Raw genomic sequence first — 115,343 nt, forward strand, 5'->3', positions numbered from 1 at the left:
CCAAGATCGGCTACAAGCCCCACGCCAGCGTCACCAGCATCCATGCGGCGCTGGACGCCCTGGCGCAGCTGATGCGGGAAAACGACCTGGGTCCCGACGATATCGAGCATGTGGACGTCGGCGTCAGCCATATGACGTTCGTGCATTGCGCGTGGGACTACAAGGCGCAAGGCGTCACGGCCGCGCAGATGAATCTGTATTACGGGTTGGCGGTCATCGCCCATGACGGCATGGCTTTCGTCAGCCAGTATCGCGAAGACAGATTGGCCGATCCCCGGCTGCTGGACTTCATCACCCGCATCCATGCACGCGAGGAAGCACGCTTCGACAGCATGGGGCCTGCTTTCCGCCACGCTGCCGTGGTGACCTTGCGCACGCGTGATGGGCGGCAGTTGACGCACGAGATCCTGAACCGGCGCGGCAGTCCGGAAAACCCGATCAGTGCCGACGACGTCGAATACAAGTTCCGCAATGTCGTCGAATCCTGCCTGGCGCCGGCGGATATCGACAAGGTCGTGAAGTGGTCGGCGGATCTGGAGCGCCTGGCTGACCTGCAAGCCTTGCTCCAGCTGCTGGCCGCGCGTCGGCCGTCGGCGTAGCCGGCCGCGCCAGGCATGGCAAGCGCGGCCGGCCGTTGCCAGCCACGCTACCAGCAACGTCGCGCACTTCGCCCATACCCCATCCCGGACCCCACACAGTCCGTCCTATCCCGTAAGCCGTCCATCCTTCTCTTTCAGGAATCCACCATGACCGCCACGCTTTCCGAACGTATCGCCGGCCACTTCACGTCCTTCGACTACCAGAAGCTGCCTGACGCCACGCGCCATTCCGTCAAGCGCCTGCTGCTCGATTACCTGGGTGTGGCCCTGGCCGGCAGCCAGACGGGCAGCGGCCAGATCGCGCGGCGTTACGCCGGTTCGATGGGCGGCCACGCCCAGGCCACGCTGGTGGGCGACCGCGCGCGCGTGCCTGCCATGCAGGCGGCCTTCGCCAATGCCATTTCATCGCACAGCGTGGAGCTGGACGATATCGACGTGCTGGCCCTGTTCCACTTCAGCCCGCCGGTCTATTCGGCCGCCCTGGCCAGCGCCGAGCAGGCGGGCGCCAGCGGCAAGGACCTGCTGGTGGCGCTGGCGGCAGGTTGTGAAATGATGGAGCGGGTCAGCAAGGCAGCCAATTCGTCCCTGCGCAATCGCGGGTATCACACCACGCCCACTTGCGGCATCTTCGGCGCCACCGTGGCCGCCGGCCGCCTGATGGGGTTGTCCGCCGAGCAGCTGGTGTCGGCGCTGGGGCTGGCGGGCGCGCAATCGGGCGGCCTGATGGAGATGTACGGGCCGTCCATGCAGAAGCGCTTCAACCCCGGTCCGGCGGCGCGCAACGGTCACACCGCGGCGGCCATGGCGCAATTGGGGTTCACGGGCGCGGCCACCATCTTCGACGGCGAACGGGGTTTTCTCGCGGCCTTCACCGATGCGAACCAGCCGCAAGCCCTGGTCGACGGCCTGGACCAGGACTATCTTCTGGAAATCGAATTCAAGCCGTATTCCTGCGCCCGACCCATCCACAATGCCATCGACTGCGCTCTGGAAATACGCCGCAAGAACGCGCCGGATCCGCGCCGCGTGAAGGCCATCGAGATGGCGCGCCACCCGGACTGGGCGCTGTATCACCAGAACGCGCGTCCGCGCACCTATCACGAAGCCCAGGTCAGCCTGCCGTACTCCGTGGCGGTGGCGCTGACCGACGGCCAGGCCCTGTTCGCGCAGTACAACGACAAGCGTCTGCAAGAACCCATCCTGCGCGAGCTGTCCGACCTGGTCCGCATCACCGTGGACGACAGCCTGCCGCGTGGCGTGTCCTGCCGCATGACGCTGGAAACGGACGATGGCGCACGCCACGTGTCGCAAGTGGATTATCCGAAGGGCTCCATCCAGAACCCCATGTCGGATGACGAACTGCGCGCCAAGTTCGACAGCCTGGCGGTGCCCGTCATCGGCGCGGCGCAGGCCGCGCGCCTGGCCGATTGCGTGGCGGATATCGAAAACTGCGGCGATGTACGCCAGTTGATGGAACTGACGATGGCAGCGGCGAAGTAGCGGTGCCAGCGTTGGCGCGGCCTTGGCCCTCGTCTTTCGAAGCGGGCCTGCCGCCGTGGGCCGGCGCCGGAAGTCCATAACAACAACACGTGCAGGAGACATCATGTTGGACATACTTGCTTCCTTTTCATTGCCACGGCGCCTGCGCGGTCCGCGTCGCGCGGGCGCTGCGCCCGTGCCGCCCCGTACTGCCCGAGTTGCTTTCGGCGCGCCGGCCGCGTGCCACCTGCGGCATGCGATGGCCGTCGGAACCACTGTCGTCGCGGTGCTGGCCGCAGCAGCGCCGCTGACGGCGCAGGCGGCCGATGCCTATCCTTCCAAGCCCATCCACCTGGTCGTGGGCTTCCCGCCCGGCGGTTCCAACGACATCGTCGCCCGCCTGCTGGCTCCCAAGCTGGGGCAGATCCTGGGCACCAGCGTGGTGGTGGAGAATCGTGCGGGCGCCAACGCCATCATCGGTACCGACTATGTGGCGCGCGCCGCGCCGGACGGCTACACCATCACCCTGGGCAGTGCCAGCCCGCTGGCGATCAGCCCGCACACCTACAGCAATATGCCCTTCGATCCCGTCAAGGACCTGACCGCGATCACTACCGTGGCGGCCACGCCGGAGCTGATCGCCATCAATCCCAAGCTGCCGGCGAAGAACCTGCAGGAACTGGTGGCCCTGGCGAAGAAGCAGGACATCACGCTGGCGTCTTCCGGCAATGGCGGCCTGCCGCATCTGGCCATCGAACTTCTGAAGATCGCCTCCAAAGGACGCATCGTGCACGTACCCTACAAGGGCGCGGGCCCCGCCACGACCGACGCGGTGGGCGGGCACGTGGACGGCATCATCATGGACCTGCCGGCGCTGTACTCCATGGTGTCGGAGAACAAGTTGCGCCCGCTGGCGGTGACCGACAACCATCGCGCGCCGGTGCTGCCGGCGGTGCCGACGTCGGTGGAAGATGGCCTGCCCACGGTGCTGGCGTTCAACTGGTTTGCCGTGATGGCACCGGCCAAGACGCCGGCGCCCGTGGTGGACAAGCTTTACCAGGCGCTGGTGCAGACGGTGAATGACGGCGAGGTCAAGGCCAGCCTGGCGAAGCTGGGCATCGAGCCCTATACGCAGGCGTCGCCCCAGGCCTTTTCCGCCTTCCTGAAAACCGAGCTGACGCGCTGGGGCGAAGTGGCCCGCGCGTCTGGCGCCAAAGCGGATTGACGCCATGGACGATCTGGATGCGTGGAAAACATTGGCCGCGCAGCATCGCGGCATCACCCGCGAGCTGGCGGCGTTCATCGCGGGCTTGCGGCCGGATGCCGTGCCTGCCGCCACGCGATCCGTGCTGGAGAACGCCGTGGTGGATGGCATCGGTTGCGGCCTGCACGGGCTGGCCACCCCCTGGGGCGGCATTATGCGGGACTATGCGCGCGACCGTGGCGGCCCGGCCGAGGCCGGATTGTGGGGCGGCCAGGCGCGGGTCAGCGTGAACCATGCGGTGCTGGCGGCCGGCACGGCTATCCATGGTTTCGATTTCGACGATCACAGCCGCGCCAAGATCCATCCCGGCGCGGTCGTGCTGCCGGTGGTGCTGGCGTTGGGTGAACGCGAAGGCAGCAGCGGCGCCGCTGCCCTGGCCGCCATGGCGGCCGGCTACGAGACCATGAATCGCGTCAGCCAGGGCGCCAACCCGAGCCGGGCACGCATGCGTGGCTGGCATCTGACAGGAACCACCGGAACCTTGGCGGCGGCCGCCGCCGCCAGCGTGATGCTGGGCCTGGATGCCGACACCACGGCCAGCGCCCTGGGCCTGGCCGGGACCCAATCGGCGGGCTTGTGGGCCTTTACCGCCGATGGCGGCATGAGCAAGCGGCTGCATCCAGGGCGCTCGGCGGAAGCCGGCGTCGCCGCGGCGCTGTTGGCGCAGCGTGGTTTTCGCGGGCCGCAATACATCCTGGAGGCCGAGGACGGCGGTCTGCTGTTCGGCATGTCCGACGATCCGCGTCCGGGGCAGGTCGTGGCCGGCCTGGGCCAGGATTGGCATACGGACGCCACGTGCTTCAAGCCGCACGCCTGCTGCGGCAGCAACCATGCCTGCATCGATGCGGCCCTGGCGTTGAAGCGGGAACATGGCATCCAGGCTGGCGACATCGCGCGCATCGTCACGGGCATACCCAGCGTGGTGATGACGCAGACCGGTTTCGATTACAAGGCGGATTCCGTGCTGAACGCGCAGATGAGCCTGCGCTACAACGTCGCGGTGGCCCTGGTGGATGGGCAGGCCTATCTTGAGCAATTCACGCCGGAGCGTATCGTCGATCGCGAGACGTTCGAATTGGCGGGGCGGGTACGGATAGAGATCGATCCGGAGATCGACCGGGCCTATCCCAAGGTGTATGGCGGCAAGGTCGCCCTGGTCATGCGCGATGGGCGGACCTTCGAGCGGCGGGTCGATTATTCCCTGGGGATGCCGGAGAACCCGATGACGCAGGCGGACATCATCGCCAAGTACCGGTCATTGGCGGATTATGCCGTGGGCGCCGAAGCCGGGGAGACGATCCTGCGCCTGGCCACGGGCATCTTCGACGCCCCGACGATCGCGCCGCTGGGTGCCGCGCTGGCCGCCGTCGAGGTCAGGCAGGGTGCGACGATAGAAGCGCAGGCATAGCCAGGATGCGTCGCGCGTCGGACGCGCTGGCCAGCCGAGGGTCAGGCCTGGACAGCCTGCGGTTCGCTGGCGTCCGCGGTCCTGCTGCCTGCCAGACGGCCGTCGCCGGTGCGCAGCAGGCGCAGGCCATTGGCGACGACCAGCAGGCTGGCGCCGACGTCCGCGAAGACGGCCATCCACAGGGTGGCGACACCGGCCAGCGTCAGGACCAGGAACACCACCTTGATGCCCAGCGCCAGCACGATGTTCTGCACCAGCACGCGATGCGTCGCGCGCGACAGGCGCACGAACTCGCCGATCTTGCGCAGGTCGTCGTCCATTAGCGCCACGTCGGCGGTCTCGATGGCGGTGCCGGTGCCGGCCGCGCCCATGGCGAAACCGATGTCGGCACGCGCCAGGGCAGGGGCATCGTTGATGCCGTCGCCCACCATGCCCACGAGTCCTGCGCCGATGCGTTCTTCCAGGGCCTGGAGCTTGTGTTCGGGCAGTTGCTCGCCGCGGGCCTCGTCGATGCCGACCTGGTCGGCGATGGCGCGCGCGGCGGCGTGGTTGTCGCCGCTGAGCATCAGCGTGCGCACGCCCAGCGCGTGCAGATCGGCGATGGCCTGGCGGCTGGCCGGCTTGACGGTGTCGGCCACCGCCGCGATGGCCAGTACGCGCTGACCGTCGCTCAGGGCCACGGCGGTCTTGCCCTGGCTTTGCAGCGTGTTCAGGGCCTGCGTCAGGGCCGGCGTCTCCAAGCCAAGTTCGCGCATCAGGCGGGCGTTGCCCAGGTGATAGGTGACGCCGTCGATGACGCCCCGCGTGCCACGACCCGGCAATGCAGTGAAGTCCGCGACCTCGGCTAACGCATCGGCAGTTACCGTCGCAGCAACGCCGGCCGGCTGAGGCACGGCAGCCATGGCATGGGCCGTTGTCTGCGCCGCAGGCGCGCGATCGCCGGCGGCGCCGGCAGCAATGGCCTTCGACACCGGATGGTCCGATCGGGCCGCCAGGCTGGCGATCAGGTGGCGGGCCGTGGCTACAGGCGTGCCGTCCAGCGGCAACAGATCCGCCAACGTGGGGCGGCCGTGGGTGATGGTGCCGGTCTTGTCCAGCGCCAGCCAGCCCAGGCGGCGGCCGTTTTCCAGATAGGCGCCGCCCTTGATCAGGATGCCGCGCCGTGCCGCCGCGGTCAGTCCGCTGACCACGCTGACCGGCGTCGAGATCACCAGGGCGCAAGGGCAGGCAATGATCAACAAGGTCAGCGCGCGATAGATGGCCGTAAGCCAGGGCTGGCCCATCAGCAGCGGTGGCACGCAGGCCACCAGCAGCGCCAGCGCCACCACCGTCGGCGTATAGATGCGGGAGAACTTGTCGATGAAACGCTGCGTGGGCGCGCGCGCGCCTTGCGCCTGCTCGACCGCGTGAATGATGCGCGCCAGCGTGCTGTCGCCGGCCGCCGCGCTGACGCGGTACTCGAAGGCGCCATGCGTATTCACCGTGGCCGCATAGACAGGGTCGCCCACGGTCTTCTCGGCGGGCAGGCTTTCGCCGGTAATGGGGGATTGGTCCACCGCGGACGCACCGGACACCAGCACGCCGTCGGCGGCGATGCGCTCGCCTGGCCGTACCCGCACCACGTCGTCCACTTGCAGGCTCGCGGCCGGCACTTCACGCCAACTGCCGTCCGCCTGCCGCGCGGTGGCCGTTTCCGGGGCGAGGTCGAGCAGGCCGCGCACGGCATTGCGCGCGCGGTCCAGGGAGCGGGCCTCGATCAGTTCGGCGACGTTGAACAGGAACATCACCATCGCCGCTTCCGGCCATTGGCCGATGGCGGCGGCGCCGGTGACGGCAATGCTCATCAAGGCATTGATGTTCAGATTGCCGTGGCGCACGGCGATCCAGCCCTTGCGGTAGGTGTTCAGGCCGCAAGCCAGCACGGCGACGATGGCCAGTACGGCTGCAATGGGAATGGCGACCACACCCAGGTCGATCACGGGATTGCCGGCGAAATGCACGGCTTCGGCCAGGGCGGCGAGTACGCCGCCGGCGGCCAGGCCACGCCAACGCGTGGGCGCGGCGGCCGGTGCCGGGGTGGCAGCGCCTTCCAGCACGGTGGGCGTCATGCCCAGGTCCTTGATGGCCGCCTGTACCGCCGCCAGCGCGGGGGCGGCATGCACGACGGTCAGCACCCGCTGCATCAGGTTGAAATGCAGTTCGCGCACCTCGGGCATGGCGCCCAGCTTGCGGCGGATGAGCGTTTCCTCGGTAGGGCAGTCCATCTGGTTGATCAGCAGGCGCGTCAGGGTCTCGCCCGGCGCGGCGCGCAGATCGGCGTCCGGCTGCGCCGCCGCTGCCTGCGACGCGCCGTGGTCATGGCCGCAGCAGGCGTCATGGCCGTGCGCATGGCCGGCAGGCTTCGCTTGCGCCGGTTCGGCTTGCGCATGTGCATGGTCGTGGTCATGGCCGCAGCAGGCGTCATGGTCGTGGACATGGCCCGGGTGCGGATGCTCTCCGTCCCTGTTTTTGGCGGCAATGATAGGCGGGAATTTGCTGTTCATGGGCGCTATTGCACACCCTGGGGTTACTATAGGGTCAAGCGTTGCCTGGCGACGCGCCATCCGCGGAGGCTGGAATATGAAAATCGGTGAATTGGCCAAGGCCGCCGGAACCACGGTGGAAACGGTCCGCTACTACGAGAAGGAAGGCCTGCTGCCGGCCCCCGATCGCGGCGACAACAATTACCGCAGCTATGGGCCGCAACACGTCGACCGCCTGCGCCTGATCCGCAACTGCCGGGCGCTGGACATGACGCAGGAAGAGATCCGCGCCATCCTGCAATTGGCCGACAGCCATGCCGCCGACTGCGGCCCCATCAACGACATCTTCGATGCCCACATCATTCACGTCGATGAGCGCATCGCCGAACTGACGCAATTGAAGGCTCAACTGGGCGACTTGCGTCAGCGATGTCTTTCGGCCCGGCCCCATGCCGAGAATTGCGGCATCCTGCACGGCCTGGCCGAGATGCAAGTCGAAGAACGTCCCGAGCGCCATACCCACCTGGGCTGAATCCAAGGCGGCATGGCGGCTAACGCACCACCCATCCAAGAGAAGCTCTGAAGCATGAACTCTCCCGAAACGATTTCCACGCCGGTTTCCACTCCTGTGTCCGCGGCCGCATCTGTGCCATTACACGCGCTGTATTCGCGCCGTTCGACGAAATTCCTGCGCGGCCCCGGGCCGTCGCCGGAAGAGTTGGCGCAGATCCTGCAGGCCGGCATGTCGGCCCCGGATCATGGTTCGCAGCGTCCGTGGCGCTATGCCATCGTCCGCGGCGAGAACATCGCCAAGCTGGCCGACGTGGCCCTGGGCGCGGTCAAGCGCAGTGGCGATCCGCGCATGACGCCGGAAAAGGAAAAGTCCGTGCGTGAATGGATGGCCTCCGTCCCGCTGTTCCTGGCCGTTGCCCAGAAAATCGACCATGGCAAGATTCCCGAGCACGAACAGATGCTGGCGGCGGGGGCTTCGGTCATGAACGTGCTGAATGCCGTGCACATGCTGGGCTACGGCGCCTTCTGGAGCACGGGCGTGGGCACGTACGTGGAAGAGGTCCAGCTGGCGCTGGGCTTCGACCCGCTGGACTATCGCTTCCTGGGCTATCTGGCGATCGGAACGCCCGCTTGCGCCGTGCCGCCCGTGAAGCGCCCGGATTTCCGTGAGTTCGTCACGGAGTGGACCGGCCCGCTCGCTTGAGTCCGGCAGGCGGGCCCGGGCCAGGGCTCAGCCACCGGCTTCAATCACTGACCTCGATATACCGTATAGCCATACCGGCTCAGCAGCAGGGGCACGTGGTAGCGCTGCTTGGGATCCTTCACCAGGAAGGGTACGTCCACTTCCGGGAAGAAGGTCGATTTCCCGGCCTCGGCATAGTAGGTCCGGGTCTGGAAGACAACGCGGTATTCGCCGCTGACGAAAGGCCGGTCGGCAGGGAACAGCGCTTCGATGCGGCCATCCTTGTCGGTCAGGCTGGCGCTCAAGGCAACCCAGTCTTGGCCCACCTTCTGTTCCAGATGCACGCGCACGTTGGCGGCCGGGCGGCCCGAGTTCTGGTCCAGTACGTGCACGCTGATGGAATCAGGCGCGGCACAGGCGCTGGCGCTGGCCAGGGTCAGCAGGCCGGCGAAGGATAGGGAGAGCAGATGCGTGCTTTTCAATGGGGGCTCCTTGATCGCTGATGTCGCGATAACACAACCAGGCGGAAGCGCCTGGTGTGCGGAGCATAGGCAGCGGTCGGCACGCTGGCTGCGCGATAAATCCGAGGGACGGTCAGAGTAGTCTCGGCGCGCGCCCGGCCCGAGGGGCGATCAACGTTGTTCCAGCGTCCGCCCCGTTCGAGGCGGGCAACGCCATCTCAGGGCGCGCCCAGTTCATCGATGATCGGGCAATCCGGTCGTTGGTCGCCGTGGCAATGGGCGGCCAGGTGCTGCAGGGTGTCCGCCATCTGGCGCAAGGCCGCGGCCTTGCGCTCCAGTTCCGCCACGTGTTCCAGCGCGATGCGCTTGACGTCGGCACTGGCGCGGCCACGATCGCGCCACAAGGCCAGCAGATCGCGCATGACCTCGATGCTGAAACCCAGGTCGCGCGCCCGCCGGATGAAGCGCAGGGTGTGCAGATCGTGTTCGGAGTACACGCGGTAGCCTGCTTCCGTGCGGCCCGCCGCGTCGATCAAGCCGATGCCTTCGTAATAGCGGATCATCTTCGCGCTGATGCCCGTCGCCGTCGCTGCCTGTCCGATGTTCATCGCGCACTCCCGAAAGTGGAATGGCTTGTCCGCAGTGAATCTTGATGACTGCCGTAGCGTTTCAGCCGCAGGGCATTGCCCACCACGAAGACGCTGGACAAGGCCATGGCCGCCGCCGCGAAGATGGGCGACAGGGCCGGACCGCCCATGGGTTGCAACACGCCCGCCGCCAGGGGAATCAAGGCGACGTTGTACGCGAAGGCCCAGAACAGGTTCTGGCGGATGTTCACCAGGGTGGCGTGGCTGATACCTATCGCGCGCGGCACGCCCCGCGGATCTCCTGACATCAGCACCACGTCGGCGGCATCCAGCGCAACGTCGGTGCCGGTGCCGATGGCGATGCCGACATCCGCCGCCGCCAGGGCAGGGGCGTCATTGATGCCGTCGCCGACGAAGGCCACCTTGCGGGTCTTGGCATTGCCCCCAATCGCCGGCGCTTCCGTGCCCGGCTGCGCCGGGGTTTGCGCCCGGGCCTGCGGCGCCGCCGGCGCCTTTGCCTGTGCTTGCGTCTGCAACTGCGCGATCATGCGTTGCTTGTCGGCCGGCAAGGTCTCCGCGTACACATCGTCGATGCCCAGTTCCCGCGCCACTGCCTGCGCCGTGCGGCGGTCGTCCCCGGTGATCATGGCGGTGCGCACCCCGCTGGCATGCAGGGCCGCGATGGCCTGCGCGGCGCCCGGCTTGATCGGGTCCGATACCGCCATCAGCGCCGCCAGGCGGCCGTCGATGGCGACATGGATCGGCGTCTTGCCCGCGTTGGCCCAGGCTTCGGTGGTGGCGGCGAAGGCGGAGATGTCCACGCCTTCCTGACGCATCAAGGCGGCCGATCCCAGCAGCAGTTTGCGTCCCTGCACGGTGCCGCGCACGCCAGCGCCGGTCAGCGCCTGGAAGTCCTGCAGGGCTGGAACCGTCAGGCCCGCCGCCTGTGCCGCGGCCAGGATCGCCACCGCGATGGGATGTTCCGACGCGGACTGCACCGCGGCGGTCCAGGCCAGCACGTCGTCGCGCGTAAGGACGTCTTCACGCGCCGGTGCGCCGGCGTTCGCGCCGTTCTGGCCGCCAGGGAGCGCCGCATGATCTTCACCGGCGCCGTTCTCGCGCAGGCCCGCGGCAAGCTGCATATCCGTCAGCGCGGGCTTGCCCAGGGTCAAGGTGCCGGTCTTGTCGAACGCGACGACATCGACATCGCGCAAGGTCTGCAGCGCCGTGCCCTGGCGGAACAGCACGCCCAGTTCGGCGGCGCGTCCCGTGCCGACCATGATGGACATGGGCGTGGCCAGGCCCATCGCGCAGGGGCAGGCCACGATCAGTACGGCCACCGCATGCACCAGGGCCAGCGGCAGCGCGGGCGCGGGACCCCAGCCCAGCCACGCGGCGAAGGTGAGCAGGGCGGCCAGCAGGATGGCGGGCACGAAGTAATAGGTCACGCGGTCGACCAGCGCCTGGATGGGCAGGCGGGCGCCCTGGGCCTGCTCGACCAGTTGCGCGATGCGGGCCAGCGCGGTGTCGGCGCCCGTGTGGGTGACGCGTACCGTCAGCGCGCCAGTGGTGTTCAGCGTGCCGCCGGTGACGGCGGCACCGCGCGTTTTTTCCACCGGCACGGGTTCGCCGGTGATCATGGATTCGTCGACATAGGAACCGCCGTCCAGCACTTCGCCGTCCACCGGGATTTTCTCGCCGGGGCGCACCAGGACATGGTCGCCGGCACCGACTTCAGCGATGGGCAGATCCACGGGCGTGCCGTCTCGCAACACGCGCGCGGTGCGCGGCTGCAAGGCCGCCAGGCGGGCGATGGCCGCGCCGGTGCGTCCTTTGGCGCGTGCTTCCAGCATGCGGCCCAGCAGGATCAGGGTGACGATGACCGCGGCGGCTTCGAAGTAGACGGCACCGGTGCCGGCGGGCAAGGCATCGGGCAGCAGGGTGGCGACGAGGGAATAGGCCCAGGCGCTGCCTGCGCCCAGGGCGACCAGGGAATTCATGTCGGGGGCACGGCGCCACAATGCCGGCAGGCCCAGCAGGAAGAAGTGGCGGCCGGGGCCGGCCAGCAGCAGGGTGGTCAGCAGGGCTTGCAGCAGCCAGCTGTTCTGCACGCCGATGTGGGCGCTTATCCAGGTGTGCACGGGCGGGAAGACGTGGCCGCCCATTTCCAGCAGGAAGACGGGCAGGGCCAGGGCCACCGCCAGCCAGAAGCGTCCTTGCAGGCGCCGCGCTTCCGCCTCGCGCTGGGCGTTCAGTTGCTCGGCCTGCCGGCTGGGGTCTTCGATGATGCGCGCCTCGTAGCCGGCCTTGGCTACGGCGGCCAGCAAGGCGTCCGCGGCATCTCCTTGCCAGGCCACGTGCGCCCGCTCCGTTGCCAGGTTGACATGGGCGGTGCTGACGCCGGGCACCCCGGCCAACGCCTTCTCGACGCGCCGCACGCAAGACGCGCAAGTCATGCCTTCGATGGCGAGATCCAGTTCGGCGGGGAGGGCGGGCGTATTCATGATGGGGGGCGAGGATGAGGGTAGACGGTGTAAGTATCATCCTTCCCATGATGGTAAGGTCAAGCGGGGAGAATGCAAGCGGGCTTGGTGACATGGGGCGCGGCGCTGCACTCATGAAGGCGCTTGACCCTCCCATTATGGGAAGGTTTATCCTGTACTTGTCGTGGAGGTCCGTTCGGGCTTCCAACTGAAACAGCAACAGGAGAGAAATCATGGCTTTGCAATACCAAGTACCCGATATGACGTGCGGCCATTGCGTCAAGACCATCACCGGCGCCGTGACCGCCGCCGTTCCGGGCGCGACCGTTGAAGCTGACGTCGCCAGCCATCGCGTCACCGTCACTGGCACGAACGACAGCACCGCCGTGGAATCCGCCATCCGCGACGCCGGCTACAGCCCCACCTCCGCGTAATTCCCCGCGCCCGCGCCGGGTCGCGGACCGCGTCGGAGTCGCATCATCAGCGCAGGCGCCCGGACCACGTCGTGGCTGCGCCATCGGCGCAGTGCGCCCATGCGGCGTCGTGGCTGTGCCGTCGGCGCAAGGCGCCCATGCGGCGTCGTGGCTGTGCCGTCGGCGCAAGGCGCCCGTGCGGCGTCGAGGCTGCGCCGTCGGCGCAAGGCGCCCGTGCCGCGTCGAGGCTGTGCCGTCGGCGCAGGGCGCCCGTGCCGCGTCGTGGCTGGGCCGTTGGCGCAAGGCGCCCGTGCAGCGTCGTGGCTGCGCTGTCGGCGCGAGGCACTCCGGCCGTGTCGTGGCGGTAGCGTGCACGGCTGAACGCTTGCGCGCTCAACCTGCCAAAAGTGCCCGGCCCTTGGGGCCGGGCACTCCCCCTCCACGGTGGCGGATAGAATAAAAACTATAGCCAAAAACCCACCAATTGCCAAAAACTATCGATAACGTAAATTTATTAAATTACCAATTAAGATAGTTCTTATTTATTATTCGGTCATGGCGTCAACGCCGACATTCCAACCCCAAGACCGGAGATTCATCCCATGCTGCAAGCTCGTGAAGGCCAACGCGTTCCCAACGTCACGTTCCCCGTCCGTGAAGGCAACGACTGGAAGCAAGTAAGCACCGACGACGTGTTCAAGAACAAGACGGTAGTGGTTTTCTCCCTGCCCGGCGCGTTCACCCCCACCTGCTCATCCACCCACCTGCCGCGCTACAACGAACTGGCGCCCGCCTTCTTTGCCAACGGCGTCGACAGCATCGTCTGCCTGTCGGTCAACGACACCTTCGTCATGAACGAATGGGCCAAGGACCAGGAATCGTCCAACATCACCCTGATGCCCGACGGCAACGGCGACTTCACCGAAGGCATGGGCATGCTGGTGGACAAGCGCAACCTGGGTTTCGGCAAGCGCAGCTGGCGCTATTCCATGCTGGTGCGTGACGGCGTGGTCGAGAAGATGTTCATCGAGCCCGAAAAAGACGGCGACCCCTTCGAAGTCTCCGACGCGGACACGATGTTGAACTACCTGTCACCCAGTGCCGCCAAGCCGGATCAAGTGGTGGTGTTCTCCAAGGTCGGCTGCCCCTTCTGCACCGAAGCCAAGGCCATCCTCGAAGACAAGGGCTACAACTTCGTCGACATCCCGCTGGACAACAAGGTCCGCGGCCGCGTGATCGGCGCCGTGTCGGGTGCGGGCACCGCCCCGCAGGTGTTCATCAACGGCGCGTTGATCGGCGGCCTGGACAGCCTGAAAGCCCACTTCGCCATCGCCGCCTGATCGCGACGGCATGCCCCGCGGACCGCGCGCGTTCTTAGGCGCGCGGCCCGCGGCGCACCAGGGTTCTGACCCCGCCCTTGCGCCGACCGCCGGCGCACGTGGCCGGCCCCGTATTCAGTTCCAAAGGATAAGCATGAAAACCCTCCACACCGATGTCGCCGTGATCGGCGCCGGCACCGCCGGATTGGGCGCCTACCGCGCGGCCATCGCCGCCGGCAAGCGCGCGCTGCTGATCGAAGCAGGCCAGTACGGCACCACCTGCGCCCGTGTGGGCTGCATGCCGTCCAAGCTGCTGATCGCCGCCGCCGAGGCAGCGCACACCGCCGCCCACGGCGCGCCTTTCGGCGTGCACATCGACGGCGCCGTGCGCGTCGATGGCCGCGAGGTGATGGCCCGCGTGCGCCGTGAACGCGACCGCTTCGTCGGCTTCGTGGTGGAAGGCGTGGAAAGCATCCCGGCGCAGGACAAGCTGCTCGGTCATGCGCGCTTCGTCTCCGACAACGTACTGCACGTGGACGATCACACCGAGGTCCGCGCCACCAGCGTGGTGATCGCCACCGGTTCGACCCCCGCCGTGCCGCCGCCGTTCAAGGCCTTGGGCGACCGCGTGGTCGTCAATGACGACGTCTTCTACTGGGACGACCTGCCGCGCAGCGTGGCCGTGTTCGGTCCCGGCGTCATCGGCCTGGAGCTGGGCCAGGCGCTGGCGCGCCTGGGCGTGCGGGTGCGGGTGTTCGGCATCAGCGGCAGCCTGGGCGGCCTGTCGGATCCCGCGGTACGGGACAGCGCCCGTAAGGCCTTCCAGGAAGAGTTTTACCTGGATCCCGATGCGCGCGTGCTGGAAACGGTGCGCGAGGGCGATGCGGTGAAGGTCCGCTATGTGGCGCTGGACAACCGCGAGCGCACCGAAACCTTCGACTATGTGCTGGTGGCGACCGGCCGCCGCGCCAATGTGGGCGGTCTCGATCTGAAGAACACGTCGCTCAGGCTGACCCCGGCCGGTGTGCCGGAGTACGACCGCTACACGATGCAGGCGGGCAAGTCGTCCATCTTCATCGCGGGCGACGCCAACAGCGATGTACCGCTGCTGCACGAAGCCGCCGACGAAGGCCGCATCGCTGGCCAGAACGCGGCCCATCATCCGCACGTCACGCCCGGCCAGCGCCGCGCGCCGATGGCGGTGGTGTTTTCCGATCCGCAGATTGGCGTGGTCGGCACCCCGTACAGCCGCTTGCAGGAAGGCAGCTACGTGACCGGCGAAGTGGATTTCGGCAACCAGGGGCGTTCACGCGTCATGCTGAAGAACAAGGGTCGCCTGCACGTATACGCCGAGCGCGCCAGCGGCCGCTTCCTGGGCGCGGAAATGGCCGGTCCCAGCGTTGAGCATCTGGCGCATCTGCTGGCCTGGGCCCTGCAGCAGGGCTTGACCATCGACGCCATGCTGGAAATGCCTTTCTACCACCCGGTGGTGGAAGAGGGCTTGCGCACCGCCTTGCGTGATGCGCAAGCCAAGCTGCAGGCCGCGCGCCTGCCGCTGCCCGCGGCGGCTTGAAAAAACCGGCAGGCCAGGCGCCCGTAAGGGTCTTCGCTACACGATGTGTGCGGCGAAGCCGGCTTTCCCCTGCGCCAGGTCCTCGCGCAGCGTCAGTTGCGGGATCGCGTAGTCGCCGGCGTTCTGGCGGCGGAAGGGAATGGGCGCCTGCGTCCACAGGTCGTCCAGGCGCTGTCCCAACGCGGCCGTCGCTTCCGCGTAACGGGCCTCATCCACCCGGCTGCTGCGGTAAATGGCGAAGGGCGGCAGGACCTCGAAGCCCGGATAGAACAGCATGCCGTGCTGGATGGGAAACAGCAGATCGTCCAGCGGGCCATTGATCCCGCGCGGCCCGTAATGCGAGGCCCAGCCGCCCGTCGTCACTACCAGCATGGCGCGCTTGCCGGCCAGCATGCCTTCGCCATAGCGGTCGCCCCAGCGGCGGTCGGAGTGCTCGCCCACACCGTAGCCGAAGCCATACGCGTAGACCCGCTCGAACCAGCCCTTCATGATGGCCGGCATGGAGAACCACCACAGCGGGAACTGAAACAACACCGCGTCGGCCCAGCGCAGCTTGTCCTGCTCGGCGGCGATGTCGGCGCTTTGCGTGCCGTTTTCATAGGCATGCCTGGAATCGAGCGACGCGTCGAAGCGCGCGGCCGAATCGCGGTCCAGGCGGTCGGCGCCATCCAGGGTGGCTTTCCAGTTCATCGCGTACAGGTCCGACACCTGCACGGTATGGCCCTGCGCACGCAAATGCTGGACGGCAAAGTCCTTCAGGGCGCCGTTGAGCGAGCGCGGTTCGGGGTGGGCATAGACGATCAGGACATTCATGGCGGGGATCTACCGTAGGTAAGCAATGCAGCCAGCTTAGAAATTTCCGCGCTATATTGGAAATGAATTTCTGAAATTCCAGGTATTGCAATGGACAATCTCAGGCGTATCGACCTGAACCTGTTGGTGACGCTGGATGCGTTGCTGGCGGAGTTGAACGTCACGCGGGCGGCGCAGCGCCTGTTCCTGGCGCAGCCCACGGTCAGCGTGCAACTGGCCAAGCTACGCGAGGTCTTCGATGATCCCTTGCTGCTTCCCGGGCCGCGCGGCATGCGTCCTACCGCGCGGGCCTTGGCGCTGCGCGAACCGTTGCGCGAGGCATTGCGGACGCTGGCGGGCACCATCGCGCCTATGGAATCCTTCGATCCGGCCCAGGCCGATATCGCCTGGCGCATCGCCGCCACGGACTACAGCGAAACCACGGTATTGCTGCCTTTGCTGGCAAACCTCTATGCGTTGGCGCCGCGCTGCCGGGTGGCCGTGCTCGAACTGGCGCCGCCCAGGCTGCCGGCGCAGATGGAGAAAGGCGAGATCGACCTGGGTTTCCACATCTGGGACGAAGCCGACACACCGGCCCGCCTGCATCGGCAACTGCTGTTTCGCGAACGCTATGTGCTGGCCGGGCGGGCGGGGCATCCCGGTTTACGGCGCCGGCCCAGTCTGAAGCAGTTCTGCGCCCTGGAACACGTGATCGTCTCACCGGATGGCGGGGGCTTTCATGGCGTCACGGACCGTGTCCTGGCCGGCCTGGGCCTGCAGCGGCGCGTCGCCTTGTCGGTGCCGCATTTCCTGTTCATGGCCGCCGTGCTGTCACGCACGGACCTGGTGGGGATGCTGCCGGAGCGCCTGCTGCACGCCGCACCGGGGCTCCGCGTGGTGGCGCCGCCGGTGCAAGTGCAGGGCTATGACATGGCCATGTTCTGGCACGAACGCAGCCATCGCGACCCCGCCCATGCGTGGCTGCGCGGCCTCATCGCCGCGAACGCGGCACCGGAACGGCATTAGTTCGCCGCCGCGCGCCGACCGCTGCAGCCGCACGTTGAACGGTTGATTTTCATCCGGAATGCGCCAGCATGCCGCGACTGCAGGCGTTTCGCGATTGGCTTTTTTCCGAAGCCCGGAGCGCCCGATCGAATCCCGCTCTCGTTGAAACGCCCGCCCCAGGGAAAGACTCGCCCCAATGAAAAAGCCCGCCCTCGAAGGAGGGCGGGCTTCAGCGCAGTCTGTTGGACTACGCGCGGCGGCGCACCAGGCCGACGACGAAAAGCACGATGATGGCGCCGACCACCGAGGCGATCCAGCCGGCCGGTTCACCGGCGGCGTACCAGCCCAGCGTGCGGCCGAGAAAACCGGCCACGACGGCACCGACAATACCGAGTATGGTGGTCAGGATGATGCCCATAGGCTGTTCGCCGGGCATGATCGCGCGCGCGATCAAGCCTACGATGAAACCCACGATGATCATGATGATGATGTCCATGCCGTGCTCCTGTTGTTTACGCGTGAAGGGCGAAGGGGTGAAAACAGCGCGATCATAAGCACGCGTCGTGCCTGCCGGGTGTAATAAATCGAATCCCGGTGCAAAGCCGCCTCGGCCGCGCATCGTGGTGCCTGGCCATCGAGGAGGGCAGGCAATGAGGGCAAGGGTGCCCTCCAGCGTCCACGCTTTATTTGAGCAACGGTTTCAGGCTTTGCACGATTTGCGTGGCGTCGGCGCTGTCGGCCAGCAGCAGGCGTGCTCGCCCCGTGCTGTCGAACACGAAGACGCCCCGGCTGTGGGCCACGCTATAGACCTCGGGGTCCGCACCGGGACGCGGCTTCTCGATCTGGTAGGAAACACGGTAGCGCCGCGCCAGGTCGGCGATCTGTTTGTCCGTTCCGGTCAGGCCGATCGCCGAGTGGTTGAACGCATTCACATACGCTTGCAAAGCGTCCGGCTTATCCCGGTGAGGATCGACGCTGACGAAAAGGATGCGGACCTTGGCCGCATCCTCGCCCAACTGGTTCAACACGTCGGTCAACTGCGCCATGGTGGTGGGACAGATGTCCGGGCAATTGGCGTAGCCGAAAAAGAGCAGCACGGTACGTCCCCGCACGTCGGCATCGGTGACGGTCTTGCCCTGCGCGCCGGACAGCGAGAAGCGCAGGTCGGGCAGGTGGCCGGCCACGTCATACACGGCTTGCGCCGCCCGGGCCTGCACCGGCAGGCCGGTGAGGATCGCCCCCGGCAGCAGGCATGCCGCCGCCAGGAGCCACGCTGACCAAGGCCGGCGCGCTGCCATGTCAGGCCGCCGGCGCCGCTGCCATGCCGCTGTGACGCAGCAGGGCATCGATGCGCGGCTCGCGTCCGCGGAAAGCCTTGAAGGATTCCGCCGCCGGCCGCTCGCCGCCTACCGCCAGAATCTCGCGGCGGAAGCGTTCGCCCGTGGCGGGGTCCAGCGTGCCCTGGCCCCGGTTGGCACCTTGAGCCTGGCCTTGGGCCGGAACCTGAGCCGGATCTTGCGACCTCGCCCGCGCGGCTTCCTCGAACGCTTCATAGGCGTCGGCCGACAGCACTTCCGCCCATTTGTAGCTGTAGTACCCCGCGCCGTACCCTCCCGCGAACAGATGCGAGAAGCTGTGCGGCATGCGGTGCCAGGCGGGCGGCGAGAACACCGCCACCTCGTCGCGCACCGTCTGCAGCAGCGCCAGCACCTCGGCGATGGGCGTGCCCTGCGCCTTGTCGTGCAGCAGCATGTCGAACAGCGCGAACTCGATCTGGCGCACCGTCTGCATGCCGCTCTGGTAATTGCGCGCGGCCAGCAGCTTGTCATAGAGCGCGCGCGGCAGCGGCTCACCCGTGTCGACGTGCGCCGACAACTGCTGCACCACCGGCCATTCCCAGCAGAAGTTCTCCATGAACTGCGAGGGCAGTTCGATGGCGTCCCATTCCACGCTGGCGAAGGCGGCGGCGCCAGGCTCGTCCACTTCCGACAGCAACGCATGCAAGGCATGGCCGGTTTCGTGGAACAGGGTGATGACGTCGTCATGCGTCAGCAAGGCGGCCTTGCCGCCATTGCCGCTGCCGGGCCGGGAGAAATTGCAGGTCAGGTACACCACGGGCGTCTGCACCGTGCCCGCCGTCACGCGGCGGCTGCGCTCGCTGTCGACCCAGGCGCCGCCCTGCTTGCCGGCGCGCGCATAGAGGTCCAGATAGAGATAGCCGACCAGACCGCCATCGGGACGCTCCACGCGCACGCCGCGCGCGTCCGCGTGCCAGGCCGACACCGGCATTTCCTGCAGGCGCACGTTGAACAGCGTCTGGATGACGCCGAACAGGCCGGCCAGCACGCGCGGTTCGGTGAAGTACTGCTTGATCTCGTCTTCCGAATAGGCATAGCGCGTTTCGCGCAGGCGCTCGGACGCGTAGGGCAGGTCCCACGGTTGGACATCGGCCAGGCCCAGTTCCTTGGCGGCGAACTCGCGCAACTGTGCCAGGTCTTGCTGGGCGTAGGGGCGGGCGCGGCCGGCCAGGTCGCGCAGGAATTCCGCCACCTGGGTCGCGCTGCGCGCCATGCGGGTCTGCAGGCGCAATTCGGCGAAATTGCCGTAGCCCAGCAGGCGCGCTTCCTCGGCGCGCAGGCCCAGCAGTTCTTCGATGAGCGGGGAGTTGTCGTAGCGGGTGTCGCCCTGTTCGGACGCCACCGTGCCGTAGGCGCGATAAAGCGTCTCGCGCAGCCCGCGGTCACGCGCATATTGCATGACGGGCAGGTAGCAGGGCATTTTCAGCGTCAGCTTCCAGCCTGTCTTGCCATCGGCCTGGGCAGCTTCGCGGGCCGCCTCCAGGACGTCGGCGGGGATGCCCGCCAGGCGCTGCTCGTCTTCCACCAGCAGCGACCAGGCGTCGATGGCGTCCAGGACGTTTTCGGAAAACTTCTGCGAAACCTGCGCTTCGCGGTCGGAAATTTCGGCGTAGCGTTCGCGGTCCTCGCCTTGCAGTTCGACGCCGCCCAGGCGGAAGTCGCGCAGGGCCAGGTCGACGATGCGGCGCCGCACGGGGCTCCAGGCCTCGAAGCCCGGGACATCGCGCAGACGCTGGTATTGCTTGTACAGGCCTTCGTGCAGGCCGACCCACGTGGAGAACTCGGTGACCTTGGGCAGGGCGGCGTTATAGGCTTCGCGCAGCGCGGGCGTGTTCACCACGGCGTTCAAATGCCCGGCCACCGACCAGGCGCGCCACAGGCGCTCGGAGGCGGAGTCGAGCGGTTCGACCACGGCTTCCCAAGTGGCGGGCAGGGCGGGATCGGCGGCCTTCTCGACGGCGGCTCGCGCCACCTCCAGCAGTTCATCCACCGCCGGCACCACATGCGCCGGTTGGATGGCCGCGTAGTCGACCAGGTCTTGCACGGGGGCGAGGAGGGGATTGCTGCTCATAGGGGTATTCCGGGAAGACAAACGTGCACTTCAGGTGGGGACGATTGTAATTCCTGCAAGGCCAGGCAGGCGCAGGCGCCGTCCGGCGCCCGCGGGAGTACCCCCCAGGGGCCTAGCCTCGTTCCGCCGCTTCGACCGTATTCACCATCAGCATGGCGATGGTCATCGGGCCCACGCCGCCCGGGACGGGCGTGATGGCGCCGGCCACCTCGCGCGCCGACGCGAACTCGACGTCGCCGCACAGCTTGCCGTCAGCGCCGCGGTTGATGCCGACATCGATCACCACCGCGCCCGGCTTGATCATGTCGCCCGTGACGATGCCGGCCTTGCCCGTGGCTACCACCAGCACGTCGGCGCGGCGGGTCTGGGCGCCCAGGTCGCGCGTCTTCGAATTGCACAGGGTGACGGTGGCGCCGGCGGCGAGCAGCAGCATGGCCATGGGCTTGCCGACGATATTGCTGGCGCCGACGATCACCGCTTCGGCCCCGCGCAAGGGCACGTTTTCCGCTTCCAGCATCTTCATCACGCCATAGGGCGTGCAGGGGCGGAACAGCGGCTGGCCCGTCATCAGCAGGCCGGCGTTGCTGATATGGAAGCCGTCCACGTCCTTTTCCGCAGCGATGGCTTCGATCACCTTGTGGCTGTCCATATGGGGCGGCAGCGGCAGCTGCACCAGGATGCCGTGGATGGTCGGATCGCCATTGAGGATGGCGATGCGTTGCAGCAGCTCCGCTTCGCTCATGGTGGCGGGGTACTGTTCCTTGACGGAGTGCAGGCCGGCCTTCTCGCAGGCTTCCACCTTGTTACGTACATAGACCTGCGAGGCGGGGTCTTCGCCCACCAGCACCACGGCCAGGCCCGGACGCACGCCGGACTCGACCAGTTTCGTCACGCGTTGCGCGACTTCCTCGCGGATCTTCTGCGACAGCGCCTTGCCGTCGATAATGCGTGCCGTCATGCGTGTGCCTCGGGTTTCGCCAGGGCCACCTTCATCAGGTCGGCCACGGTCGTGACTTCCAGTTTTTCCATGATGTTCGCGCGATGCGCTTCCACCGTCTTGATGCTGATACCCAGGTCGTCGGCGATCTGCTTGTTCAAGCGGCCGGCGACGATGCGTTCCAGCACTTGCTGCTCGCGCGCGGTCAGGCGTGCCAGCATGGCTTCATGGTCGCGCTGGGCCTGGAACTTGGACACGCGCTGCGTGGCCTGTTCCAGCATGCGCGCGACGATTTCGCGCAGGTCCGATTCGTTGAAGGGCTTTTCCAGGAAGTCGATGGCGCCTTTCTTCATCGTGGTCACCGCCATCGGCACGTCGCCGTGGCCGGTGATGAAGACGATGGGCAGGGGCGCGTTGCGGGCGATCAGCTGTTCCTGCAATTCCAGGCCGCTCATGCCGGGCATGCGCACGTCGGCGATGAGCACGCCGACCAGGTTGGGATCGTAATCTTCCAGGAAGTTCTCGGCGCTGGGATAGGCACGCACGCGATAGCCATTGGCTTCCAGCAGCCAGCGCAGCGAATCACGGACGGCTTCGTCGTCGTCCACTATGTATACCGTGCTCGACGGGATTGGGGTGTTCATGCGTGGAGCTCCTCGGACTGGTCAGACTGCGACTGCGATTGGGGCGCGGCGCAGGGAAGGGTAAAGCGGAAGATCGTACCGCCGGCCGGGTTCGGATCCGCCCAGAGGCGGCCATGGTGCGACTCGATAATGGTACGGCAGATATTCAGCCCCATGCCCAGGCCTTGCGACTTGGTGCTGAAAAAAGGTTCGAACAGGCGTTCCGGGTCGGCCAGGCCGTGGCCGCGGTCGACCACGGCGACCTCCAGATGCTGTTCGTGCGTAATCACGGCGACCTTCAGTTCGTCGGACTCGCTGTTTTCCATGGCTTCCAACCCGTTCTTCAGCAGGTTCAACAGCACCTGCTCGATCAGGATGGGGTCGGCCAGCACTTCGGGCGCGTTGGACGGCACGAAGCTTTCGATGCGGATGCGGCGCTTGCGGGCGTCGATTTCGGCGAAGCCGATGGCGTTCTCGACGATGCCGCCGATGGCCACGCGCTGGCGCCGCGGTTCGCTGCGCTTCACGAATTCCCGGATGCGGCTGATGATCTTGCCGGCCCGCTCGGCCTGCGCGGCCGCCTTTTCCAGCGCCGGCAGCAGCATGCGCGGATTGGTATGGCCGGCTTTCACCAGCGCCACCGCGCCCATGCTGTAGTTGGCGATGGCCGTCAGCGGCTGGTTCAGTTCGTGCGCCAGGGACGAGGCCATTTCGCCCATGGTGGTCAGGCGGCTGGTCAGCTGGATCTTTTCCTGCTGCACCCGCGAGGCTTCCTCGTGGTTGCGGCGCTCGGTGATGTCACGCGCCACCTGCAGGCGCACGCGGCGGCCGTCGGTCCAGGCCAACATGCGGTGATGCACTTCGAACCAGCGCTGCACCGAAGGCGAGAACACCTCCACCGATTCGTCGGTGAAGCGGCCCCGGCGGCCGGCCAGCAGTTCGTCGTGGCCGCCCGTCTGGGCGCCGAACACGCGCCGGTAGGTGCGGTTGGCGAACAGCAGTTCCAGGCCGTCATGGGTGTCGGCGGTCACGGAGATGGCGTCATCCAGGCCCTCCAGCACCGTCATGAAGCGCTCGTGCGCCGCCGTCAGGGCTTCGCGAATGCGCTTGGGCTCGGTGATGTCGGTCATGGAAGTCATCCAGCCGATCTGGTTGCCGTTGGGGTCGAGCAGGGGCGACACGTACATGCGCGCGGTGAAGCGCGAACCGTCACGCCGCTGCGCTTCCACCTCCAGGCCGCTGCTGGGCGTCTTGCCCGAGGTCAGGATGTCCAGGGTGTGCTGATGCTGTTCATGGCGTCCCGGCACCCAGTAAGGGAAGGGCGGGCTGCGGCCGATCAGGTCGGCTTCGTTCCACCCTATCATCCGACAGAAGGCGGGATTGACGTAGGAGATGCGGCCGTCCAGGTCCAGCACCCGCATGCCGGTGGACATGGAATTCTCCATGGCGCGGCGAAACCCGGTCTCGGCGATCAGGGCCGCTTCGGCGTGCGAGCGGAAACGCGTGTAGCGCCACAGCATCAGCAGGCTGATCACGATCACGCAGGACAGGGCCAGCACCACCCACAGCAGGCGCTGCTGGCGCATCTCCTGGTCGATGGTGACGAACATGACGCTGTCGTCGTGGATGCGCTGGAGCCAGAAAAAGACTCCCATCACACATATATAGAGCACCAGCACCAGCACGGGCGTCAGCCAATACAGGCCGCGCCGGCGTAACCGGGCGTGGTCGTGGAACGGAGTGGGGATGTTCGACTTGGGGGCGCTGGCCATGGCTGTACCGGGAAGACTGCCGGCATTTTAGCTGTACATTTCGCATCACGATAATTTAGCGTTTCGCATTATGAAATGCCGTACCGCAACATGAAATTTTGCTTGCGAGCGACTATTCTTGTTTCTAGAATGCCGCTCAAACGACGTGGCCTGGCCATTATTCTCCTGTCATTCGACAGGGAAAAATGAAACGCAGGCCGGTTATTCTTGCCCGCTCCGCTATCGCAGTGCGCGGCCACAACCTTTCAGGAGACACACGATGTCCTCTAACGCCCAGGCTGGCGCTTACTCGGCCGCCAACGACGAAGACACCCTAGAAACTCAGGAGTGGCTCGAAGCCCTGGCGGCGGTGCTGGAACGCGAAGGTCCGCAGCGCGCCCACTATCTGCTGGAGCGCCTGATCGACGAGGCCCGCCGTTCCGGCGCGCACATCCCGTATTCGCCCAACACCGCCTACGTGAACACGATTCCTCCTGGCCTGGAACCGGCTCACCCCGGCAACCTGGAACTGGAAGCGCGCATCCGTTCGTACGTGCGCTGGAACGCGATGGCCATGGTGGTCCGGGCCAACAAGCATAACCCGCCCGATGGCGGCGACCTGGGCGGCCACATCGCGTCCTTCGCCTCGCTGGCGACCATGATCGGCACCGGCCAGAACCACTTCTGGCACGCTGAAAGCGAAGACCGCGGCGGCGACCTGGTGTATTTCCAGGGCCACTCCTCGCCCGGCGTCTACGGCCGCGCGTACCTGGAAGGCCGCCTGACCGAAGACCAGCTGAACCATTTCCGCCAGGAAGTGGACGGCAAGGGCCTGTCCTCCTATCCGCATCCCAAGCTGATGCCGGAATTCTGGCAGTTCCCCACCGTGTCGATGGGCCTGGGCCCGCTGACCGCCATTTACCAGGCGCGCTTCCTGAAGTACCTGCATGCCCGCGGCATCGCCGACACGTCGGCCCGCAAGGTCTGGGTATTCTGCGGCGACGGCGAAATGGACGAACCGGAATCGCTGGGCGCCATCGCCCTGGCGGCGCGCGAGAAGCTGGACAACCTGATCTTCGTCATCAACTGCAACCTGCAGCGCCTCGACGGCCCGGTGCGCGGTAACGGCAAGATCATCCAGGAACTGGAAGGCGACTTCCGCGGTAGCGGCTGGAACGTCATCAAGCTGATCTGGGGCGGCTATTGGGATCCGCTGCTGGCGCATGACAAGGAAGGCATCCTGCGCCGCGTGATGGAAGAGACCGTCGACGGCGAATACCAGGCCTACAAGGCCAACGACGGCAAGTTCGTGCGCGAGAATTTCTTCGGCAAGCATCCGCAGCTGCTGGCCATGGTCGCCCGCATGAGCGACGAAGACATCTGGCGCCTGAACCGTGGCGGCCACGATCCCCACAAGGTGTACGCGGCCTTCTCGGCAGCCAGCAACCACAAGGGCCAGCCGACCGTCATCCTGGCCAAGACCATCAAGGGTTACGGCATGGGCCACGTGGGCCAGGCCAAGAACCCCACCCACCAGCAGAAAAAGCTGGAGCTGGAATCGATCCGCGAATTCCGCGACCGCTTCGGCATTCCCATTCCCGACGACAAGCTGGCGGACCTGCCGTACTACAAGCCGGCCGAGGATTCGCCGGAAATGAAGTACCTGCACGAACGCCGCAAGGCGCTGGGCGGCTACCTGCCCACGCGCCGCGTCAAGGCCGACGAAGAACTGAAGGCCCCGGCGCTGGACGCGTTCAAGGCCGTGCTGGAGCCCACCCAGGAAGGGCGTGAGATTTCCACCACCCAGGCTTTCGTGCGTTCGCTGAACCAGATCCTGCGCGACAAGCAGCTGGGTCCGCGCGTGGTGCCCATCCTGGCCGACGAATCGCGTACCTTCGGTATGGAAGGCCTGTTCCGCCAGATCGGTATCTATGCGCCGGAAGGCCAGAAGTACACCCCGGTCGACAAGGACCAGGTCATGTACTACAAGGAATCCGCCGACGGCCAACTGCTGCAGGAAGGCATCAACGAAGCGGGCGCCATGAGCTCGTGGATCGCCGCGGCGACGTCGTACTCGACGAACAACCGCATCATGATCCCGTTCTTCGTGTACTACTCGATGTTCGGCTTCCAGCGTATCGGCGACCTGGCCTGGGCTGCCGGCGACATGCAGGCGCGTGGCTTCCTGATCGGCGGTACCGCCGGCCGTACCACGCTGAACGGCGAAGGCCTGCAGCACGAGGACGGTCACAGCCACCTGATGGCCGCGACCATTCCCAACTGCGTGCCTTACGACCCGACCTATGCGCACGAATTGGCGGTCATCATCCAGGACGGCCTGCGCCGCATGGTTGAAAACCAGGAAAACGTGTACTACTACCTGACCGTGATGAACGAGAACTACCCGCAGCCTGGCCTTACCGCCGGCGACGAGGAAGGCATCGTGCGCGGCATGTACAAGCTGAAGAGCGTGGGCAAGGGCAAGCAGCGCGTGCAACTGATGGGCTCCGGCACCATCCTGCGCGAAGTGCAGGCCGCCCAGGAACTGCTGGAAGCGGATTGGGGCATCGGTTCGGACCTGTGGAGTGTCACCAGCTTCACGCTGCTGCGCCGCGACGGCCTGGACGCCGAGCGCCACAACCTGCTGAATCCGCAAGACAAGAAGCCGCAGGTGCCGTTCGTCACCCAGCAGCTGGAAAAGACCACGGGCCCCATCATCGCGTCGACCGACTACATGAAGATGTTCGCCGACCAGATTCGCCCGTTCGTGCCCAAGGGCCGCGACTTCCGCGTGCTGGGCACCGACGGCTTCGGCCGCTCGGACTTCCGCGCCAAGCTGCGCGAGCACTTTGAGGTGGATCGCCACTTCGTTGTATTGTCGGCACTGAAGGCGCTGGCCGACGAAGGCACGATCCCGCTTGCCAAGGTGGCCGAAGCCATCAAGAAGTACGGCATCGATCCCAACAAAGCCAACCCCCAATACGCCTGAGGGTAAGACACATGAGCAATACGGTGGAAATCAAGGTACCCGATATCGGCGACTTCAAGGAAGTGGAAGTCATCGAAGTGCTGGTGGCCGCGGGCGATGCGATCAAGGCCGAGCAGAGCCTGATCACGGTCGAATCGGACAAGGCGTCGATGGAGATCCCGTCGTCGCAAGCCGGCGTGGTGAAGTCGGTGAAGGTGAAGGTTGGCGACAAGGTCGCGATGGGTTCGGTGGTGCTGGAGCTGGAAGCGGGCGATGCTGCCCCGGCCAAGGCCGAAGCGCCCAAGGCCGAGGCCCCCAAGGCTGAGGCGCCCAAGGCCCAGGCCGCTGCCGCGTCCGCGCCGGCCAAGGCTGACGCGCCTGCCCCTGCCGCCGCGCCCGCGCAGGGCGGCGGCGAGGCCGACATTACCGTGCCCGATATCGGTGACTTCAAGGAAGTTGAAGTCATTGAAGTGATGGTTGCCGTCGGCGACACCATCAAGGCGGAGCAAAGCCTGATTACCGTGGAGTCCGACAAGGCCTCGATGGAGATCCCCGCTTCGCAAGGTGGCGTGGTCAAGTCGATCAAGGTCAAGGTGGGCGACAAGGTGTCCAAGGGTTCCGTGCTGCTGGTGGTCGAAGGCGGCGGTGCCGCCGCGCCGGCGGCTGCTCCGGCAACGCAGGCCGAGGCGGCTCCCAAGGCTGAGTCCGCGCCGAAGGCTGACACGGCGGCTGCTGCGGCGCCGGCCCAGGCCGCCGCGGCGTCGCGTCCGGCCGCCGCGCTGGAAGCTTCCGCGCTCAAGCCCGGCCAGTTGCCCCACGCTTCGCCGTCGGTGCGCAAGTTTGCCCGCGAACTGGGCGTGGACCTGGTGCGCGTGAAGGGCACCGGCGCCAAGGAACGCATTACGCAGGACGACGTGCGCAACTTCGTCAAGCAAGCCCTGGCTGGTGGTGCGGCCGCCGCGACGGGCGCCGCCCCGGCCGCGGCCGGCGGTGGCTTGAACGTGCTGGCGTGGCCGCAGGTCGACTTCGCCAAGTTCGGCCCGATCGAAGCCAAGCCGCTGTCGCGCATCAAGAAGATTTCCGGTGCCAACCTGCATCGCAACTGGGTCATGATTCCTCACGTCACCAACAATGACGAAGCGGACATCACGGACCTGGAAGCCCTGCGCGTGACGCTGAACAAGGAAAACGAGAAGGCCGGCATCAAGGTCACCATGCTCGCGTTCCTGATCAAGGCCGTGGTTGCGGCCCTGAAGAAATTCCCCGAGTTCAATGCCTCGCTGGACGGCGACAACCTGGTCCTGAAGCAGTACTACCACGTCGGCTTCGCCGCCGACACGCCCAACGGGCTGGTGGTGCCGGTGATCCGCGATGCCGACAAGAAGGGCATTTTCGAGATCGCCAAGGAAACCTCCGACCTGGCCAAGAAGGCGCGCGACGGCAAGCTGTCGCCGGCTGAAATGCAGGGCGGCTGCTTCTCGATCTCGTCGCTGGGCGGCATCGGCGGCACGCACTTCACGCCCATCATCAACGCGCCGGAAGTGGCCATCCTGGGCGTGTCGCGCTCGGATCGCAAGCCGGTGTGGAATGGTAGCGAGTTCGTGCCCCGCCTGATCCTGCCGTTGTCGCTGTCTTACGACCACCGTGTCATCGACGGCGCCTCCGCGGCTCGCTTCAATGCCTATCTGGGCGCGCTGCTGGCCGACTTCCGTCGCATCGCGCTATAACCGGGGAGCCCTATGAGCAATACGGTGGAAATCAAGGTACCCGATATCGGCGACTTCAAGGAAGTGGAAGTCATCGAAGTGCTGGTGGCCGCGGGCGATACGATCAAGGCCGAACAGAGCCTGATCACGGTCGAATCGGACAAGGCGTCGATGGAGATCCCGTCGTCGCAAGCCGGCGTGGTGAAGTCGGTGAAGGTGAAGGTTGGCGACAAGGTCGCGATGGGTTCGGTGGTGCTGGAGCTGGAGGCGGGCGATGCTGCTGCTGCGGCCCCCGCCAAGGCCGAGGCACCCGCTGCCGCCAGCAAGGCTGCACCCGCCGCCGAAGCGCCCAAGATGCCGGCGCCGCCGCCGGCGGCCAATGCCGCGCCGTCTGGCTCGGGTGGCGCTGCAGCGGCGCCTGCCGCGGCAAGCTATGCCGGCAGCGTCGACCTGGAATGCGACATGCTGGTGCTGGGCGCGGGCCCTGGCGGCTATTCGGCCGCCTTCCGCGCCGCCGACCTGGGCATGAAGACAGTCCTGGTCGAACGCTATGCCACGCTGGGCGGTGTATGCCTGAACGTCGGCTGCATTCCTTCCAAGGCGCTGCTGCACGTGGCGGCGGTCATGGAAGAAGCCAAGGCGCTGGCCGATCACGGCGTCACCTTCGGCGAGCCGAAGATCGACCTGGACAAGCTGCGCAGCTTCAAGGACAGCGTGGTCGGCAAGTTGACCGGCGGCCTGGCCGGCATGGCCAAGATGCGCAAGGTCACCGTGGTGACCGGGGTGGGTGAGTTCGCCGATCCCTATCACTTGACGGTGAAGGCGGCTGACGGCAAGACCCAGACCATCCGTTTCAAGAACGCCATCATCGCGGCGGGCAGCCAGGCCGTGCGCCTGCCTTTCCTGCCCGATGACGAACGTGTCGTCGATTCGACCGGCGCGCTGCTCCTGCGCAGCATCCCGAAGAAGATGCTGATCGTGGGCGGCGGCATCATCGGCCTGGAAATGGGTACGGTGTATTCGACGCTGGGCGCGCGCCTGGACGTGGTGGAAATGCTGGACGGCCTGATGCAGGGCGCGGATCGCGACCTGGTCAAGGTGTGGCAGAAGATGAATACGCCGCGCTTCGACAACATCATGCTCAAGACCAAGACGGTGGGCGCGGAGGCCAGGAAGGACGGCATCTACGTCACCTTCGAGGGCGAGGGCGCACCCAAGGAGCCGCAACGCTATGACCTGGTGCTGCAAGCCGTCGGCCGCAGCCCCAACGGCAAGAAGATCGGCGCCGACAAGGCGGGTATCGCGGTGACGGATCGCGGCTTCATCGAAGTCGACAAGCAGATGCGCACCAACGTGCCGCACATCTTCGCCATTGGCGACATCGTCGGCCAGCCCATGCTGGCGCACAAGGCCGTGCATGAAGGCCATGTGGCGGCCGAAGCGGCGTCCGGTGAAAAGTCGTTCTTCGATGCTCGCGTGATTCCGTCGGTGGCCTACACCGATCCGGAAGTGGCGTGGGTGGGCTTGACCGAAGACGAAGCCAAGAAGCAGGGCGTGAAGATCGAGAAGGGTGTGTTCCCGTGGGCTGCTTCCGGCCGTGCCATCGCCAATGGCCGCGACGAAGGCTTCACCAAGCTGCTGTTCGATGCTGAAACCCATCGCATCCTGGGCGGCGGCATCGTGGGCACGCATGCCGGCGATCTGATCAGCGAACTGGCGCTGGCCGTGGAAATGGGCGCGGATGTCGTGGACATCGCCAAGACCATCCACCCGCACCCCACGCTGGGCGAATCGGTGGGCATGGCCGCGGAAGTGGCTGAAGGCGTCTGCACCGACTTGCCGCCGACGCGGAAGAAGTAAGCGGAAGCAGTCGTTTCCGTAGCCCCCGGAAACTGGACCCAGGTCCGGTTTCCGGGGGTTATTCATTGTGGCGTCGGCGTTGCGGCGTCCAGTTCGGATTTGAAATTGGGCCGGTGTTCGAGCCAGGCGAGTGAGATTACCACCATGGGCAAGGTGAACGAACGGGTGGTCAGTATCGTGCCTGGGCACGACAAGCATCTGTCCGGCGACCAGCAGCTATTCAACTCCCTCACCGGGCAGATCGAAGCGCGGCGCGCGCGGCTGCGCGCTTGGGAAACGATGCAGAACGTCTTCCACAAGCAGTACGCCGACGAATTGCTGCCGCTGGCACGCGAGTCGACGGATCTGCAGGTGAGGATGGTCTATCGGCTCAACGACGCCTTCGACGACAAGAGCCTGACCAAGGCGGAACGGTTGACGCTGTCGGACCTGATCGCGCGGATGGCTGGACGTCTGGTCGAGGAGAGCGACGACGCGGGCCTGAAGGCCATCCGGAATATGCATGCCGGGCCCGACCAGGACGGCGGGGGCGAGGCTGCTCCCGCGGCTCGGGCCCATTCCGGCAAGCCGGTGGCCGACGATGTTGCCGGTGCCGGAACGGGGGAGGGTGTGGAGTCGGATCCGCTACGAGATTGGCGTTCAGATTCCGCAGCGGCGTCGTCCGACGAATTGCTGCAATACGAGCAGGCGGAATTGCAGGCACGGCTGGTGCGCGAGGCGGCCAAGGAGCAGGCGCGGGCGGCGCGCGAGCAGGCGCGAGCGGAGAAACAGGCCGCAAAGCAGGCAGCAAAGCAGGCCGCTGGCAAGCCCGCGGCGCAGTCGGCGCAACAACAGGCCGCCGCGTTGCTGCAAGCCGCGCAGGCGGAAGCCGGTAAATCCCTGCGCGAGGTGTACCGCAAGCTTGCCAGCGCCTGGCATCCCGACCGTGAGCCGGACCCTGATGAGCGCGTACGCAAGACCGCGCTGATGCAGGAAGCCAACCGGGCTTACGAAAAAAAGGATCTGCTCAGGCTGCTGGAGTTGCGGCTGGAACTGGAACACATTGCCCGGCATTCCAGCAATGGGATCGGGAATCTCGACGAAGCGCGCCTCAGGCACTACAACCAGATACTCAAGGAGCAACTAGGCGACCTGGACGAGGAAATCCGTCACCTGGAGGACGGATTCCGACGCTCCTACGGCTTGCGGCCGTCCAGCGCCATCGAACCCGACACCATCCTGCGCATCCTGCGCAAGGACGTGGCCGGGCTACGTGATCACATCCGGGACATGGCGATGGAACTGCGCCTGCTGGAAGACATCGACCGCTTGAAAGACTGGCTGGGCCATCTGAAGACCCAGTTCAAGCAGCGTTAGCGGGCGTTCACGAGCTGCCTGCGCACCTCGAGCGCGGCGGCTTCGACTGCGGAGATGACGGGGACCGGGAAGCGCGGGGCGAGGCTTGCTGCCGCGGCGGACAGCGGGCCGCCGCCTATTACCACCGCTGCGGCGCCGTCCGTTTCGATGCATGTCCGTACAGCCAGGGCAAGTCGTTCTTCCTGCTGCTCGGGATCATTGGCCAGCGCCAAGGGATCGCCCGCGGCAAGTCGGGTTCCGGTGAAAAACGCGGTCAGCCCAAGACGGTCGACGGTCCGCGCGATCGATGTTTCAAGACCCGGCGTGGTCGTTGCCACACCGAATCGGCGGCCGCCGTCAGCGGCCAGGCGCAAGGAGGCTACCCCCAGGCCTGTCACGGGAATGGCCACCACTGCGCGCAGGGCGTCCAGGCCCGGATCACCAAAGGCCCCCACGATGATGGCCGCCACGTCGTTGGCCCGTGCGCGGCCTATCCTGACCACTTCCTCGGCAGCCACGGCCAGTTCGGCCGGCGTCGTGATCATGGACGGGCCGCGCGTTGCCGTCTCGCTGGTCGTTGCTACCGTCACCGGGAGAGCAGCGCGCAGGATGCCGTGCATCATCGTCGTCGTTGCTGCCGACGAGTTGGGGTTGATGAGCAGGATGGGGCGCATAGGACGGTGTTTTCGTGCTGGCGTATCAGGGCTGGACGGTCATGGTTCGGTAGAAGCCGATGCCGCGGCGGCGCTGCCCGCCGCCAGGTGCGCCGCCCACATGGCGCTCAAGGTTTCCACCGCGTCCCTGGACGGCGCGGCGACACCGGGTCGCAGCCGCGTTTCGATCAGCGACAGGTGCGTGCGCATGCTGCGCGACGCCGCGGCGCCGTCGCCCGACAGCAGGGCGGTAAAGATGTCGCGGTGCTCGTCGCAGGCACACTGCGAGGCCCGGGCCGGCTCGAATACCGCCACCAGCATGGAAGTGCGGCTGACCAGTTCCTGCACCTGCTGCAGCACGAAGGCGCTGCGGGTGGCCTGTGCCAGCAGCACATGGAACTCCGCCGACAGGCGTACCGATTCCGCGCGGTCACCGCCTTCCTGCGCCGCATTTTCCCTGGCCAGATGCTCCTGCAGCCGTTCGATATCCCGCGGACTCAAGCTGGACGCCAGATGGCTGGCGATGCCGCCTTCGAGTATGCGCCGCGCCTCGTATATCTCGCGCGCCTGCGCCAGCGATGGCGCCGCGACGAAGGCGCCCCGATTGCGTATCAGCTCGATAAGCTGGTTGTTGCCCAGGCGCAGCAGGATCCTGCGCATGCGTTCGCGGCTGACGCCGAATACCTCCGCTAGCGCGGTCTCGCGCAGCGGCGAACCGGGCGCCAGTTCGCCTGCCAGCAGCGCGCGGGAGATGGTGGCGTAGATCGCCTCTTCCTGGTCTTTCATGGCAGCAGTTTAGCCGGCATGGTCCAGCCAGTGCCGCGCGATCTGCTCACGCGTCGCCACCCAGGCGCCGCCCGATTCCGCGATGTGCCGCAGGATGCGTTCGAGAGCGCCCATGCGCGCCGGCCGGCCTATCATGCGCAGATGCAGCCCGATGGACAGCATGCGGGGCTGCGTGGCGCCTTCGCGGCTCAGCCAGTCGTAGGCAGCGCAGACGTAGTTGGCGAAAGCGTCTCCGGTGTCGAAGCGCTGGGTGTTCTGGAACTGCATGTCGTTGGTGTCGAAGGCGTAGGGCAGCACCACGTGGCGGCGGCCTGCCACCGGCAGGATGTAGGGCGTGTCATCGTTGTAGGCGTCGCTGTCATACAGGAAGCCTTCTTCGGCCAGCAGCCGGCGCGTATGCGGCGAAGGATTGGACCGCGTGTGCCAGCCGACGGGCGCGCGTCCCGTGGCGGCCTCGATGGCGCGCCGGGTGCGTACGATGAAAGCGCGCTCTTCGGCCTCCGCCAGCCCGGCATGTTTTTGCCAGCGCCATCCATGCGCCGAAAGCTCGTGACCGCGTTCGGTGGCGTGCCGCGCCAGCCACGGCGAGCGTTCCACCGCCCGCCCGCAGGCGCTCAGCGTGTAGACCTTCTCGTACTGCGCGAACAGCTCGTCGATGCGCCAGTAAGCGACCCGCGTGCCGTACTCGAAATGGCTGTCGATGCACGCGTCCGGCATGGGCTGGGGATCGATCACTTCGTAGATCCCTTCGTTGCGCGGGTCGCCATCGGTCATGGAGAATTCCGCGCCTTCCTCGAAGTTGACGACGAAGGAGACGGCGACCCGTGCATCGCCGGGCCAGCGCACGGCGGGCGGACGGCCGCCGTAGCCTACGAAGTCGCGGGAGGAAGTGGATGGGGCAGGAATGGGTTCAGGCGTACTCATGGTCAACGTCAGGATTCAGAATTGGGCCAGGCGGCGCATGCCCACCAGCCGTTCGGTGATGAACAGCACAATGATGGCCAGCAGGATCAAGCCGGCCGACAGCGCGGCGATGGTGGGATCGGGCGACTCTTCGAGATAGCGCAGGATCTCGATCGGCAGCGTCTTCTGCCGCGCATCGGTCAGGAAGATCGAGATGGGGTAGTTGTCCATCGACGCCAGGAAGGCGAACAGGCCCGACGTGAGAAAGGCGGGTGCCAGCGCCGGCACCATCACCTTCAGCACCGCCCGCGCGGGCGACAGGCCCAGCGTGCGCGCCGCTTCCAGGAGCCGCATGTCGAATAGCGCCAAGCTGGCGTGCACCGTGCGAACGACATAAGGCAGGGTGATCACGATGTGGCCGATGATCAGCGCGCTGAGCACGTCGCGCAGCCCGAGCTCGCGCAGCAACTGCAGCAGCGCTACGCCGATGACCAGGCCCGGCATCAGCAGGGGCGACACGAGAAAAGCCAGCAACGCGTCGCGCCCCTTGAAGCGGCCATGCGCGATCGCAAGGGCGCACAGGGTTCCCAGCACCAGCGCGGCGGCCGTTGATGCCAACGCTACGTTCACGGACAACAGCAGCGTCTGGCCCAGGCCGTCCTTGTGCAGCACAGCCTGGTACCACCGCAACGACCACTGCGGTGCGGGCAGGTTGAAGACAGGAGAACTGCTGAAGGAAACCAGCACCACCACGACCAGGGGCGCCAGCATGAAGATGGCCACCAGCAGCAGCATCAGGCTGCCGCCGGCGCGCGTAAGTTTGTCGGTCTTCATGATGTGCCCTTGTTTTTATCCGCCGGCGCCAGGCGCGCATCGACGCGGCGCGCCAGCCAGCTGCTGATGAGAACGATCAGCACGGCCAGCGCCAGGAGCACGACGGCCATGGTCGAACCGGCCTGGCGGTCGCGCATGAACAAGTAGGCGCGCGCCACCAGCGCGGGCAGGGTCTGGTAACGGTCGCCCACGACCAGTGCCGGTATCACGTACATGGATACCGCCATCGAAAAGACGAAGGTGCAGCCGGTGATGACGCCGGGCACGGACAAGGGCCAGACGACATGGCGGAACTTGTACATCGCGCCCGCGCCCAGCGTGGCGGCGGCATCGGTCAAGCGCCGGTCGATCTGCCGTGCCACGGTGAAGATGGGCAGCACCATGAAGGGCAGGAACACGTGGACGGCGGTGATCACCAGGCCGCGTTCGTTGAACAGAAGCCTGAGCGGAGCGTCGATCAGCCCGAGCTTCAGCAAGGTCATATTGAGCAGCCCGTTGCTGCGCAGCAGGATGGTCCAGGCGAAGCTCTTGACCACCACGCCCACCGACAGCGGCAGGATGAGGACCAGGAACATCAGGCCCTGTACGGCCAGTGATGCGCGTGCCATGGCAAAGGCCACGGGGTAGCCGATCAGCAGGCAGATGGCCGTCACGCCGGCGGCGATCTTGACCGTATTCCAGATGACCGTCAGATGATAGGAGTCGCTGAAGAAGGCGGTATAGCCGCCCAGGCTGAAGCCGCCATCCGTGGCGCGCAGGCTGGTCGCCAGGAGAAACACCAGCGGCAGCGCGAAGACGAGCAGCAGGTAGCTGACGCCGGGCAGGGCCAGCCAGCCGATGCCGTAGCGGGAGCCGGCCGTCTTGTGGGCCGGCGCCGGGGCCAGGGTTGGCGCCGGCGCCGCCAGTGTGGCGGGGGCGACCGAGGGCCTTGTGCCAGCTTCGCTCATGCGGCCTCCGGCGCGGGGAACACCAGCGTCTGCGCCACCGGCCAGGCCAGCGCGACACTGTCGCCGGGGCGGGGCGCGCAGCCGGTCTGGGCTGAAAGCTCGGCCACGACTTTCTGGGTGCTTGCGGCTGTATCCATGTAGATCAGTCTGCGTGCTCCCAGGTACGCGGTGTCGCTCACCTTCATCTGGAGCGTGTTGGCATTGCCACCGGCTGGCGCTGCGTCGCCCAGGCAGATGGATTCGGGCCGCACCGCCAGCACCACGCGGCTACCCACGGCTACGGACGAGGGGGCTTTCATCGAACCCTGTGGCGTCTTCACGCTAACCATGCCGTCCGCGGCGGCTTCCACCTGGCCTTCGAACTGGCTGGACAGCCCGACGAAATTCAGCGCGAACAGCGTGCGCGGCTTGGCGTAGATCGCTTCCGGTACGTCGAGCTGTTCGATGATGCCGCCGTTCATCAAGGCGATACGGTCCGACATGACCAGGGCCTCGTCCTGGTCGTGCGTCACGAAGATGGCGGTAATGCCGGCATCGCGCAGAATCCGCCGCAGTTCGATCTGCATGTGTTCGCGCAGCTTGCGGTCCAGCGCGGACAACGGTTCGTCCAGCAGGATCAGGCGCGGCCGCGTCGCCAGCGCGCGAGCCACGGCAACGCGTTGTTGCTGGCCACCCGACAGCGCGGCCACGGGCCGGTCGGCCAACGCGGCAAGCTGTACCGACTGCAGCACCGCGCGCACTCTTTGCGCGCGTTCATCGCGCGGCAGCCCGTGCGCCTTCAGGCCGAACGCGATGTTCTCTTCCACGGTCAGGTGGGGAAACAGGGCGTAGTTCTGGAACACCACGCCGATGTTGCGGCGGTGCGCCGCAACGCGGGTGAGGTCCGTGCCATCGACGGTGATGCTGCCGTCGTCGCAGGGGGTAAGGCCCGCGATCAGCCGCAGCAAAGTGGTCTTGCCGCAACCCGAAGGGCCCAGCAGCGACAGGAACTCGCCCGAGGCCACCGACAGGTCGAGCCCGTCGACCACGGTCTGGCGACCGTAGCGCTTGGTGACGCCAGTCAGGTGCAGGGCGCTCATAGCGCCATCTCGCGGTCCCAGCGTTCGACCCAGCCCTTGCGTTGCTCGCTGATGTAGTTCCAATCGGGGATGAACACCTCGCCCTTGGGCACGCCGGCGGGCGCGGCCACGGTCGTATTGGTGGGCAGGGCCAAGGAGATGTCGGCGATCTGCTTCTGCCATGCCCCCAGCATGGCTTCGATGAAGGCGTCGGCGAGTTCGGCTTCGGGGCCCCCCTTGACCTTGGCGATGCCGGTGGGCATGGCCATGCCGCCTTCCTTGGGTAGCACCAGGTCGATCGGCGCGCCCTTGGCTTTACGTTCGAACGCGTTGAAGCCGATCATGCCGCCGATGGCGGTGGCTTCTCCCTGCTCCAGCAGATTCAGCGCTTGCGGTAGTTGCGTGTAGACGGTCAGCAGGTTGGGCTTGAGCGCCTTGAGTTTGCGGAAGGCGGCGTCGGGCTCGTACTGGGCGTCCTTCATCGGCTTGCCGGATTCCAGCGCGGCGGCGACGAGGAACATCGCCAGGCCTTCGGTGTTCTGTAGCGAAGGGATGATCAGCTTGCCTTTGTAGGCGGGTGTCCAGAGGTCGGCATAGCTTGGAATCTGCCGCACTTGCGCGGTGTTGACCGCCACTCCCGTGGTCGACTGCATGTAATTGGCCCACATGCCGTCCATGTGCACCGTCCCGGGCTTGAGCCTGGCCAGGCTGGGCACTTGAGCGGCGGTCATCTTGTCCAGCACGCCTTCCTGGATGGCCTGGATCATCACCGGGTCGTCCATCAAGACCACGGACATGTACTGATGGCCTTTGTTGTTGACCATCTTTTCCAGGTTGACCAGCGATCGGGTGCCTTCGAACAGCACCTTGCAGCCGGTCTGCTTTTCGAACACCGGTATCAGCGGATCGAGGAAAGCCTTGTGGCTGCCGGCGCCTCCGACCACCAGTTCCTTGCCCTTGTTTTGTGCATGCGTCCAAAGTGGTGCGGCCGCCAGAGGGGCTGCGAACAGCCCTTTGATGATGCTCCTGCGTGTGACACTCGATGCCGATTTCATGCGATTCCCCTTGACGCGCGACGCCCCGGTCGTGGTGATGTGGACATAAGGAGCCGGTTTTCTCCTTGCTCCAAAATAGTGCACAATTCTTAAAACATTGTGCACATACATCCCTATCAAGCAAAAATGATGCCAAAAAGGCCAAGCGATAAAGGGAGCGCTTCTTCCGGACCACTCGTCGATGGTTGGATGAAAGCGATAGCGGGTCTCTAATTTCCTCCGGTGACCAGGACAAGTGTGATGCGGTCCTGCGTGGCTGCGGCTTGGCTTTGCGCCCACCGGCGGCGGGCGTCGAGCATATCCATGCGCGCATGGGCGACGCTGGCCGCGGTCGCCAAGCCGAATTGCGCTTGCGCTTGCTGACGCTCCAATACTTGCGTCGAACGCGTGAACACCTCGAGCGCATGACGGGCGGCCTGATCCGTGCCATGCTGGGTCGCCAGCGCGTCCTCCACTTCCTGCAAGGCGGCGAGCACGGTGGCCCGGTAGCGCGAGGCAGCGGCATCGAAGTCTTTATGCGCCTGATCCAGGCGGGCGGAATGCGTGCCGCCGTCGAACAAAGAGACCGCCAGGCTGGTCCCCAGCGACCACACGCGAGCGGGAGTGCCAAGCAGACCGGCAAGGCTCGAGTTCTGGCCGCCGACGTCCGCCCCCAGTATCAAGTCGGGAAAGAAAGCGGCACGTGCAACGCCGATTGCCGCATTGGCGCTGGCGGCATCACGTTCGGCCTTGACGATGTCCGGCCGCCGTTCCAGCAGTGAAGATGGTAAGCCCGCCGGTACGTCGGGCGTGGGCAGGCGGTAGCCGGCGACGCGCTTGATCGACAGGCTGGCGGGCGTACCGCCCGTAAGGGCCGCGATGGCGTGCTCGTCGCGTGCGCGCCGGGCTTCTTCGTTGGTGATGCTTGCCATCAAGAGATCGAGGACATTGCGCTCGCTGTCCACCGTATCCTCATCAGCCAGCCCCTCAGCCTGCGCATCTTTGGCCATGTCGAGCAGTTGAGTCGCCTGTGCGCATTGTTCGGCCAGGGTCGCGAGATCGAGGTCACTGGCGCGCATGTCGAAATAGGCGCGCGCCAACGCCGCGGCGATGCTCAGGCGCACCCCATTCACGGTGGCGGCGACCGCCTCGCTGGAGGCATTAGCCGCGGCGACCCGGCTGCGCGCCTGACCCCAGATATCCGGCTCCCATCTGGCCGCCACGATGGCATGGACGGCCGTGAATGGGTAATAGGTATAGCGATTCTCCCGCTCTTCCGCCGAGGTCTCCCGGCTACGGCTCGCGCCCGTGGTGGCGGTCACGGACGGCAGTGTTGCCGATCGGGCCTGGGCGACGATGGCGTTGGCGCTGCCGAAGTCGGCGACGGCAGCGGCGATCGACTGATTGGCCGCCATGGCCCGCGCTTCGAGCCGATCCAGATCAGGATCGGCAAAGCGTCGCCACCAAGCGTCACCCGGCGCCGCAGCGGCGGCTGACGCAGAGGCGGTGTGCCAATGAACGTCTTCTTTGTACGCTGCTGGAAGCGCGATGTCCGGCTTGACGTATGCCGGGCTCAGCGAGCATGCGCACAGGCTGGATAGCGCGAGGAGCGTCATCAGGGGGCGAGCGAGAAAATGCAGGAAAGCCGCGCGCCGCTTCATGCTGTTGACTCCCTATGGCTTTGCCGCAAGGTATGGCCGCCGCTCAGCGCCAGGTAAATCACTGGCGTGGAGAAAAGCGTAAGTAATTGGCTTACGGCCAGGCCGCCGATGATGGCGATGCCCAAGGGGTGGCGCAGCTCCGCGCCCACGCCCGTGCCGAACGCCAGCGGCAAGGCGCCCGCCACCGACGCCATGGTGGTCATCAGAATGGGGCGCAGCCGCAGCGTGGCCGCCTGTAGCACGGCGTCAGCGGGCGCCATGCCGTCGCGCCGTTCCAGCTCAAGCGCGAAATCGATCATCATGATGGCGTTCTTCATGACGATGCCGACCAGCAGGATGATGCCGATCAGACCCATGACGTCCAGGCCCAGGCGGCACAGCCACAGCGCCACCAATGCGCCCAGGGCGGCGGACGGCAGGGTCGACAGAATCGTGACTGGATGGACGACGCTCTCGTACAGGACGCCCAGGGTGATGTAGACCACGAAGATCGCGGCGAGGAAAAGGAAGATCTGGTTGGCGCCCGATGACGCAAAAATCTTCGCCTCGCCTTCAAGCCCTGCCTGCACGTCGAGCGGCAAGCGAAGATCCTGCTCGATTCGGGCGACGTGCCGTAAGACCTCGTCCATGGATATCGACGGCAGGGCGTTGAACGACACATCCGCATAGGGAAACTGGTCCTGGCGCTGGATGGTCAGCGGGACGGCGCGTACGCTGGCTCGCGCCAGTTGCGTCAGGGGCACGAGGCCTCCCGCTGCAGCCGTGACACGAATCTGCCGCCCCAACTCGTTGAGGGATTGCAGCTTATCGATGGACGCCATGACCACCCGGTATTGGTTCGAGGCGGTGAATACCGTGGATATTGGCCGCTGCCCGAAAGCGTCGTACAGGGTGTCGTCGATCTGTTGCTGGGAGATGCCCAGGCGCGACGCGGCGTCGCGGTCGAAGTCCAGGTAGATCTGGTTGCCGTCCTGCAAGGCGTCGCTTGCCACGTCGGTGAATATAGGGTCCGCCTTGACCGCCTGGACGAGGCGGGCCGCCCGATCACGCACCGCTTGTGTGTCTGCGGATTGCAGGCCCAGGCGGTAGCTGGTGTTCGACGGCCGGTCATCCAGCATCAGATCCTGTACGGGACGCAGCAAGATCAGTGGCTGTTCCCCGCCGGGCAGGCGCTGTGCCAGCCGCGCAAGCAGCGCATCACCGCCGCCCAGGTCGGCGGCGTCGTTCTTGAGTTGAACCTGTAAGCGCCCCGTGTTCAACTTGTCATTGCCCTGGCCGATGCCGGCGAAAGCGGCGACCGATGCCACCGCCGGGTCCGCCGACAGTGTGCGGCCTACTTGTTGTTGCTGGGCCGCCATGGCCGCGAAAGTCCCCGTCGGATCGCCCAGCACTGCCCCTGCGAGCAGTTTGCTTTCTACACGGGGAAACAGGCCCTTGGGAATCAAGACGACACAAGTGACGGTCGCCACGGTGGTCAACAACAGAGTGAGCAGGACCAGGGCGCGGCGGCGCAGCACCCCTCGGAGCATGCGCGCATAGCCTTCCACGAGCGCTGCGAATACGCCACCGGCCTGTTGCTCCGGCGCGCCGTGTGCGCCCCTTGCATCGTGTGCGAGCGGACGCAGCAGGCGCGCGGACATCATAGGCGTCAATGTCAGCGATACGAAGGCTGACACAAGGATGGCGGCCGATAGCGTCACAGCGAATTCGCGGAATAGCCGGCCCAGCAGATCGTTCATGAAAAGCAGGGGTATCAGCACCGCCACCAGCGCGACGGACAGGGAAACGATGGTGAAGCCAACTTGGCGAGCGCCTTCGATGGCTGCCTGCACCACGGACATCCCCGACTCCATCAATCGGCTTATGTTTTCCACGACCACGATGGCATCGTCCACCACGAATCCGGTGGCGATGGTCAGCGCCATGAGCGTCAGATTGTTCAGGCTGAAACCGAAAGCATGCAGCAGGCCCAGGGTCGCCACTATCGACACCGGCACACAGACCGCCGGCACGAGCGTGGCGCGGCCGTTGCGCAGGAAGAGCAACACCACCAGCACCACCAGTATCACCGCCATGACCAGCTCGACCAGCGCGTCATGGATGGACTTGCGGATACTCTCGGTGCGATCGGTCAGCACATCCACGCTTACCGCCTGGGGCAAGGCAGCACGCAGCTGCGGCAGCAGTTCCTCGATGCGGTCCACCAGCGCAATGACGTTGGCGCCAGGCTGGCGCTGGATGGTCAGGATGATGGCGGGCCGATTGTTGACCCATGCTGACTGTTGGCTATCCTCGGCCCCGATGCGAGCGGCGCCGACCGTTGACAGGGATACCGGTGCGCCGTTCTTGTAATCGAGGATCAGCTTGTCGTAGTCCTCGACGTCCTGCATCTGGTCATTGCCGCCAATGCTGAATGCCGTATGGCGGTCTTGCAGATTTCCCTTCGCCAGGTTTGCGTTGGCTGCGGCGACCGCGCCGCGCACGCCTTCCAGGGATTCGCCGCGGCCGTTCAAGGCGGCCATGTTGACGTCCACACGTATCGCGCGACGCTGCCCGCCGGAAACGCTGACCAGGCCGACGCCGGATACTTGGGACAGCCTTTGCGCGACACGCGTATCGGCCAGGTCCTCGACTTCGGTCAAGGGCATGGTCGTTGACGTGAGGGCCAGCGTCATCACGGGCGGATCCGCGGGATTGACCTTGCTGTAAGCCGGGGGGTAGGGCAGGACCGGCGGCAGCAGCGTGGCGGCCGCATTGATGGCTTCCTGCACTTCCTGCTCGGCGACATCGATGTCCAGTTTGAGGTCGAATCGCAGCGTGATGGTCGACGCGCCGTTCGCACTGGTCGAGTCCATCTGTGTCAGCCCGGGCATCTGTCCCAGCCGCCGTTCCAGCGGCGCGGTCACGGTGGCGCTGACGATATCGGCTGCGGCGCCGGGATAGGGCGTATAGACCTGGATGGTCGGGTAGTCCACTTCCGGCAAGGCGGAGACTGGCAGGACGCGGTAGGCCAGCAGTCCGGCGGCGGTGACGGCGACCGCCAGCAAGCCACAGGCGATCGGGCGGGTAATGAAAGGACGGGAGAGATTCATTCGCGCTGACCTCCAGCGGCCGTGGTCATCGTGACGGCCATGTGATCCGCGACGCGTCCCACTCCGTCGGTAATGACGATGTCCCCAGCGTGGACATCGCCGCCGACGAGCGCAGTCTTGTCGCCTGCCTGCGGCCCCGTGTGGACAGATCGTATTGCGGCCGCGCCACCCTTGATAACGTAAACAAAGTCGCTGGCATTTCCATGCCGGATGGCGCGGGTGGGTACCACCAGCGCGTTCTGGAGCAAGCGCACCCGTACACGGGCGTTGACGAAGCCATTCGGGAAGAGTTCGCCCTGCGCATTCGGGAACAGCAATTTGATCCTGACCGTTCCCGTGCCCGCATCCGCCGCATTGTCTATGGCCACAAGATAGCCAGTGGCCAGCTCGCGGCGGCCGCGGTCGTCCAAGGCGCTGGCGGGTAGTCGGCCATCCTTCCGTAGCGCGCTCGCCAGGCTGGTCACGTCTCGTTCCGGCAAGGGGAAGACCACGGTGATGGGGGCGTCGGTCACGACGGTGGCGATGCCGCCCGGGTCGCCCGGTTGGACGTAGTTGCCAGCGTCGACATGGCGCAGGCCCACTATGCCGTCGACCGGAGCGGTCAGGGTGCAGTAGCTCAGCTGTACTTCGAATTCTTCTTTCACCCCCTGGTCCGTGGTGAGTGTGCCTTGGTACTGGGCTACCAGCGCCGCCTGGGTGTCCAGCGTCTGCCGCGTCACGGTGCCGGCCGCGGCCCCTTGCCGGTAACGTTCCAGATCGCGCTGGGCGTTGCCCATCAGCGCACGATCCCGCGCCAGTTGTCCCTCGGCCTGCCGGAGCTTGGCGTGGAGATAGCGGGAATCGATGGTGGCCAGGATGTCGCCCGCATGCACGGCCTGGCCTTCCTTGAATCGCACGCTCTCCAGCAGCCCGGCGATCTGCGTACGCACGATTACGGTCCGTTCGGGCGCTACGGTGCCCGGTCCTTCGACGTATACGGGAACGTTGGCCAACGCGGCGGCTTCGCCACCGACAGGCAGGGGCGGGCGGACCGTGGCCGGGGCGGGCGCCGGATGCAGGGCGTATAGACCCATGGCGACGAGCGCCAGCAGCACCACGGCGGCTGGAATGGCTTTCTTAATCATGATTAGCGTTCCGGTGAGCGGGAGTGGTGGGACAGCAGCAGGTAGATGGCGGGCGTGGTGTAGAGCGTGACGAATTGGCTGAGGACCAGCCCGCCGATGATGGTCAGCCCCAGGGGGCGTCGGAATTCCGCGCCGTAGTCGGAGCCGAAGACCAACGGCAGGGCGCCCAGCAACGCAGCCATGGTGGTCATAATGATGGGGCGGGCTCGGGTCAGGCAGGCCTGCCGGATGGCGGCGCGCGCGCCGCAGGCCGTCTCTCGTTGCAGCGCAAGCGCGAAATCGATCAGCATGATGGCGTTTTTCTTGACGATGCCGATAAGCAGGATCAACCCGATCAAGGCCATGACATTCAACTCCATCCCGCATGCGGCCAGGGTCAGCAATGCGCCCAGTCCCGCGGGGGGAAGCGAAGACAGGACCGTCAAGGGATGAATCAGGTCTTCATAGAGAATCCCCAGCGTCAGGTACACCACGGCCAGTGCCACGGCAATAAGCAGCGGCTCCTGTTTGAGCGACTGTTCGAATGCCTGCGCCGTGCCGCTGAAGCTTCCGGTCACGGACGTGGGCAGGCGGGACCGCGCCACGGCTTGCTGGATGGCATCCGTGACATCGCCCAGCGGCACGCCCGGTTCCAGGTTGAAGGAGATGGTCTCGGAGGGGAACTGCCCAGTATGATTCTCGATCAAGGGCGCGCGCCGGGTCGAGACCTGGGTCAGCATGGATAGGGGAACCAGGCTGTGATCCTTGCCCGGAACCCACAGCTGGCCCAAGGCGGCCGGGTCGTTCCAGGTATCTGGATCGATCTCCATCACCACGCGGTAAAGATTGGCGGGATGGTACAGAACCGACAGCCGCCGCTGGCCGAAGGCGTCGTACAGCGTCTGGTCGATGGTGTCGACGCTGATGCCGTAACGGGCGGCCGCCGTGCGGTTCACTTCGAGAAAGGATTGCCGGCCGCCGGTCGCACGGTTGCTGGTGACCTGAATGACGCCCGGGATGCGGCGGATGATGCCCTGGACGGTGGGCGCCCAACGCAGGATGTCCTGAGCGTTGTCGGCGGTTAACGTGTACTGGTATTGCCCGGCGCTTTGCCGTCCACCTATTACCACGTCCTGCGATTGCTTCAAGTAGAGATGCACGTCCGGGACGTGCGCAACGCTTGCCTGGATGCGGCGCATGATTTCGTCGGCGGAGGCTGCGCGCGTCGCCGCAGGCTTCAGGTACATGTAGACGGTGCCTTCATTGGGCGCCAAACCGGTGCCGACATAGCCGACCACGTTCGCCACGCCCGGATCCTGCTTGAGCAGATCCTCCACTTGCTGGAACTTGTCGCGTACGTCCAGGAACGAGCGATCCTGCGATACATACAGGCTGCCTGTAATGCGGCCGGTGTCCTCGGCGGGAAAGAATCCCTTGGGCGTGAACCCGTACAGCAGGCCGCTGGCCACGGTAATCAGCACCGCGACCATGGCCAGGAATATATGGTGATCCAGGGCCCAGTCCAGAGTGATGGCGTAGAAACGCATGGCCCGGGAGGGTGGACGATGCGTCGCGGCGCGGATTGAGCGGTCCAGCGGGCGCATCAGCGTGCGGCACATCATGGGAGTCAAGGTGAGCGAGATCACCATCGACAGGCCGATGGCGACGGCCAGGGACACGGCAAACTCACGGAACAGCCGGCCGACGATGCCACCCATGAACAGCATTGGAATCAAGGCGGCGATCAGCGATACCGTGATGGACACGACCGTGAAGCCGATTTCCCGGGTGCCGTTCAGCGCGGCCTGCAGCGGTGTCCGGCCCTGCTCCAGGTGGCGTCCGATGTTCTCCACTACCACGATGGCGTCGTCGACGACGAAGCCGGTGGAGATCGCCAGCGCCATCAGGGACAGGATGTTCAGACTGAAGCCGAGCATTGTCATGACGGCTGCCGTGCCGAGCAGGGACAGCGGGACCGCCACCGCGGGAATGAGCGCCGTGCGCCAGCTGCGTAGAAAAGCCAATACGACGAGGATCACCAAGACGATGGACGTAAGCAGGGTGAATTCGATGTCGGCCAGTGACGCGCGGATGGCGGGCGTACGATCGCCGATGACGGAAATATCGATGTCGGGAGGGATGGCGGCGCGCAGGAGCGGCAGATCGTTCCTGATGGCCGCTACCGCGTCGATGATGTTGGCGCCTGGCTGCTTGTAGACCACCAGCAGAACTGCCGCGTGGCCGTTGGCCACACCGAAATTGCGCAGGTCTTCCACCGATTCGCGCGCCGTGCCCATGTCGGAGATTCGGATGACGCTCCCGTCGCGCGTACGGAAACGCAATGCGGCATAGTTTTCCGCCCGGAGCGGATTGTCGTTGCCGCGCAAGGTGTAACGCTTGTCCTGGATGTCGATGCCACCCAGCGCTCGGGACAGACTGCTGCCCAGCAGAAAGCGGCGCACGTCTTCCAGGGCAATGCCTTGCTGGTTCAGGCGTTGCGGGTCCAGATCGATGCGAACGGCGGGCAGGGCGCCGCCACCGACCCCGACTTCGCCCACACCCGCGGTGCGCAACAGCCGCTGTTGCAACACGGTGGAAGCTGCGTCGAAGAGGTCCGTGCGCGGCCTGGTCGGCGACGTCAACGCCAGCAGCATGATGGGCGCGTCGGCAGGATTGGATTTGTAATAGGTAGGGTTCTGAGGCATATCCTTCGGCAGGTCGCCTTTGGACGCATCGATGGCTGCCTGGACGTCGCGGGCGGCGCCGTCTATATTGCGATCCAGGTCGAACTGCAGGACGATGCGGGTGTAGCCGGTAGCGCTAGCCGACGTCATTTCCGTAACGCCGGCGATGCGGCCCAGGCGCCGCTCCAGCGGTGTCGCCACGGCGTTCGCCATGGTCTCCGGATCGGCGCCCGGTAGAGAGCCTCGTACGCTTATCGTCGGGTACTCCACTTCCGGCAATGGTGCGGCCGGCAGCACGGCGCAGGCGACGACGCCACCGGCCGCGAGCGCGAGCGCAAGCAGCGCGGTTCCTATCGGACGCGCGATAAATGGACGGGAGAGGTTCATGGCGTTGCGGCGGCGCCTGCTGAGAACATGTGGCTTGCCTCGCTCAATTCGAGACCTGTGGCCAGCACTGCACAATCATGCGCGTGCCCGGATTGGCGCTGGCGATCCGCAGGCGGAAGTCGTGCAGGTGCAGGATTGCCGATACGATGGACAGACCTAGGCCGGATCCAGGCAGGTCGCGTACGCCGGGGCTGCGGTAAAAGCGCTGCACCACCGACTCGCGTTCGGTTTCATCGATACCGGGGCCGCTGTCGGAGACGCACACGCAGGGGCCGTGAGGGGTCATGCTTAACGCCAGCATCACTTTGCCGCCAACGGGCGTGAACTTGATCGCGTTGTCGACCAGGTTGCACAGCACCTCGAATAGCAAGGCCCGATCTCCCAAGATGCGGCCTGTGTCTTCGGTATGGATCGCCAGCGTCATATGCTTGTCCTCAGCCAGCGGCTCATAAAGCTCGGCGGCTTCGTGTAGCAATTCATCGAGATCCACTTCGCTGAAGTTACTTCGGCGATTCATGGTTTCGATCTCCGATATGCGCAGGATGGCGGAGAAACGCAGCAGCAATTGGTCGGTTTGCCCGACCGCCTGCTCCAGCATTGCGCGATCCTTGGGCGCTGCATCCTGCAATAGATGGCGCAGCAGCGTATGCAGGCGAGCGAGAGGGGTGCGCAAGTCATGGGCGATGCCATCGCTTGTGCTTTTTACTTCTCCCATCAGGCGTCCGATGTCGTCCAGCATCCCGTTGACGATGTTCGCCAGCAGGGCCAGTTCATCGCGGCCGCCAGCTGGCAGTCGTTCGCTCATGTTGCCGCCCGCGATGCGTACGGCCGCCTGCTGGATGGCACGAATCCGCCGCCATTGGCGCAAGCTGTATAACCATCCCAGTCCCATCCCGGTCAAAGCGATGGCCAGGCTGCTCCACAACATGCTGCGCAACAGTGTGTCACGCAACTGCGTGATCTCGCCCACGTCGCGGACCAGCACCAGCATGTTGCCGTTCTTGAGCACGACGGCCATGGCCAGGGCATCCGCGACGTCACCGGCATAAGCAGGCAGTAGGTTGGCCTCCACTCGATGCAGAAAGTGATCGTCCGGAATGGTGGGCGGCGGCGCGGCGATGGTTCCCGCAATGATCGAGCCGTCGGGTGCGAAGAGGCCGTAGTAATTGACCCGCTGAGGTACGTCGCGTGACAACAGGTTGATTTCGGCGGGCAGGCGCTCGGGGCGCAGCGCCCGCAGGTAACGTGCTTCCCAGCCGATGATGTTGCGCGCCTGTTGCGCGATGTAGGCGGCGGAACGCCAGTAATCCAGTCCCAGTAAACTCCCCACCGAAATGATGAAGATGGCCGTGTAGACCAGGAACAGGCGGAAGGGCGTCGTGCGCCAGCGCTTCATGCTGCTAATCGAGGACATAGCCGAAGCCCCTGACGGTTCGTATCTGCGGTCCCGCGAAGTTGCTGACTTTCTTGCGCAGCCTCGCGACATGCACGTCGATCAGGTTGGTGCCTGGGTCGAAATGCATGTGCCAGACCGTTTCGAAGATCATGGTGCGTGTCAACGTCTGGCCTGGATGGCGCATGAATATTTCCAGTAGACGGAATTCAGTGGGCAGTAGCTTCAGGTGCTGGCCGTTGCAGCTGGCGCTGCGGGCAATCAGATCCAGTTCCAGCTCGCCCACGCGCAGCAAAGCGGGGTTACCTCGAGCGGGTTCCACGCGACGGCGCAACAGCACTTCGAGACGTGCCGTCATTTCCTCCAGGGCGAAGGGTTTGGTCAGATAGTCATCGCCGCCCGCGCGCAGCCCGCGCACGCGCTCGTCGACGTCGGAGAGCGCGCTGATCATCAACACAGGCGTATGGATCCCGTTGCTGCGCAAGCAACTGACAATGGCCAGACCATCCATGCCAGGCAGGACTCGGTCCAGCGTTATCGCATCATAAGCAGCGCTTAAGGCTTTTGCGGCCCCATCCCGGCCGTCCGGCGACCAATCGACATCGAATCCTTGTCGGTCCAGTTCTCCGATGATCTCGTTGGCGATTACGCTGTCGTCTTCGATTGTGAGGATTTTGGCACTCATCTGCTGTCTTTGCCGGTGGACCGATTATCGACAGAATAGATAAGTTGCCTTCCAGTTGCCCATCAGACAGGTGAAGAAATTTTCATGGAATGCCGGGCGCTCCCAGTCCTTTGCTTCGCAAGCCCGACTTCTTCGTAGTCCTGGCTCCTCGGGCTCAGGCCGGCGCCGGCCGGGGAGCCACGAGGCTCTGCTCTACGCCGGGTACTGCCCCTCCCATGCCTCGACATCCCCCAGGCCCAGGTAGTCGCTGTACTCTGCGCCGCTCAACATGCGGCCGTGCATGGCCGCGGTGTTGCCGTCTACGCGCAGGTGGCCCAAGGCTTCGCGCATGGTGTAGCCCAGGGCGTTGCGCAGCATGCCGGGATAGATCGCCAGCGCGACGCCCAGTTCAGCCAGGTCGGCGTTGCGCAGCGCGGCCATCGGGCCGCCGGAGTCCAGGTTGAACATGCAGGGCACGCGTACGCGTTCAGTGACTTCGCGGATGTCGTCCAGCACGCCTTCGTGGCCTTTCAGTTCGACGAAGACGGCATCCGCGCCCTCGGTTGCGAAGGCCTGCGCACGTTCGATGGCTGCATCCAGGCCCATCGATGCCGCGCAATCCGTGCGGCCGATCACCAGCAGCCCGGTCGGGGCCCGCGCCGCCACGGCGGCGGCGATGCGTGCGACCGCGGTGTCGAAGGGCAGCACGGCGCGCGCGCCGGGGAATTGCGCGCAACGCTTGGGCGATTGCTGGTCCTCGATGTGGATGGCCGCGACGCCGGCCGCCTCGAATTCCTCCACGGTACGGCGGATGGCCGCGGCCGCGCCGTAGCCCGTGTCCGCGTCGCAGATCAAGGGCAGGTCCACGCAGGCCGCCACGCGGCGGGCATGGGCGGTGATCATGGTCAGGTCCACCAGGCCGACGTCGGGCTTGCCCAGCAGGCTGGCCGACACGCCATTGCCCGTCATGTAGACCGCCTCGAACCCGGCGTGCTGCACCATGCGCGCGCCATAGGCGTCGTACACGCCGGGGGCGATCAGCGTGGCGGCGCCGCGGCCCGCGCGTTCCAGGCGTTGGCGCAAGTCCTGGCGCAGCCGGGCGGCCTTGTCTATTCTTGCCGTCATTGCGTGAACCCCCAATCCGGATGCTTGCTCAGGTACGGAATCAAGCCGCCTTCGCGCAAGATGGCGCGGATCTGCGGCGGCAACGGCCGCAGCGGCTGCTTCACCCCACGGGACGCCACCTCGATCGCGCTGGCGTCCAGGTCGATGGTGACCTGGTCACCATCGACCCATCCACTGGTGTCGTACTCGATCACCAGCAGCCCGTTATTGATGGCATTGCGAAAGAACTGGCGTCCGAAAGACGGCGCCACGATGGCCGCGACGCCCATCCGGTGCAGGATGTGCACGGCCTGCTCGCGCGAGGAGTTGATGCCGAAATGGCGCCCCGCCGCGATGATGCCGCCAGGCTGGAAACGCCCGGCGAAGCCCGGCGCCACGCCGTCGAAGGCCTGGGCGGCGATGAAGGCCTCGTCCTTGCCGGGCAGGTATTTGCCGGAGCACTGCGTATCGGTGTTGACGTCGTCGCCAAGCACGAAGACCGGACCGCTGATGATGTCGGTGTGCGTATCAAACATGGGCAGGCCTCCACAGTCCGCCATCGACCGTGCGCGGGTCGGTGATATAGCCGGTCAGCGCGGACGCCGCGACCGTCGCGGCGGAACCGAGCCAGATTTCCGCCTCGTGATTGCCCAGCCGGCCGCGGAAATTGCGGTTCGCGCTGGAGATGGCCACCTCGTGGTCGCCGGGGATCAGGTGGTTGGTGATGCCCACACAGGTGCCGCAGCCCGCGGCCTCGAACGACGCGCCCGCGGCGGTGAGGATCTCGATCAAGCCTTCGCGCGCGGCATCCAGGTATATCTTGCGCGAGGCCGGTGTCACGATCATGCGTACGCCCCGCGCCAGCTTGCGCCCGCGCAGGATGGCGGCGGCCTGGCGGATGTCGTCCAGACGCCCGTTGGTGCAGGTGCCGATCAGCGCGAAATTTATCTTCTGCCGATCGATCTCCGTCACGGCTACGACGTCGTCCACTTCGTGGCGGCGCGCCACCTGCGGCGCCAGGTCGGCGCCGGCAATCGTCACGCGGTTCGCATAGCGCGCGTCCGCATCGGCGGAGACCGGGCGGGGCGGCCGCGCGCCGTGCGCCGCCAGCCAGGCCAGGGTTTTCTCGTCGGCTTCGAGCAGGGCCGCCTTGGCGCCCAGCTCGGCGGCGTGGTTGGCCAGCGTCATGCGATCGTCGATCTCCATGGCGCGCACCGCTTCGCCCACGTATTCGATGGCGTGGTAGTTCAGGCCTTCCGCGCCGAAGCGGCCCAGCATGTGCAGCGTCACGTCCTTGGCCCAGACGCCCGCCTGCAGGCGGCCGGTCAATTCGACGCGCGTGGTTTCGGGCACGCGCAGCCACACCTTGCCGGTCTTCATCACCGCGGTGACGTCGGTCCCTTCCACGCCGGTGCCGAACGCGTTGAAGGCGCCGTAGGTGACGGAATGGGTGTCCGTGCCCACCACCAGGTCGCCACAGGTCAGGTGGCCGCCTTCAGGCAGCACCTGGTGGCAGATGCCGTCGCCGATGTCGTACAGCGGGCTGCCGTGCTCGTCGGCAAAGCGGCGCATGGCGGTGTGGGTCTGCGCCGCCGCCAGATTGGGTGGGGGGGAATAGTGGTCCAGCACCCACGCGGTGCGCGACGCGAAAGGCAGCGTCTGCGCGCCCATCTTGTCGACCATGCGGATGGCGTTGGGTGCACGGGCGTCGTGCACCATGGCGAAGTCCACGTCGGCGACCACGATGTCGCCGGCCTGGACTTCATCGACGCCGGCATGGCGGGCGAGGATTTTTTCAGCAATGGTGGAAGGCATGTCGAAGGCCGTGGTTCAAAGGTTGATGTTCAGTTTCTTGATCAGGCCGCCCCATTTGTCGCTCTCGGCGCGGATGTAGCGGTCGGCTTCCTGGGGCGTGGTGGGATCGGGGTCCAGGCCCAGCTTCTTCAGCTTGGCGTCGACTTCCGGGTCCTTCAGCGTGGCGACGATGGCCTGGTTCAGGGCCTCGACCACCGGCGCGGGCGTACGCGCGGGGGCGGTGAAGGCGTACCAGTTGTTGGCCTCGAAACCGGGATAGCCGGATTCGGCGATGGTCGGCACGTTGGGCAGGACGTCCAGCCTTTGCAGGCCGGTCGTGACGATGGGCCGCAGCTTGCCGGCGTTGATGAACTGGATGGCGTCGGTGGGGCTGGCGAAGATCGAGGCCAGCGTGCCGCCCAGCAGGTCATTGGTGGCCGGCGCGCCGCCGCGATAGGCCACGTGCTGGTTTTGCAGGCCGGCCACGAACTTCAGCTGTTCGCCTGCCAGATGGCCGCTGCTCCCTATGCCCGACGAGCCGAAGGACATATCGGAGTGGGGCGCCTTGGCGGCCTGCAGGTAGTCCGCGAACGTGTGGATCTTGCTGTTGGCATTGACCACCAGCACGTTGGAGAAAGACACGGCCAGGGAGATGGGCGCCATGTCGGTGACCGGATCATAGGACAGCTTGCTCAGGTGCTGGTTGACGGCCAGCGAGCCGATCGTGCCCAGCATGATGGTGTAGCCGTCGGGCGCGGATTTGATCAGGGCGTCGGACGCGATGTTGCCGCCTGCCCCGGGCCGGTTGTCGATGATGATGTTCTGCTTCAGCTTCTTGGACAGCACAGGCGCCATGATGCGGGCCACCGTATCGGAACTGCCGCCGGCAGCGAAGCCGACCAGCAGGCGTATCGGCCCCCGGTTGGGGAAGTCGCTGCTGTCGGCGGCTTGGGCGCCGGTGGCGCAGAGGAGCAAGGTACAGGCGGCGGCAAGGGCGCTGACTTTGCTGAATGTGCTGAATACGCCGGACGCGCGCATGGCGCGCCGCTGGGGAAGGGCTTTCACGTTCTGTCTCCTGTTTCCCTTGGTCTGTATGCCAGGGTGAACCTCTTTATGCAAAATCGGTGCCACTTTGCCCGGATGGCAGGTGAATAACGCCATTCCCCGGGGAAATCCGGGTGTCGTCGGCTTCCTGCAGGAAAGTCCCGATGCGCGCCTGTGTTTCATCATTGAAAATGTTGTCTTTCAAAGATGAATCACTTCGCTGAAACCATGCGCCATTCCTCTGCTGTACCTCCTCTGGTTGCCGTCGAGGCCGCCCGTTCGCGGCGTCCGGTGGTGCATGCCGTCACCGGCCATGGCCTGTTCGAGAGCCTGCGCCAGATTGCGCCGGAGTTCTCAGAGCATGCGCGTGTCGAGCTGTTGCACGATGCCTTCGAGTCCGCGCTGGTGACCCTCAAGCAGGCCGTGGAACAGGGGCGCTGCGACGTGGTGGTGGCTTCGGGCAGCAATGGCGAGTATTTGCGGGCGCGCCTGTCGGTGCCGGTGGTGCAGGTGCAGGTGGGAGGCTACGACTTGATGGCGGCCCTGGCCTCGGCGCGCGAACTGTCGGCGCGGATCGCCGTGGTGCTGCATCATGAGGTCTCCGCGGCGCTGCGGCGCTTCCTGCGGGGATTCGATATGGACGTCGAGCTGCGCACGTATGAAACCCGCGAGGATGTCATGCGTTGCGTGCGGGAGCTGGCGGAGCAGGGCGTGGAGGTGGTGGTGGGCGCGGGGATGGTCACCGACCATGTGCGCAAGGCGGGTTTGACGGCCGTGCTGTTGTACTCGCTGGACTCCGTACGGGCCGCCATGGAGACCGCCATGGCGATTGCCGAGGCCCAGCACAAGGAACGCGTTCGCCGCGACCAGCTGGACCTGGTGTTACGCCACCTGAACGACGGCGTGGTGGCCGTCGACATGCAAGGCCGCATCACGACGCTGAATCCTGCCGCCGCGCGCATCATCGGCGCCGCCGCGCAGGCCGCGGGCCAGCCGCTGGCCGAAGTGGCGCCTGGCTTGACGCCGCGGCCGGTGCTGGAGCAGGGGCGCTCCGAACTGGGCCGTGTGGATGACGTGCGGGGCCAGTCCCTGGTGGTCGACGCGGTGCCTTTGTACGAATCCGGCATCCAGACGGGGGCCGTGCTGACGCTGCATCCATCGCAGCCGCTGGAGCACGCCGTGGGGCGCTTGCGTGCGCACAGCCATCGGCGGTCGCGTTCGGCGCGCTATACCCTGGGCGGCATGGTGGCTGCGTCGCAGGCGATGCGGCAGCTGGTTCATCGTTGCGAAGTGATGGCGCGCGCCAGCGATGCGTCCGTCCTGATCCAGGGGGAGAGCGGCTCGGGCAAGGAGGTGGTGGCGCAGGGCATACACCGCGCCAGCCGCCGCCATGCGCGGCCTTTCGTGGCGATCAATTGCGGTGCCTTTCCCGAGCAGTTGCTGGAAAGCGAGTTGTTCGGCTACGAGGAAGGCGCTTTCACCGGCGCCAGGCGGCAGGGCAAGGCGGGTCTGTTCGAGGCGGCCGATGGCGGCACGTTGCTGCTGGACGAAGTCGGGGAAATGCCGCTGCCGCTGCAGACGCGCCTGCTGCGGGCCTTGCAGGAGAAGGAGGTCACGCGTGTGGGCGGCATCGATGCCATTCCCATCGACGTACGCATCATCGCGGCCACGCACCGGGACTTGGCCGCCATGGCGCGCCAGGGTTCGTTCCGGCACGACCTGTTCTATCGCCTGCACATCCTGCAGGTGCGGGTGCCGCCCTTGCGGGAACGTCCGGAGGACATCGCCGCGCTGGCCGCGGCGCTATTGCCCGCCGCGCTGGAACGCCTGGGGGCCGGCACCCTGGCAACGCAGGCCTTGGCCGCGATCCTGCCCTTGCTGGCGGCGCACGACTGGCCTGGAAATGTGCGGGAACTGGAAAATGTGATCGAGCGGATGGCGCTGGAGTGCTTGCTGGCTGGCGCCGTGCCGTCGGCGGCGGTGCTGCGTGGGGTGGTGGACCCGTCGGGATCCGAAGGTCCGGTGGGATCCAGTGACCTGGCGGGATCCGATGACACGGTGACGGGAATGACCCTGGCCGGCGAGGCGGGGCGGCTGCATACAGTGCAGCGGGCCGCCGAACTTCAGCATATTCGCGATACCTTGGAACGGCTGGATGGCAACCAAGCCGCGGCGGCGCGGGAGTTGGGGATCAGTCGGACGACGCTGTGGCGGAAGTTGCGGGGGTAGGGTTGCTGGCTGATAAGGAACCATTCGCGGGGGAGGTCGGTTACTACCCTATCCGACATCGATTCAAGGTGGCGTTGGAAGTTCGACTTAGCTAGACTAAACTAAGGTGACTTATGCGGGGGAATGCTCATGACTGTCGTCAATATGTTCGAAGCGAAATCGTCTCTGTCGCGGTTGGTCGACGAAGTCGAATCGGGACGCGAGCCGGAAATCATTATTGCTCGGCACGGCCGTCCTGCCGCCCGGCTCGTTCCTATCGCATCCCAACCGCCCGTCGAGCGCCGGATTGGCGTCGCGAAGGGTCAGTTCGTTCTGCCCGAGTCCATCGACGAGTACAACGACGAGATTGCCGAGATGTTTTACGGGAAGCCCGAGTGAACGTCTTGCTCGATACCCATATTGCATTATGGGCGGTTCAAGATAACCCGTCTTTGACCGCGCGAGCGCGTGAAATCATCTTGTCTCCCGACAACAAGGTTCACGTGAGCGTCGCGTCAATCTGGGAAATCGGCATCAAGTTCAGCGCCGGCCGGGGCGAGATGCCGGTTTCGGCGAATCAAGCCGTGGGTTATTTTCGGGACGCGGGCTTCCGGATACTGGGTGTGGACGCGCAGCACGCGATCGAGGTCGAGAAGCTGCCATGGCATCACAAGGATCCATTCGATCGTTTGCTTGTCGCGCAAGCGCTGACGGAGCCCATGCGCTTGCTGACACATGATGCGCTGGTGGCACGCTATAGCGACACGATCTTGCAGGTTTAGGCGAGTATTCGCTGGTCGGGGGCCGCGGTTTGCCAGGGTTTCGGCGCATCTGAAACAAGTATAGGACGAGATGCATCACACAGAGCATGGCACGGGGGTGATACGACCTGGCGATCCAGGCATAGACGAAGCATGGCTGCGCCGGCATCGTCAGGGCGCTTGGGCTTTCGGGGCCTGGCTCATGGGTTGGATGGCCATTGTCTGCTACGGCGTTATAACGAAAGCCGGTGTGTTTGGCTGGATGGCGTCGCTTGAGCTCCGCTTGCTCGGTAGCGACAGTCCCTTGATCACCGCCTTGCCTGTGCTGGTTATCTGGTTGGGGCCTGGGTTCATCTTCATGACGATGAAGAAGGACGTCGCACGGCCTTTCCTTTTCGGCATCCAGGACACAATGGATGCTGGACGGAAACCAGTGCTGGTACGAAGTTCGGAGGGGACCATCACCATGCGCGCAAGGCGCTTGCGCAATCTGCTGCGTGGGTCATTGGCCGTCGCGGGATTCTGCCTGATCCCCGTCATGATCGGCATCTGGAAAATCGAGCATGTTGGAACGGATCCGCATATCCCATTGCCTGTCGTCAATTATGCGGATGTAGCCTCTGGCGCCACGGTGCCCTTGCACGGACGCGTTGAAGGTGTGACCGCCTACGCCGCCAATGCGTGGATTCATGATTACAGCATCCGGCAAGATCGTCACCGGGAGGCTTATTACGCACTTGAGCCGGCCGGCTGGACGCCTGACAAACCCGTCCGGCTATTGGAGCTGGACCAAACTTATCCCGGCGACAAAGTGTCTATCGCCAACCAGATCGACGCGCCAGGGCCGCGCGAAGGAGCGCTGCATCGGCTCGATGACGACTGGATCAAGTCCGAACTGCAACGACACGGATTCAGGTTGGCTGAGCCTGTCATGGTGCTGGAGCGCGAGTCGCTGCACGGCTTCGAGCCGTGGCAAGACTCCACCGACCTGTTCTTCGACTATGTATTCCCAGCGCTCATTGTGGCGCTGGCAGCGATCGTCGTGGCGGCGGCAACGCGTCTGCGGATCCGGCGTTTACCTGTAGTGGTTGCGCCGCGCTGATACAGGCCTGGCGTATGGGCTCAATGCCCTGGTTTGCTATCGACTGTCGGTCTCGTTATTCATCCAGTTGGCCAGGAGGCTCCGCCGCCGCGAGGGTGGGGCGGCCATCACGGAACGGATGAAGGGCAGATAACGGTTGAAGGTGGTGATGTCTTCGGTCTGTATGCCTTGCGTCGCCAGCCAGCCTGTGACGAGAGGCAAAGCGACATCCTGGTAGCGCCTGGAGGTCAGGCGCTGCACGAAATGCGCTGCGAATTGTCGCGGCAGGGTGTGGCGCGAAAATGCCTGTGCCGCGAAGCGGCGCGCCCGAGGGTCCTCGGAGTCAACCCAGGCGAAAAGTCCATCAAGGCAGGCCGGGTCACCCGTAAGGCGAAACAGGGTCTCCAGGCGCCCCACGCTGAATGTATACCCCAGTCTCTCGTCCGACGCCTGTGCGTGCCGCAGGGTCTCGATCACTTCGGCGTCGCCGACATGGGCCAGTGCTTGGAGGTCTATCGTTTCGCCCTGCAGCGCGCGGGCGAGCAGCAACCGGCGGGCTTCGACCAGTTCGCCTGGCGCGAGTCCGGTAAATAGCTCAGGCCCATAGCCATCGCGTCTGTCCTGCTGGGCCGCCTTGTAGAAGGCGAGAAATCTGTCGAACACTACTTGGACCTGATTGAAGTCGGACTAGGCCATCGACGATAGGCTTGCCGGGATGGTTTGAGATCCTGCTTTAATTGTTTTCATAGGGGTTGTGCTGACTCCTAAGGCTTTGTCCGCTCCTCGAAGCGCAATATCACGGTATAGGTGGGCGGATCGCCGGGCTTGGTACCCCAGGCGTTTTCCACCCGCAGCTTCGCACGCACGTCGCCAGCCTGCCAGGACCAGTGCAGTGGTTTGCGCTGGTTCACCAGGGGTACCCACGTCGCCAGACTCGGGATTTGGCCGGGCGGCGGGGCGATGCTGTCCTTGTCGGCCGGCAAGGTTTCGGCCTGCCATGCGCCCTTGGCGAATTGGGCCAGCGTTGCCTGCACGAAGGCCAGGCCCTGTTCATGCGAATAGTCGTGGATCGTTTGAAAGACCCATTCCACGGCCCGGATGCGATGGTCGCTGGCGTTCTCGCTGAGGTTATAAAGGTCGAAGCTATGGATGCCCGTCCATTGCACGCGCAGGGCGCCGTGTTCGAAGATGGCCTTGGTCTCGTCGGGAATCGGACCCCTGTTGCTCCAGACCCAAGAGCGGGACGCGCGCGCGGATGTGGAGAGATAGGAATCGAAGTTCTCCGGGCCGCGCTCCTCTACCCAGGACGTGGCGTCCTCGCCCAGGTCGACGACGAGATCCGCGTATGGCCAATGGTTTTTGGCGTACTGATGATCCAGGATGGCCAGGCCGATCACGCCTATCGCCCAGGCTGCCAGGACGCTGCGGCGCGGCAGCGGCGAGGGCAGATCAGGTGGTTCGGTGGTGGGCGACTGAAGGCGTTGCGGCAGTGGGGCCGCCCGTGCGCGCAGACGGGCGCGATGAACCGTACGCTGCCAACACCAGATCACCTGCGGCACGACTAGCAGCAGATTCAGCACATTGAACATGACCCCGGTCGCACCGAACAGCCACGCCAGCACTACCGCCTTGGGCACGTTCATGATCCCGTCCCAGCCGTCGGTGATGGCCATCACCACCCCCGCCGCCAGGCCGCCCGCCGTCCAAGCGACAAAATAGCCATATACGCCCAGGGACAAGGCGCCCAGGTACCAATATTCACCAAGGTCCGCGCGTCGCCGCCAAGCCCGGTAGCAGACGAAGGCGATGCCGGTGAGTCCGGCCAAGCTCAGGATCGCCAATAACGTCACTGAGCCATCGCCCAGCTCCAGGGCCAGATCCCCCGCGACCTTGGATAGCGGCTTGCCACCGAACAGGCGATTATTGACGGCGAAGCCGAGGGCCACAGCGAAGCCGCCCAGCAACCAGATCAGAAAGAGGGTCGCGCGCAAGCGCCACAGCGCGCGCGTGGACAGGGGAGCGAAGGGCAGGGGCGACTGCGTGGGGTCATCTGTCATGGCACAGACTTTACCCCGTGTTGGGCCCGAGCCGCCCGAAGGAACATCCGGTAAGCTACGCCTCATGCACATGAAACCGACCCTAAGCGCCTGCCTCGCGTTCGGCGCCTTCATCCTGCCCCTGGCAGCGAACGCCAGTTGCGGCTGGGGCGACATCAACCTGCGCAATGCCCAGGCCGCCGTCGTGACACCTGCCAAGCAGCATTTCGTCATGCATGCCGATGCCACCAACCACTGCCCCAGTGACAGCAAGCAATGCCAGACCAAGGCCTATCTGGTCAAGGGCGACGTGGTGGTGACGGGCACGAAGGAAGGCGATTACGTCTGCAGCGGCTACGTCACGGCGGGGGGCAACCTGATGCTCGAATGGTTGCCCGTGGCAGCCCTGGAAGCTGCCCCGGCCGACCAGCAGAAGCCGGCGGACTGGACCGGCAAATGGCATGTCTATGGCAATGACATCGAGATCGCGCCCAAGGGCGATGCGCTTGCGGTGGACGGCGACGCCACATGGCAGATGGGCGACAACGTCCATGTGGGCGAGGTGCACGGCGTGGTCAAGCCCGTCAACGACCAGATTGCCTTCGCCACGGACGGTGAAAATGCCGTGCCTTTCGCACAGGGCGGCCCGGATGATTGCGCCATCAAGATGATTCGCCGCGGCCCCTACCTGGTCGTCGAGGACAACTACAAGTGCGGCGGCTTGAACGTCAGCTTTACGGCTGTCTACAAGCGGGGCGTTGGGAAGAAGCGCTGAGGGCGGCCGCTCATTTCGGTGCCCCGGCTCCCATCAGCAACGACAGGTCGTATGCAGCGACCTTGTCGGTGGCGGCGTTGAAGTCTTGGTAGCGCTTGCCTTTGTCGTAGGCAAAGTTGTTCATCAACTTGAGCAGATCGGGGACTTGGGCCTTGAGCTTGCTCTTGTCGGTCAGCAGCCGCACGCTGATGAAGCCCTCACGCCCCAACGCGGCGATGACGTATGTGACGGGGGAGCCAACAATCTGCATCGAGCTGTCTTTTGGACGGGCCTCGACGGCCCATTTCAAGCGATGGTTCGCACGGTCATATTGTGGCGCCTGCATCCAGCCGACTATTTCCGCTTCCGGGATGCCCCGCGCGCGCCTTGCTGCATTCTGCTGCTCGGTGTTGTCGCGCAGGATGCGTAGCAAGGCTTGCGGATCCCACTTCCGAGCCTCTTCGTCCTTGACGTAACCGTCTTTCTGGAAGTAGACAACGACTATCCACTTTTCGCGCGAATCGGTAGCGGGCGCAAAAAATCCGAGTTGCGAATCGTCAGTGGCATTGCCATAGGCCCGCATCAGCCGGCTGGCTTCAGGCTGGGGTACGAAGTCGATGCCAGGCGGCAGCTTCAGCGTGGCTTGATCCCCGAGATGGACGACGCCGCTGTGCTGGGCAGCCTGCGCGGCCGCTTCGTTGGCGGCTTGCATCTCCTGTTTGGCGGCCTCGGTTTGCGCCACTACTACGGGAGCGAACCCCAATGCGTTGGCGAAAATCGTGCAAGAAACAAGAAACTTCAATGTCATGGCATCCCTGGGACAAATGATCGTCAGGGCAGCGACGATGCTGCCTTTCTTGGAAAATTGCCTGACAAGTGTATCGCTTGATCCAGATTGCCGTCCCGCTCAATGCCAGGAGCACACCATGGTGGACAGGGTGCCGGACTTGTCGCCAGCGGCTGCGGCAGGCGTGCGGAACTTGCAGTCGCCCTTGGTGCCGCTGGGGACGGGCAGCAACAGCACCGATTGCTTGGCGCCATGCCCTTCGCCGTAGCCGCAGACCACCGACAAAGGCGATTGCGCGGTAGTTTCGTAGTAATACGTGTAGGTCGTGATGCCGTCCTTGGTGCTCTCGTCGTCCTGATCGAATTCCGACAAAGCGCCGGCGTCCTGGTCGGCGGGTGAGCCGGTGGCCAGGGACGCGTGCGCCAGCAGCTTGCTGCCGTTCACTGGGGCGCCCGCCAAGCGCGCGCCGGCCGGAGGTTGGAAGCTTTGATCCAAAACCGTGGGGCATGTCAATGTCCGGTGCACGTCAGCCGCAACGGGAGCGCCATGCGCACTGCTCCAGGCGAGCAATACGGAAAGTAGCGAGAGATTCACAATTCGACGCATTTATTGCTCCATATCGATCTCTCAGGGTAGACCGATAAGTGCCTGTGTAATGTTGGGAATATCGGTGCGAAATGAGCTGTAAATCCTGGCTGTAACGTTCATTGGGCCAAGTGGGACAGCGCGCGCCCATTTTCTCGCCTTGGCCCAGTATCGCAGACGGCGACACCGGACAGGGCGAGGGGAACGCGCGACTTCACGTTGTCTTATTGGGCGGTCGGCATCCGAGCGCCGTGGCCGCTTTGAACTGCTCCATCAACAGGCTTTTACTCGCGGGCGCGCCGAGGTGGTCAACTATACGAGTGCGTAGCGACTCCAGGGCCTGTCCGCTGGGTGCGCTCAGGTCTGACAGGCGCTCGCAGGCCACAAATTCGTCGTAGGACATCGGTGGCACTCCCATTTTATCGACCAGATATTCCCACAAGGGATTGATCATACTCGTCTCATTAAAGTCGATCGTTTTGCGGAGGATGGTCTTGTTGCCGAAATAGAGCGAAGCCGTCAGGTTACCCATCGCCTGTTGACGCTGATGCGCCGTGATAAGCATATCTGCCGCAGCAAGGCGCTTGAAATATTCCTCCGCCGGTAAGAAGGACGTCAGCAATTCCAGCTTATTGAGACCTCGCCGCGCCGCGTGCGCAGCCAACTGCTGCGCGTAGCTTTCAGCGCAGTTGTAGCCTAGCGGGACGACGATTTCGTACTCGGCGATGTCTGATTTGCCGGCCAGGTAATCCAGGATTTCAACGTGCATGTTGCCGGAGTCGCCACTATTTCCGACGATGATCGTCTTCGATTTGCTGGGTGGGACGGCGATGTTGCGGAAATCCAGATTCGACGGATACGCAAATTGCAGGCGCGGGCGATCGCCGTAAGTCTCGCAAAACAGGCGGTAGTCCCCGTCGGCGCTCGTGGCCACCGCAGCGATATGCGCGACGACATCGTGCATCGGCTTGCCAGCCCGAATCGGGTTATATAAGTCACCGCCCCACAGGATCCAGATCACCTTCTTGCGACCGGCGAGCTTCAAGACGAATTCCTTCTGCCAGGGGAAGAACAGACCGTGGATGAAGATCGCTTCGACATGCGGTTGCATGGCACTGGCAATCAACCGTTCCATGTCGGCCACACCGTCGAAAAATGAGGAATTCGGCGTCTTGCTGATGTCGTTGTCGTAACCGGGAATGGAGCGACGCTTTTCGATCAAGATCTGATGGGCGAAGTCCTCGTGCATCGACGGGTCGCTCATCATCGAGATGAAGTTCTGCGTGTGCATGTTGTTGTAGCAAAGATGCACATGACACTTCTGGTTCACCCCGATCACCATGGGGAACGGCCGCGCTTTCGGGCTCCTGGCGGGCTGGGTCTGCTTCGTCGATCCCCATGCTTGCAGCAAGCGCCATGATGCCCGCTGCTCGGCGAATTTGTCCTCCACCAGGCGATGGCCGATGGCATCGTTCAGTGTCAGCACCGCGGCCGGCACATATATCTGCCTTTCCTGTTCATAACCCTTATTGATCATCCGGTGGCCGATATCGATTCCACCGTGTTCCGATAGCAAATAGTCACCCCACCCATTGACGGCGGTGAAAGCTTCTCGGGAAAAGGAGACATTGCCCTCCAGGGTGGGCATGGACTCGATTATCTCATCGCCCAGGTTGTAGTGTGCAGGGGCAGGGATCTTGTAGTCGCTCAGGCGGTAGGCGCCACGTGCCGCGACGATATTCTGGGCGGTGTGAGCCTCGATGTGCGCCTGCAGGAATCCTGGCTCCGGCATGGCGTCACTTTCCACGAACAGCAAGATGGGTGCTCGTGTGTAGGTGGCGGCAAGGTTCCGGGACACGTATTTCCCGGCATTGCCGCTAGTCTCGACGTAGAAATCCAGAAGAGGAAGGACAGGCGAGAAGTCGGCAGCCGGGCTGCCGTTGTTCAAGAGTACGATCTCAATATTTTCGCCACCTTGCTCACGCAATGCGTGAACGTTGGCGACGACCTGGTCCGTGTAGCGGTCGGCTACCAGCACAGCACTGATTTTTGCTTCGAGGCGATTGGCCAACTCCTTCGCGTCGGAGAGCCAATGGCTGAATAACGTCCCTTTGCGGGCATTCGCGCCCCCTTGGAGCCGAGCGACAAGATCGCGCTGAACAGGGAGTTCGCACTCTGCTCCGTCGGCGAACTTGAGTTCTCCTTTCGCCAACAGCGCGTGGCAAAGCAGGAAGTGCGCAGTATCGTTGTCGGATTCGCGTTGCAGTATGCTGACGCAGCGTTTGATCAGGACATCGATCGCCAAAGGATTCCAGCGGTCCATGCCATGGGCCAGATTTACGGTCTCATTGGCTTCGTTCTGGTTCCTGACGTTGTGAACGCCAATGATCACATCGTGTTGGACAGCCTTAGCGAGATAGCGGTCTTCCAGGTATTCCTGCGCCGGCGTCAAATCGCTGCCGTCGGCGGCCAGCATCTCATAGGCGACATCTTCCAGGCCGTAGCCCATATGCAGGATGCAGGCGAGTTTCTGGCGTCGGCCGGCGTCCAATTGTGAGAGCCGTGCGGCATTCGGGATGTAGAGCGCGTCGGCCTGGAGCAGGAAAGAGGGTGGTAGCGTCTTGCTACCTGGCAGGTTCGACGTATGGCCATTTTCCTGTCCGTGCAGTCTATGCAGACGGAAGCCATGTCGATTCGCCCAGCCATCGACTTCGGCGAGGCTCGGCTGGCCGGCGTGCGTCGGGTGGAACACGACACGCGCGTCGATCAGCAGCGTGTGGGCCAACGTTGCCGCGCCATGGTTCAAGATGGTTGCGCTGGCGCCGCCGCTATCCAGCAGCAGCCAATCCACAGCTGGCAGGCCATTGATATTGTCCAGGGCAATGGTGGGAATGGCGCGCTGGAACAGCACGCGGCCGCCGGCGGTAGGGTTGCTGGAATCAGCATCGAGCGGCTTGAGCAACCCGCTCAATTTGGAATCCAGGCAGTCGTGCAAGGTGGCTTGCTCACCATCGCCCAAAGCAAGCCCAGGCTGATAGTGGACGTCTTCACGCCGCACGAGGGCATGTTCGCGCTGGCTGCTGGTGGCATCGAACACCACTGTTTCCAGCATGTGCAAGGACAGCATGCCTTCAGTCGAAGGCCGGTCGAGCAGACGGCCGCCGCTGTCCACAGCGATCAACTTGCCAGGCAACGACCACTGGAAACCTACTTCCTCGGGGGGCAACGCAGGTTGCTGCAGTTTCACGAAGATATCTTCGTCATCGAAACGCGCCGAGCCGTCCTTGCCCATACGCAGCGGGGCCGGCATTTTGCCGTCGCAGTAACGCTGCCAAATGGCGCGGAAGGCGTTAGCCAAATGTCCGGCATAACGCTTGCCATCACAAACTGGGGATTTCAGCAGCGTCTCGCGCAGATGGCCCCGGGTCGCTGCCAAGCTATCAAGGTCGCTGGTCAGGTGGGCGGCTCGCTCTCGGTATTCATCCCAAGTAGTCGCGACCAGGTCAGGCAGCCCTGCATTGACCAAATGGGTGGCCGAGTGCCGTCCAGCGAAGGTCGGCCCCGGTAAGGTGACTACCGGCACGCCCATCAACATGGCTTCGCAGGTGGTCAGCCCTCCCGAGTACGGCCAGGGATCCAATGCCACATCAATGTCGTTATAGGCTTGAAAAAGCGCGTAGTGGTTCGAATGGCCGGAGAAGAGTACGCGTTCCTCGGCGATGCCCTGTTCCGTCATCGTATCCAGCACCATTTTTCGCATTGTCGGACTATCATAGGCGCCGCTCTTCAAATGCAAACGCGACTCCGGCACCAGGTGGAGCAATGCTGCCCATTCCTTCAGGACGACAGGGTTTACCTTGGTCGGGTTGTTGAAGCAGCCGAAGGTCACATATCCCCGCTTCAAGGCTGGCAGGGGGCCAACATTCGGCACTCTGCTGGGCGGCAGGTAGCAGATGTAGTCGTCCGGCATACGGATCAACTTTTCCGTATAGGTATGATCCGTGCCGTCGGGCGATTCGATGGCATCGGTGAGCAAATAGTCGATGCTTTCGAGGCCGGTGGTGTTGATCAGGCCGCCGACCCATTTCACGACGAGAGGCGCCGGCTCCTGCGTCAGGGCTCGCATATGGGTTCCGGCGCCATAGCCGGCCAAGTCAACGAGGATATCGATTTCGTCGTCCTGGATTTGTTCGACGAATTGATTGTCCGTCAGGCTGGTCACGACCTGCCATTTGGTGCAAAAAGCCTTGATCCGCGTCGTTATGTAGTCGGACACGGAAGAAGTTGAATAGGCGTAAAGATCCACTCCTTGCTTGACCAACTGCTCCAATGCGGTGGTGGTCATCGCGCCGACAGGATGTTGGCGGAAGCCGTCGGAGAACATGCCGACCCGCAGCCGCTTGTTCGTTTCCATATTGCGCGGCAACGGACGCTTGCTCTTTGCGTTTTTCGCGAAAAGCTTCCCGATTTCGCGGCAGACCTGTTCAATCTCCGCCGCGGTGCGCTCCGGCATGTAATGCATCAGGGTCAGCAGATTCGACCAGGAGTTCACATCGTCCGGCTTGAGCGAAGTCGCCTTGCGGTAGGTTATTTCAGCCTCTTGAAGCTGGCCGACGTCGCGTTGGGCATTGCCAAGGTTGTTCAAATGGCCGCTGGCCCCCTGCGACTTGTCGATCTTCAGCAGTTCCTGGAACAGAGGAATGGCTTCTGAATGGCGGTGCAAGCCAAGCAGGATAAGCGCCTTGAGCGATTTCGCGAAATGCCGATCCGGTTCGACTTCCAGTGCCCGTTCGATGTGTTTGAGGGCTTCTTTCCACTGATCGGTCCTGTACAGCGAGCCTGCCAAGCCATGATGCGCATCCGCCAGATTTTCATCACGTTCAATCGCCTTCTTGAAGTGGCTGATGGCTATCGGCGTGTTGTCGTGATGCGCTTCGATCCGTGCCAACAAAAACCACAATGTGGCGCTGTCATCGCCGAGCGATTGCGCCATTTCAACGTCTTGCCGTCCTTCATCTATCTTGCCTTCGTCCAGCAGGACTCGTGCGCGTGCCAACCAGTCGGCTGCAACGACAGGGGGCCGGGCAGTCATTCGTTGTTGCTGGGCTTGCCCCGGCTTGCGTGTTGCGCGGGCGGTAGGAAGGCGATTCAGCAAGCGTGCGGTGGAAGGGTTGGGCATGATGAAAGTGAAACGTCAGGAATAGCGCTTAGTGTAGAAAGGAGCATGGGGACTGAATCCGACGGAAAACGCACCATTTCCCGTCTTATCTCGGATAACGTCTGTCTGTCGCCAGCATTTCGGCAGTCTCACTTGCTGAGCAATGACAAAAAAACCCGGCCCGCGGATGAACGCGGGCCGGGTTTCGTCTACTGAAAGCCAGCGAACCGGCTTTCAGAGAGTACCGATTAACGCAGCAGCGACAGAACCGTCTGCGGCACTTGGTTGGCTTGCGCCAGAACCGAGGTACCAGCTTGTTGCAGGATCTGAGCACGGCTCATGTTCGACACTTCGGTCGCGTAGTCGGCGTCTTGAATACGCGAACGGGCGTCGGACAGGTTGTTGACCGTGTTGTTCAGGTTGGTGATGGTCGATTCGAAGCGGTTCTGGATCGCGCCCAGGTCGCTACGGAACGAGTCAACCGTCGAGATGGCCTTGTCGATGTTGGCCAGGGGATCAACGTTGGCTTCGTCGCCAGCGGTAACCTTGCCCGACGCGTCAGCGGTGGCGGTGAAGTACGTGGTCGTGCCGTCGGTACCGACGTTCTTGACCAGCAGGTTGCCCTTGGCGTCCTTCTCCAGGGTGTTGGTGCCACCCAGGCTGGCGAAAGCGTCGGTCGTGTTGTAGGCAACAGCAGCGACGGTGGCCACGGCGTCCGTGCCCGGCAACGTCAGGACGTTGTCGTTCGAAACGGCGGTGTAGGTCGTGCCAGCGGTCGGCACGGCGCCCGTCGTGCCAGCGCCACCCAGGGTGACCTTGCCGGTGTTCAGGTCGATCTTGTTGGTCGTGCCGTCGATGGTCCACGACTTGGTGCCATCCGTAACCGTCAGCGTGCCGCCAGCGTTCGACTGGAACACGGTGAAGGAAGGAGCGCCTGCGGCGTTGTCGGCTTCGGCCGTCTTGACGTCGCTGAGCTGCGTCAGGGTGCCGCCGTTGACGAACGTGGTGGCGCTGGTGGCAGCGATGCTGGCGGCAGCGGCGGTACCGGCCGTGTTGTACGACACGGTGTTCGTGTCGGCATCGTACGAAGCGGCGTACAGCGAGCCGGCGCTTTGTGCGTACAGCTTGCCGTCGTTACCGACAACCAGCGACGGGGCAGCCGGGGTCGAGCCCGAGTAGTCCAGAGCGACGGTGGTGGCCGACGTGGCAGCCTTACCGGCGACGGCATCCTTGAAGTTGCCGGCAGCAACCAGCGAGTCGCTGGAAACGCTGTTGGTCACGTCCAGGTTGGTCAGGCCCAGGGTCGACGAATTGATCTGCTTCAGGTTGACGTTGATCGTTTCGTTGTCGTTGGCACCGACTTGGATGGTCAGCGTTTGATCGCTGGCCAGAACCTTCACGCCGTTGAACTGGGTCTGAGCCGACACGCGGTCGATTTCAGCCAGACGCTGGGTGATTTCAGCCTGGATCGACTTCAAGTCGCTCGACGAGTTCGTGCCGTTGGCGGCTTGAACGGTCAGTTCGCGAACGCGCTGCAGGTTGTTGTTGATTTCGTCCAACGAACCTTCGGTCGTTTGAGCGATCGAGATACCGTCGTTGGCGTTGCGAGCAGCCTGGGTCAGGCCGTTCACGTTGGCCGTGAAGCGGTTGGCGATGGCTTCACCAGCAGCGTCATCCTTGGCGCTGTTGATACGCAGGCCCGAGGACAGGCGGGTGATCGCGGTGCCCAGAGCGGACTGCGACGAGTTCAGGTTGTTTTGGGCAACCAGCGACAGGTAGTTGGTATTGATAACCGAAGACATTGTGTAGCTCCCGAGAGAGAAAGGCTTCTTCAAACTGGGCAGCTATCGCTACCCAACAGCGCGGTGGGGCTCGCCCGGTTCAAACCGAAACAAGTGTTCCGCTGCCTGGATAACGACTACGACATTCGATTCTTTAGGGCTATTTTTCGAAGTTTTTCACCGAAAGCTTATTTCCCGGGGGCCTCATAGGAGAAACGCCCCGCAAAGCAGGGCGATCTTTCAAAGTGTTACTTAATTCGGAGAATGAGAAGCGGCTGGGGCAGGTGCCGGGCTGGCGCGGATGTCGCCGGAAGGCAAGGGGAGCATAGCTACGCCGGGACGGCCGGCCGGCTTTCGCAACGCCGCGCCGCAGCGGCATCAAACCACATGCGCCAGCAACCCATGCCCCGGCATCTCCCGCCAGGACTGGTTATGCATATAAGCCCGCAACCGCGTCGTCGCCTGGCTGCGCAACTGGCAGACACGCGCTTCGGTTACTTCCATGATGGCGCCGATTTCCTTCAGGTTCAGCCCCTGTTCGTAATACAGGGACAACAGCAGCTTTTCGCGGTCGGGCAGGGCGTCGATGGCCTCGACCAGTACCTGGCGGAAATCGCCCGCCAACAGGCTATCCAGCGGATTGCTGTTGGTGGAGGTGGCGGCGGCGCCGTTGCTCCAATCGGAATCGCTGCTGTCGGCGCCATTCTCGGTGCCGAAATCTTCGTAATGCACGATCTGCACGCCTTGGGCGTCGTACAGCATCTCGTGGTACTCGTTCAGCGGCATGTTCAGCTGGGCCGCGATTTCGGATTCCGTAGGCGCGCGCATCAGGCGCTGCCCCAGCTGGGCAACGGCTTGCTCGATGCGCTTGGCCTTGCTGCGCACGCTACGGGGCAACCAATCCTGGTTGCGCAACTCGTCCAGCATCGCGCCACGGATGCGCGAGGTGGCATAGGTCTCGAACTGCGCGTCCGCCGTTTCCTGGTACCGGCGGAAGGCATCCAGCAGGCCGATCATGCCGGCCTGTATCAGATCGTCCAATTCGACGCTGGCCGGCAACCGGGCGAGCAGCTGCAACGCAAGCTTGCGTACGAGCGGAGCATATTCAGCCAGGTTGTCTTCAGATTGGGGCATTACGCTTTGGCTAACGAAAACTTAGGGCATCAGGAGTTGCCCGAATCGTGTTGTCGGCAGGCGACAGCGTTACAACAGGCCGACGGACACTCGGGGAAATCCGGGGGTGCGGAGGGCTCCCTGGCGGATTCCTGACTACTTCTTGTAATTGTCGGCAATTTGCGCCCATCCATTCGCCCAAAGACGCGAACAATTGAAGGCTTATTTACAGAATTGACTCAAAGTCGTGAATTTCTTTGTTGCTATATATATCCTTGAAGTGCGATATTTGTCGAACAAACAATTTTTGTCATACTTGACATAGAAAATGACAGCCTACATGGTAAATTTCCTGACGTTTGCGAACATAAGACACATTTAGCAAACACGACGGGTAACCGCCATGTCGTATGTAACGTTTGTTTGCGCTAGCCATCGGGACAGCGTATCTGAAGAGTGACCAAGGGACGACCCATGAAACACACTGAGAATTCTTTGCTCGCCGACATTCGCGAAGTGAACCTGTCCTATCTGCTGCTGGCCCAGCGCATGTTGCGCGACGATTTTGCCGCCGCGATGTTCCGCCTTGGCTTCAGCGAGCCGGTGGCTGACATCCTGCTTCGTTTGTCGCCCGCGCAACTGGTCAAGTTGGCCAGTTCCAGCTCCTTGCTGTGCCGTTTCCGTTTCGACGATTACAGCCTGCTGTCCGCGTTGACCCACGACGTCCTGGGCGGCGCTTTGCAACAGGCCCACGCCACGATCCTGCTGGCCAAGCAACCGGTCGAGCAGTTGGCCTGACGCGCCACGGCGCACACGCCACTCTCCATTTTCTATATATGTCAGGTTTGTAACGGGCTATGGCCACGAAAAGCGTATCGCAAGAAGCCGACGAAATCCTATTGGCTAGCGCCATGATAGGTTTGGGGGCACGGCTTCAAGTCCTCGAGTCCGAAACCAACCTCAGCCACGATCGCCTGGCGCGGCTCTATCGCGAAATCCGCGGTTGCTCGCCACCCAAGGGCATGTTGCCCTTCTCGGTCGACTGGTTCATGACGTGGCTGCCGAACATCCATTCGTCCCTGTTCTACAACGTGTTCAAGTTTCTCAACGAGAACACGGGCAGCAAGGGCATACGCGCCACCATCGATGCGTATCGCCTGTATCTGGAACACAACGGCGTCACCGACGGCGAGGGCGGCGAACCGGTCCTGAGTTTCACCCGCGCCTGGATGCTGGTGCGCTTCTTCGAAGGCAAGATGCTGCAGTTGTCGGAATGCCGGCAGTGCGGCGGACATTTCATCGCCCATGCGCACGATCCGCGCGGCGATTTTGTCTGCGCCATCTGCCGTCCGCCTCCACGTGCCGGCAAGACCCGCGCGGCCGCCAAGGAGCGTGCGGGACGACGTGCGGGAGTGGCCGCCGACGTCGTCGGGCTGTGACCATTTCCGCTCAATAACCCCAAAAAGCCACGGAAATTCCCCTGTAACCCACGCTTTTGCGTGGGGGGAAACAGTGGATGATGGGCGTTCATACTACGTCTAAGCTGGCAGGGGCCTGATGTGCTGATTGTTATTGGTTACTTGGTAGTTATTGCTTCCGTGGTGGGAAGCTTCGTCGTCATGGGTGGCCACCTGGGCGCGCTCTACCAGCCGTTTGAATTCACGCTGATCGGCGGTGCCGCCGTCGGTGCGTTTCTCGCCGGCAACAGCGCCAAGTCGATCAAATTGACCAAGGCGGCGATTCCAGCCGCCTTGCGTGGTGCGCCCTACAGCAAGGATGTGTACATGGAGCTGATGTCGCTCATGTACGTCATCCTGAACAAGGCGCGCCGTGAAGGCCTGATGGCGATCGAATCGCATATCGAGGATCCGTCGTCCAGCCCGATCTTCATGGAATCGCCGCGCATCATGAAGGATCCGAAGCTGATGGAATTCATCACGGATTACCTGCGCATCATGATCAGCGGCAACATGAGCTCCTTCGAAATCGAAACGCTCATGGACGAAGAAATCGAGACCTACAGCCACGAGCGCCACGTGCCCGTGCACGCGTTGCAGAACGTGGCCGACGCCATGCCGGCCTTCGGTATCGTGGCCGCGGTGCTGGGTGTGATCAAGGCGCTGGCCGCGGTGGACCAGCCGCCGGCCGTGCTGGGTGACCTGATCTCCAAGGCCATGGTCGGTACCTTCCTGGGTATTTTGCTGGCCTACGGTTTCGTGGCGCCGCTGGCTTCGCGTGTCGAGAAGCAGACCGCCGAGTCGATCAAGATTCTTGAGTGCATCAAGACCACGCTGCTGGCCAGCATGAATGGCTACCCGCCGCAGCTGGCCGTGGAATTTGGCCGCAAAGTGCTGTACTCGGGTGTGCGGCCGTCGTTCGCCGAACTCGAAGAGCACGTGCGCCAGGCCAAGACTTCCACCGGCAAGGCTTGAGGCGTTCGGGAAAGATAGATGGCTACCGTCAATAATCACCGGGTCGTCATCCGCAAAAAGAAGTCCGCAGGCGGCGGGCATCATGGCGGAAGCTGGAAGATCGCCTACGCCGACTTCGTTACGGCGATGATGGCCTTCTTCCTCGTGATGTGGCTGATCAGCGTCGTGCCGCGCGAGGAACTGAAGGGTATCGCCGAGTACTTCCGCATGCCTTTGCATGTAGCGCTGACCGGCGGCCCCAGCAATTCGGCCGAAACCAGCGCCATTCCCGGCGGTGGCATGGATCCCCTGCGCAGCGATGGCGACACCCGCCGCGCCGACGGCAATCGCCTGGAAGCCCAGGTCAAGGGCGATGCCGAGCGGCGTGACCAGCGCCGCCTGGAACAGGTGCGCGCGCGCATCGAGAAGACCATCGACACCAGCCCGCTGCTGAAGAATTTCCGGCCGCAGCTGATGATCGACATGACGCCCGAAGGGCTGCGCATCCAGATCATCGACAACCAGAACCGGCCCATGTTCGCCACCGGCCGGGCCGAGCCGCAGCCCTATATGCGCGACATCCTGCGCGAGCTGGGCCCGGTGCTCAACGACATTCCGAACAAGATCAGCATCTCGGGTCACACCGACGCCAGCCAGTACGCACGAGGCGAACGCGCCTATAGCAACTGGGAGCTGTCGGCCGACCGCGCCAATGCCTCGCGCCAGGAATTGGTGGCCGGCGGCATGACTGAAAACAAAGTAGCACGTGTTGTGGGCCTTTCTTCCAGTTATAGCCTGGTTAAGGATGACCCCTATGCTGCCGTTAACCGACGTATCAGTCTGGTGGTGTTGAACCGCGAGACGCAGGAACGGTTCGACCGCGAGAATGCCGCGGCCACCGATGTCACGGGTAAGGATGGGCGCCAGATCGGCAACGCGATAGAGCAGCGCGTCGCCACGCCGGCAGCGCCGGCGGCGGCAGCACCCGCCGCGCCGGCGGTTGCCGCGCCCGCTGTGCCAGTGACTCCCGCTGCGTCCGCGCCGACGGCACCGTAATCGACTCTAGGGAGTTTGGGTAAATGACGGCGACGATTCTGGTCGCGGATGATTCCGCGACGATGCGCATGATAGTTCAAGCAACGCTCACCGGCGCCGGCTGGAAAGTGGTCGCGGCCGGCAATGGCAAGGAAGCGCTGGATCTGGCCATTGCGCAGGAGACGCCTGTCGACCTGGTGGTAAGCGATTGGAATATGCCCGTCATGGGCGGCCTGGGCCTGATCACCGGCCTGCGTCAGGTCGAACGTTACGAGGAAGTGCCCGTGCTGGTGTTGACCACCGAGGACGACGTGGAAAGCAAGACGGCGGCGCGCGACCTGGGCGTGTGCGGCTGGTTGCACAAGCCTGTCGATCCCGATCTGCTGGTGGAAATGGCGACGGAATTGCTGGATTTGTCCGGCGAGCAGCCGAGTTGATAGGGAAGGGCGACCATGACAGGTCTTGACCTGAGTCAGTTTTACGAGACCTTCTTTGATGAAGCGGATGAACTGCTGGCGCAGATGGAGCAACTGCTGCTCGAACTGGATGCCGGTTCGCCGGACATCGAGCAGCTGAATGCGATTTTCCGCGCGGCACACTCCATCAAGGGCGGCGCGGCTACCTTCGGCACCTTCGCGGTGCTGGCGGAAACCACTCACCTGTTGGAAAACCTGCTCGATGCGATACGCCGGGGCGAAATGGCCTTGCGTACCGACATGATCGATATATTTTTGGAAACGAAGGACGTGCTGAAAAGCCAATTGGATGCCTATCGCGCCTCCGAGGAGCCCGACGCGGCCGCCTACGAACGTATTTGCCAAGTGCTGCGCCAGTTGGCGCTGGAACACAAAGGCGAGGCGCCCGCGCCTGTCACGCCCGTAGCCGCCGCGCCCGCCGTTACGGCGCCGGCGCCCGCTCCCGTGGCGCCCCCGGCTCCCGCGGCCCCCCCGGCCGCGGCGCAGGACGGCAATCTGCCGCTGCGCCTGCGTATCAACAAGATCTCCGAAAAGGATGCCGCTTCCATCCTGGAAGAAATGGGCAACCTGGGCCAGGTGCTGGCCAGCGACAAGGCGGCCGGTGGCCTGACCGTGTGGCTGGAAAGCACTTGCTCGTCGGACGACATCGAAGCGGTGTGCTGCTTCATCGTGGATGCGGACCAGATTGCGATCTCCCGCGACGCTGCGCCCGGCGCGGCCTCCGCCCAGGCAGTCGATGAGTTCGCCCAGGCCGCGGAACAGTTCGCCGCGCAGGCCCAGGCTGAGTCCGTGGCCGCCGCGCCGATCGCGGCCGCTGCAGCCCCGGCCGCCGCCGCGGCTGCTCCCGCAGGCACCCCGGCCGCTGCCGCCCAGGAAGCCGCGGCCGTCGTGGCGCAAGCCGCCTCCACCGCCGCGGCACAGCCAGAGCCGGCGCGTGCCGCCGCCCGTGCCCCCGCCGCCGCCAATACGCAAGCCAACCATTCCAGCGAATCGACGTCGATCCGCGTCGGTGTGGAAAAAGTCGACCAGGTCATCAACCTGGTGGGCGAGCTGGTCATCACGCAGGCCATGCTGGCGCAGCAGGCTTCCACGCTGGATCCGGTGCTGCACGACCGCCTGCTCAACGGCATGGAACAGCTGGAGCGCAATGCGCGCGACCTGCAGGAATCCGTGATGTCCATCCGCATGATGCCGATGGATTACGTCTTCAGCCGCTTCCCCCGCCTGGTGCGCGACATCGCCGGCAAGATGGGCAAGCAGATCGAACTGCAGACCTACGGCCGCGCCACCGAACTGGACAAGAGCCTGATCGAACGCATCATCGATCCGCTCACCCACCTGGTGCGCAACAGCCTGGACCACGGCATCGAGACGCCGGAACGGCGCATCCAGGCCGGCAAGGATCCGGTGGGCCAGCTGGTGCTGTCGGCGCAGCATAGCGGCGGCAACATCGTCATCGAGGTCAGCGACGACGGTGGCGGCCTGAACCGCGACCGCATCCTGAACAAGGCGCAGCAACAAGGCATCGCCGTCAGTGAAAACGCCACCGACGACGAAATCTGGCAACTGATCTTCGCGCCCGGCTTCTCGACCGCCGAAAAGATTACCGACATCTCCGGCCGCGGTGTGGGCATGGACGTCGTGCGCCGCAATATCCAGGACATGGGCGGCCACGTGCAGCTGTCGTCCACCGAGGGGCAGGGCACCACGACCCGTATCGTGCTGCCGCTGACGCTGGCCATTCTGGACGGCATGTCGGTGCGCGTGGGTGAGGAAACCTTCATCCTGCCGCTGAACCACGTGACCGAGTCGCTGCAGCCGAACAATGAGCAAATCTATTCGGTGACCGGCAACGAGCGTGTGATGCACGTGCGTGGCGAGTACCTGCCGCTGGTGGAAATGCACCGCGTGTTCGGTGTCGCCAATGCGCAGACCGATCCCACGCAGGCCATCGCCGTCATCATGCAGGCCGAAGACCGCCGCTTCGCGCTGCTGGTCGACCACCTGGTCGGACAGCACCAGGTGGTGGTGAAGAACCTGGAATCGAATTATCGCAAGGTGCCCGGCATTTCCGCCGCCACCATCCTGGGCGACGGCAGCGTCGCCCTGATTATCGACGTGTTTGCTCTGGCGCGCGCTAACCGCGAAAAGTGGTCGCAACCCGAAGCCATGCTGAATTGAGGGAGAAAGAACAATGGCAGCTAGACCGCAATCGCAAAGCAGCCGCGTCGAAGACGTCGGCAGCGAATTCCTGGTGTTCACGCTGGGCGACGAAGAGTACGGCATCGACATCCTGAAGGTGCAGGAAATCCGCGGCTATGACGCGGCCACCGTAACCCGCATCGCCAACGTGCCGCCCTTCATCAAGGGCGTGACTAACCTGCGCGGCATCATCGTTCCCATCGTGGACCTGCGCATCAAGTTCGCCCTGGGCAAGGTCGAATACAACGAACAGACCGTGGTCATCATTCTGAACCTGGATCGCCGCGTCGTCGGCATCGTGGTCGACGGTGTGTCCGACGTGCTGATGCTGAATTCCGGCCAGATCCGCCCGGCCCCCGAGTTCGGCGCCAAGCTGTCGACGGAATATCTGACGGGCCTGGGCACGATCGACGATCGGATGCTGATCCTGGTGGATATCGAGAAGATGATGACCAGCGACGAAATGGCGCTGGTGGAAAAAGTCGCCGCCTGACGCGGAAGGCTGAACCGCGCGGGCAGAAGAGAGGGTGGGGGAGGTGTCTCGCGGACATCTACCCAAATAGATCGGGGGGAATTTAGCTATGCGCCGTTTCTTCGCCAATATGTCGATACGCGCCAGCCTGCTTGGCGTGTTGGCGTTTTTTTCGCTGATGCTGGTGCTGGGCGCCGTCCTGGGCGTGGCGTCGCTGTACGTCAGCAACAACACGATGCAGGAAATGCGGCGTAACCAGGCCTTGGCCATGGCGCTGGATGGTGTCGTGGGCGAGTACAAGAACACCCTGATCGGCCTGGGCCGCGCGGCGTCGGTGCATTTGAGCGAAGTGGTCAAGCATATCGGCGATCCGGCGATTCCGGAGCCCGGCCTGGCCCCCCCGGCCAAGAGCCTGCTGGATTTCGCGCGTATTTCCTATGACAAGTCCCTGGCCGAGTTCAAGCGCTACCAGGGCATGCCGCATCCCGCCGGCCTCGACAACGAATTCAAGGAAATCGACGCCGCCTATGGCGCGTTGATGCAAAACGGCGTCAAACCGCTGTTCGACGACCTCACCAAGGCTGATCTGCCCAACTACCAGATGCACGCCCAGATGGTGTCGGACGTGATGGAAGACCGCTTCAACCTGGCGCTGGGGCAGTTCACCAGCTGGCGTGCGAAGAGCAACACGGCCGCCTTCGACGAAGCGGAGCAACGTTATCAATGGGTGTTGGTGGCTGTCGGCGCGGGCGGGGTGATTGCCATCCTGCTGGTGCTGTCCACCTATATGTTCTTGCGGCGCCGCGTGATCAGCCCGCTGGACGAGGCCGCGCATCGCTTCGACCGCATCGCGGCGGGCGATCTCACGGAGGCCGTCGATTCGCGTTCGAACAACGAGATCGGCCGCCTCTACGCGGCGATCAAGCGCATGCAGGAGAGCCTGACCCGCACGGTGTCGCAGGTGCGCCGTGGCGTGGATGAGATCAACGTCGGCTCGCGCGAGATCGCCGCGGGCAATACCGATCTGTCCAGCCGCACCGAACAGCAGGCGGCTTCGCTGGAGCAGACGGCGGCATCCATGGAGCAACTGGCCTCGACGGTGAAGCAGAACGCCGACAACGCGCGCCAGGCCAATCAGCTGGCGGCCAGTGCGTCGGATGTGGCGGCGCGCGGCGGCGTGGCGGTCAATGAAGTGGTCAGCACGATGGAGGGCATTTCGGCCAGCTCGCGCAAGATCTCTGAAATCGTCAGCGTGATCGACGGCATTGCCTTCCAGACCAACATCCTGGCGCTGAACGCGGCGGTGGAAGCGGCCCGTGCCGGCGAGCAGGGCAAGGGCTTCGCGGTAGTGGCGGGCGAAGTGCGCTCGCTGGCGCAGCGCAGCGCGCAAGCGGCCAAGGAAATCAAGGGCCTGATCGAGGACTCGGTGACCAAGGTGGGCGCTGGTTCGCAGCAGGTCGAACGGGCCGGCGCGACCATGGAAGAGATCGTGGCGTCGGTCAAGCGGGTCACGGACATCATGGGCGAGATTTCGGCGGCGTCCGAGGAACAGTCGACCGGTATCGACCAGGTCAACCGCGCGGTATCGCAGATGGATGAAGTGACGCAGCAGAACGCGGCGCTGGTGGAAGAGGCGGCTGCCGCGGCGGGTTCGCTGCAGGAACAGGCGCAGCGCCTGTCCGAAGCCGTCGCCGTGTTCAAGATAAATCAAGGCCAGGTCATCGACGTGTCGGCCCAGCAACTGGGTGGCCAGCGCGCCCCCGTGCTGGCGGGCGCGGGCAGGCGGCTGGCCGAAGTGGCGGGTTAAGAGGCTTTTGTGACGACGATAGCGGCGGCGCCGTCTTTCCAGGTTGAACGGCAATTCGATTTTCGCGATGCCGACTTCTCGCGCGTGCGGCGCATGATCCATGCGCGGGCGGGGATCTCGCTGGGCGAGCACAAGCGCGAGATGGTCTACAGCCGGTTGGCGCGGCGCCTGCGGGTATTGGGCCGCAACGACTTTGCCAGCTACCTGGATCAGTTGGAACAGGAGGTGGGCGACCCGGAGTGGGAAGACTTCGTCAACGCCCTGACCACCAACCTGACGGCTTTCTTCCGCGAGTCGCACCACTTCCCCATCCTGTCGAAGTTCGTCGCCACGCGGCCCGACCCCGTGTCGGTGTGGTGTTGCGCGGCGTCGACCGGCGAAGAACCGTATTCGATCGCCATCACGCTGGCCGAGACCTTGAGCAGCCGGTCGCTGGCCAATGCCAGCGTGTACGCCACCGATATCGACACCAATGTATTACAGAAGGCGCGCAGCGCCGTCTACCCCTATGAGCGCGTGGCCAAGATCGAAGACGCGCGCCTGCGCCGCTTCTTCCTGAAGGGCAAGGGGCCGGCCGCGGGGCAGGCGCGCGTGCGTCCCGAGATCGCGTCGCTGGTGCGCTACGACACGCTCAACCTGCTGGCGCCGACGTGGCCCATCCAGGAGAAGTTCGACGCGATCTTCTGCCGCAACGTCATGATCTATTTCGACAAGCCGACCCAGGCGCGCATCCTGGAGCGTTTCGTCCCGCTGCTCAAGCCGGGCGGTTTGTTGTTTGCCGGCCACTCCGAGAATTTCACCTATATCAGCCGGGATTTTCGCCTGCGCGGACAGACGGTGTATGAATGCCTGGGCCGGTCGTAGGAAATAAAGCCAGGAACGACACAAAGATGCAAAAGAAAATCAACGTATTGTGCGTGGACGATTCAGCGCTGGTGCGCGGCTTGATGACGGAGATCATCAATAGCCAGCCGGACATGACCGTGGTTGCCACGGCCCCCGATCCCTTGGTCGCGCGCGATCTGATCAAGAAACATAATCCTGACGTCCTGACGCTGGACGTGGAAATGCCGCGCATGGACGGCCTGGATTTCCTTGAGAAGCTGATGCGCTTGCGACCCATGCCGGTGCTGATGGTGTCGTCGCTGACCGAGCGCGGTTCGGAAATCACCTTGCGCGCCCTGGAGCTGGGCGCGATCGACTTCGTCACCAAGCCGAAGTTGGGGATCCGCGACGGCCTGCTCGAATATACCGAGCTGATCGCCGACAAGATCCGCGCCGCCGCCAAGGCGCGCGTGCCTCAAGTGCCGCATGCCAACACGCCCCGGCCCGTGCCGCAGATCCTGCGTTCGCCCTTGTCCAGCTCGGAGAAACTGGTCATCATCGGCGCCTCCACGGGTGGCACCGAAGCGATCCGCCATGTCCTGCAGCCGCTGCCGGCCGATAGTCCCGCGATCCTGATCACGCAGCACATGCCGGCCGGTTTCACGCGCTCGTTCGCGCAGCGGCTCGATGCCTTGTGCAGCGTGACCGTGCGCGAAGCCACGCATGGCGAACGGGTGTTGCCTGGACACGTCTATCTGGCGCCCGGTGGCGAAATGCATATGCGCCTGGGCCGCAGTGGGGCAAACTACGTGATCGAACTCGATCCGTCCGATCCGGTGAACCGGCATCGGCCGTCGGTCGATGTACTGTTTCATTCGGCAGCCGCGGCTGCCGGCCGCAACGCCATCGGCGTCATCCTGACCGGCATGGGCAAGGATGGTGCTGTCGGCCTGCTTGAAATGAAACGCGCCGGCGCGCGCACCCTGGCTCAGGACGAAGCCAGTTGTGTCGTGTTCGGCATGCCGCGCGAGGCGATAGCCCTGGGCGCGGCGGATGAAGTGGTTGCGCTGGGCGCAATGAGCGAACGTATCCTTGCCAATGTGGGCGACCGCGGCCATCGCGTCTGACGCGATGCGTGCGAGTTCACAGGGCACAAGCATTTCTTGGAGTCTATGATGGTTGACAAAAGTTTGAAGATCCTGGTGGTGGACGACTTCCCGACGATGCGTCGGATCGTCCGCAACCTGTTGAAGGAATTGGGTTTCGAGAACGTCGATGAGGCCGAGGACGGCGCTGTCGCCTTGGACAAGCTGCGCAATGGCGGTTTCCAGTTCGTCGTGTCGGACTGGAACATGCCCAACCTGGACGGCCTGTCCATGTTGCAGCAGATCCGCGCCGATCCCAACCTGTCCAAGCTGCCGGTGCTGATGGTGACGGCGGAAGCGAAGAAGGAGAACATCGTGGCGGCGGCGCAAGCGGGCGCCAACGGCTACGTGGTCAAGCCCTTCACCGCGGCCACGTTGGAAGAGAAGTTGAACAAGATCTTCGAGAAGATCGCTGGTTGAGGTTGCCATGGAAAGCACGGAAACCACGCAAACGGAAGCCGGAGCTGGTACTGGCGATCCCACCGATCTGATCCACCGCATCGCCTCGCTGACGCGTATGTTGCGCGACAGCATGCGTGAGCTGGGACTGGACCAGGCCATCAAGGATGCCGCTCAGGCCATTCCTGACGCCCGCGACCGTCTGCGCTACGTGGCGCAGATGACGGAGCAGGCCGCCAACCGCGTGCTCAATGCCGTGGACGCCGCCCAGCCGGTGCAGGAAGATCTTGCCCGCAATGCCAAGCAGCTGGATTCGCGCTGGAACGAGTGGTTCGACCAGCCCCTGGACATGCCGCAGGCGCGCGAACTGGTGAAGGACACCCGCGCCTACCTGCAGGGCGTGCCGGGCCAGACCCAGATCACGCAATCCAAGCTGATGGAAATCATGATGGCGCAGGATTTCCAGGATCTGACCGGGCAGGTCATCGTCCGCATGATGGACGTGGTGGGCGCGATCGAACGCGAATTGCTGCAGGTGCTGCTGGACAGCGTGCCGACCGAGAAGCGGGACGAAGCCAATTCCCTGTTGAACGGCCCGCAGGTCAACCCGGAAGGCAAGGTCGACGTCGTCACCAGCCAGGACCAGGTGGACGATCTCCTGGCCAGCCTGGGCTTCTAAGGCTGGGGAGGGGAACTCGGCCAAGCGCGAACAACGCCGATTTCCCCCTTTTTATCTGCCATTCGCGCGCACCATACGTTTTCTACAATGCCTGTCAGCGGCTCCCAGACCCGGAATGGCCGCCGCATGACCCACCCCCCGCATGGCAGAAGAAAGCGACCTCGAAAAGACCGAAGCCGCCTCTCCCAGGCGCCTGGAAAAGGCGCGTGAAGAGGGGCAGGTGCCGCGTTCGCGCGAGCTTGGCACGTTCGCCGTGCTGGTGGCGGGGCTGGCGTACCTGTGGCTGGGCGCACCGCTGCTGTTTCGCAGCATCTCGGGCATCCTGCACAACGGCCTGGGTTTCGACTCCCGCATCCCCCGCGACACCACCGTCATGATCTCCACCGCGCTGCAAAGCGTGGGCGAGGCCATGCTCATGCTGGCCCCGTTCTTCCTGGTGGTCGCCGTGGTGTCCGTAGCCGCGCAACTGGCCATCGGCGGCCTGGTGTGGTCCAACAAGCCCCTGGAAGTGAACCTGGGCAAGCTGGATCCGATCGCCGGGTTCGGCCGCATATTCTCCTGGAACACCCTGGTCGAGCTGGGCAAGACCCTGCTGAAGGCGGGTATCGTCGGCGGCATCGGCGCGGTGGCCATCTGGCGCCATCACGACGAAATGATCGCGCTCATGCACACCACGCCCGTGGTCGGCCTGATCGGCATGCTCAAGATCGTCGCCACCTGCGCCGCACTCATCATCGCGTCCATGATCCTGCTGGTCCTGGCCGACGTGCCCTGGCAGATCTTCAGCCACATGAAGAAGCTGCGCATGAGCAAGGAAGACGTCAAGAAGGAATTCAAGGAAAGCGAAGGCGACCCGTTGCTCAAGGCGCGCATGCGCCAGCAGCAGCGCCAGGCTGCCAGCCGCCGCATGATGGCCGCGGTGCCCGGCGCGGATGTCGTGGTCACCAACCCCACCCATTACGCGGTGGCGCTGAAATACATCGAAGGCGACCTGTCGTCCGCCCCCCGCGTGATCGCCAAGGGTACCGGGCTGATCGCCGCCCATATCCGCGAAATCGCCAAGGAAAACCGCGTGCCCACGCTGGAAGCCCCCCCGCTGGCGCGGGCGCTGTACAAACATGTGGAAGTGGGCAAGGAAATCCCGGTGGCACTGTACACGGCCGTGGCCGAAGTGCTGGCCTGGGTGTTCCAGTTGCGCGCCTGGCGACCGGGCTGGGTGCAGCCTTCGCCTCCCACCGATCTGCCGGTGCCGTCCAAGCTCGACCCGCAGGCGCAAGCCGCGGCCGAAGGAGTCTAAGTAAATGAGCGAATTGCTCGCCATGTTCAAGGCCAACGGCGCTGCCCAGGCGCGCCTGCTGGCTGGTCCATTGTTGATCGTCCTCGTGCTGGGCATGATGATCCTGCCCTTGCCGGCATTCATCCTGGACCTGCTGTTCACGTTCAATATTTCGCTGGCCATCATGATCCTGCTGGTGGCCATGTTCACGCGCAAGCCGCTGGACTTCGCCGCCTTCCCGTCGGTACTGCTGTTCGCCACCCTGCTGCGCCTGTCGCTGAACGTGGCTTCCACCCGCGTCGTGCTGATGCACGGCCACTCCGGCCCGGACGCCGCCGGCAAGGTGATCGAAGCCTTCGGCCACTTCCTGGTGGGCGGCAACTTCGCCATCGGTATCATCGTCTTCATCATCCTGACGATCATCAACTTCATCGTCATCACCAAGGGTGCCGGCCGTATCGCCGAAGTGGGCGCGCGTTTCACCCTGGACGCCATGCCCGGCAAGCAGATGGCCATCGACGCCGACCTGAACGCCGGCCTGATCCGCGAGGACGAAGCGCGCAAGCGGCGCGCCGAAGTGTCGCAGGAAGCCGACTTCTACGGCTCCATGGACGGTGCCAGCAAGTTCGTGCGCGGTGACGCCGTGGCCGGCCTGCTGATCATGGTGATCAACGTCATCGGCGGCCTGCTGGTGGGCGTGGCCCAGCATGACCTGTCGGTGGGCGAAGCCGGCCGTGTCTACACGCTGCTGACCATCGGTGACGGCCTGGTCGCGCAGATCCCGGCGCTGGTCATCTCGACGGCCGCCGGTGTGGTGGTGTCGCGCGTGGCCAACGACCAGGACGTCGGCCAGCAGATCATGGGGCAGTTGTTCTCCAACCCCCGCGTGCTGTTCCTGACGGCGGCCATCATCGGCATCATGGGCTTGATTCCCAATATGCCGCACATCGCCTTCCTGTCGCTGGCCGCCATCCTTGGCGGTTCGGCCTACTACATGGTGCGCCGGGACATGCGGGCGCAGGCAGCGGCCGCGTCCAAACCCAATCCGGGCCAGACCCAGGCCAAGGCGGCTGCCGCCGAAGCCAGCTGGGAAGACGTGTCGATGGTGGACCAGCTGGGCCTGGAAGTGGGCTATCGCCTGATTCCCCTGGTCGACCACGCCCAGAACGGCGAGCTGCTGCACCGTATCCGCAGCCTGCGCAAGAAATTCGCGCAGGACGTGGGCTTCCTGCCGCCGGTGGTGCACATCCGCGACAACCTGGAATTGAAGCCCAACGATTATGTGATCCAGCTTTCCGGCGTGGAAGTGGGCCGCGGCGTTGCCATGCCGGGCCAGTGGCTGGCCATCGACCCGGGCGGCGTCACCTTGAAGCTCAAGGGCACGGCTACCACCGATCCGGCCTTCGGCCTGCCGGCGGTGTGGATCGAGGCTTCCATGCGTGACCAGGCGCAGATCGCCGGTTATACGGTGGTGGACGCCAGCACCGTGGTGGCCACGCACCTGAATCACCTGATGCACCGCCACGGTTCGCTGCTGCTGGGCCGCCAGGAAGTGCAGCAGTTGCTGGACCGCATCGGCAAGGACGCGCCCAAGCTGGTCGAGGACCTGGTGCCGAAGACGCTGTCGCTCACCATCCTGCAGAAGACGCTGCAAGGCCTGCTGGCCGAGGAAGTGCCGATCCGCGACATGCGTTCCATCATCGATACCATTTCCGAACATGCCCCGCGCCTGTCGGCGCAGGCAGCCACGGCGGGTGGCCAGCCCGACGTGGGCGAACTGATTGCGTTGTCGCGGCGTGCCCTGGGCCGCGCGATCACGCAGCAGTGGTTCCCGGGCGACGGCGAAATCCGCGTCATCGGCCTGGACGTCAAGCTGGAGCGCGTGCTGTCGCAGGCGATTTCCACCAGCGGCGTGCTGGAGCCGGGCCTGGCCGAAAACGTACTGCGCGAGGCGCAGGCGGCCGTGCAACGCCAGGAGGCGCTGGGCAATGCCCCGGTGCTGGTGGTGTCGCCGCTGCTGCGTTCGTCCCTCTCGCGCTTCCTGCGCCATCATCTGCCGCAACTCGGCGTGCTGGCCAATACAGAAATTCCCGATGAGCGTATCGTGCGCGTGACCGCGCTGATAGGCGGGAGCTCGGCTTGAACATCTTGCGATTCTTTGCCCCGACCAACCGTGAAGTGATGCGGCAGGTCCGCCAGGCCTTGGGGCCTGACGCCTTGATCATTTCCAGCCGCAGCGTCGATGGCGGCATCGAAGTCATGGCCACCGACCCGTCGGCGCTGGACGAGAACGGCCGCCTGCGCCGGCCCGAACCCGCGCTGCAGGAAGTGGCCAGCAACACCGAAGACGACCGCGCCAACCGGCCGTCCTACGCATCGTCCCGGCCCGCTGCCTATGTGACGCCGGAGGCCTACGTCTCGTCGCGGCCTGCCGCGTACGAGGCAGCGGCCGCTCACGTGTCGCCCGGGCGCGCCGGCTACCCGGCACCGAAGCCCGTGGTGGGCGCCCGTGCCACGACTTACGACGCTGATGACTTCGACGTGGCCGACGATTCGGACGGCTATACCTATACGCCGTCGCGCCCGGCCGCCCAGCGGCCGGCGCAGCCGCCGGACTATCCGCCGTCCCGGCCAGCGTCCTACGCCGCACCCGCCGAACCGTCTTCGTACGCCGCCCCGGCCCAGCCCATGGCGGCGCCCATGCCGCAGCCGGGAGCGCATCCGAGCCGGATGGCGGCGCGCTATGTCGATATCGCCGACATGCCGGCGGAACAGCCCGCACCCAAGGCGGCCGACATTCCCGCTGCCCCGTCGCTGGCAACGCCCGAGCCTTTCAACGCCAACGCCCTGACACCCGGCCAGCGCGCCGGCGTGGCCTATAACGCCATGACCGACAGCGCCTTGTCGGTGGTGGAAGAGGACGCCCCGCAGCCCGACGCCGAGCAGTCGCCGGCAGCGGCGCAAGAGTGGCGGCTGGCGCTGGAAACCCTGCGCGGCACCCTGGAAAACCGCATCGACGGCCTGCTCTGGAGCAAGGGCCTGCGCGCCGAACCGGTCGTCGCCACACTGTTCCGCACACTGCTGGAAGCCGGCTTCAGCGCCGCCCTGGTGCGGGCCCTGATGGACCGCCTGCCGCGTCAATTCACCGCGGCGCAAGCCCTGGGCTGGGCGCGCGACGAGCTGATTGCCCACCTGCCGGTGCTGGGCAACGAAGACGACCTGCTGGGCGCGGGCGGGGTGTTCGCCCTGGTCGGCCCGACGGGCGTGGGCAAGACCACCACGCTGGCCAAGCTGGCTGCCCGCTGCGTGGCCCGCGTGGGCCGCGACCAGGTGGCCATGCTGACCACCGACAATTTCCGTATCGGCGCGCACGAGCAACTGCAGATCTACGGCCGCCTGATGGGCGTGCCCACCCGCTCGGTGCGCGACGTCGACGAACTGCGCGGCACCCTGGCGGAACTGGGACATCGCAAGATCATCCTCATCGACACCACCGGCATCAGCCAGCGCGATCGCCATGTGGCCGAACAGGCCGCCATGCTCAATGGCGCCGGCCGGCCGGTGCAGCGCCTGCTGGTGCTCAATGCGGCGAGCCAGGGCGATACCCTGGACGAGGTGGCGCAGGCCTATCGCAATGTCGGTGACCAACCCATCCGGGGCTGCATCATCACCAAGGTGGACGAGGCCTCGCGCTATGCGGCCACCCTGGACACCGCCATCCGCCATCGCCTGCCTATCCATTACGTGTCGCGCGGCCAACGGGTGCCCGAACACATGGAAGTGCCGCAGGCTGCCGAGCTGGTCGACGGCGCCTTTGCCTGCCTGAAGCGGCCGGCGCTCTATACGCCCAGCGAATCGGACCTGGCCGCGCTGTGGTCGGCTTCGCGTGAAGCCGCCGGCGGCGAACTGGCCGATCCGGTCCGGCGCCGCCAGTTGCTGGCGGCCGCCGTGGCCCAGCCCCTGGGCAAGCGTGCCGATGACGAAGGGGAAATGGACGCCGCGCTGGCATGGATGAACACCGATCCGGCCTGCGTGCAGGCGCGCCTGGGTTGGCGCGAATTCGGCGGGGCCCGGCCCTTGCCAACGGAGGCCCTGTGGTCCAAGCCGATGGAGATGGCGCGCAGCGAGTTTTCGGCGACCTGCCAGCGTCATTTGCTGGCCATCCATGGCAAGGCCCCCTTGCGCGGCGATGGCCTGCCCGGCGGCCAACTCCACGCGGCGCTGCTGATGAGCGACCGGGGCGCGGCCCTGGCGGCGCCGGCGCACCAGCTGGTCATGCAGCATGGGGCCGTCACGACGTATGAAACCGCTGGCGCCGCCGCGCTGGCGAACGCCAGTCCCGCCGACGCCTTGGCGGGGCGGGTCCAATGGCTAGGTGCCGCCTTGCCGCACCTGCCGGTCGTGCACGTGATCGACGCCGGCACCGCCGCGCTGTGGGCCACGCTGTCCGAGCAGGGCCATGCCTGGCTGTCGCGCTGCACCGGCGCGTTGCGCGTGATGCAGGAAGAAACCCCCACCATCCTGCAGGCGGTGGCCAAGTCCCTGGGCTATGTGCCGGTAGGGCAGGCGGGCGACATGCCGGGCCTGACCGTGATGAAGGACGACAAGCCGGTGGCGTTGCGGCTGTGGGCGGCGGGCACGGAAGTAGGCCTGGCCGCGCGCGGTACCGACGGCGGGCTGATGCGTCTGGTATGCGCCAAGCTGATCGATCCCGCCGGCAAGGTAGTGTCGGTGCTGTACGGCTTGACCAATGTCAGCGTGACGCAGGCCGACGCGGCCGCGGTGGCGCGCTGGCTGGTGTTGAACGACCAGGCCAAGTCTGCCTTCCGTTATATGGTCCACGCCTGGCAGCCTTTGGCGGGTGCGGGCACTGGTGACGATGCCTTGCAGCGCCAGGCCTTGATGGCTGGCCAGCTGGGCGCGGCCTGCTGGCAGCTGGCGCATGCGCCGAATGCCGCGGTGATGCGGCGCCTGCTGCAGAACCTGATGGGCCCGGAACGCAAGCTGCCCGCCCGCCTGGTCCCGCCGGCCTTGCTGCGCTTTTTCGCGATGGTGGAAATGGCGGGTTGACGCAGGCTCTCTGCGTAGAAAATCTTTGATTTGAAAGGGATAAAAGCCCGCAACAAATAAATTTGTTGCGGGCTTATTTTTCTTTGGATGGTGCAAAGGGGAGATTTCAGGCCGCGGCTAGGCCTTCCCGCTCCACGCTCATCGGGCAATAAACGCTTCAGCCTCGAATAACAAAAAGCCCGCGACAATTTACTGTCGCGGGCTTTTTTCTCATTCAAGTCGTGGCGGAAGAATCAACGCGCTACGTATGCCTTGCGCAAGGCCCCCGCCGCTCCGGAACGTCCTTGCGACGTGTAGAGATTCCCGGCCGCGCCCGCGCCCACGCCACGCAGCGTTTCCAGCGCATCCTCGGTATGCCGCAGATGCATGTCGATCAGCGAACCATTGCGTTCATTGATGGCGGCCGCCTTGGCCGAATGGGCCAGCAAGGTCTGCCAGGCCTCGGCCAGTTCGGGGTGTCCACTGTATTGGGCGACGGCCAGGTCGGTGCCTTCGTGCGCGGCGGGCAGGCCCAGTTCGTCCAGCAGCGTATCGCGGCGATGGCTCAGGCCCCCCAGGCGGGCGGCGAATTCATTCTTGCGGTCGGTGATGGCCTGCAGCGCCTCGAAGGACTGGCGTCCGCTCAGCGCGGTGCTTTCGTCCTCCAGCAGGGAGGTGAATTCGATGATGACCGCGTCTTCTTCACGCAGGCAGTCGAGCAACTGCACCACATAGTCCATACCGGAACCTCAAGTATCCAGGGTTATTTCACCAATTCGCGGGCGCTGGCGATGATGCCGTCCGCGATCTTGCCGGCGTCGATCTTCAATTGCCCGGAGGCGATCGCCGCCTTGATTTCGGCCACGCGTGCCGTGTCGATATCCGATTTGCCGTCCTGCAGGTCCGACAGGGCGCGCGAGGTGTCGCTCAGTGCAACCTGGGAGGATCCACCAATGCTGCTGCTGACGGCGCCGCCATAGGCCTGGGCCAGCGAGCTGCGCTGCGGGGCGGAATCGGTGCCCAGGGTGGGGCGGGTAGTGGGAGCGTTGATTTTCACGATATTTCTCCGTGCTGCGGCTGCGAACCGCGCGTACGGGTCGAGGCGGTCGATGTCCTTGTAACGGCAAGCCGCCCCCGAACTTTAGGGGTACCGTGCCGGGCGTGTTCGGAATGTTGTAACACGATTTAAAGGGGGACTTCGACGCTGCCGGTCCTCTGGACGATGCCGCTGACGACCTGGCCGGAGGCAGTACGTACCTGCACGGTGGAGCCGGGCGCGGCGCTTTCCATGGCCACGCCCTCGGTGCTGACGGAAAAACCACGGCCGTGGGCGTTGACCCGCACGGACTGGCCGCGCTGGATCGCCCCCGGACTACGCAGGGAGGCCAGCTTGATGGGCTGGCCGGTGGCGATGCGATAGCTGGCGGTCATGCCGATGATGGATTGGCCATCGGTCACCGCGCCGGGCGGCAGATTGACCAGGTCGCCATCGCGCGGCACCAGCGCGTCGGGCGTGATCGGTTCGCCTGCGTTGATGTTGCGCGCCGCCACGAAATACTGGCCCGGCGCGCTGACGGACGCCTGCACGTACACGCTCCAGGGGCGCGGCGCGGCACAGCGCACGCCCACGCTCATGCGGGCGCGGGGCCGGGCGCCGGCCGACATGAAAGCGCTGAGGTCGTCGCAGGTTTGCAGTCTTTCAGTATGGATTTCGTCGAACTTGATGGTCGGATTGGTGGAGATGCTGGCAAGTTGCTGCCGCAGATAGTCGTCGGCCACGCTGATGACGGCGGCCGGATCCTGCGGCGCCATGGGTTGCGTGGCTTCCTGCGCGGACACGGCCAGGGGCAGGGCGGTCAACGCGGCAAGGAGGAAAAGAGAGAGAAAACGCGGCATGGGACAGGCCCGGTATTTCAAAGTAGATGAATTGTAGGAAGCCCTGGGCCAAACCAATACCCGAATTAGCTGAGAAATCAGGGGTTATTTGCGAAATTGTTCGCAAGGTTGCGAACCTATGATTCTGGTCATCCCAGAAAAGCGGGCACTGCGTGTGTGCAGCTTGGGGAACGGTACCGCGGGCGCAACACTCGCCCGGTCCGGAACCGCCGCAGACTCTATAGGAAACGGCCACCAGATGGATCGTCTTAGCCAGGAACTGTCGTTCTTCCAGCAATCGCTCGGCTTGCGCGCGAATCGCCAGGAAGTGCTGTCGGCCAACATCGCCAACGCGGATACGCCCAACTACAAGGCGCGCGATTTCGATTTCGCCTCGGCCATGCAGAACGCCATGGATACCCGCATGCGCCTGCCCGATACCAGCCTGGCGCTGACGTCGCCGCGCCACATTCCCGCCCAGGCCGCAAGCCAGGCCGGTCCTGTCGATCTGCTCTATCGCCAGCCCTACCAGGCCAGCCTGGACGGCAACACGGTGGATATGAACGCCGAGCGGGTGCAGTTCGCCGACAACGCGCTGCACTACCAGAGCAGCATGTCGGTGATGAACCAGCAGATCAAGGACATGCTGCGCGCGGTCAGCGAATAAAGAACCGCGGTGCATCAAGCAGTATCGAATAAAGAACAGCAGCATTAGGGAACAGACATGCCTCTTCTGAGCATTTTCGACATCGCCGGATCCGCCATGAGCGCGCAATCGCAGCGCATGAACGTGGCCGCCAGCAACCTGGCCAACGCCGACAGCGCCGTCGGACCCGACGGCCAGCCGTACCGCGCCCGCCAGGTGGTGTTCCAGGTGAACCCGCCCGCCGGCCAGGCCTACGGCCAGGAAGTCGGCGGCGTGCGCGTGGCCGGCGTGGTCGAGGACCAGGCGCCGTTCAAGCGGCTGTACGACCCCCGCAATCCCCTGGCGGACCGCGATGGCTACGTGAACATGCCCAACGTCGATCCCGTGGCCGAGACCGTCAACATGATCTCGGCCTCGCGCTCCTACCAAGCCAACGTCGAGGTGTTGAACACCGCCAAGACGTTGATGCAGAAAACCTTGACCATCGGGCAATAACGCGGCCCTTACCGCGTAAGTCCAACCGGAGCCGATCATGGCCGTTTCGTCCACTTCCTCTACGTCGTCGACCTCCAACTCGGTGGGTTCGTCGGCCACCACTGCCAGCAGCGCGGCCGATATCCAGAACCAGTTCCTGACGCTGCTGGTGACCCAGCTGAACAACCAGGACCCGCTCAACCCGATGGACAACTCGCAGCTGACTTCCCAGCTGGCGCAGATCTCGACGGTGCAGGGCATTACCGACCTGAAGACCCTGGTGTCCACCATCAGCGGCCAGGTCGACGTGTCGCAGTCGATGTCGGCGGTGTCCATGATCGGCAAGAAGGTGCTGGTGCCGGGCAACACCGTGAACATCGATACCGATGCCACCGGCGCCCGCGTGAGCACCCCGATCGGCATCGACCTGCAAGGCGACGCCGCCAGCGTCAAGATGACCATCAGCGATTCGACCGGCCGCGTGGTGCGCACCGTGGACATGGGCGCCCAGGACACCGGCATCCTGACGCCGACCTGGGACGGCAAGGACGATTCCGGCAATGCCATGGCCGACGGCCAGTACACCATCGCCGTGACGGCCACCGACAGCACGGGTGCGGCGGTTACCGCGACGGCGCTGGCCTCCGGTACGGTGCAGAACGTGGCTTACACCACCAATGGTGTGCGTCTGGATCTGGGGCTGCTGGGCCAGTTCAGCGTGCTCGATATCCGCGAAGTTTTGGGTTGATGCTTTGAACGCTTGCCGCCCGCGTCGCGGCGGCTTTTCGATACACCGAATTTTTTGAATAGCGAGAGAAAGACATGGGCTTCGGACAAGGACTTAGCGGCCTGAACGCCGCCGCGCAGAATCTGGACGTCATCGGCAACAATATCGCCAACTCCGGTACGGTGGGCTTCAAGGCCTCGTCGGTGCAGTTTGCCGACGTCTACGCCTCGTCGCGCGTCGGCCTGGGCGTGAAAGTGGCGGCCGTGCAGCAGCGCTTCACCGTGGGCACGATTTCCTCGGGCGGCCAGTACGACATGGCCATCGACGGCGCCAACGGCTTCTTCCGCACGGTCGACGGCAGCGGCAACATCCTGTACACCCGCAACGGCCAGTTCACCATCGACAAGAACCTGAACATCGTCAACGCCCAGGGCCAGAACCTGACCGGTTACGGCACGGGCGGCATCGGTACCGCGCCGATCCCGCTGACCTTGCCCCAGGCCAACATCGCCCCGCAGGCAACCACCACTTCCGGCTTCGTCGCCAACCTGAACGCCAACGCCGACGTGATCGACAGCACGGCCACGCCGTTCGACCCGACCAACGCCGAGACCTACACCGACACGCAGCCGATGACGGTGTACGATTCGCTGGGCAACTCGCACCAGCTGACCCAGTACTTCGTCAAGCAGGCGTCCGACACGACGACCGGCGAAAGCGTGTACGACGTGTACTACACGCTGGACGGCGCCGCCATGGCCCCGACCACCGCGACCGGTACGCCGGCTGTCTGGGGCGGCGCCACCGAGCTGCGTTTCGACAGCGCCGGCCGCCTGACCACGAATCCCGCCACGATTACCGCTTCCCTGGCCGATCCTGGTGGCGCGTCCTCGCCCGCCGATCCGCTGGCCGTTGCCATCAACTACACCGGCACCACCCAGTACGGCAGCGACTTCACCACCAGCAAGACGCCCAACGGCTACACCTCGGGTGAGTTCAGCACCATCTCCTTCGGTACCGACGGCTCGATCATCGCCAGCTACTCGAACGGCCAGACGCAGAACGTCGGCACGGTGGTGCTGGCCAACTTCAACAACGTGCAGGGCCTGAAGCCGGTGGGCGACAACGCCTGGTCGGAAACGGCCGATTCGGGCGGCGCCCAGCTGGGCCAGCCCGGCACCAACGGCATGGCCTTGATCCGCGGCCAGGCGATCGAAGAATCGAACGTCGACCTCAGCTCGGAACTGGTCAACATGATCGTCGCGCAGCGCACCTACCAGGCCAACACGCAGACCATCAAGACCCAGAGCGACGTGCTGCAGAACCTGTTGCAGATCGCCTAAGCATGGACCGCATCATCTACACCGCCATGAACGGCGCTGCCCGGATCGCCGAGCAGCAGACCGTTCTGTCGAACAACATGGCCAACGTCAATACGACGGGCTTCCGCGCGCAGATGTCGATGTATCGCTCGGTGCCGGTCAACGACGGCACCAGCCTGCCCACCCGGGTGTCCACCGTGGCGGCGACGCCGCGCAGCGACTTCCAGATGGGTGTGATGCAGTCCACGGGCAGCCCGACGGACATCGCCATCACCGAGGGCGGCTGGCTGGCGGTGCAGACGCCCCAAGGCGAGGCCTATACCCGCGCCGGCGACCTGCAGGTCGGGGTCAACGGCCAGCTGCAGACGGCGCAGGGTATTCCGGTGCTGTCGCAGCAGAACGGCGTGATCGACGTGCCCAATATGGCGACGCTGACCATCGGTTCGGACGGGACGATAACGGCCATCGGTGCCGGCGACCCGCCCAACACGGTGCTCAACCTGGGCCAGCTGAAGCTGGTCAAGCCGGACGAAAACACGCTGGTGCACGGCGATGACGGCGTGTTCCGCCGCGTCGCCGCCAATGGCCAGCCGGCGCCTGCCATGCCGGTGGACCCCACGGTGCGCGTCACCGCGGGTGTACTGGAAGGCAGCAACGCCAACGCGGCGTCCTCGATGGTAGGAATGATCGAGAACTCGCGGCGCTTCGAAATGCAGATGCAGGTAGTCAAGGACGCGGACACCAACGAAGACCGCGCGAACGGCATCCTGTCTATTAGTTAATAGGAGTTACAAACCATGCTTCGTTCGCTTTGGATCGCCAAGACGGGTCTCGAAGGTCAGCAGACCGCGATGGACGTCATTTCGAACAACCTGGCCAACGTCAACACCACCGGCTTCAAGCGTGGCCGCGCCGTGTTCCAGGACCTGATGTACCAGACGGTACGCCAGCCCGGCGCCCAGGTCGGCGACGCCAACCAACTGCCGTCCGGCCTGCAACTGGGCACCGGTACGCGCGTGGCGGCCACCGAGCGCCTGCACACCCAGGGCGGCATGACCAGCACCGGCCAGGACCTGGACGTGGCGATCCAGGGTGCCGGCTTCCTGCAGATCCAGTTGCCCGACGGCACCGACGCGTACACCCGCGATGGTTCGTTGCAACGGGACCAGAACGGCCAGCTGACCACCGCCGGCGGCTACGTGGTGCAGCCCCCGATCAACATCCCCAACAACGCGCTGACCCTGACCATCGGCAACGACGGCACGGTGTCGGTGACGCAGCCCGCCGCTCCCGGCGTGAACGTGCAGGTCGGCCAGTTGCAGTTGGCCAACTTCATCAACCCCAACGGCTTGCAAAGCGTGGGCGACAACCTGTACCTGGAAACCGATTCGTCGGGCCCCCCCAACATCGGCAACCCGACGGTCGACGGCCTGGGCTCCCTGCAGCAGAAGTACCTGGAAACCTCCAACGTCAATGTGGCGGAAGAGCTGGTCAACATGATCACCACGCAACGTGCCTACGAGATGAACTCCAAGGCGGTGCAGACCTCCGACCAGATGCTGCAGCGCCTGACGCAGCTGTAAAGCGCCAGCGCTGCTCCAGCTGCCCTGATATTCCTGTTTCAACCCGACGTTTTTCAGTGAACCCACGCCCCATGCTTTCCGGCTTCATGCGTTCCAGCCCGCTACGTTTCGCGCTGTCGCGACTCGTCCTCTCCGCCCTGGCGACAGTGTGGTTGGCCGGCTGCTCCCTGATTCCGCCCGAGCCGGTGGTGCTGGGTTCCACGACGGCCGCGCCGCCGCCACCGGCGCCCATATCGCCGACGCCGGACGGCGCCATCTACCAGCCCACGGCTTACGGCAACTATCCCTTGTTCGAGGACCGCCGTCCGCGCAACGTTGGCGATATCGTTACCGTGGTGCTGGAGGAAAAGACGGCCGCCGCCAAGAACGTGGCGACCAATACCGATCGCAGTTCGACCACGGACAACTCGATCGCCGCCTCGCCGGGCTTCCTCAGCAGCTGGTTCAACGCCAAGCTGGACACCAGCACCAGCGGCGCCAACGCCACCAAGGGTTCGGGCGACAGCAGCGCCAACAACACCTTTACCGGTACGTTGACCACCACCGTGGTGGGCGTGTTGCCCAACGGCAACCTGCAGGTCGCCGGCGAGAAGCAGATTGCCATCAACCGCGGCAGCGAATACATCCGGTTTTCCGGCGTGGTCGATCCGCGCGCCATCACCGGTACCAATACCGTGTCCTCGACGCGGGTAGCCGATGCGCGTATCGAGTACCGCAGCAAGGGCGTCATGGATGAAGTGCAGACCATGGGCTGGCTGCAGCGCTTTTTCCTGATTGCATCCCCGTTCTGATATGAAGCTCTCCACCGCTTTCTCCGCCCTGGCCTCCGTGCTGTTGCGCGCCTGCGTGGCCAGTGCCATGCTGGCCGGCGCCGCCCACGCCGAGCGCCTCAAGGACCTGTCCTCCATCCAGGGCGTGCGCGGCAACCAGCTGATCGGCTACGGCCTGATAGTCGGCCTGGACGGCACCGGCGACCAGGTGCGCCAGACCCCGTTCACCCAGCAAAGCTTGACCAATATGTTGTCGCAGCTGGGCGTGACGGTACCGTCCAATACCAATATGCAGTTGAAGAACGTGGCGGCCGTGATGGTCACCATGACGCTGCCGGCGTTCGCGCGACCCGGCCAGACGGCCGACGTGGTGGTGTCCGCCATGGGTAACGCCAAGAGCCTGCGCGGCGGCACGCTGCTGATGACACCCATGAAGGGCGCCGACGGCCAGGTCTACGCCATTGCCCAGGGCAACCTGGTGGTGGGCGGTGCTGGTGCGTCGGCCGGCGGGTCCAGCGTCGCCATCAACCAGCTCAATGGGGGGCGTATCAGCAATGGCGCCATCGTCGAACGGGCCGTGCCGACCACCTTCGCCCGCGACGGCAATATTTTCCTGGAAATGAACGAGCTGGATTTCGGCACGACGCAAAACGTGTCGGCCGCCCTGAACCAGCGCTTCGGCCAGGGCACCGCTTCGGTGGTGGACGGCCGTGTGATCCGCTTGCAAGGCCCCATGGACCCGGCGGGGCAGGCGGCTTTCCTGTCACAGGTGGAGAACCTGCAGGTAACGCGCGCCCCGGCCGCGGCCAAGGTGATCATCAACGCCCGTACCGGTTCCGTGGTCATGAACCGCACGGTGATGATAGAGGAAGCCGCGGTGGCGCACGGCAATCTGTCGGTGGTGGTCAACCAGACCAATGCCGTTTCCCAGCCGAACACGCCTTTCGGCGGCGGCCAGACCGTGGTGGTGCCGAATACCCAGATCGATGTGCGCCAGGAAAACGGGTCGCTGCAGCGGGTGCGCACCAGCGCCAACCTGGCTGACGTGGTGCGCGCGCTCAATGCGCTGGGCGCCACGCCGCAAGATTTGCTCGCCATCCTGCAGGCCATGCAGACCGCCGGCGCCCTGCGTGCCGAGCTGGAGATCATCTGATCATGGCTATCCAGTCCGGCACCGCCACGCTGGATTCGGCGCAATCCTCGATATTCGATTTCGGTTCGCTGGGCGCGCTCAAGCGCGACGTCAGCACCAACCCGAACAGCGCGGACAAGCAGGCCGAGGTGGCCAAGCAGTTCGAGGCCATCTATCTGCAGATGATGCTCAAGCGCATGCGCGAGGCCACCATGAAGAGCGGCCTGTTCGATTCCGAGCAGTCGCGCATGATGCAGTCCATGGCCGACGAACAGCTGGCCCTGCAACTGGCCACGCCGGGCATCGGCCTGGCACAGTCGCTGTTGCGCCAGATGCGTGCGCAGAACGGTGACGTCGATCCGCCGCCCGGTTCGGTGGTCGATGACGCCGCCCAGGCCAATGCGGGCGATCCTTCACAAGGTGATATGGCGGCGGGCATGCGCGGCAACATGGCGCCGCCCCGTCCGGGCAGCAGCCTGTCGCCGGAACTGGCGGCCCTGCTGCGCGTGCTGGATCGCAACCGCCCGTCGGACCGCGCCCTGGCGGCGGCCGAAGGCGCGCCAGAGCACGTCGTCCAGTTCGTTTCCCAGATGGCTTCCGCCGCCAAGGCCGCCGAACGCATGAGCGGCGTGCCGGCCCGCCTGATCCTGGGCCAGGCGGCCCTGGAATCCGGCTGGGGCAAGCGCGAGATCCGCTACGAGGACGGGCGTACCAGCTACAACCTGTTCGGTATCAAGGCCGGTGAGGGGTGGAAGGGCAAGGTCGTCAATGTGATGACCACGGAATACGAGGACGGCGTGGCGAAGAAGCTGCCGCAGCCTTTCCGAGCCTACAACTCCTACGCCGAATCGTTCGCCGACTACGCCCGGCTGATCGGCGGCAGCCCCCGTTACGAGGCGGTGACCCAGGCCCGCGACGAAGTGGACGCGGCGCGCCGCATCCAGGCGGCGGGCTACGCCACCGACCCCCGTTACGCGGAAAAGCTGATCGGCATCATGGGACAACTGCGTGGCGGCCGGGCCGGCGCCGCCGGGGGCAAGATTTGAGCGACCGGTGTCGATACCAGGCTGGAATCCGGGGCTGGAACCCTGTTAGCAGGCCTGATGCGACGCTCAGTACCAGTATTAGTATCAATCGATAGATAACGCTAAATTTTTGCGGATCGTTGCCGTTAATCGGGTATCCCGAGAACTCGCACGGTAATTTGCAGAGGCATCACGACATGAGTTTGTTCAGCCTTGGCCTGAGTGGCCTGAACGCTTCGCAGGCCGGCCTGACGGTCACCGGTCACAATATCGACAACTCCGGTACGGATGGCTATAGCCGTCAGAAGGTGATCACGTCGACTGCCGGTGCCACCGCGACGGGCACGGGCTACTACGGCCGTGGCGTGATGGTCGATACCGTGCAGCGCCAATACAGCAGCTTCCTGTACAACCAATTGGTACAGGCCCAGAGTACCGGCGGCGCCACGTCGTCCCTGTTGACGCAGTTGACCCAGGTCGACAACATGCTGGGCGACGACACCACCGGCATCTCGCCCGCGCTGGCTGATTTCTTCACGTCGCTGAACGCGGTCGCCAGCTCGCCCGCCGATGCCGCTACCCGCCAGGACCTGATCGGTAAGGCCCAGAGCCTGGTCAGCCAGATCAATTCCGCCTACACGGACCTGCAGACCCAGCGTACCGGCCTGAACACGCAGGTCTCGTCCTCGGTGGACCAGATCAACAGCTACCTGGACAACATCAATACGCTGAACAAGCAGATCGTCGCGGCCGTCAGCACTGGCGCCGGCAATGCCCCCAACGACCTGATGGACCAGCGTGATGCGCTGGTGCAGCAGCTGGGCCAGGTGGTCGGCATCCGCACCTCGACGGCCTCCAATGGCTACGCGGTGGATATCTCGCTGTCCAGCGGCCAATCGCTGCTGTCCGGCACCACGGTATACAAGCTGTCCGCGGTGGCCTCGGCCGCCGATCCGTCGCGCACCGTGGTCGCCTACAGCGTGCCTACCGGCCCCGGCGGCGCCACCACCACCGTGGAAATGAAGGACACCGCCATCACCCAGGGCAGCCTGGGCGGTTTGCTGCAGTTCCGCTCGCAATCGCTGGACACGCTGCAGAACAAGCTGGGCCAGATGGCCGTTGGCCTGGCCACGTCGTTCAACGCGCTGCAGGAGCAGGGCATCGACCTGAACGGCGACGCCGGCGAGGCCTTGTTCTCGCTGGGTACGCCCAAGGCGCTGGCAAACGCCAAGAACACCGGTAGCGGCGCCATCACCGCCGATTACACCGACACCAATGCGCTGACGGCCAACGATTACACCATCAGCTACACGGGCGGCGCCTACACGGTGACCCGTTCCGACGGCACGCAGGTCTACACCGGCGACGGCACCACGCCGCCCATGGAATTCGATGGACTGAGCCTGAATCTCAGCGGTACGCCCGCCGACGGTGACAAGTGGGTGTTGAGCCCGACGCGCGACGCTGCCGGCCAGATGGCCGTGGCGCAGACCGATCCCAGCAAGATCGCCGCGTCCGATGCCACCAACCCCGGTTCCGCCAACGGCAACAATGCCCTGGCCATGGCGCAACTGCAGACCCAGAAGACCCTGGGCGGCGGTACGCTGAGCGTGACCGACGCCTACTCGCAGATCGTCAACACCGTGGGCCAGCAGGCGGCCTCCGCCAAGGCCAACGACAAGGCCCAGCAAGCCGTGATCGCCCAGCGCCAGACCGACCAGCAGTCGGTCTCGGGCGTCAACCTGAACGAAGAATACGTCAGCCTGAGCATGTTCCAGCAGCAATACCAGGCTGCCGCCAAGATCATCGACGTCGCCAATACGGTCTTCCAGGCCCTGTTGGGCATTCAGTAAGCCCATATTGAACACGCCAGCCTAGAAATTCAGGAGCTATAGCATGACCGTGCGTCTGAGCACCTCGATGATTTATCAGAGCGGCCTGAACGGCATTCTGAACAGTCAGTCCTCCCTGTTGACCCTGCAGCAGCAGCTCAGCAGCGGCCGCAAGATCGTTACGCCTTCGGACGATCCGCTGGCGGCTGGCCAGGCGATCACCGCCAGCCAGAACCAGTCGATGACCAGCAACTACGCCGCCAATCGCGCGGTGGCGAACACGGCGCTGGGCAACGAAGACAATACGCTGGATTCCATCGTCAACAACATCACGGCGGCGATGGAGAAGGTGGTACAGGCCGGTAACGGCACCTTGTCCGACACCGACCGCCAGACGCTGGCCACCGTGCTGACCAATTCGCGCGACGCCCTGTTCGCGCTGGCCAACAGCACCGACGGCAGCGGCCAGTACATGTTCTCCGGTTACCAGAGCGGTAGCGCCGCCTATGTGAAGGATCCGACCACCGGCGCCATCACGTACGCCGGCGATACGGGCCAGCGCACCATCCAGGTGGACCAGGCGCGCCAGATGGCGTCGGGCGACATCGGTTCGGACATTTTCAACCGCGCCAACCCCGGCAATGCTGACTATATCGCGTCGGCGGCTTCGACCAATACCGGTACCGCCACCTTCCTGGCCCCGAACGTGCAGACGGGCGGCGCTGCCGCCGGTTCGTCCTTCAAGATCGATTTCGCCATCGACGCCACCACGGGCGACACCACCTACACCATCACCACCACCGACAAGACGGGCACCGTGACCACGTCGGCGCCCACGGCATACAAGGATGGCGACACCATCGACATGGGTGGCGTGACGATGACGCTGTCGGGCGCGCCGGCCGATGGCGACAGCTTCACGGTGGAACCGTCTCAGGGCGCGGACATGGACGTGTTCGCCACCATGGATCAGCTGATCACGGCGCTGACCGCTCCCTCGCAGAGCGATGCGACGGCGTCGGCTGCGCTGCGCAACACGCTGACGACGGCGGCGCGCAAGCTGTCGATCAATCTGGACAACGTGTCGACCGTGCAGGCTTCGGTCGGGGCGCGCCAGAACGAACTGGACGCGCTTACCAGCACCGGCAACCAGCGCGCGCTCACGGACAGCAAAGTGCTGTCGGACCTCGTCGGACTCGATTACTACTCGGCTTACTCCTCCCTGACGCTGCAGAACGTGGCATTGCAGGCCTCGATGGCCGCGTTCCAGTCGATCCAGGGCGTCAGTCTCTTCAGCATGAATAAATAAAGCGTCACGCCGCGAGCCGGGGATCCCCCGTCCGGACGCGGCGTAATGGCGGGATAGAAAGACAGAATGTTCTCGAATATGAAAATCCGGACCAGCATCGTCCTGGTCCTGGCGCTGTACCTGGTCGCCATGCTGGTGTCCAACGGCACCAGCTGGCTTGGCCTGCGCTCCATGAACACCAAGGCCGACGAGCTGAACCTGGTCTACAGCGACCAGGTGGTACAGCTTTACAACGCCTACGGCAAGACCCTGCGTGGCCGCCTGAGCCTGTGGAACGGCTACAACCTGCTGCGCGAAGGCAAGGCGGACGACGCGATGAAGAGCGTCGACAACATGGTGAAGTACCGTGCGTCGGGCGCCAAATCCTACGAGGTCTACGCCAAGTCTCCCAAGCTGCCGGGTGTCGACAAGCAGGTCGCGGAGGTCGACGCGGCTTATCGCAAGATGAACGCCGTCCTGGACCAACAGGCAAATGCGATCCGGGGTAAGGACCTCGCCGCGTTCGACAGAACCGTTGACGACATCCGCCTGGCCAACGAAGGCATGGATCGCGCGTTCCAGGCATTCTGGGACGCCATGGATTCGTCCACCGATGTCCTGGTGGGCCAGGGCCATGACGACTTCACCCGCGCGCAGATCGTGACCATCGTCATGGTGGCCATCGCCCTGTTGCTGGCTGTCGGCTGCTGGCTGTTCATCAGCCGCATGCTGTTGCGCCCGCTGCATGACGCCGGCGCGCATTTCGACCGCATTGCCACGGGTGACTTCACCCAGCGCGTGGAAGTGCAGTCCACCAATGAAATCGGCCTGCTGTACGGCGCGGTCAAGCGCATGCAGGAAAGCCTGACCCGCACGGTGTCCACGGTGCGCCGTGGCGTGGAAGAGATCAATGTCGGCTCGCGTGAAATCTCCGCGGGCAATACCGACCTGTCCAGCCGTACCGAGCAGCAGGCGGCCTCGCTGGAAGAAACCGCGGCGTCGATGGAGCAATTGGCCTCGACCGTGAAGCAGAACGCCGACAATGCGCGCCAGGCCAACCAGCTGGCGGCCAGCGCGTCGGACGTGGCGGAACGGGGCGGCTCGGCGGTGAACGAAGTGGTCAGCACGATGCAGGGCATTTCGGCCAGCTCGCGCAAGATCTCGGAAATCGTCAGCGTGATCGACGGCATTGCCTTCCAGACCAACATCCTGGCACTGAATGCGGCAGTGGAAGCGGCCCGTGCCGGTGAGCAGGGCAAGGGCTTCGCGGTGGTGGCGGGCGAAGTGCGCTCGCTGGCGCAGCGCAGCGCGCAAGCGGCCAAGGAAATCAAGGGCCTGATCGAGGATTCCGTGACCAAGGTTGGCGCGGGTTCGCAACAGGTCGAGCGCGCCGGTGCCACGATGCAGGAAATCGTGACGTCGGTACGCCGCGTGACGGACATCATGGGCGAGATCTCGGCGGCGTCCGAGGAACAGTCCAGCGGTATCGATCAGGTCAACCGCGCCGTGTCGCAGATGGACGAAGTGACGCAGCAGAACGCGGCACTGGTGGAAGAGGCGGCCGCCGCGGCGGGTTCGCTGCAGGAACAGGCGCAGCGCCTGGCCGAAGCCGTGGCCGTGTTCAAGATCAATCAAAGCCAGGTCATCGAAGTGGCCGCGCAGCAGTTGTCGGCCCCCATGGCGCCGCGCATGGCCGCGCCGCGGCCGGCACCGGCTGCCCGATCCCCGGCGCAGCCTGCCACGCCGGTGGTCACGGCCGATCCGCTGCGCCTGGATAATTCGAGCCCGGCGGCAGCCCCGGCCAGGGCGGCTTCGGCCTCCGCGCCGTCGGCGTCCAGCAGTGCGGCCACGAATAATGCAGGCGCGGGTAATGCCGCCACGATGGCTGCGCCCACCAGCACGCCTGCTCGCACCGCGCGCCGTGCCACGTCCGCGGCGGAGCCGGCTGGCGTTGCCAAGCCCGCTGCCCGGGTCACCCGCAGCGCCCCCGCGGCGGCTCCGGCTGCCGCCATGGCACCGCGCAAGCCTGCGGCCACCGCCACCGTCAGCGATGACGATTGGGAATCCTTCTAAGCATCCACACGCCATGGCCGCCATCCGCCTTCAACCCGGACTTCTTTCTGTCATGCGCGGCATGACGCGCGCCCTGGCTTGTGCGGGTGCGCTGGCCGGCACCCTGTCGCTGGCAGCCTGTTCCTTCGGGACTGGCCGCTATTACACGGACGAGGGCGTTGCCTCGCTGGTGCCGGGCCAATCGACCATGATGGAGGCGACGCGTGCCTTCAACGCGCCGCCCACCGCGCAGTTCGCGCAAAGCGACGGCACCATGCTGGCGCGCTGGGACTACAAGTTCTCGCTGGTCACCGATGCTGTCTATGGGACCAAATCCACGCTGTTGCAATTCGGCGCCGATGGCCGCCTGATCAGGCTGGTGGATTCCGACAACGTCATGTTGTCCAACGACAGCCGGCGCAAGCTGTTGGGGGTATACGTGCAGCCGGCGCCGCCGCCCGATCTGTCACCTATCGTTCTACCGGCAGCGCCGGAAGATCCGGCTTCGATGCCCATCGTTATCCCGGGGAACGGACCCGTCAGTACGCCGGCGTCCGATGGGAAAACCGCGACGCCGCGCTAGCTGCTAGCTGGCGGCGTTATCGCCGACCGTGCCAACCGCTCCAGGGCGGCGCGCGGCCATAATCAGTATCAGAGGAAGTTTGGGAGAAGTTAAATGGACACCATCACCGAGTCAGGCCGCAAGACCAGAGCAAACAAGAAGAAAGTGCGCACGCCCAAGGTGAAGCGCAAGTTCGCGGTGCGTGACGTGCGCGTGGGTTCCATGCTGATGGTGGTGCTTGCCGTATTTGCCTTGCTGATCGCGGCGGTGGGCGGCATGGCCGCGTTCTTCCTGAACCAGAACTATCACGCCGTGCTGGACCTGGGCGCATTGACGGACCGTGCCACGCAGGTGCAGGTGATCAACGGCAACATGTTGCGGGCCCGTGTGGCCCTGCTGCAGTCGGCCCGCAGCCTGCAGGATGCGGCGGTCGAGGGTGCCAGCCAGTCGGCCGCCAGCAACGCCAAGCGCGATGCCGCCGACACGCTGAAGCAGGCCAACGACTTGCTGGCCGGTGTGCGCAACAACTTCGCCGACTTCCAGAAGAACATGCTGGACGACGATACCGGCCGCCAGTTGTCGATGAACCTGGTGCGCCGCTACCGTTCGTATATCGACGATGGCATCGACACCATGGTCGAGGCGCTGCGCAGCCAGGACTACAGCACCTTCTATATGGTGAATACGGAGTACGGCGTGCCGCGCAGTGCGTCCTTCATCGACGCCATCGATGAGTTCTCCAAGTACATCAAGGACCAGCAGAACGAGACCAATGCCCAGGCCAAGAAGAATCTGGACCTGGCACTGATCGCGGTTGGCGTGGCGGTGGGCGCGGCCATCCTGCTGATGATCGTGTCGCGCATCGTGTTCGGCCGTGCCGTGGTGCGTCCCCTGGTCGAGGCTGGCCAGCACTTCGAGAAGATTGCCGGCGGTGACCTGACGCAGCGCGTGGACATCCGATCGCACAATGAAATCGGCCAGTTGTATGCGGCGCTCAAGCGCATGCAGGAAAGCCTGACCCGCACGGTGTCGCAGGTGCGTCGTGGCGTGGACGAAATCAACGTCGGTTCGCGCGAGATTTCCGCGGGCAATACCGACCTGTCCAGCCGGACCGAACAACAGGCGGCCTCGCTGGAAGAAACCGCGGCGTCGATGGAAGAACTGGCGTCGACCGTGAAGCAGAACGCCGACAATGCGCGCCAGGCCAACCAGCTGGCGGCCAGCGCGTCGGACGTGGCGGCGCGGGGTGGTTCGGCGGTTAACGAAGTGGTCAACACGATGCAGGGCATTTCGGCCAGCTCGCGCAAGATCTCTGAAATCGTCAGCGTGATCGACGGTATTGCGTTCCAGACCAACATCCTGGCGTTGAACGCGGCGGTGGAAGCGGCCCGTGCCGGTGAGCAGGGCAAGGGCTTCGCGGTGGTGGCGGGCGAAGTGCGCTCGCTGGCGCAGCGCAGCGCGCAGGCGGCCAAGGAAATCAAGGGCCTGATCGAGGACTCGGTGAGCAAGGTTGGTGCGGGTTCGCAACAGGTCGAACGCGCTGGCGCCACGATGCAGGAGATCGTCACGTCCGTGAAGCGTGTTACCGACATCATGGGTGAAATCTCGGCCGCGTCCGAGGAGCAGTCCAGCGGTATCGACCAGGTCAACCGTGCCGTGTCGCAGATGGATGAAGTGACGCAGCAGAACGCGGCGTTGGTGGAAGAAGCGGCTGCCGCGGCGGGTTCGCTGCAGGAACAGGCGCAACGCCTGGCCGAAGCCGTGTCCGTCTTCAAGATCAACGAAGGCCAGGTCATCGAAGTGCCGGCGCATCAGTTGGGCGGCGCGGGCTACGCGACGCCGCTGGTAGCGTAATGGAACGAGGCCGGCTGGACCGGGGCTGGATGATCGGCCTTGGTACAGCGGGCCTGCGCAGTGCAGCGTTGCAGGAATAAGCCTGAATAACAGGCGGCAACGAAGGACCTGGCCAGGTCCGTCAACGCCGCCAGACTCGACACAACGACAGCCGGCCAGCCGAGCGCGTCAACGTGTCAAGCAGTCCTCGCCCCGTCCTCAGGACGGGGTTTTTTCTTGCCGAAAGAGGACATGCTGGGTGGGCTGGATGGCATATGCAACGTTTCCCGGGCAAGTTTTTTCAGGGAAATGAGAAAGGGTTTTTATGAAAACCCTTTGATCCTTGACCCGGGGCGGCTGACCTTTCAGGTCAGCCTCAATTCGCCCCGCCGCGTGGCGCGGCCAGGGTGTCGGCGATGCGGGCCATCTGGGCCAGCATTTCCTGGTAGAACTCGTTGAGATACGAGGGCGTGTGCGGCAGCACCACCGTGAGCAGCAGCACGCCGGATATCAGCATGATGGGAAAGCCCACGGAAAAGGCCGACAGCTGCGGCGCCGCGCGGTTCAGGATACCCAGGGAGATGTTCAAGGTCAGCAGCGCCGCGATCAGCGGCAGCGCCAGCAGCAAACCGGAAGAAAAGATCTTCCCCCCCAGTTCGGCGATGCCCATCCAGGCAGCCGGATTCAAGGAAGGATGCCCGATCGGCAGCACGGTGAAACTGCGCAGCAGCACATCCAGCATCAACAGATGGCCGTTGAACACCAGGAACAGCAGCATGGCCATGATGTTGAACAGCCGCGCCAGCACCTCGGTATTGGAATGCGTGGAAGGGTCGTACAGCGTCGCCAGCGACAGGCCCATCTGCAGGCCGACGAAATCACCCGCCGTCTGCACCGCGGAAAAACACAGGCGCATCACGAAGCCCAGCGCCATGCCGATGAACACCTGCTGCGCCAGCACCAGCAGCCCTTCGTAGGAACTGGTCGCCAGCGCCGGGAACGGGGGCAGGGTGGGCGCCACGACGATGGCAACCACCGCCGCCAGGCCTACCTTGGGTAGCGACGGCGCCGTCGATTCGCCGAACACCGGCGCCACGGAAAACATGGCCAGCAGGCGCGCGAAGGGCCAGAGGAAGGCATTGATCCAGCCGTACCACTGGTCGAGGGTGAAATTGATCATGGCGCCGGCGCCGCTCGGTGCCTCAGGACACCAGTCCCGGAATCTGTTCCATGATCGAGCGGATGTAATCGACCATGGTCTGCATCAGCCAGGGCCCCAGCACCACCAGGGTGGCCGCGACAGCCAGCAGCTTGGGGATGAAGGACAGCGTCATTTCGTTGATCTGCGTGGCCGCCTGGAACACGCTGATGACCAGGCCGACCGCCAGCGTCACCAGCAGCATCGGGCCGGCCACGATAAGGACCATCTTCATGGCCTGGTAGGCCATCGTCATTACGGTTTGGTCGGTCATGGCAATGGGGTACGCGGCGCGGGGCCGGCGATAGCGTTATTGGTAGAAGCTGCGGGACAGGGATCCCAGCAGCAGATGCCAGCCGTCGGCCAGCACGAACAGCATCAGCTTGAACGGCAGGGACACCGTGACGGGCGGCACCATCATCATGCCCAGGCCCATCAGCACGCTGGCCACCACCATGTCGATGATCAGGAACGGGATGAACACCGTGAAGCCGATCTGGAAGGCCGTCTTGAGCTCGCTGGTGACGAACGCCGGCACCAGGATCTTCAGCGGCACATTGGCCGGGCTGTCCATGGCGGGCTGGTTGGTCATATTGGCGAACAGGGCCAGGTCGGTCTCGCGCGTCTGGTGCAGCATGAAGGTGCGCAGCGGCACCGATCCCCGCTCCAGCGCGGTTTCGAAAGTGATCGAGCCGGCGGTCAGCGGCTGGTAGGCCTTCTGGTAGATCTCGTCGAACACCGGCGACATGGTGTAAGCCGTCAGGAACAGGGCCAGGCCGACCAGCACCATATTGGGCGGCGTGGTCTGGGTGCCCAGCGCATTGCGCATCAGGCTCAGCACGATGATGATGCGCGTGAACCCGGTCATCATCAGCACCGCCGCTGGCAGGAAGCTCAGCGACGTCAGCATGATGAGCGTCTGCACGCTCAGCGAGTACGTTTCGGTGCCGTTGGGGCCGGGCGTGGTGGTCAGGGCCGGCAGCGTGGCCTGGGCCAGCACCACGCCAGGCACCAGCGCGAGCAAGGCCAGCAGGCCCAGCAAGGCGCCACCACGGCGCGTGGAACGCACGCGTCGCAACAACAGGGCCCAACTGCGGAAAATGCTCATGGCGGATTCAAGCGTGGCGGACTCGCCGCCTTTGGCTCTAAATGTTCGAAACGGGGAGGGGCCGGTACACGTTCAGCTCGTTCAGCCCTGGCGGCGGCGCCAGGCTTCGCCCAGCTTGCCGGCGAAGGCCGACATCGGCGCCACCGGCAGGTCCGGCAAGGGCGCGCCCGCTGGCAGCGTGTGCAGCACATTCATCTGGCCGGCGCTCACGCCCACGACCAGCCAGGTATCGTCGATCTGGACCAGCACCATGCGATGGCGCGGACCCAGGCCGAGGCTTTCGACGACCCGCATATGACCGCGCGCGCGGCCGGCCAATCCGCCGCGGCGGGCAAGCCAGCCGAAGGACAGAATGACGCCCACCACCAGCACGAGGCCGAGGAACAGGCGGAGGACGTCAGGCGAGGTCATAGAAGGGCCGGTAACGCAAAATCAGTAACGCAAAATCAGCAAGGCGCAAGCAACTGCCCGAAATCAACGGCGCCCGTTCAAGCGATTGATGCGCTCGGACGGGGTGATGATATCGGTCAGGCGGATGCCGTACTTGTCATCCACCACCACCACTTCGCCTTGGGCGATCAGGTAGCCGTTGACGAAGATATCCATCGGCTCGCCGGCCAGGCCGTCGAGCTCGACCACCGAGCCCTGGCCCAGTTGCAGCAGGTTCTTGATGGTCAGGCGCGTGCGGCCCAGTTCCACCGTCATCTGCACCGGCACGTCCATGATCAGGTCGATGTCGGTGGTGGCTTTTTCATTGCTGCCGGCCAAGGGCTTGAAAACAGCCTTGGCGGCGGACTGCGGGGCCGGGCTGGGCGCGGCGGACGTCGTGGCGCCTTGCTCGGCCATGGCGGCGGCCCAGGGGTCGTCAGCGGAAGCCAGGCCAGCGGCCTGGGTCTGCGTGGCGGCATTGGATTGCTCGGCGAGCGCGTCGGCCCAGTCGTCGGCGCCGGAGGCGGCCGGGCTGGTGCCGGCTGCTTGATCGGTCGGATCAGTCATTCGGGGCCTCAGTATCGGAATCGTTGGGAGTTAGCAGTTTCTGGATGCGCAGGGCGTATTGCGTGTTGAATACACCGAAGCCGCATTCCATGACCGGGACTTCGTTGATGAGCGCGGTGATGATCTCCGGCACTTCGACCGGCAGGACGTCGCCCACCTTCATGCTCAGGAGATTGCGGATCGACGAGTCGAGCTTGACGAATTCCGCCACCAGCTCGACGTCGGCGCTGCGCACCTGGCGCGACAACTGGGTGGCCCAGCGCTGGTCGACCGCTTCCAGGGTGTTTTCCTGCAGCGGCCGGGTCAGCAGATCGCGCACCGGCTCGATCATGGAGTAGGGCAGGCAGATGTTCAGGTCGCCGCCCGTCGCACCGAATTCGATGTGGAAGGGCGTCACCACCACCACCTCGTTGTCGCCGGTGATGCTGGCGAACTTGGTGTGCATTTCAGAGCGCACGTACTCGAATTCGATGGGATAGACCGCATCCCAGGACTTGCCGTAGCTTTCCAGCGTCAGGTTCAGCAGACGGCGGATGATGCGCTGTTCGGTGGTGGTGAAATCACGCCCTTCGACCCGGGTGTGGTAGCGTCCATCGCCGCCGAACAGGCTGTCGATGACCAGGAATACCAGGTTGGGATCGTAGGTGAACAGGGCGGTGCCGCGCAGCGGCTTCATCTGCACCATGTTCAGGTTGCTTGGCACCGGCAGGTTACGTTCAAAATCCGAGTACTTCATGATCTTGATCGAACCGACCGTGATGTCGGCGTTGCGGCGCATGAAGTTCAACAGCACGTTGCGCATATGGCGCGCAAAGCGTTCGTTGATCAGCTCCAGCGTCTGCATGCGGCGCCGCACCACGCGTTCGGGCGAACTCAGGTCGTACGCACGTACCCCTGCCTGTTCTTCCCGCGCCTGCGACTTGCCGTCGTCTTCGCCGGTGACGCCTGCAAGCAGGGCGTCGACTTCATCCTGCGAAAGAAAAGCCTCGTAGGCCATTTATTGCACCACGAATGCCGTGAAGAGGACGTCGGTGACGTACTGGCCATCGGGGATGGGCGTGAACGGCTTGTTGACGGCCTTGACGATGGCGTTGGCCAGGTCGACCTTGCCTTGCGGCGTCTGCACGCTTTCCGGCGTCTGCGAGGAAGCCAGCAGCAGGATGCGGCTACGCACCTCGGGCATGTACTTCTCGATGCGCTGGCGGGTCTGCTCGTCGCTGACGCGCAGCGTCAGTGCGACGTGCAGCATGCGCTCCGTGTTGGCGCTCTGCACGCTGACGGTGAAAGGCTCGATGGGGATGAAGATCGGCGCGGGCACGGCTGCGGGGGCAGTGGGCGGCGGCACGAACGTCGTCGGTGTCGCGCCTGGCTGCCCGGCGCCGGCCTGGCCGACGTTGATCTGCACGGCCGAATTTGGCTGTTGCCGCTGCGAGCGCGTGGTGATCATCCAGGTCGTAGCGACGCTGGCGCCGGCCACGATCAGCAGGACCAGCAGGCCGATTATCGGACGCAGCAGCCGGCTGGCGCTACCGGAACGGCCGGGAAGGGTGCTGCGTGACGGCATAGTGGGGGTTTTGGAAGTCGCCATCTTGGATCGGTGAGGTGAATTACCGAGAAAAACGGAATTTATGAGTGTTCGGAAACATTCTGCCCCAAATTGCCTCATGGGAGGCAGGCGAAAAACAGGGCGAAATCCGGGTAGCTCTCGTTATTGCCAAGCGCGCGCCGCTTCTGGCGACGCACGCCATATCGTTCAAGCGAAGGTGTCCACCAGCGAATTGGCCGAGCGGCGCGACTGCACGGTGGCAACCAAGCTGTCGCTCGTGCCGCCGTCGCCTTGCGCCGAGCCGCCCTGGGAACCGGAGCCGCCTTGGCGGCCACCCTGGTCGTTGGCCGCGAAGCCGGCTTGGGCACCCTGGTCGCCCACATTGGTCTGGCCCAGGGAAATGCCGGCCTGGGACAGCGCCTGTTGCAGTTGCGGCAGCGCTGCTTCCAGGGCCTGGCGCACGGCCGCGTGCGAGGAAACGAAGGAGGCCTGCGCCACGCCGTCGTTCAGCGTAAGGGTGATGCGCAGCGGGCCGAGGTCCGGCGGATCCAGGCGCAGTTCCGCCGTCTGGGTCTTTTGCTGCGCGTTGTTCGACAGCAGCACCACCTGCTTGCCCACGTCGGCGGCCCAGCCTGCCTGACCCACGGGCGTGGTCACTTGCAGCGAGGTCGTGACGGGAGCGGCGTGCACGGAGACCGGCGCCTGGCTGGCCGCGACGGCATTGGCCAGGGCTTCATGGGCGCTGGTGGCCACGGCCGGCACGGGCGTCGCGTCGGCGGCGGCCACGTGCTGGGCCGGCTTGGCCAGGCTGTCGGTGCCGTTTTGCTGCGACGGGTCGCTGTCCAGGTTGCCGTCTTGTTTGGCGCTGGCTGCCTGCACTGCCTGTTTGGTCAGGTGCGTCACGGGTGTGGCGGCTGCAGCCGGCAGATTCGCGTCCTGCGCGGCCAGCGGCACGGTGTTGGCGGCGGCCGCCGGTAGCGGCACGGCGGGCGTTTCCGTCGCCGCCACCGCGGTGACGGCCGGGTCGATTGCCGCGGCGGTGTCGATCGCGCCTGCTGCCGTTGCCGAGGCAGCGGGCAGGGCAGGCGTGGCCTGAGCGTCGCCGGCGGCCGGCGCGGTGGGGTCGAGCGTGCCGGCCGCGCTGGCCGTGACCGAGGTCAGGGCGGCTGCCAGCGCATCGGCGGCGGCGTCGGCGGTAGCGGGCACCGCCTGGGGAACCACGGGTACGGGCGGCGGCGCGGCGGTGATCTGGGCCACCAGCGCGGCCATCTCCAGCGCCTGCTGGCTCAGCGTGGGGGCGGCCGCCGTGTCGTCGGCGGCGGTCTTGTCGCCGTCCTTGCCGTCGGTGTCATCGGCGGCGCCGGCTGGGGACTTGGACGGTTTTGCGTCGGCCGTGCCCGGCTTGTTCGCATTGCCCTGGGCGGCAGCGCCGCCCGCGTTGGCGTTGCGGCTGTCGGCCTGGGCGTTCTTGGCGGCGGCGGCGCGCTGGGCGGCCTGCTCGTCCTGCTGCGCGTTGGCGCGCTGGCGCGACATGACGTCGCCGAACGCCGAGTTCGAGTCCTTGCTGCCGGACGAAGCGCGGCTGGCGCTGCTGCTGGCGGCGGGCGTGGGCGGGGCGATGATGTTAAGCAAAGTCGTCGCGGCTGCGGTCATAACGGCTTCCTGGAATACGGTGCTACTGAATACGAATGCGGGCTTGCTGGGGCGAAGCGACTGGCGTACGGACTGACTAGTGCATGCCGGCGTGGCCGCGCACCAGGCGAGCCGAGTATTCATCGGAGGCGCGCTGTTCGCGGCGGGCCTCGGCGCGCGCTTCGACGCCGGCGGCACGCTGGGCCAGCGCGTCGAAGGAGTTCAGCTTGCGCTTTTCTTCCTGCCACCGCAGCTTGCCCTGCACCAGATGATTTTCGGCTTGCATCAACACGGCATTTTGCTGCCCGATGGCGTCATCCAAAGTGCCGATAAAGCGCTGATAATTGTGGCAATCCGCCGCCGACATGCCAGTTACCATGGCGTGCTGCAGGCGCTGCAGGTAGTCCTGGCGGTAATCCTGCAGCATGCCCAGCTGGCGCTCGGCGTCGTTGCGGGCGGCGTGCAGGCGGCCCAACTGGCGCGCGGCCTCGTCGGTATTGTCCTTGGCCAGGCCTATCAGGGTATCGAGCGGCAATTTACTGGGCATGTCAGGCTCCCGGGCCGAAAGTGGCCTGCAATTGCTTGATGGCGATGTCGTAGTTGACGCTGTCGCCGACGTTTTGCTGCAGGAAGGCTTCCAGGCGCGGATATCGCGCGATGGCGTCGTCCAGCGCCAGGTCATGCCCGGGCGCATAGGCGCCCACGGCGATCAGGTCGCGGTTGCGCTGGTAGCGCGACAGCACCTGCTTGAAGCGGCGCACCATGGCGAACTGTTCAGTGGTGATCAGCGAATTCATGGCACGCGAAATCGACGCTTCGATGTCGATCGCGGGGTAGTGGCCGGCCTCGGCCAGATGGCGCGACAGCACCACGTGGCCGTCCAGGATGGCGCGGGCCGAATCGGCGATCGGATCCTGCTGGTCGTCGCCTTCGGCCAGCACGGTATAGAAACCGGTGATCGATCCCGCCTTGCCGCTGGGGCCGGGCGAGCCCATGCCCGCGCGCTCCACCAGGGCCGGCAGCTTGGCGAACACCGAGGGCGGATAGCCCTTGGTGGCCGGCGGCTCGCCGATGGCCAGGGCGATTTCGCGCTGGGCCATGGCGTAGCGGGTCAGCGAATCCATGATCAGCAGGACATCCAGGCCCTGGTCACGGAAATGTTCGGCGATGCGGGTGGCGTAGGCCGCGCCTTGCAGCCGCAGCAGGGGCGACACGTCGGCGGGCGCCGCCACCACGACCGAGCGCGCCAGGCCGTCGGGACCCAGGTTGTGCTCGATGAATTCCTTGACTTCGCGGCCCCGTTCGCCGATCAGCCCCACCACGATGACGTCGGCCTTGGTATAGCGCGCCATCATGCCGAGCAGCACGCTCTTACCCACGCCGGAACCGGCGAACAGGCCCATGCGCTGGCCCCGGCCGACGGTGAGCAGGCCGTTGATGGCGCGCACGCCGACGTCCAGCACCGAATCGATGGGAGCGCGCGACAGGGGGTTGATAGGCAGGGCGGCCAGCGGCGCGGCCTCGGCGCCGTGCAAGGGGCCGAGGTCGTCCAGCGGGCGGCCGGCGCCGTCCAGCACGCGGCCCAGCAGGGCATTGCCCACCGGCAGGTGGCGGCCCAGGGCCGGCTTGGCGTTGCCGTTCAGGATGGCTTTGCGCGGCAGCGGAATGGTCCGTTGCAGCGGGGGATCGCCCGGCATCACGCGAGCGCCAGGCGGCAGGCCGGAAATATCCGCCTGCGGCATCAAATAGAGCGTATGGCCGTCGAAGCCCACGACCTCCGCCTCGGCATAATGGTCGTGGCCGGGGGCGATCTCGATCCGGCAGGCCGCGCCCACGGGCAGGCGCAAACCGGTGGCCTGCAGCACCATGCCGGTGGCGCGGGTGACACGGCCGACGGCCAGCCACGGGTCCGTGGCGTTGGCACGCACCGAGCCGATCTGCAACTGGATGGCCCAGCGATCGGCCACCGGCGGTATCACTGGCTTGCCGTGGATGGCCCCGGCCTCGGCAGCCGCTTCCGTAGTGGCGTCGATAGCCGTTTCAGCAGCCACGCCAGGGGCGGCTTCCGCACGCTTCCCTGTCGCGGCAGCGGGTTGGCCGGTCGCCATCATTCGTCCTCCAGCGGCATGTCGCGGCCCAGCGAGGCGGCGACACGGCGCCAGCGCGTCTGCAGGGTGGCGTCGATGTCGCCCAATGAGGTCTCGGCGCGGCAGCCGCCGCGCGTGATCGATTCGTCAGCGAAGGCGCGCCAGTGGCCCAGTTTGAGGTCTTCGGCCAGATGCAGGCGCACCAGTTCCAGATCGTCGGGATGCAGCCACAGGCGCAGGGGGGCGGACGCGCCCGGGTTCATGTGCAGCACTTCGCGCACGGCGGGCAGCAGCATTTCGGGGTCGGTCGCCAGGGTAGTGCGCAGGACTTGGCGCGCGATGTCCAGCGCCAGCGTCAACAGGGATTGGCCGGTCTTCTCTTCCAGCACCGTCAGCGACGCCGCGGTGGCTTCGGCCAGCTTGCGCAGGCGGGCGGCCTCGGCGGCACCCTGTTTGCGCGCCTGTTCCAGGCCTTCCTTGTAGCCGGCGTCGCGGCCTTCGCCCAGGCCTTCGTCATAGCCCCGCGCGCGGCCTTCGGCCACGCCCAGGTCGTAGCCTTCCGCGCGGCCTTCGGCCAGGCCTTGCTGGTGACCCTGCTGGCGCGCCTGTTCGCGCACCACGGCGGGATCGGGGCCGCGGTCGACGATTACCGGCTCCGCATCGCGGGCATCCTGTTCCTCGAACGAAGCCATACGCCAGCGCCGCCATGATTCTGTATCGGCGTAGGGCGCCTTGCGGGCCTCGTAATCAGACATACTCGTCGTCCCCCTGGCCGCCCAGGACGATCTGGCCGCTTTCCGCCAGGCGGCGGGCGATCTGCAGGATCTTCTTCTGCTCGCCCTCGACCTTGGACATGCGGATCGGACCCTGTGCTTCCAGGTCCTCGCGCAGCATTTCGGCGGCGCGGCTGGACATGTTGCGCAGGAACTTGTCGCGCAGTTCCTCGACGGCGCCCTTGAGGGCGACCATGAGGGTGTCGTTGTCGACTTCCTTGAGGATGAGCTGGATGCCGCGGTCTTCCACTTCCAGCAGGTTGTCGAAGACGAACATTTCGTCGACGATCTTCTGCGCGAGGTCGGCATCGCGCTCGCGCAGGCTGGCCACGACGCTTTCCTCGTCGGCCGAATTCATCATGTTCAGAATCTCGGCCGCGGTCCGTACCCCGCCCATCTTGCTGCGCTTGGCGCCCTGGCCGGCCAGCACCGCGTTCAGCGTCTCGGTCAGCTCGGCCAGCGCGGTCGGCTGTACGCCGCCGAAGGTGGCGATACGCAGCATGACGTCGTTGCGCAGGCGTTCGCCCAGGCGTGCCAGCACCGAGGAAGCGCGGTCGCGTTCCAGGTGGACCAGGATGGTGGCGATGATCTGCGGGTGTTCGTCGCCGATGAGTTCGGCCACGGTGTGGGGGTCGAGCCAGTTCAGGGCATCGATGCCGCTGCCGCCTTCGCCGGCTTCCAGGATGTCTTCGATCAGGCCCGCGGCGCGATCGCTGCCCAGCGCCTTGGTCAGGACGGAACGGATGTAGTCGTCCGAACCCAGGGTGACGGCGATGAACTGGTCCGATTCCTGGCGGAATTCTTCCAGCACCGTGGCGACGTCCTCGCGGGTGACCTGCTTCAGGCTGGCCATGGCGCCGCCGACCTGCTGCACTTCGCGGGCCGTCAGGAACTTGAAAACCTCCGCCGCGGCGTCTTCGCCCAGCGACATCATCAGCACGGCAGCGCGCGTCATGCCGTCAATGGGGGTCTCATTTGCCATCTTTGCTCATCCAGGTACGCAGGACCATGGCGACGGCGCGCGGATCCTTGTTTGCCATCTCGCGGGCACGACGCATGTTTTCCTCGAAGCGGTCCATTTCCTTGGCGCGGGCCACATCCTGAGCCTCGCGCAGCGCTTCCTGGCGCTCCAGTTCGGCCACTTCGGGGTCGATTTCGGGCGGACGCATGTAGCGGTCGTACATCGGCCGCAGCAGCGAACGCCAGACCCACAGCGCGGCGATCGCCAGCAGCAACCAGCCCAGGGCCGTCTTGGCCATGGCGATGTTGTCGGGATCCTTCCACAGCGGCACGGCCGGCTCGACGTCGTTGAACTGGCTGTTGACCACGTTCAGCGAGTCGCCGCGCGCTTCGGAGTAGCCCATGGCTTCCTTGACCAGGGTGGTGAGCTTGTTGAGCTCGTCCGCTTCCATGGCCTTGGGCTCGCCTTCCTTATTAGGCAGATAGTTGATGACCACCGCCACCGACATGCGCTTGAGGTTGCCCACCGGCGCCTTGATGTGGCTGATGGTGCGGTCGAGCTCGTAATTGGTGGTGGCATCGTTGCGTACGCTGCTGGGACCCTGCGTCTGCGTCGTCGTGCCGGCACCGGTGGTGCCGTTCGCACCGTTGGCACCCTGGCCTTGCTGCTGCCCGGGTTGCCCAGGGCGCTGCGGCTGTTGGGGCTGCTGCGGGTTGACGATGGGCGCGGTGGGACCGGCCGGCGGCTGGTTCGTCAGCGCGCCCGGCACGCCTTGCGCGGCGCTGCCACCGTTCTGGGTGGCGTCGCTGGTCTGCTTGCTGCGCACCGCGGCCTGGCCGGGATCCTGGTTCGGACGGTAGGTTTCCTGGGTTTCTTCGCGACGCGAGAAATCCATGTCCGCGCTGGCCTGGGCGTGTACGTTGCCCGGGCCGACCAGCGGATTGAGGATGGAGAGAATGCGTTCGACCGCGCGCTGTTCCGTTTCGCGCACATAGCGCAACTGGTCGGCATCCATGCCGCGGCCTTCACCC

Annotated in this window: 99 protein-coding genes (2 of these 99 cut by a window edge); 48 read left to right on the forward strand and 51 right to left on the reverse strand. The window is 64.9% G+C overall.

Annotated features, from left to right (window positions below; all coding sequences use genetic code 11):
* The 4 genes from CEY05_RS00190 to CEY05_RS00205 form a co-directional block, all read left to right on the forward strand.
* Nucleotides 1–599 carry the 3' portion of an MmgE/PrpD family protein gene (locus CEY05_RS00190; RefSeq protein WP_088595385.1) on the forward strand. The gene continues 808 nt to the left of window position 1, outside the view, so 599 of the gene's 1,407 nt are visible here — the last part of the coding sequence; its start codon lies beyond the left edge, outside the window; it ends in the stop codon at nucleotides 597–599.
* A 147-nt stretch (nucleotides 600–746) separates the two neighbouring features.
* Nucleotides 747–2,099, forward strand: coding sequence for an MmgE/PrpD family protein (locus CEY05_RS00195; RefSeq protein WP_158219223.1), 1,353 nt, complete (start codon nucleotides 747–749; stop codon nucleotides 2,097–2,099).
* Nucleotides 2,100–2,202: 103 nt separating this feature from the next.
* Nucleotides 2,203–3,303 carry a tripartite tricarboxylate transporter substrate binding protein gene (locus CEY05_RS00200; protein WP_088595387.1) on the forward strand — a complete coding sequence of 367 codons (1,101 nt, stop codon included), beginning with the start codon at nucleotides 2,203–2,205 and terminating at the stop codon, nucleotides 3,301–3,303.
* A 4-nt stretch (nucleotides 3,304–3,307) separates the two neighbouring features.
* A complete protein-coding gene (locus tag CEY05_RS00205) occupies nucleotides 3,308–4,750 on the forward strand; it encodes an MmgE/PrpD family protein (protein WP_088595388.1) in 1,443 nt (480 codons plus the stop codon).
* A gap of 41 nt (nucleotides 4,751–4,791) precedes the next feature.
* On the opposite strand, the gene CEY05_RS00210 is transcribed toward CEY05_RS00205, so the two are convergent.
* On the reverse strand, nucleotides 4,792–7,293 hold the full coding sequence (locus tag CEY05_RS00210) for a cation-translocating P-type ATPase (protein ID WP_088595389.1): 2,502 nt from the start codon (nucleotides 7,291–7,293) through the stop codon (nucleotides 4,792–4,794).
* 76 nt (nucleotides 7,294–7,369) lie between these two features.
* On the opposite strand from CEY05_RS00210, the gene cadR reads away from it, so the two are divergent.
* A complete protein-coding gene (cadR, locus tag CEY05_RS00215) occupies nucleotides 7,370–7,804 on the forward strand; it encodes a Cd(II)/Pb(II)-responsive transcriptional regulator (protein WP_088595390.1) in 435 nt (144 codons plus the stop codon).
* A 54-nt stretch (nucleotides 7,805–7,858) separates the two neighbouring features.
* Nucleotides 7,859–8,488 (forward strand): nitroreductase, encoded by a 630-nt coding sequence (locus tag CEY05_RS00220; RefSeq protein ID WP_088595391.1) that lies wholly within the window; start codon nucleotides 7,859–7,861, stop codon nucleotides 8,486–8,488.
* Nucleotides 8,489–8,532: 44 nt separating this feature from the next.
* Here the strand turns inward: CEY05_RS00220 and uraH are convergent, their stop codons facing one another.
* The 3 genes from uraH to CEY05_RS00235 form a co-directional block, all read right to left on the reverse strand.
* A complete protein-coding gene (gene uraH, locus CEY05_RS00225; protein ID WP_088595392.1) occupies nucleotides 8,533–8,949 on the reverse strand; it encodes a hydroxyisourate hydrolase in 417 nt (138 codons plus the stop codon).
* Nucleotides 8,950–9,146: 197 nt separating this feature from the next.
* A complete protein-coding gene (gene cueR / locus CEY05_RS00230) occupies nucleotides 9,147–9,536 on the reverse strand; it encodes a Cu(I)-responsive transcriptional regulator (protein WP_088595393.1) in 390 nt (129 codons plus the stop codon).
* Nucleotides 9,533–12,019, reverse strand: a complete 2,487-nt coding sequence (locus CEY05_RS00235; RefSeq protein WP_088595394.1) for a heavy metal translocating P-type ATPase — start codon at nucleotides 12,017–12,019, stop codon at nucleotides 9,533–9,535. Before CEY05_RS00235 ends, cueR begins: the two co-directional genes overlap by 4 nt.
* A 212-nt stretch (nucleotides 12,020–12,231) precedes the next feature.
* Here CEY05_RS00235 and CEY05_RS00240 point away from each other — a divergent pair, with 212 nt between their 5' ends.
* The 3 genes from CEY05_RS00240 (at nucleotide 12,232) to CEY05_RS00250 (ending at nucleotide 15,303) form a co-directional block, all read left to right on the forward strand.
* Nucleotides 12,232–12,432, forward strand: a complete 201-nt coding sequence (locus CEY05_RS00240) for a heavy-metal-associated domain-containing protein (protein WP_088595395.1) — start codon at nucleotides 12,232–12,234, stop codon at nucleotides 12,430–12,432.
* Between the two features lie 581 nt (nucleotides 12,433–13,013).
* On the forward strand, nucleotides 13,014–13,751 hold the full coding sequence (locus tag CEY05_RS00245) for a glutathione peroxidase (protein WP_088595396.1): 738 nt from the start codon (nucleotides 13,014–13,016) through the stop codon (nucleotides 13,749–13,751).
* Nucleotides 13,752–13,884: 133 nt separating this feature from the next.
* The gene (locus tag CEY05_RS00250; RefSeq protein ID WP_088595397.1) at nucleotides 13,885–15,303 is read left to right on the forward strand and encodes a dihydrolipoyl dehydrogenase; all 1,419 of its coding nucleotides are present in this window, start codon (nucleotides 13,885–13,887) and stop codon (nucleotides 15,301–15,303) included.
* 36 nt (nucleotides 15,304–15,339) lie between these two features.
* Here the strand turns inward: CEY05_RS00250 and CEY05_RS00255 are convergent, their stop codons facing one another.
* Nucleotides 15,340–16,116, reverse strand: a complete 777-nt coding sequence (locus tag CEY05_RS00255; RefSeq protein ID WP_088595398.1) for an NAD(P)H-dependent oxidoreductase — start codon at nucleotides 16,114–16,116, stop codon at nucleotides 15,340–15,342.
* Between the two features lie 90 nt (nucleotides 16,117–16,206).
* Here CEY05_RS00255 and CEY05_RS00260 point away from each other — a divergent pair, with 90 nt between their 5' ends.
* Nucleotides 16,207–17,121, forward strand: a complete 915-nt coding sequence (locus tag CEY05_RS00260) for a LysR family transcriptional regulator (protein WP_088595399.1) — start codon at nucleotides 16,207–16,209, stop codon at nucleotides 17,119–17,121.
* 226 nt (nucleotides 17,122–17,347) lie between these two features.
* Here CEY05_RS00260 and CEY05_RS00265 read toward each other — a convergent pair whose 3' ends face one another.
* From CEY05_RS00265 to CEY05_RS00290, 6 genes are all read right to left on the reverse strand, one after another.
* The gene (locus CEY05_RS00265; RefSeq protein ID WP_088595400.1) at nucleotides 17,348–17,596 is read right to left on the reverse strand and encodes a GlsB/YeaQ/YmgE family stress response membrane protein; all 249 of its coding nucleotides are present in this window, start codon (nucleotides 17,594–17,596) and stop codon (nucleotides 17,348–17,350) included.
* 187 nt (nucleotides 17,597–17,783) lie between these two features.
* Entirely contained in the window at nucleotides 17,784–18,398 is a 615-nt protein-coding gene (locus CEY05_RS00270; RefSeq protein ID WP_088595401.1) for an SCO family protein, read from the reverse strand.
* 1 nt (nucleotide 18,399) lies between these two features.
* On the reverse strand, nucleotides 18,400–20,529 hold the full coding sequence (locus tag CEY05_RS00275; RefSeq protein WP_088595402.1) for a M3 family metallopeptidase: 2,130 nt from the start codon (nucleotides 20,527–20,529) through the stop codon (nucleotides 18,400–18,402).
* Between the two features lie 112 nt (nucleotides 20,530–20,641).
* Entirely contained in the window at nucleotides 20,642–21,487 is an 846-nt protein-coding gene (gene folD, locus CEY05_RS00280) for a bifunctional methylenetetrahydrofolate dehydrogenase/methenyltetrahydrofolate cyclohydrolase FolD (protein ID WP_088595403.1), read from the reverse strand.
* A complete protein-coding gene (locus CEY05_RS00285; RefSeq protein WP_057652095.1) occupies nucleotides 21,484–22,110 on the reverse strand; it encodes a response regulator transcription factor in 627 nt (208 codons plus the stop codon). Before CEY05_RS00285 ends, folD begins: the two co-directional genes overlap by 4 nt.
* A complete protein-coding gene (locus CEY05_RS00290) occupies nucleotides 22,107–23,861 on the reverse strand; it encodes a PAS domain-containing sensor histidine kinase (RefSeq protein WP_088595404.1) in 1,755 nt (584 codons plus the stop codon). Before CEY05_RS00290 ends, CEY05_RS00285 begins: the two co-directional genes overlap by 4 nt.
* A gap of 259 nt (nucleotides 23,862–24,120) precedes the next feature.
* On the opposite strand from CEY05_RS00290, the gene aceE reads away from it, so the two are divergent.
* From aceE to CEY05_RS00310, 4 genes are all read left to right on the forward strand, one after another.
* A complete protein-coding gene (gene aceE / locus CEY05_RS00295; RefSeq protein ID WP_088595405.1) occupies nucleotides 24,121–26,829 on the forward strand; it encodes a pyruvate dehydrogenase (acetyl-transferring), homodimeric type in 2,709 nt (902 codons plus the stop codon).
* Nucleotides 26,830–26,840: 11 nt separating this feature from the next.
* Entirely contained in the window at nucleotides 26,841–28,535 is a 1,695-nt protein-coding gene (gene aceF, locus CEY05_RS00300) for a dihydrolipoyllysine-residue acetyltransferase (RefSeq protein WP_088595406.1), read from the forward strand.
* A 12-nt stretch (nucleotides 28,536–28,547) separates the two neighbouring features.
* Complete coding sequence (gene lpdA, locus CEY05_RS00305) at nucleotides 28,548–30,374, forward strand: dihydrolipoyl dehydrogenase (protein WP_088595407.1); 1,827 nt, start codon at nucleotides 28,548–28,550, stop codon at nucleotides 30,372–30,374.
* A gap of 144 nt (nucleotides 30,375–30,518) precedes the next feature.
* A complete protein-coding gene (locus tag CEY05_RS00310) occupies nucleotides 30,519–31,730 on the forward strand; it encodes a J domain-containing protein (RefSeq protein WP_088595408.1) in 1,212 nt (403 codons plus the stop codon).
* Here CEY05_RS00310 and CEY05_RS00315 read toward each other — a convergent pair.
* From CEY05_RS00315 to CEY05_RS00395, 17 genes are all read right to left on the reverse strand, one after another.
* Nucleotides 31,727–32,383 (reverse strand): aspartate/glutamate racemase family protein, encoded by a 657-nt coding sequence (locus tag CEY05_RS00315; protein WP_088595409.1) that lies wholly within the window; start codon nucleotides 32,381–32,383, stop codon nucleotides 31,727–31,729. The genes CEY05_RS00310 and CEY05_RS00315 overlap by 4 nt on opposite strands.
* A 39-nt stretch (nucleotides 32,384–32,422) precedes the next feature.
* Complete coding sequence (locus CEY05_RS00320; protein WP_088595410.1) at nucleotides 32,423–33,148, reverse strand: GntR family transcriptional regulator; 726 nt, start codon at nucleotides 33,146–33,148, stop codon at nucleotides 32,423–32,425.
* A 9-nt stretch (nucleotides 33,149–33,157) separates the two neighbouring features.
* Nucleotides 33,158–34,072: a polysaccharide deacetylase family protein gene (locus CEY05_RS00325; RefSeq protein ID WP_088595411.1), complete on the reverse strand. Its 915-nt coding sequence runs from the start codon at nucleotides 34,070–34,072 to the stop codon at nucleotides 33,158–33,160.
* A 15-nt stretch (nucleotides 34,073–34,087) separates the two neighbouring features.
* The gene (locus CEY05_RS00330) at nucleotides 34,088–34,885 is read right to left on the reverse strand and encodes an ABC transporter permease (RefSeq protein WP_088595412.1); all 798 of its coding nucleotides are present in this window, start codon (nucleotides 34,883–34,885) and stop codon (nucleotides 34,088–34,090) included.
* Complete coding sequence (locus CEY05_RS00335) at nucleotides 34,882–35,832, reverse strand: ABC transporter permease (protein ID WP_233161292.1); 951 nt, start codon at nucleotides 35,830–35,832, stop codon at nucleotides 34,882–34,884. The genes CEY05_RS00330 and CEY05_RS00335 overlap by 4 nt, the downstream gene beginning before the upstream one ends.
* Nucleotides 35,829–36,911, reverse strand: a complete 1,083-nt coding sequence (locus CEY05_RS00340; RefSeq protein WP_088595413.1) for an ABC transporter ATP-binding protein — start codon at nucleotides 36,909–36,911, stop codon at nucleotides 35,829–35,831. The genes CEY05_RS00335 and CEY05_RS00340 overlap by 4 nt, the downstream gene beginning before the upstream one ends.
* Nucleotides 36,908–37,945, reverse strand: a complete 1,038-nt coding sequence (locus CEY05_RS00345; protein WP_088595414.1) for an extracellular solute-binding protein — start codon at nucleotides 37,943–37,945, stop codon at nucleotides 36,908–36,910. The genes CEY05_RS00340 and CEY05_RS00345 overlap by 4 nt, the downstream gene beginning before the upstream one ends.
* 209 nt (nucleotides 37,946–38,154) lie before the next feature.
* Complete coding sequence (locus tag CEY05_RS00350; protein ID WP_088595415.1) at nucleotides 38,155–39,585, reverse strand: efflux transporter outer membrane subunit; 1,431 nt, start codon at nucleotides 39,583–39,585, stop codon at nucleotides 38,155–38,157.
* A complete protein-coding gene (locus CEY05_RS00355) occupies nucleotides 39,582–42,677 on the reverse strand; it encodes an efflux RND transporter permease subunit (RefSeq protein ID WP_088595416.1) in 3,096 nt (1,031 codons plus the stop codon). The genes CEY05_RS00350 and CEY05_RS00355 overlap by 4 nt, the downstream gene beginning before the upstream one ends.
* Complete coding sequence (locus tag CEY05_RS00360; protein ID WP_088595417.1) at nucleotides 42,674–43,801, reverse strand: efflux RND transporter periplasmic adaptor subunit; 1,128 nt, start codon at nucleotides 43,799–43,801, stop codon at nucleotides 42,674–42,676. The genes CEY05_RS00355 and CEY05_RS00360 overlap by 4 nt, the downstream gene beginning before the upstream one ends.
* Before the next feature lie 2 nt (nucleotides 43,802–43,803).
* Nucleotides 43,804–46,851, reverse strand: coding sequence for an efflux RND transporter permease subunit (locus tag CEY05_RS00365; protein WP_088595418.1), 3,048 nt, complete (start codon nucleotides 46,849–46,851; stop codon nucleotides 43,804–43,806).
* Nucleotides 46,852–46,894: 43 nt separating this feature from the next.
* On the reverse strand, nucleotides 46,895–48,265 hold the full coding sequence (locus tag CEY05_RS00370; RefSeq protein WP_158219224.1) for a HAMP domain-containing sensor histidine kinase: 1,371 nt from the start codon (nucleotides 48,263–48,265) through the stop codon (nucleotides 46,895–46,897).
* Entirely contained in the window at nucleotides 48,252–48,929 is a 678-nt protein-coding gene (locus CEY05_RS00375; protein WP_088595420.1) for a response regulator transcription factor, read from the reverse strand. The genes CEY05_RS00370 and CEY05_RS00375 overlap by 14 nt, the downstream gene beginning before the upstream one ends.
* 192 nt (nucleotides 48,930–49,121) lie before the next feature.
* Nucleotides 49,122–50,033: an oxaloacetate decarboxylase gene (locus CEY05_RS00380; protein WP_088595421.1), complete on the reverse strand. Its 912-nt coding sequence runs from the start codon at nucleotides 50,031–50,033 to the stop codon at nucleotides 49,122–49,124.
* Nucleotides 50,030–50,548: a 3-isopropylmalate dehydratase gene (locus tag CEY05_RS00385; RefSeq protein ID WP_088595422.1), complete on the reverse strand. Its 519-nt coding sequence runs from the start codon at nucleotides 50,546–50,548 to the stop codon at nucleotides 50,030–50,032. Before CEY05_RS00385 ends, CEY05_RS00380 begins: the two co-directional genes overlap by 4 nt.
* Nucleotides 50,541–51,827: a 3-isopropylmalate dehydratase large subunit gene (locus CEY05_RS00390; protein WP_088595423.1), complete on the reverse strand. Its 1,287-nt coding sequence runs from the start codon at nucleotides 51,825–51,827 to the stop codon at nucleotides 50,541–50,543. The genes CEY05_RS00385 and CEY05_RS00390 overlap by 8 nt, the downstream gene beginning before the upstream one ends.
* A 15-nt stretch (nucleotides 51,828–51,842) precedes the next feature.
* Entirely contained in the window at nucleotides 51,843–52,871 is a 1,029-nt protein-coding gene (locus CEY05_RS00395) for a tripartite tricarboxylate transporter substrate binding protein (RefSeq protein ID WP_158219225.1), read from the reverse strand.
* A gap of 207 nt (nucleotides 52,872–53,078) precedes the next feature.
* On the opposite strand from CEY05_RS00395, the gene prpR reads away from it, so the two are divergent.
* From prpR to CEY05_RS00415, 4 genes are all read left to right on the forward strand, one after another.
* Nucleotides 53,079–55,079, forward strand: a complete 2,001-nt coding sequence (gene prpR, locus CEY05_RS00400; protein WP_158219226.1) for a propionate catabolism operon regulatory protein PrpR — start codon at nucleotides 53,079–53,081, stop codon at nucleotides 55,077–55,079.
* Nucleotides 55,080–55,208: 129 nt separating this feature from the next.
* Nucleotides 55,209–55,457, forward strand: a complete 249-nt coding sequence (locus CEY05_RS00405; RefSeq protein ID WP_088595426.1) for a type II toxin-antitoxin system Phd/YefM family antitoxin — start codon at nucleotides 55,209–55,211, stop codon at nucleotides 55,455–55,457.
* Nucleotides 55,454–55,840 (forward strand): type II toxin-antitoxin system VapC family toxin, encoded by a 387-nt coding sequence (locus tag CEY05_RS00410; RefSeq protein WP_088595427.1) that lies wholly within the window; start codon nucleotides 55,454–55,456, stop codon nucleotides 55,838–55,840. Before CEY05_RS00405 ends, CEY05_RS00410 begins: the two co-directional genes overlap by 4 nt.
* 181 nt (nucleotides 55,841–56,021) lie before the next feature.
* Nucleotides 56,022–56,921: a hypothetical protein gene (locus CEY05_RS00415; RefSeq protein WP_088595428.1), complete on the forward strand. Its 900-nt coding sequence runs from the start codon at nucleotides 56,022–56,024 to the stop codon at nucleotides 56,919–56,921.
* Nucleotides 56,922–56,957: 36 nt separating this feature from the next.
* Here the strand turns inward: CEY05_RS00415 and CEY05_RS00420 are convergent, their stop codons facing one another.
* Both CEY05_RS00420 and CEY05_RS00425 read right to left on the reverse strand, forming a co-directional pair.
* Complete coding sequence (locus CEY05_RS00420) at nucleotides 56,958–57,563, reverse strand: hypothetical protein (protein WP_088595429.1); 606 nt, start codon at nucleotides 57,561–57,563, stop codon at nucleotides 56,958–56,960.
* A gap of 101 nt (nucleotides 57,564–57,664) precedes the next feature.
* Nucleotides 57,665–58,957 carry a hypothetical protein gene (locus tag CEY05_RS00425; protein WP_088595430.1) on the reverse strand — a complete coding sequence of 431 codons (1,293 nt, stop codon included), beginning with the start codon at nucleotides 58,955–58,957 and terminating at the stop codon, nucleotides 57,665–57,667.
* A gap of 70 nt (nucleotides 58,958–59,027) precedes the next feature.
* Between CEY05_RS00425 and CEY05_RS00430 the strand changes: the two genes are divergently transcribed.
* A complete protein-coding gene (locus tag CEY05_RS00430; RefSeq protein ID WP_143220241.1) occupies nucleotides 59,028–59,711 on the forward strand; it encodes a hypothetical protein in 684 nt (227 codons plus the stop codon).
* Nucleotides 59,712–59,721: 10 nt separating this feature from the next.
* Here CEY05_RS00430 and CEY05_RS00435 read toward each other — a convergent pair whose 3' ends face one another.
* From CEY05_RS00435 to CEY05_RS00455, 5 genes are all read right to left on the reverse strand, one after another.
* Nucleotides 59,722–60,498: a DUF2167 domain-containing protein gene (locus CEY05_RS00435; protein WP_088595432.1), complete on the reverse strand. Its 777-nt coding sequence runs from the start codon at nucleotides 60,496–60,498 to the stop codon at nucleotides 59,722–59,724.
* Between the two features lie 99 nt (nucleotides 60,499–60,597).
* Nucleotides 60,598–60,936 (reverse strand): hypothetical protein, encoded by a 339-nt coding sequence (locus tag CEY05_RS00440; RefSeq protein WP_143220243.1) that lies wholly within the window; start codon nucleotides 60,934–60,936, stop codon nucleotides 60,598–60,600.
* 340 nt (nucleotides 60,937–61,276) lie between these two features.
* Entirely contained in the window at nucleotides 61,277–66,241 is a 4,965-nt protein-coding gene (locus CEY05_RS00445; protein WP_088595434.1) for a TDP-N-acetylfucosamine:lipid II N-acetylfucosaminyltransferase, read from the reverse strand.
* 227 nt (nucleotides 66,242–66,468) lie between these two features.
* Nucleotides 66,469–68,022: a flagellin gene (locus tag CEY05_RS00450; RefSeq protein WP_088595435.1), complete on the reverse strand. Its 1,554-nt coding sequence runs from the start codon at nucleotides 68,020–68,022 to the stop codon at nucleotides 66,469–66,471.
* Between the two features lie 357 nt (nucleotides 68,023–68,379).
* Complete coding sequence (locus CEY05_RS00455) at nucleotides 68,380–69,135, reverse strand: RNA polymerase sigma factor FliA (protein ID WP_088595436.1); 756 nt, start codon at nucleotides 69,133–69,135, stop codon at nucleotides 68,380–68,382.
* 453 nt (nucleotides 69,136–69,588) lie between these two features.
* On the opposite strand from CEY05_RS00455, the gene flhD reads away from it, so the two are divergent.
* The 15 genes from flhD to flhF all read left to right on the forward strand — a co-directional run bounded on the left by flhD (nucleotide 69,589) and on the right by flhF (nucleotide 86,911).
* Nucleotides 69,589–69,912 (forward strand): flagellar transcriptional regulator FlhD, encoded by a 324-nt coding sequence (flhD, locus tag CEY05_RS00460; RefSeq protein WP_088595437.1) that lies wholly within the window; start codon nucleotides 69,589–69,591, stop codon nucleotides 69,910–69,912.
* A gap of 59 nt (nucleotides 69,913–69,971) precedes the next feature.
* A complete protein-coding gene (gene flhC, locus CEY05_RS00465; protein WP_088595438.1) occupies nucleotides 69,972–70,553 on the forward strand; it encodes a flagellar transcriptional regulator FlhC in 582 nt (193 codons plus the stop codon).
* A gap of 120 nt (nucleotides 70,554–70,673) precedes the next feature.
* Entirely contained in the window at nucleotides 70,674–71,546 is an 873-nt protein-coding gene (motA, locus tag CEY05_RS00470) for a flagellar motor stator protein MotA (protein ID WP_088595439.1), read from the forward strand.
* An 18-nt stretch (nucleotides 71,547–71,564) separates the two neighbouring features.
* Nucleotides 71,565–72,581: a flagellar motor protein MotB gene (gene motB / locus CEY05_RS00475; protein ID WP_088595440.1), complete on the forward strand. Its 1,017-nt coding sequence runs from the start codon at nucleotides 71,565–71,567 to the stop codon at nucleotides 72,579–72,581.
* 23 nt (nucleotides 72,582–72,604) lie between these two features.
* Nucleotides 72,605–72,997: a response regulator gene (locus tag CEY05_RS00480; protein WP_088595441.1), complete on the forward strand. Its 393-nt coding sequence runs from the start codon at nucleotides 72,605–72,607 to the stop codon at nucleotides 72,995–72,997.
* A gap of 15 nt (nucleotides 72,998–73,012) precedes the next feature.
* The gene (cheA, locus tag CEY05_RS00485) at nucleotides 73,013–75,217 is read left to right on the forward strand and encodes a chemotaxis protein CheA (RefSeq protein ID WP_088595442.1); all 2,205 of its coding nucleotides are present in this window, start codon (nucleotides 73,013–73,015) and stop codon (nucleotides 75,215–75,217) included.
* A gap of 13 nt (nucleotides 75,218–75,230) precedes the next feature.
* On the forward strand, nucleotides 75,231–75,731 hold the full coding sequence (gene cheW / locus CEY05_RS00490) for a chemotaxis protein CheW (protein ID WP_088595443.1): 501 nt from the start codon (nucleotides 75,231–75,233) through the stop codon (nucleotides 75,729–75,731).
* Nucleotides 75,732–75,819: 88 nt separating this feature from the next.
* A complete protein-coding gene (locus CEY05_RS00495) occupies nucleotides 75,820–77,517 on the forward strand; it encodes a methyl-accepting chemotaxis protein (protein ID WP_088595444.1) in 1,698 nt (565 codons plus the stop codon).
* Between the two features lie 93 nt (nucleotides 77,518–77,610).
* Nucleotides 77,611–78,381, forward strand: a complete 771-nt coding sequence (locus tag CEY05_RS00500) for a CheR family methyltransferase (RefSeq protein ID WP_369825883.1) — start codon at nucleotides 77,611–77,613, stop codon at nucleotides 78,379–78,381.
* 26 nt (nucleotides 78,382–78,407) lie between these two features.
* Complete coding sequence (locus CEY05_RS00505) at nucleotides 78,408–79,469, forward strand: chemotaxis response regulator protein-glutamate methylesterase (RefSeq protein ID WP_088595446.1); 1,062 nt, start codon at nucleotides 78,408–78,410, stop codon at nucleotides 79,467–79,469.
* A gap of 48 nt (nucleotides 79,470–79,517) precedes the next feature.
* Nucleotides 79,518–79,907 (forward strand): chemotaxis response regulator CheY, encoded by a 390-nt coding sequence (gene cheY / locus CEY05_RS00510; RefSeq protein WP_088595447.1) that lies wholly within the window; start codon nucleotides 79,518–79,520, stop codon nucleotides 79,905–79,907.
* Between the two features lie 7 nt (nucleotides 79,908–79,914).
* The gene (gene cheZ, locus CEY05_RS00515; protein ID WP_088595448.1) at nucleotides 79,915–80,565 is read left to right on the forward strand and encodes a protein phosphatase CheZ; all 651 of its coding nucleotides are present in this window, start codon (nucleotides 79,915–79,917) and stop codon (nucleotides 80,563–80,565) included.
* Between the two features lie 142 nt (nucleotides 80,566–80,707).
* Nucleotides 80,708–81,862, forward strand: coding sequence for a flagellar biosynthesis protein FlhB (flhB, locus tag CEY05_RS00520; protein WP_088595449.1), 1,155 nt, complete (start codon nucleotides 80,708–80,710; stop codon nucleotides 81,860–81,862).
* A gap of 4 nt (nucleotides 81,863–81,866) precedes the next feature.
* The gene (flhA, locus tag CEY05_RS00525; RefSeq protein WP_088595450.1) at nucleotides 81,867–83,984 is read left to right on the forward strand and encodes a flagellar biosynthesis protein FlhA; all 2,118 of its coding nucleotides are present in this window, start codon (nucleotides 81,867–81,869) and stop codon (nucleotides 83,982–83,984) included.
* Complete coding sequence (flhF, locus tag CEY05_RS00530) at nucleotides 83,981–86,911, forward strand: flagellar biosynthesis protein FlhF (RefSeq protein WP_233161293.1); 2,931 nt, start codon at nucleotides 83,981–83,983, stop codon at nucleotides 86,909–86,911. Before flhA ends, flhF begins: the two co-directional genes overlap by 4 nt.
* Before the next feature lie 233 nt (nucleotides 86,912–87,144).
* Here flhF and CEY05_RS00535 read toward each other — a convergent pair whose 3' ends face one another.
* The 3 genes from CEY05_RS00535 to flgA form a co-directional block, all read right to left on the reverse strand.
* A complete protein-coding gene (locus CEY05_RS00535; protein WP_088595451.1) occupies nucleotides 87,145–87,630 on the reverse strand; it encodes a flagella synthesis protein FlgN in 486 nt (161 codons plus the stop codon).
* A 23-nt stretch (nucleotides 87,631–87,653) separates the two neighbouring features.
* On the reverse strand, nucleotides 87,654–87,947 hold the full coding sequence (gene flgM, locus CEY05_RS00540) for a flagellar biosynthesis anti-sigma factor FlgM (RefSeq protein ID WP_088595452.1): 294 nt from the start codon (nucleotides 87,945–87,947) through the stop codon (nucleotides 87,654–87,656).
* Between the two features lie 128 nt (nucleotides 87,948–88,075).
* Nucleotides 88,076–88,786, reverse strand: coding sequence for a flagellar basal body P-ring formation chaperone FlgA (flgA, locus tag CEY05_RS00545; RefSeq protein WP_088595453.1), 711 nt, complete (start codon nucleotides 88,784–88,786; stop codon nucleotides 88,076–88,078).
* A gap of 238 nt (nucleotides 88,787–89,024) precedes the next feature.
* Here flgA and flgB point away from each other — a divergent pair, with 238 nt between their 5' ends.
* The 14 genes from flgB to CEY05_RS00615 all read left to right on the forward strand — a co-directional run bounded on the left by flgB (nucleotide 89,025) and on the right by CEY05_RS00615 (nucleotide 104,032).
* Nucleotides 89,025–89,432, forward strand: coding sequence for a flagellar basal body rod protein FlgB (gene flgB / locus CEY05_RS00550; RefSeq protein WP_088595454.1), 408 nt, complete (start codon nucleotides 89,025–89,027; stop codon nucleotides 89,430–89,432).
* A gap of 57 nt (nucleotides 89,433–89,489) precedes the next feature.
* Nucleotides 89,490–89,906 (forward strand): flagellar basal body rod protein FlgC, encoded by a 417-nt coding sequence (flgC, locus tag CEY05_RS00555; protein WP_088595455.1) that lies wholly within the window; start codon nucleotides 89,490–89,492, stop codon nucleotides 89,904–89,906.
* Nucleotides 89,907–89,943: 37 nt separating this feature from the next.
* A complete protein-coding gene (locus CEY05_RS00560) occupies nucleotides 89,944–90,633 on the forward strand; it encodes a flagellar hook capping FlgD N-terminal domain-containing protein (RefSeq protein ID WP_088595456.1) in 690 nt (229 codons plus the stop codon).
* 74 nt (nucleotides 90,634–90,707) lie between these two features.
* The gene (gene flgE, locus CEY05_RS00565; protein ID WP_088595457.1) at nucleotides 90,708–91,955 is read left to right on the forward strand and encodes a flagellar hook protein FlgE; all 1,248 of its coding nucleotides are present in this window, start codon (nucleotides 90,708–90,710) and stop codon (nucleotides 91,953–91,955) included.
* Nucleotides 91,956–91,957: 2 nt separating this feature from the next.
* Nucleotides 91,958–92,716: a flagellar basal body rod protein FlgF gene (locus CEY05_RS00570; protein ID WP_088595458.1), complete on the forward strand. Its 759-nt coding sequence runs from the start codon at nucleotides 91,958–91,960 to the stop codon at nucleotides 92,714–92,716.
* Nucleotides 92,717–92,731: 15 nt separating this feature from the next.
* On the forward strand, nucleotides 92,732–93,517 hold the full coding sequence (flgG, locus tag CEY05_RS00575; protein ID WP_088595459.1) for a flagellar basal-body rod protein FlgG: 786 nt from the start codon (nucleotides 92,732–92,734) through the stop codon (nucleotides 93,515–93,517).
* 71 nt (nucleotides 93,518–93,588) lie between these two features.
* The gene (locus CEY05_RS00580; protein ID WP_233161294.1) at nucleotides 93,589–94,308 is read left to right on the forward strand and encodes a flagellar basal body L-ring protein FlgH; all 720 of its coding nucleotides are present in this window, start codon (nucleotides 93,589–93,591) and stop codon (nucleotides 94,306–94,308) included.
* 1 nt (nucleotide 94,309) lies between these two features.
* Nucleotides 94,310–95,440: a flagellar basal body P-ring protein FlgI gene (locus CEY05_RS00585; protein ID WP_088595460.1), complete on the forward strand. Its 1,131-nt coding sequence runs from the start codon at nucleotides 94,310–94,312 to the stop codon at nucleotides 95,438–95,440.
* 2 nt (nucleotides 95,441–95,442) lie between these two features.
* The gene (gene flgJ, locus CEY05_RS00590; RefSeq protein ID WP_088595461.1) at nucleotides 95,443–96,465 is read left to right on the forward strand and encodes a flagellar assembly peptidoglycan hydrolase FlgJ; all 1,023 of its coding nucleotides are present in this window, start codon (nucleotides 95,443–95,445) and stop codon (nucleotides 96,463–96,465) included.
* Nucleotides 96,466–96,641: 176 nt separating this feature from the next.
* Nucleotides 96,642–98,297 (forward strand): flagellar hook-associated protein FlgK, encoded by a 1,656-nt coding sequence (gene flgK, locus CEY05_RS00595; RefSeq protein ID WP_088595462.1) that lies wholly within the window; start codon nucleotides 96,642–96,644, stop codon nucleotides 98,295–98,297.
* Nucleotides 98,298–98,340: 43 nt separating this feature from the next.
* Nucleotides 98,341–99,585, forward strand: coding sequence for a flagellar hook-associated protein FlgL (gene flgL / locus CEY05_RS00600; RefSeq protein WP_369825861.1), 1,245 nt, complete (start codon nucleotides 98,341–98,343; stop codon nucleotides 99,583–99,585).
* 66 nt (nucleotides 99,586–99,651) lie between these two features.
* The gene (locus tag CEY05_RS00605) at nucleotides 99,652–101,637 is read left to right on the forward strand and encodes a methyl-accepting chemotaxis protein (RefSeq protein ID WP_088595463.1); all 1,986 of its coding nucleotides are present in this window, start codon (nucleotides 99,652–99,654) and stop codon (nucleotides 101,635–101,637) included.
* Between the two features lie 13 nt (nucleotides 101,638–101,650).
* Complete coding sequence (locus CEY05_RS00610; protein ID WP_088607511.1) at nucleotides 101,651–102,199, forward strand: hypothetical protein; 549 nt, start codon at nucleotides 101,651–101,653, stop codon at nucleotides 102,197–102,199.
* Nucleotides 102,200–102,292: 93 nt separating this feature from the next.
* Nucleotides 102,293–104,032, forward strand: coding sequence for a methyl-accepting chemotaxis protein (locus CEY05_RS00615; RefSeq protein ID WP_088595465.1), 1,740 nt, complete (start codon nucleotides 102,293–102,295; stop codon nucleotides 104,030–104,032).
* Nucleotides 104,033–104,387: 355 nt separating this feature from the next.
* Here the strand turns inward: CEY05_RS00615 and fliR are convergent, their stop codons facing one another.
* The 13 genes from fliR to fliF all read right to left on the reverse strand — a co-directional run.
* A complete protein-coding gene (fliR, locus tag CEY05_RS00620) occupies nucleotides 104,388–105,191 on the reverse strand; it encodes a flagellar biosynthetic protein FliR (RefSeq protein ID WP_088595466.1) in 804 nt (267 codons plus the stop codon).
* Nucleotides 105,192–105,213: 22 nt separating this feature from the next.
* Entirely contained in the window at nucleotides 105,214–105,483 is a 270-nt protein-coding gene (gene fliQ / locus CEY05_RS00625) for a flagellar biosynthesis protein FliQ (protein ID WP_088595467.1), read from the reverse strand.
* A gap of 36 nt (nucleotides 105,484–105,519) precedes the next feature.
* Nucleotides 105,520–106,317 (reverse strand): flagellar type III secretion system pore protein FliP, encoded by a 798-nt coding sequence (gene fliP, locus CEY05_RS00630; protein ID WP_088595468.1) that lies wholly within the window; start codon nucleotides 106,315–106,317, stop codon nucleotides 105,520–105,522.
* Between the two features lie 81 nt (nucleotides 106,318–106,398).
* Nucleotides 106,399–106,728: a flagellar biosynthetic protein FliO gene (gene fliO / locus CEY05_RS00635; protein ID WP_088595469.1), complete on the reverse strand. Its 330-nt coding sequence runs from the start codon at nucleotides 106,726–106,728 to the stop codon at nucleotides 106,399–106,401.
* A 63-nt stretch (nucleotides 106,729–106,791) separates the two neighbouring features.
* Nucleotides 106,792–107,313: a flagellar motor switch protein FliN gene (fliN, locus tag CEY05_RS00640; protein WP_088595470.1), complete on the reverse strand. Its 522-nt coding sequence runs from the start codon at nucleotides 107,311–107,313 to the stop codon at nucleotides 106,792–106,794.
* On the reverse strand, nucleotides 107,306–108,310 hold the full coding sequence (gene fliM / locus CEY05_RS00645) for a flagellar motor switch protein FliM (RefSeq protein WP_088595471.1): 1,005 nt from the start codon (nucleotides 108,308–108,310) through the stop codon (nucleotides 107,306–107,308). The genes fliN and fliM overlap by 8 nt, the downstream gene beginning before the upstream one ends.
* The gene (locus CEY05_RS00650; protein ID WP_088595472.1) at nucleotides 108,311–108,901 is read right to left on the reverse strand and encodes a flagellar basal body-associated FliL family protein; all 591 of its coding nucleotides are present in this window, start codon (nucleotides 108,899–108,901) and stop codon (nucleotides 108,311–108,313) included.
* A 165-nt stretch (nucleotides 108,902–109,066) separates the two neighbouring features.
* On the reverse strand, nucleotides 109,067–110,512 hold the full coding sequence (locus CEY05_RS00655) for a flagellar hook-length control protein FliK (protein ID WP_143220244.1): 1,446 nt from the start codon (nucleotides 110,510–110,512) through the stop codon (nucleotides 109,067–109,069).
* A gap of 76 nt (nucleotides 110,513–110,588) precedes the next feature.
* On the reverse strand, nucleotides 110,589–111,038 hold the full coding sequence (fliJ, locus tag CEY05_RS00665; RefSeq protein WP_088595475.1) for a flagellar export protein FliJ: 450 nt from the start codon (nucleotides 111,036–111,038) through the stop codon (nucleotides 110,589–110,591).
* 1 nt (nucleotide 111,039) lies between these two features.
* The gene (gene fliI / locus CEY05_RS00670) at nucleotides 111,040–112,602 is read right to left on the reverse strand and encodes a flagellar protein export ATPase FliI (protein ID WP_369825862.1); all 1,563 of its coding nucleotides are present in this window, start codon (nucleotides 112,600–112,602) and stop codon (nucleotides 111,040–111,042) included.
* Complete coding sequence (gene fliH, locus CEY05_RS00675) at nucleotides 112,599–113,333, reverse strand: flagellar assembly protein FliH (protein WP_088595476.1); 735 nt, start codon at nucleotides 113,331–113,333, stop codon at nucleotides 112,599–112,601. The genes fliI and fliH overlap by 4 nt, the downstream gene beginning before the upstream one ends.
* On the reverse strand, nucleotides 113,326–114,333 hold the full coding sequence (gene fliG, locus CEY05_RS00680) for a flagellar motor switch protein FliG (RefSeq protein ID WP_088595477.1): 1,008 nt from the start codon (nucleotides 114,331–114,333) through the stop codon (nucleotides 113,326–113,328). Before fliG ends, fliH begins: the two co-directional genes overlap by 8 nt.
* A protein-coding gene (fliF, locus tag CEY05_RS00685; RefSeq protein WP_088595478.1) for a flagellar basal-body MS-ring/collar protein FliF crosses the window boundary here: on the reverse strand, nucleotides 114,323–115,343 show its 3' portion. The gene runs 674 nt beyond the window's last position; only the last 1,021 of its 1,695 coding nucleotides appear in the window; its start codon lies beyond the right edge, outside the window — the gene reads right to left on this strand; its stop codon occupies nucleotides 114,323–114,325. The genes fliG and fliF overlap by 11 nt, the downstream gene beginning before the upstream one ends.

It is taken from the genome of Achromobacter sp. HZ34, assembly GCF_002209485.1.
Taxonomy (GTDB): domain Bacteria; phylum Pseudomonadota; class Gammaproteobacteria; order Burkholderiales; family Burkholderiaceae_B; genus Bordetella_C.

Excerpts from the sequence above, each read along its gene's own strand:
- CEY05_RS00195 (WP_158219223.1), top strand. The coding sequence starts at position 747 with ATGACCGCCACGCTTTCCGAACGTATCGCCGGCCACTTCACGTCCTTC.
- CEY05_RS00200 (WP_088595387.1), top strand. The coding sequence starts at position 2,203 with ATGTTGGACATACTTGCTTCCTTTTCATTGCCACGGCGCCTGCGCGGT.
- CEY05_RS00205 (WP_088595388.1), top strand. The coding sequence starts at position 3,308 with ATGGACGATCTGGATGCGTGGAAAACATTGGCCGCGCAGCATCGCGGC.
- CEY05_RS00210 (WP_088595389.1), bottom strand. The coding sequence starts at position 7,293 with ATGAACAGCAAATTCCCGCCTATCATTGCCGCCAAAAACAGGGACGGA.
- cadR (WP_088595390.1), top strand. The coding sequence starts at position 7,370 with ATGAAAATCGGTGAATTGGCCAAGGCCGCCGGAACCACGGTGGAAACG.
- CEY05_RS00220 (WP_088595391.1), top strand. The coding sequence starts at position 7,859 with ATGAACTCTCCCGAAACGATTTCCACGCCGGTTTCCACTCCTGTGTCC.
- cueR (WP_088595393.1), bottom strand. The coding sequence starts at position 9,536 with ATGAACATCGGACAGGCAGCGACGGCGACGGGCATCAGCGCGAAGATG.
- CEY05_RS00235 (WP_088595394.1), bottom strand. The coding sequence starts at position 12,019 with ATGAATACGCCCGCCCTCCCCGCCGAACTGGATCTCGCCATCGAAGGC.
- CEY05_RS00240 (WP_088595395.1), top strand. The coding sequence starts at position 12,232 with ATGGCTTTGCAATACCAAGTACCCGATATGACGTGCGGCCATTGCGTC.
- CEY05_RS00245 (WP_088595396.1), top strand. The coding sequence starts at position 13,014 with ATGCTGCAAGCTCGTGAAGGCCAACGCGTTCCCAACGTCACGTTCCCC.
- CEY05_RS00250 (WP_088595397.1), top strand. The coding sequence starts at position 13,885 with ATGAAAACCCTCCACACCGATGTCGCCGTGATCGGCGCCGGCACCGCC.
- CEY05_RS00255 (WP_088595398.1), bottom strand. The coding sequence starts at position 16,116 with ATGAATGTCCTGATCGTCTATGCCCACCCCGAACCGCGCTCGCTCAAC.
- CEY05_RS00260 (WP_088595399.1), top strand. The coding sequence starts at position 16,207 with ATGGACAATCTCAGGCGTATCGACCTGAACCTGTTGGTGACGCTGGAT.
- CEY05_RS00265 (WP_088595400.1), bottom strand. The coding sequence starts at position 17,596 with ATGGACATCATCATCATGATCATCGTGGGTTTCATCGTAGGCTTGATC.
- CEY05_RS00270 (WP_088595401.1), bottom strand. The coding sequence starts at position 18,398 with ATGGCAGCGCGCCGGCCTTGGTCAGCGTGGCTCCTGGCGGCGGCATGC.
- CEY05_RS00275 (WP_088595402.1), bottom strand. The coding sequence starts at position 20,529 with ATGAGCAGCAATCCCCTCCTCGCCCCCGTGCAAGACCTGGTCGACTAC.
- folD (WP_088595403.1), bottom strand. The coding sequence starts at position 21,487 with ATGACGGCACGCATTATCGACGGCAAGGCGCTGTCGCAGAAGATCCGC.
- CEY05_RS00285 (WP_057652095.1), bottom strand. The coding sequence starts at position 22,110 with ATGAACACCCCAATCCCGTCGAGCACGGTATACATAGTGGACGACGAC.
- CEY05_RS00290 (WP_088595404.1), bottom strand. The coding sequence starts at position 23,861 with ATGGCCAGCGCCCCCAAGTCGAACATCCCCACTCCGTTCCACGACCAC.
- aceE (WP_088595405.1), top strand. The coding sequence starts at position 24,121 with ATGTCCTCTAACGCCCAGGCTGGCGCTTACTCGGCCGCCAACGACGAA.
- aceF (WP_088595406.1), top strand. The coding sequence starts at position 26,841 with ATGAGCAATACGGTGGAAATCAAGGTACCCGATATCGGCGACTTCAAG.
- lpdA (WP_088595407.1), top strand. The coding sequence starts at position 28,548 with ATGAGCAATACGGTGGAAATCAAGGTACCCGATATCGGCGACTTCAAG.
- CEY05_RS00310 (WP_088595408.1), top strand. The coding sequence starts at position 30,519 with ATGGGCAAGGTGAACGAACGGGTGGTCAGTATCGTGCCTGGGCACGAC.
- CEY05_RS00315 (WP_088595409.1), bottom strand. The coding sequence starts at position 32,383 with ATGCGCCCCATCCTGCTCATCAACCCCAACTCGTCGGCAGCAACGACG.
- CEY05_RS00320 (WP_088595410.1), bottom strand. The coding sequence starts at position 33,148 with ATGAAAGACCAGGAAGAGGCGATCTACGCCACCATCTCCCGCGCGCTG.
- CEY05_RS00325 (WP_088595411.1), bottom strand. The coding sequence starts at position 34,072 with ATGAGTACGCCTGAACCCATTCCTGCCCCATCCACTTCCTCCCGCGAC.
- CEY05_RS00330 (WP_088595412.1), bottom strand. The coding sequence starts at position 34,885 with ATGAAGACCGACAAACTTACGCGCGCCGGCGGCAGCCTGATGCTGCTG.
- CEY05_RS00335 (WP_233161292.1), bottom strand. The coding sequence starts at position 35,832 with ATGAGCGAAGCTGGCACAAGGCCCTCGGTCGCCCCCGCCACACTGGCG.
- CEY05_RS00340 (WP_088595413.1), bottom strand. The coding sequence starts at position 36,911 with ATGAGCGCCCTGCACCTGACTGGCGTCACCAAGCGCTACGGTCGCCAG.
- CEY05_RS00345 (WP_088595414.1), bottom strand. The coding sequence starts at position 37,945 with ATGAAATCGGCATCGAGTGTCACACGCAGGAGCATCATCAAAGGGCTG.
- CEY05_RS00350 (WP_088595415.1), bottom strand. The coding sequence starts at position 39,585 with ATGAAGCGGCGCGCGGCTTTCCTGCATTTTCTCGCTCGCCCCCTGATG.
- CEY05_RS00355 (WP_088595416.1), bottom strand. The coding sequence starts at position 42,677 with ATGAATCTCTCCCGTCCTTTCATTACCCGCCCGATCGCCTGTGGCTTG.
- CEY05_RS00360 (WP_088595417.1), bottom strand. The coding sequence starts at position 43,801 with ATGATTAAGAAAGCCATTCCAGCCGCCGTGGTGCTGCTGGCGCTCGTC.
- CEY05_RS00365 (WP_088595418.1), bottom strand. The coding sequence starts at position 46,851 with ATGAACCTCTCCCGTCCATTTATCGCGCGTCCGATAGGAACCGCGCTG.
- CEY05_RS00370 (WP_158219224.1), bottom strand. The coding sequence starts at position 48,265 with ATGTCCTCGATTAGCAGCATGAAGCGCTGGCGCACGACGCCCTTCCGC.
- CEY05_RS00375 (WP_088595420.1), bottom strand. The coding sequence starts at position 48,929 with ATGAGTGCCAAAATCCTCACAATCGAAGACGACAGCGTAATCGCCAAC.
- CEY05_RS00380 (WP_088595421.1), bottom strand. The coding sequence starts at position 50,033 with ATGACGGCAAGAATAGACAAGGCCGCCCGGCTGCGCCAGGACTTGCGC.
- CEY05_RS00385 (WP_088595422.1), bottom strand. The coding sequence starts at position 50,548 with ATGTTTGATACGCACACCGACATCATCAGCGGTCCGGTCTTCGTGCTT.
- CEY05_RS00390 (WP_088595423.1), bottom strand. The coding sequence starts at position 51,827 with ATGCCTTCCACCATTGCTGAAAAAATCCTCGCCCGCCATGCCGGCGTC.
- prpR (WP_158219226.1), top strand. The coding sequence starts at position 53,079 with ATGCGCCATTCCTCTGCTGTACCTCCTCTGGTTGCCGTCGAGGCCGCC.
- CEY05_RS00405 (WP_088595426.1), top strand. The coding sequence starts at position 55,209 with ATGACTGTCGTCAATATGTTCGAAGCGAAATCGTCTCTGTCGCGGTTG.
- CEY05_RS00415 (WP_088595428.1), top strand. The coding sequence starts at position 56,022 with ATGGGTTGGATGGCCATTGTCTGCTACGGCGTTATAACGAAAGCCGGT.
- CEY05_RS00425 (WP_088595430.1), bottom strand. The coding sequence starts at position 58,957 with ATGACAGATGACCCCACGCAGTCGCCCCTGCCCTTCGCTCCCCTGTCC.
- CEY05_RS00430 (WP_143220241.1), top strand. The coding sequence starts at position 59,028 with ATGAAACCGACCCTAAGCGCCTGCCTCGCGTTCGGCGCCTTCATCCTG.
- CEY05_RS00435 (WP_088595432.1), bottom strand. The coding sequence starts at position 60,498 with ATGACATTGAAGTTTCTTGTTTCTTGCACGATTTTCGCCAACGCATTG.
- CEY05_RS00445 (WP_088595434.1), bottom strand. The coding sequence starts at position 66,241 with ATGCCCAACCCTTCCACCGCACGCTTGCTGAATCGCCTTCCTACCGCC.
- CEY05_RS00450 (WP_088595435.1), bottom strand. The coding sequence starts at position 68,022 with ATGTCTTCGGTTATCAATACCAACTACCTGTCGCTGGTTGCCCAAAAC.
- CEY05_RS00455 (WP_088595436.1), bottom strand. The coding sequence starts at position 69,135 with ATGCCCCAATCTGAAGACAACCTGGCTGAATATGCTCCGCTCGTACGC.
- flhD (WP_088595437.1), top strand. The coding sequence starts at position 69,589 with ATGAAACACACTGAGAATTCTTTGCTCGCCGACATTCGCGAAGTGAAC.
- flhC (WP_088595438.1), top strand. The coding sequence starts at position 69,972 with ATGGCCACGAAAAGCGTATCGCAAGAAGCCGACGAAATCCTATTGGCT.
- motB (WP_088595440.1), top strand. The coding sequence starts at position 71,565 with ATGGCTACCGTCAATAATCACCGGGTCGTCATCCGCAAAAAGAAGTCC.
- CEY05_RS00480 (WP_088595441.1), top strand. The coding sequence starts at position 72,605 with ATGACGGCGACGATTCTGGTCGCGGATGATTCCGCGACGATGCGCATG.
- cheA (WP_088595442.1), top strand. The coding sequence starts at position 73,013 with ATGACAGGTCTTGACCTGAGTCAGTTTTACGAGACCTTCTTTGATGAA.
- cheW (WP_088595443.1), top strand. The coding sequence starts at position 75,231 with ATGGCAGCTAGACCGCAATCGCAAAGCAGCCGCGTCGAAGACGTCGGC.
- CEY05_RS00495 (WP_088595444.1), top strand. The coding sequence starts at position 75,820 with ATGCGCCGTTTCTTCGCCAATATGTCGATACGCGCCAGCCTGCTTGGC.
- CEY05_RS00500 (WP_369825883.1), top strand. The coding sequence starts at position 77,611 with ATGATCCATGCGCGGGCGGGGATCTCGCTGGGCGAGCACAAGCGCGAG.
- CEY05_RS00505 (WP_088595446.1), top strand. The coding sequence starts at position 78,408 with ATGCAAAAGAAAATCAACGTATTGTGCGTGGACGATTCAGCGCTGGTG.
- cheY (WP_088595447.1), top strand. The coding sequence starts at position 79,518 with ATGGTTGACAAAAGTTTGAAGATCCTGGTGGTGGACGACTTCCCGACG.
- cheZ (WP_088595448.1), top strand. The coding sequence starts at position 79,915 with ATGGAAAGCACGGAAACCACGCAAACGGAAGCCGGAGCTGGTACTGGC.
- flhB (WP_088595449.1), top strand. The coding sequence starts at position 80,708 with ATGGCAGAAGAAAGCGACCTCGAAAAGACCGAAGCCGCCTCTCCCAGG.
- flhA (WP_088595450.1), top strand. The coding sequence starts at position 81,867 with ATGAGCGAATTGCTCGCCATGTTCAAGGCCAACGGCGCTGCCCAGGCG.
- CEY05_RS00535 (WP_088595451.1), bottom strand. The coding sequence starts at position 87,630 with ATGGACTATGTGGTGCAGTTGCTCGACTGCCTGCGTGAAGAAGACGCG.
- flgA (WP_088595453.1), bottom strand. The coding sequence starts at position 88,786 with ATGCCGCGTTTTCTCTCTCTTTTCCTCCTTGCCGCGTTGACCGCCCTG.
- flgB (WP_088595454.1), top strand. The coding sequence starts at position 89,025 with ATGGATCGTCTTAGCCAGGAACTGTCGTTCTTCCAGCAATCGCTCGGC.
- flgC (WP_088595455.1), top strand. The coding sequence starts at position 89,490 with ATGCCTCTTCTGAGCATTTTCGACATCGCCGGATCCGCCATGAGCGCG.
- CEY05_RS00560 (WP_088595456.1), top strand. The coding sequence starts at position 89,944 with ATGGCCGTTTCGTCCACTTCCTCTACGTCGTCGACCTCCAACTCGGTG.
- flgE (WP_088595457.1), top strand. The coding sequence starts at position 90,708 with ATGGGCTTCGGACAAGGACTTAGCGGCCTGAACGCCGCCGCGCAGAAT.
- CEY05_RS00570 (WP_088595458.1), top strand. The coding sequence starts at position 91,958 with ATGGACCGCATCATCTACACCGCCATGAACGGCGCTGCCCGGATCGCC.
- flgG (WP_088595459.1), top strand. The coding sequence starts at position 92,732 with ATGCTTCGTTCGCTTTGGATCGCCAAGACGGGTCTCGAAGGTCAGCAG.
- CEY05_RS00580 (WP_233161294.1), top strand. The coding sequence starts at position 93,589 with ATGCTTTCCGGCTTCATGCGTTCCAGCCCGCTACGTTTCGCGCTGTCG.
- CEY05_RS00585 (WP_088595460.1), top strand. The coding sequence starts at position 94,310 with ATGAAGCTCTCCACCGCTTTCTCCGCCCTGGCCTCCGTGCTGTTGCGC.
- flgJ (WP_088595461.1), top strand. The coding sequence starts at position 95,443 with ATGGCTATCCAGTCCGGCACCGCCACGCTGGATTCGGCGCAATCCTCG.
- flgK (WP_088595462.1), top strand. The coding sequence starts at position 96,642 with ATGAGTTTGTTCAGCCTTGGCCTGAGTGGCCTGAACGCTTCGCAGGCC.
- flgL (WP_369825861.1), top strand. The coding sequence starts at position 98,341 with ATGACCGTGCGTCTGAGCACCTCGATGATTTATCAGAGCGGCCTGAAC.
- CEY05_RS00605 (WP_088595463.1), top strand. The coding sequence starts at position 99,652 with ATGTTCTCGAATATGAAAATCCGGACCAGCATCGTCCTGGTCCTGGCG.
- CEY05_RS00610 (WP_088607511.1), top strand. The coding sequence starts at position 101,651 with ATGGCCGCCATCCGCCTTCAACCCGGACTTCTTTCTGTCATGCGCGGC.
- CEY05_RS00615 (WP_088595465.1), top strand. The coding sequence starts at position 102,293 with ATGGACACCATCACCGAGTCAGGCCGCAAGACCAGAGCAAACAAGAAG.
- fliR (WP_088595466.1), bottom strand. The coding sequence starts at position 105,191 with ATGATCAATTTCACCCTCGACCAGTGGTACGGCTGGATCAATGCCTTC.
- fliQ (WP_088595467.1), bottom strand. The coding sequence starts at position 105,483 with ATGACCGACCAAACCGTAATGACGATGGCCTACCAGGCCATGAAGATG.
- fliP (WP_088595468.1), bottom strand. The coding sequence starts at position 106,317 with ATGAGCATTTTCCGCAGTTGGGCCCTGTTGTTGCGACGCGTGCGTTCC.
- fliO (WP_088595469.1), bottom strand. The coding sequence starts at position 106,728 with ATGACCTCGCCTGACGTCCTCCGCCTGTTCCTCGGCCTCGTGCTGGTG.
- fliN (WP_088595470.1), bottom strand. The coding sequence starts at position 107,313 with ATGACTGATCCGACCGATCAAGCAGCCGGCACCAGCCCGGCCGCCTCC.
- fliM (WP_088595471.1), bottom strand. The coding sequence starts at position 108,310 with ATGGCCTACGAGGCTTTTCTTTCGCAGGATGAAGTCGACGCCCTGCTT.
- CEY05_RS00650 (WP_088595472.1), bottom strand. The coding sequence starts at position 108,901 with ATGGCGACTTCCAAAACCCCCACTATGCCGTCACGCAGCACCCTTCCC.
- CEY05_RS00655 (WP_143220244.1), bottom strand. The coding sequence starts at position 110,512 with ATGACCGCAGCCGCGACGACTTTGCTTAACATCATCGCCCCGCCCACG.
- fliJ (WP_088595475.1), bottom strand. The coding sequence starts at position 111,038 with ATGCCCAGTAAATTGCCGCTCGATACCCTGATAGGCCTGGCCAAGGAC.
- fliI (WP_369825862.1), bottom strand. The coding sequence starts at position 112,602 with ATGATGGCGACCGGCCAACCCGCTGCCGCGACAGGGAAGCGTGCGGAA.
- fliH (WP_088595476.1), bottom strand. The coding sequence starts at position 113,333 with ATGTCTGATTACGAGGCCCGCAAGGCGCCCTACGCCGATACAGAATCA.
- fliG (WP_088595477.1), bottom strand. The coding sequence starts at position 114,333 with ATGGCAAATGAGACCCCCATTGACGGCATGACGCGCGCTGCCGTGCTG.